This is a genomic window from Cytobacillus sp. ABV4_503, assembly GCF_056158445.1.
Map to the genome: position 1 here is coordinate 4832262 of NZ_JBSWTH010000001.1, position 115343 is coordinate 4947604.

A 115343-nucleotide genomic window follows, 5' to 3' on the forward strand; every position below is an offset into this window, starting at 1 on the left:
ATTTCCCCATCAATTACCCTGCCATCTGCTTCAAAGCCCAGTTTTTCATACAACCCCTTCGCCAGATTGTTTTCAGGCTCAAAGCTTAAATAGATCACCTTATGCTCCTGATCCTGCTTAATCCGCTCAATCAGCTTCTCCATGGCCGCTTTCCCGTATCCTTTTGACTGATGCTTTGCATCAATCATCAGGCGGTAAATCCAATATTCCTTATCATCGTAATCCATGCAGTACATCGTAAAGCCCACTAACACATCAAAATAATAAATCGCTAAGCAAATACATTCCGGAAAGGCTTTTGCCTGTGCAAGCGAAAACACATTTGGCGCGACAAACGACTTCTGTTCTTCTGCTACACGCAAATCTATGACATCGAGGAAATTATGCCTGTCTATTTCTCTGAATTCAATCATGTGATCCCCCTGAAAGCAATTTTCTGGTACCTTGGTGCCTCCCCATACTTTAAAGAGTTCGAGTCAGACACCATGTTATAGATTCGCTGCTTCCACATAGAAATCCTTCCAGCCATGACTATGTTGAGGTATGCCATTCAAAGTGCCAAACAGACAATGAGACTCTTAATGGGCACCTGGATGATATGTCTAATTTTCGTATTGTGCCTTGTAATTCTATAAGATCTGGTAAATTGGCAGGTTTTATCTTACTCTTCTTATGGACAGAATAAACTTAATCTTTCTTGCAAACCTTCTAAGATTTCTTCCGGCATCTCCCTGACCTTGATATCCCCTCCGAGGAAAAGCAGCCAATTGGTCATTTCGGTCAGCTCTTCTGAATTATTGACATTAATAAATGTCTTTAGAACGGCTGTTGTTTGGTAAGGATTTGTATAAGAAATGGATACTTTTAAAGGATGGTATTTTTTGAACTGGGCAATGGCCTGTGGGCCGAGTTCTAGGACAATATTGATTACTTCCTCCTGCTTGCTTATTTTTTCTAAAATGTTTTTTCTGCTTGCTCTTTTGCTCACAGGATATGGTTCGACATTGGTGAGATTGTCCACGGGGAAAATTTGTTTCTTTTCTTCCTTTAAGTCAAAGCCTTCAATCAGCCAGATGCTTTTTTCACGATAAAGGTGCAAGAGATAAATTGGATAAGACCTGATTCCCTTCTCTTCATTGATGGTGATCAATAAATAGCTATCCAAAAGAAGGGTTTGGATGAGTTTTTCCAGCATCGGATGAGGGAGATCCGACAGTTCAAGCAGGTCGGGATTATTGGGGTTAGTCCCTTCAAACAGCAGGATTTGATTTAATAGAACCAGGTCTTCCTGCTGGTTTTCTGAGATGAGGCCGAGCAGTTTTTCAGCCAAAGACTGACGGCTCTTTAGATAGGGGAGCTGCTGATTTCTTGTAGCCATAAAGGCAATGAACAGTGCTTTGATTTCATTATCGGTAAAGCGGACAGTGGGCAGGACAGAATTATTCATAACAAAATAACCACCATCTCTTCCAACTTCAGCGACAAGCGGCATCCCCATGGCTTCAATTTCCCGAATATCTCTAATAGCCGTTGAACGGGAGATGTTAAATTCCCGCATGATTTCAGAAATAGTAAAATGGGCGCGGTTATTGATATACCGCATCATCACATTGATCCGTTTAACTTTTTTCATCGGCTTCTCCTAAACAGTATCATTTTTTGACATGATTTAACGTTATTATAAACTTATCAAATGGGCAAATCATTTGAAATGATTAAAAAAGGATGGGTTTGAAAATGGCAAATTATACTCTGGAAGAAAAAGAAAGCTTTACCGTTCTAGGCATCGGAACTGAATTGAAGAGCGATTACACTGACTATGCCGGCATCAATAAGGAAAAGGCGGACTTTTGGCAGGCAGTTAAACAGGATGGCAGGCTCGATAAATTAAAAGCTGTAGCCACAAATGATTACATTTTTACCGTAAACGAAGCCGTAAATAACAAGATGATGCATTATGCAGGCGTCATGACAGATGAGTCGCTTCCAGAAGCATCCAGACTGATCCAATTCCCTAAAGGGGAATACATCGTTGTTAAAGGGGAAGCCGAGACATCTGAAATGTTGAGTAATATGCTTACGGGCATGGCCTTTGGTCAAGTCTTGCCGGAAGCAACGAATGTTGCCTATGTTGGCGGGCCAAATACAGCGGTTGAGATGGGCCAGCGAAACGGCTTAGTATTTGGTGAAATGTGGATTCCTGTTGTTAGGAAATAAGAAATAAAGGCGGGATGGCAATGTCCTATATGGTTGATTTTAAAAACGTGTCTGAGATTGGTTTAGAGTCTTCACCGGCAGTAGAAGCCCTTGCTGGTTTGCGCGCGAATGAAGCCCGTTACTTCATGACCAAATATAAGCATGAATTTACAGTTGTACCTGCCAGCGAAAGCCAGGAAACCCTTGAATATGTAAACAATATCTTGAAAAAAGAACGGGATATAGAGTTTGCAGCCAAACCTTTAGAAACGTCGCAATTTCAAGTCGAAAATATCAAATGGACCTATGTCTTTTATGAGGATGGCCTCAGTGTCAACGTTATGTATTCGGTTGATGATCCTAAGAAACGTGCCGTTGGCTTCAAGCTTTCTCAGGGGATGGAAGTACCAAAGGAGTTAGACGGGAAATTTAAGTTTGCCAGGCGGAAGTCTAAATTGGCGGGGGTTATTCGGGGATCGTTTTTTGTTATAAGAGGGGAGTATTAGGGTTAGAAATTATTCAACTCTAAGGACAATGAAACAATGATACAGACAATACATGTAGGCAATTACAAAACAGCACCTCTCCATTATATTAGGGGGTGCTGTTACTTTTTCGTAAAGTACAGAGTGTATAACATTATTGAATAGTTAGATTTTATAATATATGCTGTTCCAGAAAATATACCGGAAAGGAGGATAAGTAATACAACCATAATGGATATATTAATATGTTTGCTTTTATTCTTATAAAGTAAAAAATGATTATTATACTGATAAAAAAGCATTCATAATTAATATATTTTCCATAATTAGTTATCCTCCCTAGTATATATTTTAATCCGGGTTTAAGTATTTTTATTTATCATATTTCTTCTTTTATTTGTAATCATTTCTAGGACCTGCATCCATTACAACCTCTACCATATTGGAAGGCCCCATTCTGAGTTTAGGTCTATACTCAGAATCCGGTAAACTGTACAGCTCCAATGGACTTATGATTACTCCATCTGGCGTATTATGGAGGATTCCGGGCACGCAGGTATAAATGCGGTCATCATTGTTGGCATTTTTGGCTGATATCGTAACGGAGGTGCCGCTATGATTATCTATACTCATGGACACTTTGTATCTGTAGAAAGAACCCGTTCCATTAGACTGGGCAGAGTAAACGACAGGCACAACTGCCAGGATATCATTATTCAGCCTCAATTTAATTACTTCTGTCTTCGTTGAACTGTAATCTCTTCTAACATCCCCCATATGTTCAACTGCTCCGTTTGCAAAACTTTTAAGTGGAGGTGTGCCGCTTGCACCAAACATTGCGACATCGATCTGCCTGCCATTCTTTGTATAAACCAGAGCATAGATATCATAATCTGTTCCAGTTTTCCAAGATACCGTGGCTGTAATCGTTGGAGTTTTTTCAATGATCACCGGCTTTTGACCTTTGTCGAGACTGATTGTGCCCTTCACCTTTTCAAGAGTGATCGTGTTTTGGAAATTTTTGTTTTCGGCAGCAACAGGAAGAGACTGAACGGTCTTATTTTCAGCAGGCTTATTTTCCTCAGTGGAATCAACTTCCACACCGTAATTTTTACATAACCCTTCAAGCCCGGATTCAAATCCGCGCCAGAATGATTTTGCCTTTATCTGACCATTCCTTACATATAATTCGAAAACCACAATCCCATTTTCCTTTGTAAAACTCGATGGAGATAACTCGATGGTCGTATGACCCGTACATATATCTGCTTTTAAATTCTTTACATTCGAGAACCCCATGTGGCTATCTTCTGTCAGAGTAATCGCTATTTTATGAATGCCTGCAGGGACTTTACTCATATCAAATTGAATAGTATGTACTTTCCTATTCCCTTTATTTTCAGCCGGCAATAGAGCTGCTGCACCAGAAGGGCTCTCTGGCTGGTTATAAAAAATAATCCCGCTGTCTCCTTGTACCTTATCTGAATCTGTTAAAAGGAAAGCAGTTAAGGAAATATCGATCAAATGAGACATATCGTAGCTAACAGTGACATAACCATTTGGGGAACTTAAAACTGTATTTCCCCCCATTTGCAGCATTGAATTCAATTAAACCACTCCTGTTTCTCTATTTAAAAATTGTTGCAGATTCTTTATATTAAAATTATAATCTCACTGTAAATTATACCATTTTATTGAAACCATATAGGTGAAAACTACTGCAAATTAAAAAGCAGCCACAATATAGCAGCTGCTTCGAAAAACAGAAGATAAATCTTTATTACTTGAGGCTGAGGTTATAACCATATTTCTTTTAATACTTCATCTACAGAATTGCCAAATATGTTTGGATCTTCCTTTTTTATACATTCAATAAGTTTATTATTGTTTCTTTTGTCTTGATATCTACTTTAGATAGTATATTTCCGTATATACTTCTTACTTGGTCATTATTTAGAATCCTATAATGTAAAATTTCCATCCCATGATGATCCGTCCCAGCTCGTAGGTTGTCTTCAGTCCTTCCATGTATCTTCTACAGCTTTGGATGCACCCTCGATGACTCCAACAACCTTCTGCTCCTTACATCTCATTAGTCTTGCGGCAGAACCCTATAATGCTTCTGAATGAGTCCCGTGTCGAACACTTTGCTGCCTGCCAGCTCCAATTTACTTTCCTGGTTTCAGAGTCTTTGAATAGCCGACTCTGCTATATTTTCATTCAAAATTAAATAAATCTAAAAATAAATAAATGGCTATCCCGAAAGATAACCGTTTATTTATTTATTATTCTTACTCTATTTATCTGAGTTGTTTTCTAACTCTTTTAAAAAATCTGTGTCAATCCATACTTTTTTCACTTTATATCCTTCTTCTTTTGATTCCTTTATGTTATCTCTCTCAATAGAATTTAAAAATTCTTTAAATGTTTCTGCAATAATATACAAATCATTAATAGTCATTTTTTCGTCTTCGTATTTTTCTTCTTCATGATCCCAAAAGTAAACATTACCATATTTACCTTCTGATAAATTTAAACATACCAAATTCCCACCTGCATCTCTTCCAATTGGAATACAAGTATTTGGTATTCTATTTTTATATGTTTCAAATTGGCTTATTAAGTCCTCTTCTGACCCTAATCCAAACATAGATGTCAAAATAAACTTTTGCTCTCCATTTTTATAATAAGTACTAATGCTATTTTTTACATAACCACCATTATGGTGTCTCAAAAATTCAATGTAATCATTTGGTAACTCATACCCTATATTTTCAGAAAATGCAATTAATTTATTTTCATTAAATCCTTTATTTGAAACTATGTTGATCATAAAGCACCTCCGTTATTTTTCTATGGTCTAAGCCCTTTTCTAATCAATGAAGCGCCACCAGTATGCCTTACTTCTCCATGAATATCACTTGGAACCAACATCATTGTCTTTCCATCTTCTACGTGATGCCATGTATATCCTGCCGGAGTATTTTTGAGACCTAATAGAAAGTGCCTTCTTTCCTTTACCAGCCTGGCCAACCGTCGATACTTCCTCATGGAAATCCTTCCAAGTGAGAGCCTTTGGATGGTAATGAGATAGAGATAAGCTTCCGCTTTTGAACATGCTCGCCATTTTTTGAATGTACTGGTTCATGAGGTTTAGATCATGCAGGATAGGGTCCAGTGCAGCCGTTTCCCGATGGTCAAACTCCTCCAATTTTTGAACTGTTTCGCGACTTGAATCCTCGGCTCGCTTTAATGCCTGGATAAAACGGCCATCCTCCAGCTGTGGAAACGCAACAATATCGCTTACGGACTTCATGATTTCATTTGCTTCCTGTGTCAGCTCAGCAGTGATTTGAAGAGTGTTTCTTAGCCCCTGTTGGAGCTCATGCTCCAGAAATTCCTGACGGATAAAGCCTGAAGGGGAGGGTTCAAGATTACTCAATGAACCTATGAAACTTTTTAAGTAGGATCGATACTCGTCAATCCAGGATTCAAGGAATTGCAAAAATGGCTGGTGGCATTCCTGAAAAAAAGCGCGTATAGCCTGGCCGCCCTGGCCTTTGAACGCATCATCAAGAGAGATTAGTTCCTGGATGGAAAACTGGACTTGATTTACCTGCTCCTTAAGAATCGATAATTGATTGCTGGTTTCGTGGATTCCTGCAAGCAAGGAATCTACTTCAAGAACTTTCAACAGAATCAGCTCCGTATTAAAAATTCCATTTTCTTCTTAAAGGACTCGGGCAATTAGTTGAATAGGAATTTAGGCATGAAATAGTGTAAAAAGTTCCTTAGGAATTGTTTAAATATGCTGTGTCATCATTGATTCCGACTTAACAAATTGAGTGGCAAGGTAATCCGCATGCCAAGACAGATCAATCTTTAAGTGGCATTAAAACTCTAGCAAAAAGGACTCTGAGAAAGCACAAGCAGCAGCTGATCAAATTATACGCAATACTTACCGGACTCTTATGACCAGAGGACAAAAATTTGTACTGACCCTTAGTGGAATGCTTACTTTGAAGAACGGTTTCAGCGAACAAGAACTAATAATGATGTTTCTCCTGGAAGAGTATTGAAAGTGGCTGAGGATTGGGAGGTTTATTAGAAAGAGAAATAAAAAAGTAGGAAAAGTGCCTTTTCCCTTTATAACATCTGGGTTGGGCACTTTTTTTATTGTTATTACTTCTGTAAGGTTCACCGGATTCTTTTTAAATTCTTCTGCCTTTTATTATTTATTCCCACGTTACGGTGTCGCTGCGGAGGAAGCAGCTGCCTGGTCGGCCTTCACACAATCAATTGCAACAACGAGTGCTATCATGATGGCTTCCATCTCTTCATCTATAATTTGAACCTTGTAGCTGTCGCCCCAAGTAAACCACTCCTTGCTCACTTTCCCTGCAACTTCGCCATGCTGTAATACCTGAAAATCCATATCCCACCAATTACCTTGTACTTCAATGCCTGCCGAATCAATCGTATAGCGTGCTTTAAAGAAGGATAACTCCTTCTTAATCGTCAGCACCTCTCGACCATTTACCTCAACAAAAAATTTCGGTAAAAAGCTAAACACCTTTTTCGTAATGAGGGCTATTTCATCTCTTGCTGTATTCATAATGGAGAATGTCTTTGGAATTTGCATAAAACTTCCCTCTACATAATATACATCGTTCTCCTGCTGGTCCTTTACTGTAAATTTGCCACTAAGACTAAACACCTTCTGCTTTATATAAAGTTGCCTCACTTTATGACCCCCTTTTTATATAGCATATTACAAATTAGTATAATCTTGTTCTAACTGTTATGAAACATCAAGGAAGACCACCATGTAACTATTCGGATTTAAAAGCGGCTTATGATACGGTTCACTTTGCATTTATGGTAAAGCTTCCTAAAGTTCATGCTAACTTAATAATGAATACAGTTGATATCCCATATAAATAGCCATAGCCCATATAATAAGAGCGGAAACTTGATTCATATATTTTAAGAACTTACCATTTTTATCAAATTGACCAATCTTCCTTCCAGAAATCGCTAAGAAAAAGAACCAGATCCAAGAAATCATAATACAAGCCACGGTAAACACCCATTTCTCAAATCCTGTATAAGCCAATGAACTAGTTCCTATAACTCCAATAGTATCCATAATAGCATGCGGATTAAGTAATGAGACAGAAGCAGCAAAAGTAACCTGACGACGTGCAGAAAAACGGTTTTGTTCTTGATTAGCGTTTATTTCCGGTGTATTTTTCCACATAATCCAACCCATATAGGCTAAGAAAAAGAATCCTACTAAAAATAACAAAATCTTTAACCATTCAAAACTAAAAACAATAATGGATACCCCGGCCACAGCTAAATAAATCAGTATTGTATCACAAACCCCTGCTGTAATAATTGCAGGTAAAGCATTGGTGAATTTGTTGTGCGTCGCTCCTTGATTAAATACAAATACATTTTGAACTCCTAAAGGTAAAATTAGTCCAAATGCCAATATCATTCCATGAAATAATGGTTCCATTATGATTCCCCCTATTCTTATCTAGAATAGCTAAGGACGAGTCATATGTCTCCAACCAATTGGATGGGAGTCTATCCAACCATTTGGTATAATTTTAAAAAAGTGATTGGAGATAGCCTATGTCTGAATTAGATTGGAAGCCAGAAAAAAATTCATCCGTTCCTTTACATCAGCAAATATATGATTTTGTGAAAAACAAAATAATGAACGGTGAATGGACAATAGGCACTAAAATACCACCACAAAGAAATTTAGCAAAACGATTTCAAGTAAATCGCAGTACCATTGTAACTGCACTTGAAGAACTGGCTGCCAATGGATTAATTGAGTCTAAGGTTGGAAGCGGTACTAGGGTGATTAACAATACTTGGAGCCTGCTTGCTTCCACTCCTCCTCCAGATTGGATCAGTTATGTAAAATCCGGTATCCATAAACCAAATATAACGATCATACAAGAAATTAATAAATCCGAAGCAGACCCTAATATGATTAGGCTTGGAACAGGAGAACTTTCACCAGACTTGTTACCCAATAAAAAAATGGGGCAAATACTGCAAATGGATAATGAACAGTCTTTATCTCTTGGATACATGGAGCCTAAAGGAAGTCTATCTTTACGTAAAACGGTAAGTGCATATTTAAGAACAAAAGGAATTAAAGCGTCACCCGAATCAATTTTAATTGTTTCTGGAGGACTCCAAGCATTGCAATTGATATCAATTGGATTATTAAAAAGAGGATCAACAATACTTCATGAATCACCATCCTATTTGAACTCAGTACATGTATTCCAGTCGGCTGGAATGAATTTATTGGGTACTCCCCTTGGAAAAGAAGGAATTAAAAGTGACTCAATTGGACGTATGAAGCGACAACATCATGCGGCTTTACTCTATACGATACCCACTTTTCATAATCCAACAGGCACATTAATGTCTGAAAAAAGGAGGCTTGAATTAATAAAGGTTTGTCAAAGGGAGTCATTACCTATCATCGAGGATGATGTTTATGGTGATTTATGGTTTGAAACCCCTCCGCCAAAGCCTTTGAAAGCTAATGACACACAAGGAAATGTCCTGTATATAGGAAGCATGTCCAAAACATTGAGCCCAGGTTTACGAATCGGCTGGATTGTGGGACCCGAATCTGTTATTGAACGTTTGGCAGATATAAAGATGCAAACAGATTACGGGTCAAGTTCCTTATCACAATATGCTGTAGACAAATGGCTTCGTAGTGGTATGTATGAGGGTTTCTTAAAGGAAACGAAAGAGGAATTAAGATTCAGAAGGGATTTCACCATTCAAATTTTAGAGAAATGTTTTTCCGAGATAGCAGCATGGAGCATCCCAAAAGGTGGATTTTATATCTGGCTTAAATTACTAACAAGTGTTTCCACCCGAAAGCTATTTAACGCAGCCCTTCGAGAAGGAATTTTATTAAACCCGGGTAGTGTGTATGATAATAATGATGATCAGCACCTTCGTATTTCCTATTCATATGCTTCAATGGATCAACTAGAAGAAGGGCTGGTTTATTTAGCACAACTTATTAAAAATTCTTCTATGAATTGAATTTTATTGAGGATACCGTAATAACGGTATCCTTATTTTTATTAACGTCTATATATAAGTTTTTATCTAGGACAAGTTTAACTTTTTGTTTTACCACTATTTGTGATACGGTTCCCCCCGATTAATCCGAAAAGCCCTATAAACCTGCTCCAACAAGATCAGCTTCATCAACTGATGCGGAAACGTCATCTTCGAAAATGACAGCTTATCATCCGCCCGCTGCAAAACCTCCTGGCTCAATCCAAGAGACCCGCCAATGACAAATGCAATCTTGCTCTTCCCATATGTAGCCAATTTATCCAGATTATCAGCAAGCTCTTCCGAAGATTTCATCTTCCCGTCTATTGCCAAAGCAATAACATGGGCATCCGGATGGATCTTCGCCAGGATCCGCTCACCCTCTTTTTGCTTCACCTGAATCATTTCCGTTTCACTTAGTTCTTCAGGGGCTTTTTCGTCTGGAACCTCAATGATGTCCAGTTTAGCATAGGCCGACAGTCTTTTCAGGTATTCGTCTATTCCCTGCTTCAAGTATTTTTCTTTTAGCTTTCCGACCGTAATAATAGAGATATTCACAGCATGTCCTCACTTTACAAACAAGATATCCACAGAAGTTATCCACATGTCCACATTTTTCATCCACATCTTGTATGGGATCATTCGTTCGCTACAACATATATTGCGTTATTTTGACAATATTCACAGGTTGTTGATAACTTTTTATCCTCTTCAAGTTTTGTTAATTGCGGGAATGTTTCGTACTCATCAACTACTATATCTATTGCCAGATCAACGTGTTCGTCACAGCAGTAAATCATTTTCAGCATGCTCCTTTTTAGGCTGGCAGCCTGTTTTTTTATCCGATCTGTGGATAATTTTTAATTTCTTCTATGTATATAAGTTATCCACATCTCATCTTAACAAAACAACAAAAAACAGGAAAGCGATTCCCGCTTTCCCATTTAGTCTTTCCATTAAAATGTCTCGCCGCTCAGCTTCATCGTTACTTCCTGAGTTTTGCCGTCACGGTAAAACTTAATTTTCATCTGGTCACCCACTGATTTCTTCGTATACAGATGCTGACGCAATTCGATGATGTCTTTGATTTCTTGTCCATCCATCTCGACGATCACATCCATTTCCTTCAGTCCTGCCTGTGCAGCTGGAGAGTTCGGTTCAACGGAAGTGATGGCCACACCTGCTTTAACATCCTTAGGCAGTTTCAGCGCTTCCTGCTGGTAGTAGCCAGGAATTTCATTGACCGATGCCAGTTGTACACCCATATACGGACGTTTTACTTCTCCGAACTTTTCAAGGTCATCAATAACTGGACGTGCATAGTTAATCGGAATCGCTAATCCAATTCCTTCTACTGCACTCTCCGCAATTTTCATGGAGTTAATGCCGATGAGCTGGCCGCTGATATTAACCAGCGCTCCGCCGCTGTTACCCGGGTTGATGGCGGCGTCTGTCTGCAGCACCTCAGCCTGCCAGTCAACTGTTCCATTTTGATCGATATCAACCGGTATGGCACGCTCCAAGCCAGAAATAATTCCCTGTGTGACAGATCCGGAGAACTGGCCAAGAGGGTTCCCGATGGCAATGACAGGCTCGCCTGGCTTCAGTTTGTCTGAATCGCCGAATTCGGCAACTGTTTTAATTTCCTTTCCTTCTACTTCAAGCACTGCAAGATCCGTCCAAATGTCGCTGCCAACCAGTCTCGCGGGGAGCTTGGTGCCATCCTGCAGACTTACCTCCAGCTCTTGAGCGCCTTCTACCACATGGTGGTTTGTCACGATGAAGGCTGTATTTCCTTCCTTCTTATAAATAACTCCGGAACCTGTTCCGGCGGGCTGGCCGGCACTGCCGTTTCCTTCATTCGACCAAAAGCCGGCAGTCTGGATGTTCGTAATGCTTACGACCGCATCCCCAGCTTTGTCGACCGCTTTAGTTACATCTGTTGTCACATCAAGTGAGACATTCTGAACATTGGCGTTATTGTTATTTTCTGCTGATTCATCCTGCAGCTTTTCATCCGGTTCAACCGTATAAGGGAGCACGTTGTAGTCAGATAGCTTTGGCACCGCAACCACGACCAGGATGGCCCCTAATATGACTCCAACAAGGCTGGCCAGAAAATATCCGCCCTTGTTGCCTTTTTGCCCTTTATAACGGTTCTGATGATCTTGATCATAATAGCCCAAACTGCACCCATCCTTTCTTTCATTTGCAAAAAACCGCTGTTAAAAAAGCTCTTTTTAAAAAATAAATGCTAAAATTTAGTCTTCCTTTATACCCAATATTATACTCTCCTGTTTTTAAAAATCTAATAAAAACGCACTTGCTGCAGCAATCTTACGACTTTGTTCATACTTTTTTTATATTTTTTCAAAAAAAGAAAAGAGGAACACACGGAAACGGCTGTCTCTCTGTGTATTCCTCTTCTGGTTATATTTAAACGGCTGTTAAAATCGTTGGGACCTTCGGATCGGTATCATAAAGGTCGAATTGTTCACCGACAATGATCCCGCGGCTTTCAAGTGTCTGTGATACGGACATTCTCGCCAGATCCTTAATATTGTTATCCTGGCTTAAATGGGCCAGATAAAAGCTCTTCGTCCGGTCGCCGGCCACTTCGCTCATCGCAAGGGCTGCATCCTCATTGGATACATGTCCGACATCGCTTAAGATCCTTCTTTTTATATTCCACGGGTAGCGGCCCATGCGAAGCATCTGGACATCATGATTGCTTTCAAATACATAAGCCTCCGCATTCGAAATCAGGCCTTTCATGCGGTCGCTGACATATCCTGTATCGGTGATCAGCACAAGCTTTTTCCCATTATGATGGAATACATAAAACATGGGATCGGCCGCATCATGGGAAACCCCAAAGGATTCAATATCAAGGGCTCCGAATGTTTTCACCGTTTCCATATCAAAATGAAACTTCTGGTCAACCGGGACCTGTCCAATCAGTCCGTCCATGGCCAGCCATGTTTTTTCATTCGCATAGATCGGCAGGTTATACTTCCGGGCTAGAATCCCGACACCCTTAATATGATCGCTATGCTCATGGGTCACCAGTATCCCTGAAAGCTTGCCGATGTCCCGGCCAATATGCTGAAATAATCCTTCCATTTGCTTCCCGCTTAATCCGGCATCAACCAGAAAGGAATGTTCCTCCGTCTCGACAAAGATCGCATTCCCAGTACTGCCGCTCGCGAGAACGCTGAATTGTAAAGACATGTTCTCCTCACTCCACTATTTTTTTCTCCTCGTTGTTCAGCTTAATGATTTTGCCCTCAAAGGCATCAACAAATAAATTCTCCTCGTCATTAATGACAAATCGCCAGGCAGGCGTTAACAATTGCGAAGAGCTCAAATGCACAAAGGTAAAATAACCAAGCTCTACATTTGTAATTTTTGACTTCGGCTGCAGTGAGCCGTTCTTGTAAAGTGTTTCAACTGCCTTTATCGGCTGAATGACTTTTTCACTTTCTTCCTTCGACTCAATCTTTGTCAGGAGCGTCTGCTTATAAGAGACAATTTCATTTTCATCATTTAAATAAAATGTGAGCTCGCCATTTAAATTCATATAAAACATCTTGCCTTCAAATTCCTGATAATACGTAATTTTATTACTGTTTTCAGGTTTCTCCCAGAAGCGGTATTGTTCGCCGTATAACACCCTGTTTTTGATAAAAGCGGATAATTCGGAAGGACTGAATTTATCACTGATCTTGATCGACTCGTCCAGGACAGAATTCAGAGTTGTCCCTTCTGTAATCGTAATTTCCTGGCCCTCCAGCCTTGTATCTCCTTCAAGGTCTTCAATATCAAATTCCACCGGTTTAGCCCTCAAATACCGGTCTTTCGGGTTACTTTTAGGAAGGGGCTCCTCAAATGTGATATCCGCACTCTTAAGCTGTTTTTCAAGGGATGCTTGTGCAATCGGTTCAAATTCACTGGCTTCCTTCAATTTGAAAAACTCATACATCAAATAAATATCCAGCACCAGGAAGGTTAGAATAAAGATTGTTTTGATCTTACTCCAATCCATTATTCATGCCCCCTGTCTCATCAAGCGAAATGCTTTTCCAAGTTCCTTCATACCGGTAGTACCAGGAAGGCTCCAGACGGATGAAGGTAGTCTGAGCTTCCTTGACCAGCATCATCTTATATCCCAGCTTTACATTCTCCAGCAATTCCGGATCAAGCCCTTCCAGACCTAACAAGTATTCCAATACGCGGGTCCCCGAACTTAGAGATACTTCTGATGGCTGTTCAGCACTCAGTCCAAGCTGGAAATTGCTCCGAAAATATTCGTAAATTTCATTTTGCCCCCAAATCTGGCGGATTTCAGAAATTTTCGGATCATCGCTGAAAATTGGATAACCTGCCGAATCATACATCCTGAATACCACTCTATGATTCAGCTCATCTATTTCGGCAAATTGGTAATTGTCTGTCCACCCAGAATGTCCGTTAATGTAATCAATGCTCCTTTTCAGCAGGTCGCCTGACGGAAAGGTCGGGTTATCCCCGGCAGCCGGCTTTACATATCGAAGGGTATTTTTGTCGGAATTTACCCTCAACAGGCTTAAGGTATCATTATACTCATCCTCTGATTGCTGAAAGCTTTTCTGTACGACACTTGGATCACTGAATAGAGCATTTTTATATTGTTCAGAGTCCAATTTTTTCTCCAAATACTGATATCTCACCATTTTTGTATCCTGTGAAGGCAGGAAAATGGTCCTTTCATCAGATGGTTTATATGCAAAATAGGCTTTATATTCAGGGTTGTACTCCGATAGATTGAAGAATTGACTTTTGAAATTCTGAATAAAGGAAACAGGCACACGGCTTCTAAAGACCTGCCGGTTATCCATAGATACAAAATCGACAATTCCATCCTTTTTCTCCAATTGCCTAGTATCAATGACAATATGGTCAAACTGAAAATTAGTCAGATTTTTATCAGCAATTTTAATTACTGATTTGTACAATTCAATCGGAACAGAATCCGGAAACGCAAGAACAGCTTTTCCTTCATCATGGACAAACGAAGGAAGAATGCCCGCTTCCTCTGTGATATTTTCAAAGTCAGCAAAATTCCACTCGCTGATTTCTTTCATGATTTTATCAATTTCACCTGGACTGACTGTTCCAAAGGTCTTTTTCTCCCCGAGATGGAATAAGAGGGTGTCCGGTCTGACAATCTGATTCACTTCTTTTTTTTCCGCTATTGTTACTTCCTGAACGGTATTTGCTTCTTTTTCAATCCGTTCAAAGTTCGGCTGGTAGGTCCAAAGGTTCCAGGTCAGGAGGGCGCTTGTCACTACTAGAATGGTCAGTATGATGGTTTTTATATTTTCATAACTCATTCCCAATCATCCTCTTCCGAGCGAACATATGGAAGGCTAAATGAAATCGTTGTCCCTTTCCCTTCTGTACTCGCTGCCCAAATTTTTCCGCCATGCGCTTCCACCATTTCTTTCGCAATGGCCAATCCGAGGCCTGTTCCGCCAAGCTTTCTCGTCCTGGCTTTATCCACCCGGTAAAAACGCTCAAAAATCTGATCAATATTTTCTTTTGGTATCCCCACACCCTGGTCTGAAACGCTGACAATAATAAATTCATCCTTTTCCTCAATGCTGAAGGTCACTTTTCCGCCTTCCGGAGAGTATTTAAGTGCATTCGAGATGATATTGTCCAGCACCTGGGTGAGCTTGTCTTCATCTATTTCCACAAAAGCTGAATGGTCCGGAAGTTTCCTTTCAAATGTAACATTCTGCTGCTTCGTCATTTCAAAACGGTCTATAATTCTATTATAGAAGAAAATAAAATCAGTCCAATCCTTGGTCAAGCGATAATCCTTGCTGTCCATTTTAGACAGCTGCAGCAAATCATTGACCAGGCGGATCATCCGCTCTGTTTCATTTTGGGTGACATCCAGGAAGTTTGGGGCAATCTCCTCATCTCTCCAGGCACCTTCCGCAAGAGCCTCCAGATAGCTTCTCATCGTTGTCAGCGGCGTCCTGAGTTCATGAGATACATTCGCCACAAATTCGCGGCGTTCCATGTCAATTTTCTCCTGCTCAGTAATATCATGCAAAACGGTAATTAAGCCGTTTACAAAGCCGGTTTCTTTTTGGATAACCGAAAAATTAGCGCGAAGGATCAGTGTTTTCGATTTGCTGCTGTAATCCAGGATAACCGAATCGCGCTCGTTCAATAGCTCTTCAAAGGTATAATCTTCTTCAAGGCCGAGCAAAGAAACAATCGGAGAAGACAGGACCGTTTCACGTGAAACATTCAGCATTTTTGCTGCAGGCTCATTAATTAAAATCACACGCCCTTTGCGGTCGGTTGCGATGACTCCATCGGTCATATAAGAAAGCACGGAGGACAATTTGCGCCGTTCGCCTTCTGTTGTAGCATGAGCTTCCTGAAGTTTCTTTGTTAAACTGTTAAAGGTAATGGCCAGCTGACCAATTTCGTCATACCCATACACCTTAACCTTGCGGGAGAAGTTCCCTTTTGCCATGGCAAGCGCCTGTTTCCGCATATCTGAAATCGGACGTGTCACCGTCTGGGCAAGGAGTATGCCCAGAATCGCTGTGATTGCTAACGCAATGGCTATACCGGTAGTGAAAATATTATTAATCTGCCTCATCTGTTCATAGATGTTCTCGATTTTAGCAACCAGATAGATGGCTCCATTGACATCCCCGTTATTTTTAATAGGCGTGACGAGAACCCATATCCGTTGCCCTTGGTCAACCAGATCCTCCGTTACCGGCTGCCTGGTGGCTATGGCCATTTTGATCAGATTATCAGTAGACCTCCCCCCGACAACCCCCTGATTATCGGGATCGGAGGTGCCAAGTATTTTCAGTGATTCATCAACCACACGGACTTCGGATATATCCGCCGAGTTGTAATCACTTAATAGCCTTCTTATATCTTCCTCCTGGGATGTTGCTTCCTCATCAGGAATCCTCACCTTGGTCATTTGTTCCTCTACATAATAGGTGAGAAGGTTAACCCTCTCCTGAATGGCATCCTTGAAATTGTCCTTTAAGGTCGTCTCCAGCTGCCTGACAAAGTAGACCCCGATAATCTGCATGGCTACCAGGATGAGAAGTACATATATGATCACAAACTTCAAATGAATGGACCGAAAAAAACCAACCTTTTCCATGTACCCTTTTACTCCTGTTCAGGATTCCGCAAGTAATAACCGACTCCTCTTCTTGTCACGATCCATGTCGGGTGGCTTGGATTATCCTCAATTTTCTCCCGCAGTCTCCTTACGGTTACGTCAACTGTTCGGACATCACCATAATAATCATAGCCCCATACGGTCTGTAGGAGATGCTCCCTCGTCATGACTTGTCCAATATGTTTGGCTAAATAGTGAAGAAGCTCAAATTCACGGTGAGTTAATTCAATCGTCTCACCGCGCTTGGAAACCACATAGGCATCCGGGTGAATAGTCAGGGAACCAACTTCAATTTCGTTGGATTCATCCTCTTCTTCCGTCTTGGAAGCAATTTGCTGATGGCGCCTCATATTAGCCTTCACACGGGCAATCAATTCTCTCGTGCTGAACGGCTTTGTAACGTAGTCATCTGCACCCAGCTCAAGTCCCAAAACTTTATCAATTTCAGAATCCTTTGCTGTCAGCATAATGATTGGCATATCGTATTTCTTGCGCACTTCGCGGCATACCTCAATGCCGTCCCTCTGCGGAAGCATGATATCAAGCAGAATCAGGTCCGGCTTGATTTCTTCTACTTTATCGAGTGCGTCATTGCCATCATAGGCACACACCACTTCATAGCCTTCTTTTTTCAAATTAAACTGCAGTATATCTGCAATTGGTTTCTCATCGTCTACAACCAGAATTTTTTTATCCATACCTATCTCCTTTTTCTTGCTCATTTATTTATTTTTGGAGCAGTAGAAGTCAGTTTCATACATATGTTATCTACTTTACTTTACCATTTTAACAGTGGGAATTCACCTATTAAGAAAAGCGGAAGCGCCTTGCCCACCCCCGACAAGCACAAGACGAGCCTCCCGGAAAGGCGTTCTTTGCCTTTTGGGGAGGATGGGCTTGTGACCTCGAGGGGGTAGGCGCTGGAGCTAGACAGTTAGCAAAGGCCTGTAAAACTTTTGTGTGTATTTTATCTTATTCTTAACTACAAAAGCCTCTAGCATGAAAGCTAGAGACTTTTTAGCAGAAATTATTTATTTATTTATATATTTAAGCGGATCTTGCATTTTTCCGTTTTTGTATACTTCAAAATGCAGGTGGACACCGGTTGAATCTCCAGTAGATCCCATTACACCGATCTTTGAGCCTTTTGAGACGGTTTGGCCAACGCTGACACTGATGGAGTCGAGATGGGCATAAACTGTGCGATAGCCATTATTATGGTCGATGACGATTTTGTTGCCATAGCCGCCATCCCTGCCTGCAGAGACAACTGTTCCATTGTCAGCTGCTTTGATCGTCCGGTCGCTAGGCCTTGCAATGTCAATTCCCTTATGCATTTTCCCCCAGCGGTAGCCCATTTTACTTGAGATATAGCCGCCGACTGCAGGATAAGCAAAGGTGCCTTCACCGCGGGATGGAATGACCTTGGTTCCCTTGATCACAATTTGTTTCACAGGCTCTTCAAGAACCTTTTCTTCTTTTACTTCTTTTTTGACCGTTTGGCCGTTTTCTTCAGAAATCAGATAGGTTGCAGCTCGAACGCCTTCCTGGCCTTCTTGCTTTATTTTCGTTTCGCCTTTAGGCATGCTGCTGTCTTCGATGACTTCTTGTTCGTAGTCAATTTTTTCCTTCTTGAAAACTTCCTTATCTGCTATCACTTTTACATACGGTTTGTAGACAGTCACATTTAATTCCTGCCCAGCTTTGATAAGGGAATCTTCCTTGAGTCCGCTGTTCAGCTCAATCAGCTGCTTCATATCGAGGTTATGGGCACTGGCGATATTGCTTAGTGCGTCACCTTCTTTAACCTCATATTTCTTTTCCTCAAGGGTTCCCTTTTGCAAAAGCTTCACGGCCTCATCTGCACTGATAATCTGAGCCGGTTTCACGGATGTTTCAGAGATGGATACATCTTCCGTAAAACGGACATCTAAAAGACGTGTTTCATTTTCCTTCAGCTGAGGTAAAGGCGTATTAGCAGACGCCTTTCTTTCCTCGAGAGTCTTTATATCTTTATCTGATACATAAGAACTCTTGATTTTCTGAAGCGCCGCTTTGGCCTGCTCGTCATTTTCAACATATGCCACCTCTTTGCCGCCAATCACTAATGCAGCCGCTTCGGCATGAACTTCCATCTTTTCTTTTAAGCCATTGACCGCTTCTAATTCATTCACTTCTGAACTGGACTCAAAAACCTGTTCAGGAATGAATGATAGCTCAGTTGCCAGCGCCAGCTTCATTCCCTTGTGGGAACCTTCTGCCTCACTGATCTTTTTATCCGCAATATCCTCAATGACTTTCTTATCTGACACCGTTCCGATATATTCATCACCCATATAGACATAATAAACCGTTACAAGCTTATCATCATTAGCGGAAGCGGAAACGCCGCCTGCAAATGTTAAAGCAGCTGCTGCAAAACCAGCCGCAATCGTTCTATTTATGGTTTTATTAAAGCTCTTCACTGTTGATTCTGATGCTGAGGTTACTTTCTTCACCCATTTGAACATGGTTACATCCCCCTAGACTACGGTAACAAAAGACACTTTCATTTAGTGCTATGTAACTACGAATTTGTCAACCTGTTTTTTTCACAATATTTACTTTACCATACAGCAAAGCAAATAGATTACCAGACTCGGGAATGTAACAAAAATGTATAATAGCTGACATTTTATGACTATTAATGGTAAATTTTCTAAAGGAATAAAGAGGTTTTTTATCGAAGAAAAAGTAGGAAATTATCCCTATTTATAGGGGTTTATTAGAGGTACGAAAGAAGATGAATTAGGGGAGTGCTACATTACACCGGCCATGTAGCCGGAACCTGCCTTTATTACATGAATATAACAAAAAAGAGCATGATTGGTTACATACTCCTTTTTGGGATGGCTCAGGACGGAATCGAACCGCCGACACAAGGATTTTCAGTCCTTTGCTCTACCGACTGAGCTACTGAGCCTTATTAAGTTATTTTGCCTAAAAAATGTTTGGCTTCGTCCTTCGTCCCGATTTATCAATCGGTACGCTGAAGTGTTTCAAGGTAGCTTATTCGGTCGTGCTCTATCGACTGAGCTACTGAGCCTTAATTCATTTTGAGACTGAATATGTAAATGGCGGTCCGGACGGGACTCGAACCCGCGACCTCCTGCGTGACAGGCAGGCATTCTAACCAACTGAACTACCGGACCAAATAATAACCGCCAGCAAGTAAGCTGGGCTTGCCAGCCGTTTGCTGACGGTTATTCGCCATGACCCCTACGGGATTCGAACCCGTGTTACCGCCGTGAAAGGGCGGTGTCTTAACCGCTTGACCAAGGGGCCAAAAAATATAAATGGTGAGCCATGAAGGACTCGAACCTTCGACCCTCTGATTAAAAGTCAGATGCTCTACCGACTGAGCTAATGGCTCATACTTTGAATGTTTCCTAAAGCCTGATACTGCTAAGTCAGATGTTCCAAAGCCCTGCGTGCTTTGTCACAGATTGCTATTCGGGTGAAGAAATTCACTGATGCTGCAATCTGCTCTACCGACTGAGCTAATGGCTCATACTAGTACTGTGTGTGTTTCCAAGGTTGCCACCTTGGCGACGCTTTTTATAATATCATAGAGTTTTATAAAAGCGCAATAACTTTTTATAAAAATATTATTTTAGCGGAATTCTGCGGCAAGGTAGTGCCTGATCTTTAGACTGGAGTCCCCGTTTTAGGGATTGCTTGCCCCTTGATTTATGGATTCTATTCCCCATTTTTGATGCTTTATTCCTCAATTTTGCAGTTCTTTTCCCCAATTTGAACAAACTATAACTGATTCGGACTCATTCCCCTGATTTTCTCCTCTTCCTGTCCGAATGAACACCTGAATTCCGACTCATTCCACCGATTTTCTCCTCTTCCTCTCCGAATGAGTACCTGATTCGGACTCATTCCCCTGATTTTCTCCTCTTCCTGTCCGAATGAACGCCTGATTCGGACTCATTCCTCTGATTTTCTCCTCTTTCTGTCCGAATGAACGCCTGATTCGGACTCATTTCTCTGATTTTCTCCTCTTTCTGTCCGAATGAACGCCTGATTCGGACTCATTCCCCTGATTTTCTCCTCTTCCTGTCCGAATGGGCGCCTGTTTCGGACCCGGCACCTTCAATTTCAGCTTCTCCTGTTCGCATACACAAGCCCACACAAAAAAAAGCCCTAATTCGCATTAGGGCTTTCTACAATCAAGTATTAGTTCTGTCTCCATGGGCTGCGGACTACGTTTGTCTGTGTGCGGTCCGGACCGACTGAGAAGATTGATAATGGAATTCCTGTCAGCTGTGAAACACGCTCCAGATAGTGGCGGGCATTCGCAGGAAGCTCATCCAGTGATTTGCAGCCTGTGATGTCTTCTGTCCAGCCTGGAAGCTCTTCGTATACCGGCTCACAATCAGCCAGTACTTTTAAGCTTGCAGGGAATTCTTCGATTACTTCTCCATTATAACGGTATGCTACACAGATTTTTAATGTCTCAATTCCAGTCAGTACATCGATGGAGTTAAGAGAAAGGTCTGTAATACCGCTGACACGGCGGGCATGGCGGACAACCACGCTGTCGAACCAGCCGACACGGCGGGCACGGCCAGTGGTTGTTCCGTACTCACGGCCTACTTCACGGATCTGATTTCCGATTTCATTATCAAGCTCAGTTGGGAATGGACCGTCACCTACACGAGTCGTATAGGCCTTGGATACACCCACAACATGCTTGATTTTTGTAGGGCCGACACCAGAACCGATTGTTACGCCGCCAGCCACAGGGTTAGAGGATGTAACGAATGGGTAGGTACCCTGGTCGATATCAAGCATAACTCCTTGTGCACCTTCAAAAAGCACACGGCGGCCTTCATCCAATGCGTCGTTAAGCACAACAGAAGTATCGCAGACATAATGCTTGATCTGCTGGCCGTATTCGTAGTATTCATCTAGGATTTCTTCGATTGTAAATCCTTCTGTTTCATAGAAGCGCTCAAGCAGGCGGTTCTTTTCTTCAAGGTTGCGCGCAAGCTTTTCCTCAAACACTTCACGGTCAAGAAGGTCCGCGATGCGGATTCCGTTGCGGGCTGCTTTATCCATGTAAGCAGGGCCGATGCCTTTTTTCGTTGTACCGATCTTGTTTGCGCCTTTGCGCTCCTCTTCCACTTCATCAAGCTTCAGGTGATATGGAAGGATGACATGTGCGCGGTTTGAGATGCGCAGGTTGTCTGTTGTAACTCCCTTATCATGAAGATAAGCCAATTCCTTTACAAGCGCTTTTGGATCGACAACCATTCCGTTTCCGATCGTACAAATTTTATCGCTATAGAATATTCCAGATGGAATTAAATGAAGCTTATATGTTTCACCGTTGAATTTGATGGTATGACCTGCATTGTTTCCGCCTTGGTAGCGTGCAATAACCTCTGCATTTTCAGAAAGGAAGTCTGTAATTTTTCCTTTCCCTTCATCTCCCCACTGTGTTCCAACTACTACTACTGATGACATAAAAAAAGCACCTCCGGGAATCCCATGGTTTAGTATTTTCTATAAAATCATTTTTAATTAAGTAACTTATTTCAACCACTTTAGTTTATCAAGGTGATGTGTGATAGTCAATCAAACACGAACATTTTTAATAAAAATATAAAAATATGTTCGTAAAACCATGAAAATATGAAAATAAGAAAAGCAGAAGCGCCTGAAGCCAGACAATAAAAAAGAGGACATGCAAAATGCAGGCCCTCTTTATGCACCAGGCGGCGCAAATGAATCATCAAATCGTTTCTCTAAGTTTACGAATTTATTATACTCTTTTACAAAAGCCAGCTGAACGGTTCCAACCGGGCCGTTACGCTGCTTGGCGATAATGATTTCGATGATGTTTTTATCTTCGGATTCTTTGTCATAGTAGTCATCACGGTATAGGAATGCCACGATATCGGCATCCTGCTCGATACTTCCCGATTCACGGATATCAGACATCATCGGGCGCTTATCCTGCCGCTGTTCCACACCACGTGAAAGCTGGGACAGTGCGATAACAGGGACCTGAAGTTCACGGGCCAATTGCTTAAGGGAACGTGAGATTTCAGAAACCTCCTGCTGGCGGTTTTCGCCCGAACGGCCGCTTCCCAGGATTAATTGCAGGTAGTCGATCAGAATCATGCCAAGCCCATGCTCCTGCTTTAACCGGCGGCACTTAGAGCGAATATCTGTTATTCTGACACCAGGAGTATCATCAATAAAAATCCCTGCATTTGATAGGCTTCCCATTGCCATGGTCAGCTTTCCCCAGTCCTCATCTGTCAGGGAGCCGGTACGAAGCCTTTGAGCATCTATATTTCCTTCTGCACAAAGAATACGCATGACAAGCTGTTCGGCACCCATCTCAAGACTGAAGATCGCAACGTTTTCCCCGGTTTTTGTTGCCACATTTTGCGCGATATTCAGGGCGAAGGCTGTTTTACCTACGGAAGGGCGGGCACCGACAATGATGAGGTCATTTCGCTGGAAGCCGGCAGTCATGCGGTCCAGCTCGGCAAAACCAGTCGCAATCCCAGTAATATCTCCTTTACGGTTATGCATTTCCTCGATATTATCGTAGGTCCGGACCAGAACATCCTTAATATTATGAAAGGCACCGGCGTTTTTGCGCTGTGCGACCTCCATGATATTTTTCTCAGCCTCTCCCAGCAGAACTTCTACTTCATCCTCACGTGTATAGCCATCCTGGGCAATGCCCGTCGCCGTCCGGATCAGCCTGCGAAGCAATGACTTTTCTTCAACGATCTTTGCATAGTACTCGATATTCGCTGCTGTTGGAACAGAACCGGCCAGTTCACTTAAATAGCTAACCCCTCCGGTATCCTCCAGCAGTTTTGACGCACTGAGCTCTTCTGTAACGGTCACTAAGTCGACCGCTTTTCCCTGGTCGCTCAGCTTCAGCATCACATTGAAAATCTTCTGGTGTGCCGCACGGTAGAAGTCTTCTGGTATCAAGATCTCTGATGCTTGTGTAAGAGAGGAGGGTTCAAGAAAGATTGCCCCAAGCACTGCCTGTTCCGCTTCAATATTTTGAGGCGGGAGCCGATCCGCAAATAAATCACTCATCTGTTCAAACCTCCTAATAAGAAATGCGCAAGCGCCTGTCAGAACAAGCCAAATCGTTTGTTCATGCGCTTAAAAAGCATAAAGTAACACTATATCTATATAAAAATCTCTAAATTTCCCTTTAAAAAATGTGACCAGCCGAAACTGATCACATTTTTAATCAACCCTTTTATTTTAACATGTTTATCGGCAAAAGCCACTTCCAATATTAGTTTATCGCATTCATTGAAGTTTCATTTTATGCTTCTTTTACATGTACGTTTAATGTTGCCGTTACTTCAGTATGAAGCTTGACTGGAACCTTAGTGTACCCGAGCGTGCGGATCGCGTCTTCCATTTCGATTTTACGCTTGTCGATTTTAATGCTGTGCTTCTTTTGAAGCTCTTCTGCAATTTGCTTGCTGGTAATGGAGCCGAAAAGGCGGCCGCCTTCACCTGATTTCGCATTAAATTCAACTGTCAGCTTTTCAAGTGTTTCTTTCAGTTTTTTTGCATCAGCAAGCTCTTCAGCAGCAAGCTTTTCTTCTTTCTTCTTTTGAGCATTCAGGCTGCTGATACTCGATTGGTTTGCTTCGACAGCAAGCCCTTGCTTGATTAAAAAGTTATGTGCATAGCCATCTGCTACATTTTTCACTTCACCTTTTTTGCCTTTGCCTTTAACGTCTTTTAAAAAGATTACTTTCATTCTTTTTTTCTCCCTTCAAAGTATTCATCTATAGCCTCTTTTAAACGGACCTCAACATCATCAAGTGTTGCATCGTGAAGCTGTGTGGCAGCGTTAGTTAAGTGTCCGCCGCCTTCAAGGTTTTCCATGATCACCTGGACATTGATATCCCCGAGGGAACGTGCGCTGACCCCTATCATGTTTTCAGAGCGGTTTGAAATGACAAATGAAGCAACCACACCATCCATCGTCAGCAGGGTATCCGCTGTCTGGGCAATCAGCACCTGGTCAAATATTTGATCTGGCTGTCCCTTTGCAATCGCAATACCTTCTCTGTAGAATTGAACGGTTTCAATCAGCTTAGCCCGCTTGATGTAGGTATCTACATCCTCTTTTAAGAACTTTTGGACGAGCACGGTATCTGCACCCTGTCCGCGCAGATAGGAAGCCGCATCAAACGTCCTGGACCCTGTCCGCAGTGAAAAACTCTTCGTATCTACAATAATCCCGGCAAGCAGGGCTGTTGCTTCCAGCATTTCGATTCGGCCGTTTTTCGGCTGATACTCCAGAAGCTCTGTTACCAGTTCTGCTGTGGAAGAGGCGTATGGCTCCATATAAACCAGAAGAGGATTATGGATGAATTCTTCAGCGCGGCGGTGATGGTCGATGACGACAACATGTTCAATTTTATGAAGCAGCTTTTCCTCAATCACCATGGATGGCTTGTGGGTGTCAACGACCACAAGCAGGGTATCGTCTGTTGCAATTTCCATCGCCTGTTCAGGAGTGATGAATTTAGAAAAGAGCTCTTCGTTCCTTTCAATTTCCTTCATCATTCTTCTGACGCCTGTATCCAGTTCATTGAAATTTACAACTACATAGCCTTCACGCTGATTCAGGCGCGCCACTTTCTGAATGCCGATCGCAGCTCCAATCGCATCCATATCCGGGCTTTTATGGCCCATGATAATCACTTTATCGCTTTCGGATATCAATTCCTTCAGTGCATGGGAAATCACACGTGCACGGACCCGTGTTCTTTTTTCAACAGGATTGGTTTTTCCCCCGAAGAATTTAACCTTTCCGTTCGTCTGTTTGATGGCCACCTGGTCTCCGCCGCGGCCTAATGCCAGATCTAAGCTGGACTGAGCCAGTGAACCGAGCTCAGGAAGAGAAGAAACCCCTGTTCCGACGCCTACGCTTAATGTTAATGGAACGTTTTGCTTTGAGGTGGTTTCCCGGACATCATCGAGAATCGTGAACTTGCCTTTTTCCAGAAGCTGCAGTATATGTTCATTAAATACAGCGATAAACCGCTCAGAGGATACCCGCTTCAAGAATACCCCATTGTCCTGTGCCCATTTATTCAATATCTGGGTCACCAGGCTATTGAGGCTGCTTTTTGTCTGGTCATCCATCCCCTGAGTCAGTTCATCATAATTATCAAGGAAAATAATAGCGATAACCGTCCGTTCTTCCTGATACATTTTTTCAATTTCTGTCTGTTCCGTGACATCAAAAAAGTATAATAGGCGCTCTTCCGGTTTATGAATCACCCGGAATTTGCGGTCGTGAAGGGTAATGATTTCAGTTTCCACTTCCTGTTTGATCAGTGGAACAAGCGAATCCGCGACATCATAAAGCGATCTTCCGACTAGCGTATCTTCATCGAAGCAGGATGCTAAAAAGGGATTGGTCCATTCAATGTAATAATCATCATTAATGAGCATGATCCCGATCGGCATTTCCATCAGAGCTTCTTCGCCGACCTTTTTCACCCTGTAGGAAAGGGTCGAGATATATTCTTCCGTCTCCTTTCGATGCTTCTGAATCAGCTGAAAAAGATAGTAGAAAGGAAGGACGGCCAGAAGCAGCCCAATAAGAGCAAATAGCCAATTGTAGTACGCCAATATACCAAGAAGCACCACTGTTATGCCCATCAATCCAAAAATCGGATAGCGTATGGACCGCTTTTCTAAATACGAAGGCATGTTTTCAGCTCCTAAACAGTAGTGTTGTTTATCACTTTTTTCCTAATCTTTGCCTTAAATCGAATCCTAAGTCAATTATACCTAATATCCTCACAATATAAAGGAGAAATGGCATAAGAAATGTAAATACGGCTGCAAGGACCGGCACAGCTTTCGGCCACCCCTTTAAATGACTGAAAAAGAAAATCAGGGACAGTCCTTGAATGACCATGAAAATCTGCAGAATGAAAGCAATATTTACAAGCGCCATAAACCAGTAGCTGCCTTCTGACGGATTAAAAAGAAAAGAAGCTATAATGGTAATGAGATAGTACCATAATATGCTTTTCGGCAGGCTCATTTCCCTGAATGGCTTCCAGCCTTCAACTTTAATACCGAATCTTTTGACAATCGGAAAGGAGACAAGCTGGATGACAAAAACGGAAATGACCGATGTCATGACAAATAAACTTGGCGTCAGCGTCTCAATCATTTTCAGGCCTTCAGTAAATTGCTCGACTGCTTTATCCGCATTCTGGCCAAAGCCTTCAAGCACTCCTTCTGAAATTTGGATGGACTCCTCCATCATATTGATGCCTTCTTGAATAATATTCACATTAAAAAGAGCAACTGCCGCCGCATACAGGATCAGCAGCGCTGCAAGGAATACCAGGGTGCCCGCAATAAAGGAAGACAGCCGTCCTTTGTTTTCACTTATAAAAATGCCGATTACTGTCCCGGTCAGTCCAAATGTCAGCACAAGCGGCAGCGCCATAAACGAACCGATAATCAGAGAAAGCAGGATGCCTCCAGTCAGAAATACGATCGCATACATCCGGTTATTTTTTGCCGCAAACATAATAAACGGAAGAGCCAGGAAGAAAACCGAAACGGTACCGAGAAACGGCACGTAGAGCGAAATCAGAAGAAGCACGGCAAAAACAGCCAGAAGCACTGCACCCTCTGTTAATTTATGTACATTATTCATTGATACACCCCTCAAACTGTGTATCCAAAAAGGGGGAAAGCATTTTCCCTGCTTTTTGAACCAATCCAAATAAGACAACTCATAAGGTCTATTGTAGCTAGTATTAAATGCAGGTTCAACCTTCGCGATTTTGGAAGAGGGAATGCCGGCTTTTTCATCAAGCTTTTAACACAATCCCGTATTAAAGAAGAAGGCATAATAAAAAAGACGCCGGATACCAGCGTCTTTTCATATTAATTATTCACCTGAAACGTATGGCAGTAATGCCATTTGGCGCGCACGCTTAATAGCAATCGTTAATTTACGTTGGTATTTAGCGTTAGTGCCAGTTACACGACGTGGTAAAATCTTACCGCGCTCAGAGATGAATTTTTTAAGAAGATCCACATCTTTGTAGTCGATGTGAGTGATTCCGTTTGCAGTGAAAAAGCAAACCTTACGACGTTTAGCACGTCCTCCTCTGCGTCCTCCAGCCATGGTCAGTTACCTCCTTTAGCTTTATGATTATATATTTCCGTTCATAATCAGGCACTATTAGAATGGCAGGTCGTCATCGGAAATGTCGATTTGGCCGTCATTTGCGAATGGGTCCTGATCCACGCGAGTATAGCCGCCCTGATTACGATTATCCTGGCGTTGATTCTGATTGCTGTTATTTCCAAATGGGAAATCCTGATCTCTTGGACCGCCGTAGTTCGGGTTGCCGCCCTGGCCGCCAGAATTATTCTTCGGCTCAAGGAATTGCACACTCTCAGCCTGGACTTCTGTCACGTAAACACGCTTTCCATCCTGGCCTTCATAGCTGCGGGACTGAATCCGGCCATCTACACCTGCAAGACTTCCTTTTTTAAGGAAGTTCGCTACGTTTTCAGCTGGCTTTCTCCATACCACACAGTTGATAAAGTCTGCCTCCCGCTCACCTTGCTGATTCGTAAAAGTACGATTCACGGCAAGAGTGAATGAAGCGACAGGAACTCCGTTCGGGGTATACCGCAAATCAGGATCCTTTGTCAAACGTCCGACAAGAACAACACGGTTCATCATCAGAATCAACTCCTCTCGGTAAAAATGGCTTTATCTATTATTTTTCGTCTTTAACAACGATGTAACGGATGATGTCTTCGCTGATTTTAGCTAAACGAGTGAACTCGTCAACTGCTTTTGCTTCAGCATTAACGTTCATTAGCTGGTAGTAGCCGTCGCGGAAATCATTGATTTCGTATGCAAGGCGACGCTTACCCCAATCCTTTGATTCAGAAACCTCCGCACCATTGTCAGTTAAGATTGTGTTGAAACGCTCAACTAGGGCTTTTTTAGCCTCATCTTCAATGTTTGGGCGGATGATGTACATAACTTCGTACTTTCTCATCACTTTCACCTCCTTTTGGTCTAACGGCCCTTCAAAAGGGCAAGGAGCAATATATTCATTACTCACAAGTTGAAATTATAGCACATTAATTATGCAAAAGCAATAACACTGGAGTTAATTGCTAGATGGAAGTTTATTTGAGAGAGGATTTCTTTTCGAACTTTAATTTTGAAAATCGATTTCGCTGCAGCAGAGATGACCGACTGCTTTATCGGTCAGATTTCATGTTTATCGGACACTTTCCGCATGATATCGGTCAAATCCCCTGGGTTATCGGTCACTTCGCTTTAAATCAACATCATACTGTGGGCATAGAAAAATAAGAACCCCTAATATAGAGGTTCTCAGCAAATTAAACGTTAAAGCGGAAGTGCATGACATCTCCGTCTTTAACAATATATTCTTTTCCTTCGAGGCGGACTTTTCCTGCTTCTTTGGCAGCTGTCATGTTGCCTGCAGCAACAAGGTCGTCATAGGAAACCGTTTCTGCACGGATGAAGCCTTTTTCAAAGTCTGAGTGAATAACTCCCGCACACTGTGGAGCCTTCATGCCTTTGCGGAATGTCCAGGCGCGGACTTCCTGTACGCCGGCAGTGAAGTATGTTGCCAATCCAAGCAGGTTGTAGGCTGCTCTAATCAGCTGATCAAGGCCGGATTCTTCGATTCCAAGCTCCTGAAGAAACATTTCTTTCTCTTCCCCATCAAGCTCAGCAATTTCAGATTCAATTTTTGCACAGATTACAATGACTTCCGCATTATCCTTTGCAGCAAATTCTTTAACCTGCTGTACATATTCGTTTGATGAAGGATCTGCTACATCATCTTCGCTTACGTTCGCAACGTAAAGAACAGGTTTAATTGTCAGCAGATGTAGACCTTTTACAAGCTTCATCTGTTCCTCAGTAAACTCAACCGTACGCGCCGGTTTGTCTGCTTCAAACGCTTCTTTTAATTTTTCCAGAATTTCCAGCTCAAACACAGAATCTTTATCCTTCTGCTTTGCCAGCTTGCTCACGCGGCCAATTCGCTTTTCAACCGATTCAAGATCAGCCAGAATCAATTCCAAATTGATGACTTCTATATCATCGATTGGATCCACTTTCCCTGCAACGTGTGTAATATTGTCATCCGCAAAACAGCGGACAACCTGGCAGATAGCATCTACTTCACGAATATGGGACAGGAATTTATTCCCAAGACCTTCCCCCTTGCTCGCACCCTTTACGATGCCGGCAATATCCGTAAATTCGAAAGCCGTTGGCACAGTCTTTTTCGGCTGAACCAATTCAGTTAATTTATTCAGACGGTGGTCAGGCACTTCAACAATTCCCACATTCGGATCAATTGTACAGAACGGATAGTTCGCAGACTCCGCTCCTGCCTGGGTAATTGCATTAAACAACGTAGACTTTCCGACATTCGGCAAACCTACAATACCAGCTGTTAAAGCCATCCAAGTCACTCCTCAACATTATTTCATCTATTAAAAATACGATTGTTTCTCATTTAAACAAGCCTCTAACAATTATAGATAGTTGCCGGAGAAATGTAAAGAAAAGGTGACAGGCACCCATACCACTTTGCCTGACTGGTATAGGTGCCTGTCACCGCTATTAAACCTTCGCTATATTCACAAGGCAGTCATACAATGTGCTTCCAAGGCCATTGTCCGATTCGAGGCTGGAAGTAAGATTATTAACGGGACCGCCGAATTTTGCCCAGATGCCTTCATCAATATTGATGGTATCCGGATGGGCTTTTTTCATAATATGGACAAAGCCTTTCATTTCCCCGCGGTCATTCCACACTTTGACATAATCGTTTTCCTGCAGGCCAAGCTTCTCAGCAATATTGTCGGCAATTTCCACCTTTGCCTTTGGCTCTGGCTTCAAAAGGGGATAATGCTGCGAATGATTGGAGCGAAGCGGATGAATCGTCAGCAATGTAAAAGGAAACTGCTTGGCACGCTCTTTGTCCGTCCATTTTGTTTCCCGGGGAAGAGCGAGTGTCAGCCTGCTTTCGGAACCCTTTCGGAACGCCGCAGCAGAGGTGAATTCATACTTGCCGCTTGGCGTTTTAAACTGCCGGTCTGCCCAGGGCACCGTATTAACCGGGAGCTCCTTATGGTAAGAATTCCTTAAGCTATCCAACGTGATCCCATACTCTTTAAGCGAACCGAGGCCCATGCTGATAAACTCTTCTCTTGTAAAATCGAAATCGGCTCCGAATCCGAGACGCTTAGAAAGCTCAGTCCAAACCCATAAATCAGTCTTCGCTTCGCCAGGCGGTTCAACCAGCTTAGGACCATGATTGACAAAGTGATGGTACATGGAAGAATAATAGACATCTTCCTGTTCAAAGACTGTGGCAACCGGAAGCACATAATCTGCCATTTTGGCCGTATCTGTCATAAACTGCTCTAACACAATGACTGTCTCAACAGATGCAAAAGCCTCGCGTACCCTTGATGAGTCAGGGACCTGTGTTAAAGGGTTTCCGCACGTGACGAAGATCATGTTAATCTCAGGATCTTTTGCTGTTAAAATTCCCTCTGCCTGCCGCATCATAGTAAATTGCCTGAAAGCCGTTTTCCGTTCAGGGAGGGTGAGGGCTGCCCCATCAAAGCTTTGCCCAACCTGCCTGTTGGCATAGTTTGCGCCTCCGCCCGGAATGCCGATATTTCCGCTCACGGCAATTAAAGCATCCATCAGCCGGATCGTGTTCCCGCCGTTTTCATAGCGCTGCATGCCAAGTCCAAAGAAAGTGGAAACAGGGCGGTCCCCATACAAAATCGCAAGCTCAGTCATTACCTCTTGAGGCACTTCCGTTTTCTCTGCCGCTTCCTCAAGCGTTATACTGCTCAGCAGTTCATTCAGATCTTCAAAACCAATAGAATATTTATCTATGAAACTTCTATCTTCTAAGCCCAGACGGAGCATTTCCTTCATGATGCCGGCCGCAAGCCAGCCATCCATCCCCGGCTTAATGGAAAAATAGCGGTCCGCCATTTTGGCCGTCGCATTAAAAATCGGATCAATTACATACAGCTTGGCACCTTGTTTCTTTGCCTCCTGCAGCTTTTGATACAGGTGCATATTGGTGCGCGCGACATTTCTGCCCCAGACAACAATATGTCTGCTGTTTAAAATATCTTCAGGCCCGTGGCTATACGCATCTCCGAAATCCCAGCTCTGGGCCTCAATGCCGGCTCCCCAGCAGATGGATCCCGTCAGCTCAGTCACTCCGCCATAGCAGTTAAAAAAGCGCTGATCCAGGTTCGTCAGCAAACCTCCATTGGCATAGTCATGGCTGTGCAGGACCGAAGTGGTGCCAGCCGTTTCTTTTATCTCTTTCATTTTCAGGGAAATATCGTGCAAAGCCTGCTCCCATGAAATTTGCACAAATTCTCCATCCACTTTCTTCAGCGGATGAAGGAGGCGTTCCGGAGAATTGGTCCTGCTTTCAAGCATTCTGCCGCGGCCGCAAATTTTCCCCTTTGTTATTGGATGGTTCTGATCGCCATCTACCTTTGTCACCTTACCTTCTTCAACTGTTACATGAAAGCCGCAGCTGTCCCAGCAGTTTAGGGGACAGGCTGACTTGAACGTTTGTGCCACGAACCTCATCTCCCTGCAGTTTGTCTCTTATTCCTCATGCTTAACAAGAATTTTCTTCATTTTGCGGGCGAATTCCCTTCTTGGGATCATTACGCTGTGTCCGCAGCCTTCGCACTTAATGCGGATATCTGCTCCCATCCGGATGATTTTCCACTTGTTAACCCCGCATGGGTGTGGCTTTTTCATTTCCACCACATCATGTAAATCAAATTCTTTTTGCTCCATGTTTATCCCTCCGCATTCAGTTTTGGGTTATCCTGTTCATTCCGTGTGTACATCACAAGTCGCGGGAACGGAATTTCAATGCCATGCTCATCTAAACAAAGCTTAATTTCCTTCCGCAGCTGGCGCGCAATATAAAAGTGCCTCATTGGCAGTGTTTCTGAAACTACACGCAGCATCACATCAGCTGCCGCCATATTTTGGATGCCCAGAATTTCCGGCGGCTTAACCATATCCTCATATTTTTCCGGGAGCTTTTCGAATAATTCCTGAAGGACCTGTTCAACCTTTACAATATCGCCTTCATACGCAATGCTGACATCCACAAAAGCCACACTATTATTTAATGAAAAATTGGTCACCTGCATAATGCTTCCGTTCGGAAGGATATGAACTTCACCTGTCCAGTTTTTTATCTTTGTCGTCCTCAATCCGATTTCTTCTACCGTTCCTTCAAATTGATCAATCCGGATATAATCCCCAACCGAAAACTGATCTTCAAAAATGATAAAAAATCCGGTGATAATGTCCTTTACAAGACTTTGTGCCCCAAACCCAACAGCCAATCCTACGATTCCGGCACCGGCCAAAAGAGCTTTTACATCAATTGTCAGCACCGATAATATCATGATCGCCGCAACGAAAAACGCCACGTATGTGAGCATATTCTCCAGCAGCTTCAGAAGGGTGGCTTCCCTGCGCTCTGAGATTCGGAGCCTTGACGGCGTCCTAACTTTAAAAATATTACGGATGGCCAGCTTGCCGATCCTGATCAGAATGCTCGTCACGATCAGAATCGCTATAACTTTAAAGATGCCTTCCCCAATGGTTATCCACGTTTCTTCATTCGAAATCTTATCTATCATACCGTTTGTCATTTTTTCAATAGGACTCATGGTTTCACCTGCTTTAAATTAGTGAAAATATAGAAAAGCGGAAAGCGCCCGCTTAATAAAGGCACGCAGACTAAAAACGCCACGTCCTCCCAAAAGCTGTCACTTTCGGTCGTGCGATGTTTAGGCTGACGAAGCCTTACTTGTCCTGTGGGCCTCAAGCATTAGGCGAGCCGGCTGAAAGGTTGTTCTTTAACCTTTTGGACGGATTGAAAGAAATGTTGAGGTGACTGCCCAGGAACGGCTTATGACCTCGAGTCCCCAGGATCCGAAACTAGACAAGCTTAGACCCGAGAGCCGATGGCGCCTGGAACTAGACAGTAATCACGTTCAAAATTTCAAGCCTTTAACTTGTATGAAATTATACTGCATCTTGCCCCTCAGTGCGAATCCCTTTGTAAAACAAAATTATTTTATCAATTTTTCTCATGGCTTAACAGTTAAAAACCCGATTGTTTAACGATTAAATAATACAGGTATGTATAGATTACACAAAAATTCCGTATACTGTTAAAAACGTATAAATACTTGTTTTTCGGGCATGGCAAGGAATAAAGAGGGAGTGGACCTATATGAACTTCAAACCGAACTTGTTTGACAAAAAAGGCGGGGCTTCTGCCAGAATCTCGCATGAAGAAACAAACTCTGCTGAAAAATTGGCTGCTGAACTGAAGAATATTCTGCCTGCGGGCATCAGCTGCCGTCCCATCGTTTTTGTCTGCATTGGCACAGACCGCTCTACAGGCGATTCATTAGGTCCGCTGGTCGGCACACTCCTCGAGGAAAAATCCATTTCATCTTTCCATGTATACGGAACACTGGAGGACCCAATCCATGCCGTAAACCTGGAAGAAAAACTGAATGAAATTAAAAAGAAACATTTTAATCCCTTTATCATCGGGATCGACGCCTGCCTGGGCCGCTTAAAAAGCGTCGGAGTCATTCAAATCGGAGAAGGCCCTGTCAAGCCTGGCGCCGGAGTTAATAAAGACCTGCCGGAAGTAGGAGACATGCACATAACCGGCATCGTCAACGTCAGCGGATTTATGGAATTCTTCGTCCTCCAGAACACAAGGCTCAACCTCGTCCTGAAAATGGCCAAAACCATCGCAGGCGGCATCTATGAAGCAAGCCTGACCCACCAGACAGCGCCAGCATGGCCTGCATTCAAGTGGGAACTGAACCGTGAACAAACACCTTAATGAATAGGAAGCCGCAGGGGAAATCGGCCTGCGGCTTTTTTGGTTAGCTGGGGGAGGGGAGGGGATTGCTCTGTTGGCACATCTTTTTGCGCTGATTTGGTTAGTTTATGCGCTATCTGATGATACTTTTGCGCGCTCACCCGATTTATGCGCCGTTCTCACATCTTTTCGCGCTGTTATTCCTATTTTATGCGCTGCTGCAGCCGGCTTTTGCGTCAATTCCATTAGTTTATGCGCTGCACCCAGAGGTTTTGACAGGCGCCGCAAGCACAATAAATTCCGGTGCACATGCTTCACACCACCGCACTAACAATTAAATCCCCATCACCTAAAAATAAATCCCATAAAAATAAACAACCGACACAATAATCCCCGTAACCACAATTCCAGGAAGCAGGTTCGCAACTCTGATCTTTGTAATTCCTGTCAGATTCAGACCAATCGCAAAGATCATGATTCCGCCTGTCGCGGTCATTTCCTTAATAAAGCTGTCCATAAGAAGCTGGGGGACAAACCGGTCGATCTGGGTGGCAAAAAGGGCAATGAGTCCTTCATAGAGCATAACCGGAAAAGCTGAAAAAAGTACACCAATCCCTAATGTAGTCGTCAAGATGAGGGAGGTGAAGCCGTCAATAATCGATTTGGTATAAAGAACCGAGTGATTGCCGCGGATGCCGCTGTCGAGCGCGCCGATAATGGCCATAGCGCCAATGACAAAGATAAGCGTAGCCGTTACGAAGCCCTGGGAAATGCTTCCCTGGCCTTTTGAGCCGATTTTTCTTTCGAGCCAATCGCCAAGTTGGTTCAGCTTATCTTCGAGAGCTAAGGATTCCCCAATAACCGCCCCGAAAACAAGGCTTAAAATCACAACCAGGAAATTCTCGCTCTTCAAGCCCATTTGCAGGCCGAGCACCATGACAGCCAGGCCGATCGCATGCATCACCGTGCCCTTCATGCTTTCAGGAATGCGATGGAGCAATTTCCCAAGCAGTGTTCCAATAATAATCAATAATCCATTCACAAGCGTACCTAGCAAAAACATATTCTTCACCTTATTATTTCGCAATGCGAATTATTTTCTATTAAAATTACCACGAAAGGTACTGACCTACAATCTTTTTTTATGGAATCCTGTAAAAAAATAAACCATCATTAAGATGGCTTACGAATTGGTTTCTAAAAGTTCCATAATGCGTTCCAAATCTTCTTTTGAGAAAAATTCAATCTCTATTTTCCCCTTGTTTTTGGACTGTTTAATATGGACGGTGGTTCCGAATCTTTCTCTGAGAGAGGATTCGCGTTCCTTAATAAAAATATCTTTTGGTGCATTTTGCTTTTTCGTTTCACGTGAAACATCATTCAGCTGCTGAATCAGCTGTTCAAGCTGACGGACATTTAAGCCGTCTTTAACTGTTTTTTCAACGAGCGCCTGCAGCTTCTCTTTTTTTCGCAGACCCAATAGTGCTCTGCCATGGCCCATGGAGATTTTGCCTTCCGAGATCAGCCCTTGGATTTTTGGAGGAAGGGACAGGAGCCTGATATGGTTCGCAATATGCGGCCTGCTTTTTCCAAGGCGCTTGGCCAGCTCCTCTTGTGTCACCTTAAGCTTCTCCATTAACAGCTGGTATGCAGCCGCTTCTTCAATGGGAGTTAAGTCTTCACGCTGCAGATTTTCAAGAACAGCGAGCTCCATCATCTGCTGTTCGGTTAATTCCCGAACGACTACAGGAACTCTCTCAAGATTCGCTTCTTTTGCTGCCCGGTAGCGGCGCTCCCCGACTACAATCTCATAGCCCTTGATGCTTTTGCGGACGATTATCGGCTGCAGAATTCCGTGTTCAAGGATGGACTGCTTCAATTCCTCGATGGCTTCCTTTTCAAACACTTTGCGCGGCTGATAAGGGTTGGGACGGATGTCCTTTATTTTGACTTCCTGCACAGTTTCTTCTTTTTCGGTTTCAATATTATTGAAAAAAGCATTCAGACCTTTTCCTAAACCTTTAGCCATTTGAAACCACTTCCTTTGCCAGTTCTAAATATACTTCAGCTCCGCGTGACTTCGGATCATAAGTAATGATAGGTTCTCCATGGCTCGGAGCTTCTCCCAGCCGTACATTGCGGGGAATGATTGTTTTATATACTTTATCCTGAAAATATTTTTTCACTTCTTCAATGACCTGAATGCCAAGATTTGTACGGGCATCAAGCATCGTCAGCAGAACGCCTTCAATTTTCAAATCATGATTCAGATGCTTCTGCACAAGGCGGACCGTATTCAGAAGCTGACTCAGACCCTCAAGCGCATAGTACTCACATTGCACTGGTATGATGACGGCATCTGAAGCAGTCAGCGAGTTAATGGTCAGTAATCCAAGGGAAGGAGGACAGTCAATAATAACATAATCAAAATTTGCCTTCACTTCTTCCAGAGCCCTCTTTAATCTTACTTCCCGTGAGATGGTCGGCACCAGTTCAATTTCTGCGCCTGCCAGCTGAATGGTTGCCGGGATAGCGTATAAATTCTCTACAGAAGTTGGCTTTATAACCTTTGATGCTTCCACATCATCAACGAGAACGTCATAGATGCAATGATCGACATCTGCTTTTTCAATGCCGATTCCGCTTGTTGCGTTACCCTGCGGATCAATGTCGACCAGCAGCACTTTCTTCCCTATGTATGCCAGGCATGCGCCAAGATTGACAGAAGTGGTCGTTTTGCCGACTCCGCCTTTCTGGTTCGCAACGGCTAAAATCTTGCCCACGGTGTCACCTGCTTTCATCTATCAGTATTACAATCTATTTATCTGCAAATTTATTAGAATCGTTAAATCACGTAGTCTATTTTATCATGAAAAACAGGGCAGAATATTTTTTTTGTAAAAAATAAGAAGATTCTAATAGTCTTTTTATCGTTCCTTCAAAAAAACGCGAAAAACAAAACAGGGAATGCCCCCGCTTTATCTTTCGCGTAAAAAATTATTTCTTTTTAGGAATCTTAATCGTGATTTGATAAAATTCATCAAATTCTTCTTCTTCCGAATCAAGATTAATTCCGCTGTCAGAAACCATGGATAAAGATTGGCGGATCGTATTAACCGCAATTCTCATATCCTTGCTGAATGCTTTGCGCTTCGGCTTCGGCTTTGGATTTTTCTGTTCGAGAATTTTGACAACCCTGTCTTCTGTCTGCTTCACATTCAGATTCTTTTCCACAATCTCCTGCAGCAGGGCGACCTGCTTTTCAGGGTCTTTCAGCGGGATTAGCGAACGGGCATGCCGCTCTGTAATCGATTTGTTTAATAATGCATCCTGGACAGGCTGCGGCAATTTCAGCAGCCGAAGCTTATTTGCAACGGTTGACTGGCCTTTTCCAAGGCGCTGTGCCAATGCTTCCTGTGTCAGATTATGCAGTTCTAAAAGCTTTCCGTAGGCAACAGCTTCTTCAATCGGAGACAGTTCTTCCCTTTGAAGGTTTTCAATTAAAGCCACTGAAGCCGTTTCCGTATCACTTAGATTTTTTACGATAGCCGGAGCTTCTTCCCAGCCCAGTTTTTTCATGGCCCGGTATCTGCGTTCACCTGCTATGATTTCAAACTGGCCACCCTCAAATTCCCTTACGACAATCGGCTGGATGATTCCATGCGTATGGATGGTCCGAGAAAGCTCTTCTATCTTCTCATCATCAAACACCGTTCTTGGCTGAAAACGGTTGGGGACGATTCGATCAATAGGTATCTTCTTAACTTCTTCTCTGTCGCTTAAGTCTTCAATATCCAATTGTTCTTCTGCTGGTTTTTCCGCTGTAACTTGTTCTCCCTTTTCGCCTAGGCCAAAAAAGCGTGAGAAAGAATGCTTCATCACCCTGCACCACCTTTACGAAACTCCCTATAACATATTCTCTATCATCATGACAAATCCTGCCGGACAGGAGCAATATAAATATCTGGAAAAATCGATTAGTTTACACCATTATGTCATACAATGGCAAATTGCGCACCCTATTCAATTGGTGTTTTATTGGGTGTCCCCGGCTTACGCGGGTACTTTTTAGGAGTGCTCTTTTCTTTTTTTATGATTAAAATATTGCGCTCACTTTCTTCCTCAGGCAAGGTAAACGTGTGGGAATCCACAAGTTTTCCTCCCAGTACAGAGATGGACTTTTTGCCGGCATCCAGTTCCTCTTTTGCACTGGCACCCTTCATAGCAACAAATGTGCCGCCTGTTTTTGCCAGAGGCAGACAAAGTTCACTTAAAACGGACAATCTGGCAACAGCCCGTGCTGTCACAACATCAAAAGACTCACGGTACTCTTTGTTCTGGCCAAAGGTTTCCGCCCGGTCATGGATAAAGCGGACATTCTCAAGCTCAAGCTTCTTCGCTAAATGCTCCAGAAACCCTATACGTTTATTCAGCGAGTCAACGATTGTAATATGTAAACCCGGAAAAGCAATTTTAATCGGTATGCTTGGAAAACCTGCACCAGCACCGACATCACAAACCTTTAACGGCTGGTTGAAATCAAAGTAAAAAGCAGCGCTTATCGAGTCATAAAAATGCTTGAGATAAACATCTTCCTTTTCCGTGATGGCGGTTAAATTCATTTTTTCATTCCATTCCACAAGTGTGGAATAGTATGTGTCATATTGCTGCAATTGCTGTGGCGAAAGGGCAATTCCCTTCGCCGCCAGCATTTCTGTAAATTGTTCGGTATTCATCTATAAATCCTTTCGGTTCTCAGACATGATCGGATTTCCCCTTTTACTCCGCTGAAACTCTTGCAATTCTGCCCTGTTCTAAATAAACAAGCAAAATAGAGATATCGGCAGGGTTTACACCGGAAATTCGAGAAGCCTGCGCGAGAGATAGCGGCCTTACTTCCTTCAGCTTTTGTCTTGCTTCGGAAGCCAACCCGTTAATATCATCATAATCGATGTTTTCAGGGATCTTCTTGTTCTCCATCTTCTTCAGTCGCTCTACCTGCTGAAGTGACTTTTCAATATAGCCTTCATACTTGATCTGGATTTCCACCTGTTCGGAAACATCCGGATCAAGTGGATTCTCAGCCGGAATAAGCTGATGGATATGATCATAAGCCATTTCCGGACGCTTCAGCAGATCAGAGGCGCGGATGCCGTCTTTCAGCTCGCTTCCGCCCTGACTTTTAATCAGCTCCTGCACATCAGAAGTCGGCTTGATGATGATGCCTTGCAAACGTGATTTTTCTTCTTCAATCGCCTGTTTTTTCAGCTGGAATTTCCCATAGCGTTCTTCACTGATCAGCCCTACTTTGCGGCCGAGCTCTGTTAAGCGCAGGTCGGCATTATCATGGCGAAGCAGCAGACGGTATTCCGCTCTTGAAGTCAATAGACGGTAAGGCTCGTTCGTGCCTTTAGTCACAAGATCGTCAATCAGGACGCCAATATAAGCATCTGATCGGCTTAAAATGACTTCTTCTTTATCCAGCGATTTTAATCCGGCATTCATGCCTGCCATTAGCCCCTGGCCGGCAGCCTCTTCATAGCCGGATGTCCCGTTAATCTGGCCTGCAGTAAAGAGATTTTTCACCTTCTTGGTTTCAAGTGTCGGCCATAATTGTGTAGGTACGATGGAATCATATTCAATCGCATAGCCGGCACGCATCATCTGTACATTTTCAAGTCCCGGGATAGTTCTGAGAATCTGCTGCTGCACATCCTCAGGCAAGCTTGTTGAAAGCCCCTGCACGTATACTTCCTGAGTATTCCGGCCTTCAGGCTCCAGGAAGATCTGATGGCGCGGCTTATCGTTAAAGCGGACAACCTTATCTTCAATTGACGGGCAATAGCGCGGACCAGTTCCTTTGATCATGCCGGAGTACATTGGCGAGCGATGAAGATTATTGTCGATCAATGTATGCGTTTCTTCATTGGTATACGTCAGCCAGCAAGGGAGCTGGTCTGTAATATACTTGGTCGTTTCATAGGAAAAAGCTCTGGGCACATCATCGCCAGGCTGGATTTCCGTTTTGCTGTAATCAATGGAGTGGCTGTTGACGCGCGGCGGTGTTCCTGTTTTAAAACGGACCAGATCAAAGCCAAGCTCCTGCAGGTGTTCTGAGAGCTTAATGGACGGCTGCTGGTTGTTAGGACCGCTTGAGTACTTGAGCTCACCGAGGATGATTTCCCCTCTTAAGAAGGTTCCGGTCGTAATAACTACGGCTTTTGAATGATAGACGGCACCTGTCTGGGTGACGACGCCCCTGCATTCTCCATCTTCGACAATCAGCCGTTCAACCATTCCCTGAATAAGTGTCAGGTTTGGTTCATTTTCCAGCGTTTTTTTCATTTCATGCTGATACGTGAATTTATCGGCCTGAGCTCTTAACGCACGGACTGCAGGGCCTTTTCCTGTATTGAGCATGCGCATCTGAATATGGGTTTTATCAATATTTTTGCCCATTTCTCCGCCAAGAGCATCGATTTCCCTTACCACAATCCCTTTTGCAGGACCTCCGACTGAAGGGTTGCAGGGCATAAAGGCTACCATATCCAGGTTGATTGTAATCATTAATGTCTTTGCGCCGAGACGGGCCGAAGCAAGGCCTGCTTCTACACCCGCGTGTCCGGCTCCGACTACTATGACATCATAACTTCCAGCTTCATATGTCATGATGCGGCCTCCTTTGCTGCAATCAGAAAAGCACAGGCACAAGCTTTTAAAAGCCACGGGCTGAGCCAGCCGATTGCAAAAGTTAAAAATCTATTTCCGCTGCGTCAGCTGACACAGCCTGCCTAAATCATCTATTTTCCTAAACAGAACTGCGAGAATAACTGGTCGATCAAGCTTTCATGGACGCTGTCACCAATAATTTCACCAAGCAGCTCCCATGTTCTCGTCAAATCAATCTGAACAATGTCAATCGGCGTTCCCATCTCAACACCCTGCATCGCTTCATCGATGGCATTTTGAGCCTGGTTCAATAGGGCAATATGGCGGGTATTGGATACATATGTCATATCTCCGGCTTCGATGGAACCTGCAAAGAATAAAGAAGCAATGGCTTCCTCAAGATCGTCGACTCCCTGATCCTCCAATAAAGAGGTTGTAACCAGTTTATGATGCTTGGAAAGCTCACGCACGCGTTTCATGTCGATTTTTTGGTCAAGGTCGGTTTTATTGACAATTACAATAACATCCATGCCTTCGACCGCTTTGAAAATATTTTCATCCTCAGACGTCAATTCATCCGAGTAATTGAGCACGAGCAAAATCAAATCTGCTTCCTTTAATACCTGCCTTGATTTTTCAACACCAATCCGTTCCACGATATCTTCCGTTTCGCGAATGCCGGCTGTATCAACAAGGCGGAGAGGCACTCCTCTTACATTCACGTATTCTTCGATGACATCACGGGTTGTGCCCGGGATATCTGTTACAATCGCCTTATTCTCGTGAACAAGGCTATTCAATAAGGAAGATTTTCCAACGTTTGGCCGTCCGACGATTACAGTTGAAAGTCCTTCACGCAGAATTTTCCCCTGCTGTGAGGTCTGAAGAAGCTTTTCGATTTCCTTCTTTACATAAGAAGCCTTCTCCATCAGCATATGATGGGTCATTTCCTCGACATCATCGTACTCCGGATAGTCGATATTGACTTCTACATGCGCAAGAATCTCCAGAATTTCCTGCCTAAGCTTCTGAATAAGCTTTGACAGCCTTCCTTCCATCTGGCCAAGTGCCATGTTCATAGCCCGGTCAGTCTTCGCACGGATTAAATCCATAACCGCTTCTGCCTGAGATAAATCAATCCGCCCGTTCAAAAAGGCGCGCTTTGTAAATTCACCAGGCTCTGCCAGGCGTGCACCATTATTCAGCAAAAGCTGCAGCACGCGGTTTACGGAAACCAGTCCGCCATGGCAGTTGATTTCAATGACATCTTCTTTAGTAAAGGTTTTCGGCCCCTTCATGGCCGAAACCATTACTTCCTCAGCAATCTGTCCGGTTTTGGGATCCATAATATGTCCATAATGAATGGTATGGGACGCAACATCCTTTAGACGCTTGCCTCCCACTCCTCTGAACAGCCGGTCCGCAATTTCAAAAGCCTGGTCACCGCTCAGGCGGACAATAGCAATGGCTCCTTCCCCCATCGGAGTAGATATCGCGGCTATTGTATCAAATTCCAATTCATTCACCTCTCTTTTTTCTGTTTTATCGATCTATATAACGAAAAGCGGAAGGCGCCCGCTTGTCGGCGACAAGCATAAGACAAGCCGGCTGAAAGGTTGTTCTTTAACCTTTTGGACGGATTGGCTTATGACCTCGAGCCGATGGCGCCTGGAGCTAGACAGTTATCCAAGTCAAAGGAAAGTTTTCTTATCTTTAGAAATAATAATATCGATTCCCCAAATTAATAGAATATCACATGGTTTTTTTTTAGAAAAGCATATCAGCCCGCGATTCCGGCTTGTCCATCAGTCACATGTTACTTATCAACAGCCAGCTTAAATACACCCGCTGAAAAATTATCCACACGTCTCATAATTAATATGCTCTATTTTAACTTATCCACATGTGAATAACAATAAAACCAATTGAGATTTAATAATTTGCGGGAAATGACAAAGTGCGACAAAAAAAATCCCAATCCGTAAATGGACTGGGATTTGCAATATAAGAAATTTTTATATTTTGAACGTCGATAACTGTCTAGCTACAGCGCTGCGCTTCCGCTTTTCCTGCTATCTTGTTCTGGCTGGTGCGATGACAATATGACGATGCGGGTCATTGCCATCAGAATACGTATTGATTCGCTTATTATTTACGAGGGCGGTATGGATCACTTTGCGTTCATATGAAGGCATAGGTTCCAGTGCTATTTCTTTTCCCGTCTTCAAAGCTTTTTGAGCAAGCCTTTCAGCCAGTTGAATCAGGGTATCCTGGCGTCTTTTCCGGTAATCCTCTGCATCAAGCACTACATTTAAGTACTGCTCCGCATAGCGGTTAATGACCAGCTGTGTCAAATACTGGAGGGAATTGAGCGTTTGTCCCCTTTTTCCGATTAAAAGAGCAATCTTTTCACCGGATAGGATAAATTGAACATTTTTTCCGTCCCTTAATGTTTCAATTTCAATGGTCACGCCCATTTTCCCGCTGACGTCATTGAGGAACTTTTCGGCTTCCTCAATCGGATCAGGTTTCTTCACAGCTTTCACCACGGCCGGCCGGGATCCGAAAATCCCGAAAATGCCTTTTTTACCCTCATCAACGATAGTAATCTCTAAGCGGTCTTCTGTTGTGTTTAATTGAGCTAAAGCTGACTCTACTGCTTCCTTGACGGTCTGTCCTGTAGCAGTTACTTGTTTCACTTTTTGGCTCCTCCTGCATTTCCGGCCGCTGCAGCTTTCAGGTCCGGACCTTTAATGAAATACGTTTGAACGATCATGAAGATATTCCCCACTACCCAGTATAAAGAAAGAGCTGCCGGGAAGTTAATGGCAAAAATAACGATCATAATCGGCATTAGGTAAAGCATCATTTTCATTTGTGCAGCCATTTGCCCCGTATGCTGAGTGCCGGCCATCATCATTTTCTGCTGAATGAACGTTGTCACACCTGCAATTAAAGGCAATAAGTAAATTGGATCCGGAGAACCAAGGTCAAACCAAAGGAAATTATGGTTTGCGATTTCGCGCGTACGTGTAATCGCATGATAGAAACCGATCAGGATCGGCATTTGAATCACCAGCGGAAAACATCCTGCAAGCGGATTAACGCCGTGCTTTTGGAATAAAGCCATTGTTTCCTGCTGCAGCTTTTGCTGGGTTTTCTGGTCTTTTGAGCTGTATTTTTCACGAAGCTTCTGCATTTCTGGCTGTATCGCCTGCATCGCTTTTGAACTTCTCGTTTGTTTAATCATTAATGGCAGGATGACCAGCCGGATAATGATCGTCACAATAATAATCGATAGTCCATAGCTGCCGCCTGCAAATTCCGCTACCTTAATAATAAACAGCGAAAGCGGGTAGACAATATACTCGTTCCAAAAGCCTTCACTTTCAGATGTAATCGGCTGGTTGATTTCTGTACAGCCCGATAAAAGGGCCATCACAAACACTAAACCGATTAATAGGAATATTCGTTTCTTCAACCGTTTTTTCCTCCTTAATTGCTCCTGATAATAGTATGGATATCATTTGCTTGTCCCCCTCAGAGGGCACACGCTCATATGTATCTTATTTTACCATCTTTTAAAATGAAGTGCTTCAAAATAAAGATAGATAAAGATTATTGATTTTTAGTATTTCCAAGTCCCGGTTTATTCAAAACCCGCGAAACCTTCAATACATGGATCAGACTCTTTTTAACTTCATGAAAATCCATTTCTGCCACCGGTTTCCTCGCAATGACGATCAGATCATACTGCGGCTTAATTTCCTCCTCCAGTTCTAAGAATGCCTGGCGGATATACCTTTTGATCTGGTTCCTCATAACGGCATTGCCGATTTTTTTACTGACAGAAAGGCCAATGCGGAAATGATTCTGCTCCTCTTTTCTCAAGATGTAAACGACAAATTGACGGTTGGCGAATGACTTTCCCTTTTTAAAGGCCTCTTGAAATTCTTTATTCTTTTTTACACGGAACTCTTTTTTCATGTCATCACCTTTTCAAAAAAGCGCAGAGCGCCTTGGACATTTATCTTTACATGGAAAAAAAGACCACTGACGTTTCAGTGGCCTAAGCAGATAATACTTTTCTTCCTTTGCGGCGGCGGCGAGCTAGAACGTTACGTCCGTTCGGAGAGCTCATGCGGCTGCGGAAACCATGAACCTTGCTTCTTTTACGCTTGTTTGGTTGATAAGTTCTTTTCATATATGACACCTCCCTGAGGAATTGCTGTTAAAGACAGTCTTTCTAATTATATAGATGTAACTAGAAAATTGTCAACTATGCATATAAGTCAATCTGCCTTCAATGGCAAAAAAATTAGTTTCGGCTCTTTCTTTCATAATTTGTTTTTTCTTATAAAGTTAGTTCGTTGATCTCCGATGCGGGCACTTGCTTTCCGCGGGGAGGAACAGGAGCCTCCCGCAGGACATTGAATAAGCTTCCTTGAATCAACACCGCACGAAGAAAATGCGAATGCATTTTCGAGGATCAAGTGCCCTGCGCTCCAATCAACTCAGCAGTTAAAATTTATTATGAATAAACAACTTACGAAATAACATTTAAAAACGCTTTGCTGCTCTTTCTCTTTTTGCATATCTGAAAGAACCCACTCAGAAAGTTTACCTTCTTTTTGCCTGAATGTCATCCTAAAATTTCATTTTTCCACGTTTTTCTCATTAGTTCATTGTAAAAGCTGCTATTTTAGACTGCAAATTCTGACGGTCTCCAGATGACCTGGCCACGAAAAAATGGCATCTCTCTATCTGATATTCAGAATTGGATTTTCTAAAAAAACAGGGCTGTGGATAAAATTTCGACAGCATTTTCATTATCCACATCACATATTGACAAGTTTTTCACACAACCAGAGGCTGTGGACAATTTTTATGAACAGGGATGGCATGTTGTGGATAAAGGTTTAAAAAGCATTGCAGACAAAAGCATTATCTGTTATCATAATTGTGTTTTAACACTTAATAAATCATTGTGTATATCTTCATTATCCACAGATTGTGGATAACATGTGGACAGGTTATCCAAGGGGTTTGTAAAAGTTTGTCCACAGACAGTGGATACTGTCGAAATTCCACTTTACTTCCTTATTATATATTTTTCCACATAAACAGTTTCGTATATTTATAAACTTCAGGGTTATACAGCGTGTATAACCTATCGTTTTTGTGGCTCGAAACAAAGAAAAGCGGAAGGTGTCCTTCGAAAGACACCGGAGCTGGACAGTAATCTAAATTCCCAATTATAGATGGAAAAGGAGGGATATCATTGGAAAACATTGCGGATCTTTGGAATAATGCTCTGGCCAATATCGAGAAAAAAATCAGCAAGCCCAGTTTTGATACATGGCTGAAATCGACAAAAGCGCATTCTCTGCAGGGAGACACTTTAGTCGTTAAGGCCCCGAATGAGTTTGCCCGTGACTGGCTTGAAGAGCGCTATTCCCAGCTGATCTCCGGAATTCTTTATGACATAACCGGTGAAGAATTAGGAGTAAAATTCATCATTCCGCAAAATCAAAGTGAAGAAGAAGTCGATCTTCCTCTTCCTCCAAAAAAGAAAAAGCCGGAGGAAGAACAGCAGGAACTGCCATTAACGATGCTAAACCCGAAATATACATTCGACACGTTTGTCATCGGGTCCGGAAACCGCTTCGCCCATGCAGCTTCACTTGCTGTAGCCGAGGCTCCGGCTAAGGCATACAATCCTTTATTTATTTACGGGGGAGTTGGACTCGGAAAAACTCACCTTATGCATGCAATCGGCCATTATGTATTAGATCATAATCCATCAGCTAAAGTCGTATACTTATCTTCCGAGAAATTTACGAATGAATTCATTAACTCGATCCGAGATAACAAAGCGGGAGATTTCCGCGATAAATATCGAAATGTGGATGTTCTTCTTATCGATGATATTCAGTTTCTTGCTGGAAAAGAACAGACACAGGAAGAGTTTTTCCATACTTTTAATACCTTGCATGAAGAAAGCAAGCAGATCATCATCTCAAGCGACCGTCCTCCAAAGGAAATTCCTACGCTGGAAGACCGTCTTCGCTCCAGGTTTGAATGGGGGCTAATTACTGATATTACTCCTCCCGACCTTGAAACGCGTATTGCGATCCTGCGCAAAAAAGCGAAAGCAGAGGGACTTGATATTCCTAATGAGGTTATGCTGTATATTGCCAATCAGATTGACTCCAACATCCGTGAACTTGAGGGCGCTCTGATTCGTGTAGTAGCTTACTCCTCTTTAATAAATAAAGATATTAATGCAGATCTTGCAGCAGAAGCATTAAAGGATATTATTCCAAGCTCCAAACCGAAAGTTATTACCATCCATGAAATTCAAAGGGTGGTTGGGGAACACTTTAATGTAAAGCTTGAGGATTTCAAAGCGAAGAAACGAACAAAGTCTGTCGCATTCCCCCGCCAGATTGCCATGTATCTATCAAGGGAATTAACCGACTTTTCTCTTCCTAAAATAGGGGAGGAATTTGGCGGAAGGGACCATACGACCGTCATTCATGCCCATGAAAAAATTTCAAAGATGCTTCAGTCAGATTCACAATTTGAAAAGCAGCTGAAAGAAATCAATGAAATGCTAAAGGTATAATGTGTATAACTTGACCAAACTTACACACAGTCTGTCCACATGTGGATAGGCTGTGTTTCCTTTCAAAAAATGCAGTTATCCACATACTAACAGGACCTACTAGTACTTCTACTATTTTTTTATAAAAAATATATATATTCAATACGCCATTAAAATATGCTTGGAGGATTTAAAAAATGAGATTTATAATCCAGCGCGACCGTTTGGTCCAAAGCGTCCAGGATGTTATGAAAGCAGTAACAAGCAGAACGACTATTCCCATCCTAACGGGGATTAAAATTGTCGCTTCTGAAGAAGGAGTCACATTAACGGGAAGCGACTCTGATATTTCAATCGAATCTTTTATTCCTAAAGAAGAAGCAGGGGATGAAATTGTCGAGATCAAACAGGCTGGTGCCATTGTGCTCCAAGCGAAGTTCTTCAGCGAAATCGTTAAGAAGCTTCCGACTGACAGTGTAGAGATCAGCGTTGAAAACCATTTACAGACAGTCATCCGTTCAGGTAAGTCTGAATTCAATCTTAATGGTCTGGATGCTGAGGAATATCCTCACTTGCCTCAAATCGAGGAAGAGAATGTGTTTAAGATTCCTACAGACTTATTAAAAGCAATGGTTCGCCAAACGGTATTCGCAGTGTCCACCTCAGAAACACGCCCTATCTTGACAGGTGTAAACTGGAAGGTGGAAAACGGGACATTAACCTGTATTGCAACAGATAGTCATAGGCTGGCATTAAGAAAAGCGCAAATCGAAACAAATGCCAGCGAAAGCTACAATGTGGTCATTCCGGGAAAAAGCTTAAGTGAACTAAGCAAAATTCTTGATGACAACAATGATTTAATCGATATCGTTATTACTGAAAACCAGGTTCTCTTTAAGGCTGAACATCTGCTGTTCTTCTCAAGGCTGCTGGAAGGAAATTACCCGGATACATCCAGATTGATCCCTTCAGACAGCAAAACAGATGTTGTCGTCAATACAAAGGAATTCCTGCAGGCTATTGACCGTGCCTCTTTATTGGCAAAAGAAGGCCGCAATAATGTGGTCAAGTTCTCAACAATTGATGGCGGTGTAATCGAAATTTCATCCAACACACCTGAAATCGGAAAAGTTGTCGAAGAAGTGCAGAGCAAATCCGTAGAAGGCGAAGAATTAAAAATCTCCTTTAGCGCGAAATTCATGATGGATGCCCTAAAAGCACTTGAAGGCTCTGAAATTACAATCAGCTTCACCGGAGCCATGAGACCATTCATCATCAAACCTTTAAACGATGAATCCATCCTGCAATTGATTTTGCCAGTAAGGACTTATTAAGAAAAAGCTGCCGGTTTTGCCGGCGGCTTAATTTTTTTTATAAACTGACCTCTTATCTGCCAGAATATCGGCCAATTGCAGGGGAATAATGAAAATAAACAGCTGCAGGCGAGTTTTCTTTGTGTATCTGCGATTTATTTAGTAAAATAGAATATTAGATACCATTCTGAAATTGTTTTGCCAAAGTGCAGAAATCACTGCAGCACTTGAAGTCGGACAATGGGAAAGAGTGAAAATATGACGGAAATTCAAATTGATACAGAATATATTACGCTGGGCCAATTTTTAAAAGCTGCTGATGTGATTCAAACAGGCGGAATGGCCAAATGGTTCCTGAGTGAATACGAAGTCTTCGTCAATGGGGAACAGGATCAAAGACGGGGAAGAAAGCTAAGAACCGGGGATAGAATCGAAATTCCGGATGTGGGTGAATTTACGATCATCTAGCCCGCTGTTCTCAGCGTTAAAATTTAAAAGGATGTAGCGTCTATGCATATAGAGCAGTTGCTATTAAAAAATTACCGGAATTACGAAGAGCTTGAAGTAAATTTCGAAAATAAAGTAAATGTAATTTTGGGTGAGAATGCCCAGGGAAAGACAAATGTCATGGAATCGATCTATGTGCTGGCAATGGCAAAGTCCCATCGGACATCAAATGACAAAGATCTTATTCGCTGGGATCAGGAATATGCTAAAATAGAAGGAAGGGTCCAAAAAAGGCAAGGATCCCTGCCAATGCAATTAGTCATCAGCAAAAAAGGCAAAAAAGCCAAATGCAATCATATAGAGCAGCAGAAATTAAGCCAGTATGTCGGCAATATGAATGTTGTGATGTTCGCGCCTGAAGATCTCCATCTTGTGAAAGGGAGCCCTCAAGTAAGGCGTCGTTTTATTGATATGGAAATTGGGCAGGTTTCACCTGTCTATTTGCATGATATCAGCCAGTATCAGAAAATCCTCCAGCAGCGCAACCACTACTTGAAAATGCTCCAGATCAAAAAGCAGACCGACCATACCATGCTTGAGATTTTAACAGAGCAATTCATTGAGATGGCTGCAAAGATTGTTTCAAAGCGTTACGAGTTTCTCAGACTCCTTGAGAATTGGGCACAGCCGATTCATGAAGGGATATCAAGAGGGCTCGAGACCTTAAAAATTGAGTACAAGCCTTCTGCCGAGGTATCAGAAGAACAAGATTTGTCGAAAATGGTTAAAGTATACCAGGATAAATTTGCAAAAGTGAAAAACAGGGAAATAGACCGGGGCGTTACCATGTTTGGGCCGCATCGCGATGACCTGATTTTTCATGTGAATGGGCGCGATGTACAAACATTCGGTTCACAGGGACAGCAAAGAACGACAGCTCTGTCAGTTAAGCTTGCCGAAATCGAACTGATCCATTCTGAAATTGGAGAATATCCCATTCTGCTGCTGGATGACGTCCTCTCGGAATTGGATGATTATCGTCAATCCCATTTATTGAATACCATTCAAGGGAAAGTACAGACGTTTGTCACTACTACAAGCGTTGATGGAATAGACCACCAGACACTTAAAGAAGCAGCAGCGTTCAGTGTTGAGGCAGGGAGAATCAAGAAGATTCAGTGAGGTGATCGCATGTACATCCATATAGGTGAAGATGTATTGGTCCGGGCAAGGGATATTGTCGCCATAATTGATAAAGAAACAGCCCTTGCTTCCGAGTATGCGGAAGAGCGTAAAGAGAACCTGGAGGAGTCAGTTGTGAACCTCGCAAAAGGTTCCTATAAATCTGTAGTCGTCACAACAGAAAAGATCTATTTTTCTCCGCTATCCTCAGGTACGTTAAAGAAACGATCCCATAAATTAAGTGTTCACGAATTTTAAAGAAATGCAGGACTGCCGGAAGAACTTCCCTGATGGAATGAAAGGCAAGTCAGTGAAAACTACAGTTTGGCTCAACTCAGGAAGCCAGGCTTTTGTATAGATTAGTGAAATGGAAAGTGTAGGTGACCGATGTGGCAATGGAGCAAAAGGCAGTGCAGGAACAATCCTATGATGAGAATCAGATACAGGTACTGGAAGGTCTGGAAGCAGTTCGGAAGCGTCCGGGAATGTATATCGGTTCAACAAGTGCCAAAGGGCTTCACCATCTAGTTTGGGAAATAGTCGATAATAGTATTGATGAAGCACTGGCAGGCTACTGTTCTGAAATCAATGTGATTATCGAAAAGGATAATAGTATTACGGTAGTGGATAACGGACGAGGTATACCAGTCGGAATCCACGAAAAAATGGGACGCCCGGCAGTCGAAGTCATTATGACAGTTCTGCATGCAGGCGGTAAATTCGGAGGCGGAGGATACAAGGTTTCCGGAGGCTTGCATGGAGTCGGTGCTTCTGTGGTTAATGCTCTCTCAACTGTGCTGGAAGTATTTGTCCATCGCGATGGAAAAAAATATTATCAGAAGTTTGAGCGTGGAGTCCCAAGTGCAGATCTTGAGGTGATCGGCGAATCCGACCATACCGGAACAACCATCCACTTTAAGCCGGACAGTGAAATCTTCACTGAAACCCTTGAATATGATTATGAAACACTTGCAAACCGCATCCGTGAACTGGCATTCCTGAATAGGGGATTAAAGATCACGATTGAGGATAAGCGTGAAGAAAACAAGAAAAATGAATATATGTACGAGGGTGGAATTAAATCGTACGTTGAACATTTGAACAGAACGAAGGAAGTTCTTCATGAAGAGCCTATCTATATTGATGGCGAACGGGAAGGCATTACTGTTGAAGTATCCATTCAGTATAATGATGGATTTACAAGCAATATCTATTCTTTTGCCAATAATATTCATACCTATGAAGGCGGTACGCATGAATCCGGATTTAAGACAGCCTTAACAAGGGTTATCAACGACTATGCACGTAAAAATGGCGTCTTTAAAGAGAGTGACGCAAACCTTTCCGGTGAAGATGTCCGTGAAGGCTTAACGGCTATTGTATCCGTTAAACATCCTGATCCTCAGTTTGAAGGGCAGACCAAAACGAAGCTTGGAAACTCTGAGGTGCGTGCAGCAACCGATACGATTTTCTCTGAAGCTCTTGAAAAATTCATGCTCGAAAATCCGGCTGTAGCCAGAAAAATTGTTGAAAAAGGACTTATGGCAGCAAGAGCAAGACTGGCCGCCAAAAAAGCAAGGGAGCTTACAAGAAGGAAGAGTGCTCTTGAAGTATCCAGCCTGCCTGGTAAACTCGCTGACTGTTCTTCTAAAGATCCTTCTATAAGCGAAATTTATGTGGTTGAGGGTGACTCTGCGGGCGGATCTGCCAAGCAGGGGCGTGACCGTCATTTCCAGGCGATCCTTCCTCTTAGAGGGAAGATTCTGAACGTAGAAAAAGCCCGCCTGGATAAAATCCTGTCCAATAATGAGGTCCGTGCGATTATTACCGCAATCGGAACCGGTATAGGCGAAGATTTTGATATCTCCAGGGCCCGCTATCATAAAATTGTCATCATGACGGATGCGGATGTCGATGGTGCACATATCCGCACGTTACTATTAACGTTCTTTTACCGTTATATGAGGCAGATTATTGAGGCTGGCTATATCTATATTGCCCAGCCGCCTCTATACAAGATCCAGCAGGGCAAAAAGATTGAATATGCCTATAATGACCGCGAGCTGGATAAAATTCTTGGCGAACTTCCGAGCCAGCCTAAGCCGGGAATTCAGCGCTATAAAGGACTTGGGGAAATGAACCCGGGCCAGCTTTGGGAAACGACAATGAATCCGGAATCAAGAACCCTTCTCCAGGTGAATCTTGAGGATGCCATTGAAGCTGACGAAACGTTTGAAATCCTAATGGGTGACAAGGTAGAGCCTCGCCGGAACTTTATTGAAGAAAATGCGGTTTATGTAAAGAATCTGGATATTTAATTGTAAAAGCAAGCCTACAGCACAGGCCAAGGGCCTTCGCTTTCTTTCAGGATAGAGGTTCTCTATCCTGCTTTTACATAATTGGTTTATTCTTTTTATTTAATGCCCCAAGTGCGTCTAATTTATGAAAAAAAGCAGGATCTGTATGGAAAGACCATGCAGGTTTCAGCTAAACGAAGTGACAAACGGATGACAGTTCATCCTGCGTCTCTTTAAAGGAGGTTCCTTTAAATGGCCGATACACCGAATTCTCAAGTAAAAGAAATTAATATTAGCCAGGAAATGCGTTCATCATTCCTGGACTACGCCATGAGTGTAATTGTTTCACGTGCCCTTCCGGATGTACGGGATGGTTTAAAGCCGGTTCACCGAAGAATCTTATATGCAATGCATGATTTAGGGATGCATTCTGATAAACCATTTAAAAAATCGGCCCGTATTGTTGGGGAAGTAATCGGTAAATACCACCCGCACGGTGACTCCGCAGTATATGACACGATGGTTCGTATGGCTCAGGATTTCAACTATCGCTATATGCTTGTTGAAGGACACGGAAACTTTGGTTCTGTCGATGGTGACGCTGCAGCTGCGATGCGTTATACAGAGGCCCGCATGTCCAAAATCTCTATGGAGCTTTTGCGCGATATTAATAAAGACACGATTGATTACCAGGATAACTATGATGGTGCTGAGAAAGAACCAGTCGTTATGCCTGCGCGTTTTCCAAATCTTCTCGTAAACGGAACTTCTGGAATTGCCGTTGGTATGGCGACCAATATTCCTCCCCATCAGCTTGGTGAAGTAATTGATGGAGTGCTTGCCATCAGCCAGGAGCCGGATCTCACTGTTCAGGAGCTCATGGAAATCATTCCAGGTCCAGACTTCCCGACTGCCGGTCTTATTCTTGGACGAAGCGGCATCCGCAAAGCTTACGAAACAGGCCGCGGTTCCATTACACTAAGGGCCAAAGTGGAAATCGAGCAGAAGTCCAATGGAAAAGAAGTTATCATTGTAAATGAAATTCCTTACCAGGTGAATAAAGCAAAGCTGATTGAAAAAATTGCCGAACTGGTTCGGGATAAACGAATTGATGGCATTACTGACCTGCGTGATGAATCAGATCGAAACGGTATGCGCATTGTGATCGAGGTCCGTAAAGATGCGAATGCCAATGTTCTGCTGAACAACCTTTATAAGCAGACGGCTCTTCAGACAAGTTTTGGCATAAACCTGCTTGCGCTTGTAGATGGCCAGCCTAAAGTTCTAAATCTCAAACAATGTCTGCAGCATTATCTGGATCACCAAAAGGTCGTAATCCGCCGCAGAACAGAATTCGAATTGAAAAAGGCAGAAGCCCGTGCACACATTTTGGAAGGTTTAAGGATTGCCCTTGATCACCTGGATGAAGTAATCAACCTTATCCGCAGTTCTCAAACAACCGATATCGCACGTGAAGGCTTAATGACCAAGTTCAATCTTTCTGAAAAACAGGCCCAGGCGATCCTTGACATGCGTCTGCAGCGTTTGACTGGCTTAGAGCGCGAAAAGATTGAAGACGAATATTCAAGCCTTGTAGCATTAATTGCTGAATTAAAAGCTATTTTGGCTGATGAAGAAAAAGTATTGGAAATTATCCGTGAAGAATTAACCGAAGTAAAAGAGAGATTCAACGATAAACGCCGTACAGAAATAGTTGCCGGCGGAATCGAACAAATTGAAGACGAAGATCTAATCCCGCGCGAAAATATTGTTCTTACGCTAACTCATAAGGGATACATCAAGCGTCTTCCTGTCTCGACTTACCGTGCCCAAAAACGCGGTGGCCGGGGTATTCAGGGAATGGGAACCAATGAGGATGACTTTGTTGAACACCTCATTACCACTTCCACACACGATACCATCCTTTTCTTCACGAACAAAGGAAAGGTGTATCGCGCTAAAGGTTATGAAATTCCTGAATTCAGCCGTACTGCGAAAGGGATTCCAATCATTAACCTTCTTGGAGTGGACAAAGATGAATGGGTAAATGCAATTATTCCTGTTGAAGAATTTGCCGATGATTGGTTCCTGTTCTTCACAACTAAGCAAGGGATTTCCAAGCGTTCACCATTATCATCATTTGCCAATATCCGCAATAATGGCTTAATTGCCCTGAATCTTCGCGAAGATGATGAATTAATTTCGGTGCGTCTGACAGATGGCAGCAAGGAGATCATAATTGGAACCAGCCATGGCATGCTGATCCGATTCCCGGAAGAAGATGTTCGTTCTATGGGTAGAACAGCTACTGGTGTTAAAGGAATAAACTTAAGTGCCGGTGATGAAGTTGTTGGCATGGAAGTCCTTGAGGATGACAGCCAGATTCTGATCGTAACTAAAAACGGTTATGGAAAACGCACTCCTGCCGAAGAATACCGTGTTCAAGGCAGAGGCGGTAAAGGAATCAAGACCTGCAACATCACAGACAAGAACGGAAGCCTAGTTTCCATGAAAGCTGTCACGGGAGAAGAAGACGTTATGCTTATTACAACAGGCGGAGTACTAATCCGAATGGCAGTGAACGATATTTCCACTATGGGAAGAAACACGCAAGGTGTCAGACTCATCCGTATAAATGAAGATGCTGACGAAGCGGTATCCACTGTAGCGAAAGTTGAAAAAGAAGAGGAAAAAGATGAAGAAGAATTAACAAAGCCTCTTGAAGATGCCGATTCACTTCCTGAAGAAGAAGTAAATGGAGATAATAGCGAAGAATAAATTTTAAGGAACACAGATTTGTGTTCCTTTTTTTTGTCCAAATAATGTAAAATGGTATAAAAGACTCATTACATTTGGAGTGTGGAAACGGTGCGTGTACCTATACAGGAATTAAGAGAGGGCTGTATTTTATCAGAGGATGTTTTCAGTTTGACGAATCGCCCTATTATCAGCCAAAAAACAGTGCTGACGAAGGAACTGCTGGATATGATGAAAGTATTCCTGATTGATGATGCGGAAGTTGAAATCACCATGGTTAACGGAAAGCCTTTTGCTTCTGAAGGAAGCCTGGAAGACGCTGAGGAACTGATAGAATCAAATGAATCAAGTTTTTTAAATGCATTCTTAACAGGCGTTCAAAATTTCAAAAAAGAATTTATGTCCTGGCAATCAGGCCTTCACGTGGATATTGCAAAAATAAGAAATATTATGATTCCGCTGATTGAAAAAATGGAGAAAAACCCTTCAGGAATCTTTTCCCTGCATCATCTTTCTACGAATGAAGATTATTTATACCAGCATTCTATAGCTGTGGGAATGATCAGTGCCTTTATAGGGAAAAAACTAAGTTTGAATAAGGGGGAAATTGTGCAGCTTGCCCTTGGAGGCTGCCTGGCAGATGCGGGCATGGCGAAAATAAACCCATCCATCCTGCATAAAAGCAGTTCATTAAACTCCGAAGAATTTGAAGAAATTAAAAGACATTCAACCCTTAGCTTTAAAATGGTACAGAATATATCTTTATTAAGAGAAAGCACGAAGGTCGGAATTATCCAGCACCATGAGCGGCTGGACGGCAGCGGCTATCCGTTTGGAGAACAAAGCAGCAAAATCAATCAGGCTGGAAGAATCATTGCGGCAGCGGATGCATTTCATGCCATGACATCCCAAAGACTCTACAGACGGAAACAATCTCCATTTAAAGTGCTTGAAATGCTGCTTCAGGATAGCTTCGGCAAATATGATATCCCATCCATTCAAGCTCTGGGTTCCGGCATCATGAACTTTTCCATTGGCAGCTTGGTAAAGCTCTCTGATGGCCAGACTGCAGAAATACTTTTTATAGAAGATAAATCACCTACGAGACCGCTTGTGAAACTTGTAGAAACCGGAGAAATAATTCCTTTAGAGAAAAACCGCCAGTTATATATTGATGAAGTGTTAAAATGACTGCATACTGCGGTCTTTTTTATTTAGGCTGTTAAAGGTTTATTGCTGATTACAGCAGGCAAATTTAACAGATCTTCCTTTTATAAAAAAAAGATTTAGTTTCTATTAAAAAGTGCTTGCAATTAATAGAGAAGGGTTGGTATACTTATTCAAGTCAGCAAGAGGTTCACATCATCATCTAACGAGATAAAAAAACTTGTTGACATTGAATATCAAAAATGATATATTAATTAAGTCGCCTCAAGCGGCGGATTGATCTTTGAAAACTGAACGAACAAAAACGTCAACGTTAATTCTTTAGTCTTTTTTGAAAAGACAACTTATGAGCTTAATCAACTCTTATATGGAGAGTTTGATCCTGGCTCAGGACGAACGCTGGCGGCGTGCCTAATACATGCAAGTCGAGCGGACAGATGGGAGCTTGCTCCCTGAAGTCAGCGGCGGACGGGTGAGTAACACGTGGGCAACCTGCCTGTAAGACTGGGATAACTCCGGGAAACCGGGGCTAATACCGGATGATTCTTCCCCTCACATGAGGGGAAGCTGAAAGATGGTTTCGGCTATCACTTACAGATGGGCCCGCGGCGCATTAGCTAGTTGGTGAGGTAACGGCTCACCAAGGCGACGATGCGTAGCCGACCTGAGAGGGTGATCGGCCACACTGGGACTGAGACACGGCCCAGACTCCTACGGGAGGCAGCAGTAGGGAATCTTCCGCAATGGACGAAAGTCTGACGGAGCAACGCCGCGTGAGTGATGAAGGTTTTCGGATCGTAAAACTCTGTTGTTAGGGAAGAACAAGTACCGGAGTAACTGCCGGTACCTTGACGGTACCTAACCAGAAAGCCACGGCTAACTACGTGCCAGCAGCCGCGGTAATACGTAGGTGGCAAGCGTTGTCCGGAATTATTGGGCGTAAAGCGCGCGCAGGCGGTTCCTTAAGTCTGATGTGAAAGCCCCCGGCTCAACCGGGGAGGGTCATTGGAAACTGGGGAACTTGAGTGCAGAAGAGAAGAGTGGAATTCCACGTGTAGCGGTGAAATGCGTAGAGATGTGGAGGAACACCAGTGGCGAAGGCGACTCTTTGGTCTGTAACTGACGCTGAGGCGCGAAAGCGTGGGGAGCAAACAGGATTAGATACCCTGGTAGTCCACGCCGTAAACGATGAGTGCTAAGTGTTAGAGGGTTTCCGCCCTTTAGTGCTGCAGCAAACGCATTAAGCACTCCGCCTGGGGAGTACGGCCGCAAGGCTGAAACTCAAAGGAATTGACGGGGGCCCGCACAAGCGGTGGAGCATGTGGTTTAATTCGAAGCAACGCGAAGAACCTTACCAGGTCTTGACATCTCCTGACAACCCTAGAGATAGGGCGTTCCCCTTCGGGGGACAGGATGACAGGTGGTGCATGGTTGTCGTCAGCTCGTGTCGTGAGATGTTGGGTTAAGTCCCGCAACGAGCGCAACCCTTGATCTTAGTTGCCAGCATTCAGTTGGGCACTCTAAGGTGACTGCCGGTGACAAACCGGAGGAAGGTGGGGATGACGTCAAATCATCATGCCCCTTATGACCTGGGCTACACACGTGCTACAATGGATGGTACAAAGGGCTGCGAGACCGCGAGGTTAAGCGAATCCCATAAAACCATTCTCAGTTCGGATTGCAGGCTGCAACTCGCCTGCATGAAGCCGGAATCGCTAGTAATCGCGGATCAGCATGCCGCGGTGAATACGTTCCCGGGCCTTGTACACACCGCCCGTCACACCACGAGAGTTTGTAACACCCGAAGTCGGTGGGGTAACCTTTTGGAGCCAGCCGCCTAAGGTGGGACAGATGATTGGGGTGAAGTCGTAACAAGGTAGCCGTATCGGAAGGTGCGGCTGGATCACCTCCTTTCTAAGGATATTTACATGAAACGTGACGTGTTTTGTTCGTTCAGTTTTGAGAGTTCAATCTCTCACATTTTCATACTTTACCTATTATGTGGGCCTATAGCTCAGCTGGTTAGAGCGCACGCCTGATAAGCGTGAGGTCGATGGTTCGAGTCCATTTAGGCCCACCATCTCATATAATGGGGCCTTAGCTCAGCTGGGAGAGCGCCTGCTTTGCACGCAGGAGGTCAGCGGTTCGATCCCGCTAGGCTCCACCAACCATAACGATTCCATTCGTTATTTTTTGTTCCTTGAAAACTAGATAATGTTAATGAAGAAGCAATAACCGAGTAATCGCCATCTTAGTTTTTTTCTTATTTTTGTTTTAAAACGAAGTAAGAGCACAAACCATGAGGACGATGAGCGGCAAGGAGATCAAGGAAGCGACCGAGTGAGCACCGGAGCGTACTTTAGTACGTGAGGAGCGGAGCGAGAGAGCTGACGCAGAGATCCGCAGTCGATCAGCGGCCGAAGTAGGTTAAGTTAGAAAGGGCGCACGGTGAATGCCTTGGCACTAGGAGCCGATGAAGGACGGTACTAACACCGATATGCTTCGGGGAGCTGTAAGTAAGCTTTGATCCGGAGATTTCCGAATGGGGAAACCCCCTATCCGTAATGGGATAGGATCTTTACCTGAATACATAGGGTATTGAAGGCAGACCCGGGGAACTGAAACATCTAAGTACCCGGAGGAAGAGAAAGCAAACGCGATTCCCTGAGTAGCGGCGAGCGAAACGGGATTAGCCCAAACCAGGAGGCTTGCCTCCTGGGGTTGTAGGACACTCTACACGGAGTTACAAAGGAACGAGGTAAATGAACAGGTCTGGAAAGGCCGGCCAGAGAAGGTAAAAGCCCTGTAGTTGAAACTTCGTTCCCTCCAGAGTGAATCCTGAGTACGGCGGGACACGAGAAATCCCGTCGGAAGCAGGGAGGACCATCTCCCAAGGCTAAATACTCCCTAGTGACCGATAGTGAACCAGTACCGTGAGGGAAAGGTGAAAAGCACCCCGGAAGGGGAGTGAAAGAGATCCTGAAACCGTGTGCCTACAAGTAGTTAGAGCCCGTTAATGGGTGATAGCGTGCCTTTTGTAGAATGAACCGGCGAGTTACGATTACATGCGAGGTTAAGTTGAAGAGACGGAGCCGCAGCGAAAGCGAGTCTGAATAGGGCGAATGAGTATGTGGTCGTAGACCCGAAACCAGGTGATCTACCCATGTCCAGGGTGAAGTCCAGGTAACACTGGATGGAGGCCCGAACCCACGCACGTTGAAAAGTGCGGGGATGAGGTGTGGGTAGCGGAGAAATTCCAATCGAACTTGGAGATAGCTGGTTCTCTCCGAAATAGCTTTAGGGCTAGCCTCATGTAGTAAGAGTCTTGGAGGTAGAGCACTGTTTGGACTAGGGGCCCCCATCGGGTTACCGAATTCAGACAAACTCCGAATGCCAAAGACTTATCCATGGGAGTCAGACTGCGAGTGATAAGATCCGTAGTCAAGAGGGAAACAGCCCAGACCACCAGCTAAGGTCCCAAAGTATACGTTAAGTGGAAAAGGATGTGGAGTTGCTTAGACAACCAGGATGTTGGCTTAGAAGCAGCCACCATTTAAAGAGTGCGTAATAGCTCACTGGTCGAGTGACTCCGCGCCGAAAATGTACCGGGGCTAAACGTATCACCGAAGCTGTGGATTGACATCTTCCGATGTCAGTGGTAGGAGAGCGTTCTAAGGGCGTTGAAGCCAGACCGCAAGGACTGGTGGAGCGCTTAGAAGTGAGAATGCCGGTATGAGTAGCGAAAGATGGGTGAGAATCCCATCCACCGAATGCCTAAGGTTTCCTGAGGAAGGCTCGTCCGCTCAGGGTTAGTCGGGACCTAAGCCGAGGCTGAAAAGCGTAGGCGATGGACAACAGGTTGATATTCCTGTACCACCTCTTTACCGTTTGAGCAATGGGGGGACGCAGGAGGATAGGGTAAGCGCGCTGCTGGATTAGCGCGTCCAAGCAGTTAGGCCGGTAACGAGGCAAATCCCGTTACCACACAGGCTGAGCTGTGACGGCGAGGGAAATTTAGTACCGAAGTTCCTGATTCCACACTGCCAAGAAAAGCCTCTAGCGAGGGAAAAGGTGCCCGTACCGCAAACCGACACAGGTAGGCGAGGAGAGAATCCTAAGGTGAGCGAGAGAACTCTCGTTAAGGAACTCGGCAAAATGACCCCGTAACTTCGGGAGAAGGGGTGCTCATTAGGGTGCATAGCCCTGATGAGCCGCAGTGAATAGGCCCAGGCGACTGTTTAGCAAAAACACAGGTCTCTGCGAAGCCGCAAGGCGAAGTATAGGGGCTGACGCCTGCCCGGTGCTGGAAGGTTAAGAGGAGAGGTTAGCGCAAGCGAAGCTTTGAATCGAAGCCCCAGTAAACGGCGGCCGTAACTATAACGGTCCTAAGGTAGCGAAATTCCTTGTCGGGTAAGTTCCGACCCGCACGAAAGGCGTAACGATCTGGGCACTGTCTCAACGAGAGACTCGGTGAAATTATAGTACCTGTGAAGATGCAGGTTACCCGCGACAGGACGGAAAGACCCCGTGGAGCTTTACTGTAGCCTGATATTGAATTTTGGTACAGCTTGTACAGGATAGGTAGGAGCCTGAGAAGCCGGAGCGCCAGCTTCGGTGGAGGCGTCGGTGGGATACTACCCTGGCTGTATTGAAATTCTAACCCGCGCCCCTGATCGGGGCGGGAGACAGTGTCAGGTGGGCAGTTTGACTGGGGCGGTCGCCTCCTAAAAAGTAACGGAGGCGCCCAAAGGTTCCCTCAGAATGGTTGGAAATCATTCGCAGAGTGTAAAGGCACAAGGGAGCTTGACTGCGAGACCTACAAGTCGAGCAGGGACGAAAGTCGGGCTTAGTGATCCGGTGGTTCCGCATGGAAGGGCCATCGCTCAACGGATAAAAGCTACCCCGGGGATAACAGGCTTATCTCCCCCAAGAGTCCACATCGACGGGGAGGTTTGGCACCTCGATGTCGGCTCATCGCATCCTGGGGCTGTAGTCGGTCCCAAGGGTTGGGCTGTTCGCCCATTAAAGCGGTACGCGAGCTGGGTTCAGAACGTCGTGAGACAGTTCGGTCCCTATCCGTCGTGGGCGCAGGAAATTTGAGAGGAGCTGTCCTTAGTACGAGAGGACCGGGATGGACGCACCGCTGGTGTACCAGTTGTCTTGCCAAAGGCATCGCTGGGTAGCTATGTGCGGAAGGGATAAGTGCTGAAAGCATCTAAGCATGAAGCCCCCCTCGAGATGAGATTTCCCATAGCGTCAAGCTAGTAAGATCCCTGAAAGATGATCAGGTTGATAGGTCAGAGGTGGAAGCGTGGCGACATGTGGAGCTGACTGATACTAATCGATCGAGGACTTAACCAAGTCATTGGTGAATACTCGGCAAATACTTCTTCATGCATTATCTAGTTTTGAAGGAACGAAGTTTCTTCAATCAAATAGTCCGGTGGCGATAGCGAGAAGGTCACACCCGTTCCCATACCGAACACGGAAGTTAAGCTTCTCAGCGCCGATGGTAGTTGGGGGCTGTCCCCCTGTGAGAGTAGGACGCTGCCGGGCATATGAAAGAGCACCTGATGGGTGCTCTTTTTTGTGTGCTTGGATGAGTTACGGTACCTAATATCTTATTGCGTCCCATTCACTCTTATATGTGCCAGAATTGAATGATATGCGCCACTTCGTATTGCATCATCTTTTTATAAGTCAAATCCGTTCTCACCAAAGATGGATTGTGCCAAAGGTGTGATAAACTTCAATATATGCGAGATAAAATTGAATTCCTGCTAGATAAAATCAAAAACCTGTTACATAAAATCACATTCTAGCTAGATAAATTCAATACATGCTAGATTAGCACCACGGAATGCTTCAGATAAATCCCCGGTCTGTTAGCAAACACCATTACACTCTGATCCCTCTGTAATGCCCAGCAAAGACTAAGGTAAACACACAACGTAAATGCTTAAACTTTCTTATCAGCCAAATACTGATAAATCAGATATGGCCCCTTTGCAGATGTTATCTGAAGAAATGTTTGAATAAAAGGATAGTCTTTATTCGGCATCATTTTGATGAGTTCGCTCCACCATTCTGTTTCATATCGGGCAATCATGCTTAAGTTATACAGCAGCAGGAAATGAATAAGAAGTTCAGGAAAATCAATCAGGCCGTCTTTAGCAAGCGGAAAGAAAAACTTTCCGGCATCAGGACTATATCTTAAGGGCTTATAATTATATGTATTCAATTTTTTTACAGAAAATTTTAGTTCTGAATCAGCTGACTCCTGAAAGCATATATTAAAGTCTGATTTTGCCTGCAGATATTCAACAAAGCGGGACTCAGTCATATGAAAGCGATCAAGGATCATACTTGGCAAAATGAATTTATCCTTTTCCAGCTCTGCTTCGAGAAAAGTAGTTCGGCCCTCTGTCTGGCTGTACAAATAATTAAGCTCGGGAATTTGACCAAATAACTCTCCCATCGTTGTTTTTTCGCCTTCCAAATGTTTCATGTGGAACAATTTTTCTCCCATGTAAGGGAAAAGCCCGCTTTTTTGAAATTTTACTTCATCCTGAAAAAAATTATATTGCTGCTTTTTTCTTTTCCGGGTAGATACCCCGTGTGCCAAAACAGAAGTAGTCTCCGGATAATTAGGATCAACAGTCAGTATGCAGGCCTTCACAAGGTGAACAAGTCCATAAAAAAAGAGAATCGGCTTGATAACCAATGGTGCCTTCTCTGCCTGCTCGTAGTATACTTGCCCGTGTTCTAGATAGTATATAAAAGGGTAACTGTTTTCATAGCTCTTTTGTTCAGCCTGATCCAGGTTTTGCTTTTGGTAGCATTTCTTTAAAAATTCCTGTGACGTGTTCGCAGAAAAGAAGTATAAAAAGGAGTTTTTAATGTCAAATGAATGTATCAAAGTGAAACCTCCGAATCTTTTGAAAAATCCAACATATCAATCCGTTCTTGACAGTATTTTGTCCAATTGATAACCTACTAATAATATTTTCGAGTCCAGGAGGTCAAAAAAGATGTGGGAAACTAAGTTTGCAAAAGAAGGTTTAACTTTTGATGATGTTTTACTGGTTCCATCGAAATCAGAGGTGCTTCCTCGTGATGTCAGCCTCAAAGTAAATTTGACTGAAAAGATTGCACTCAACATTCCAGTAATCAGTGCCGGTATGGATACGGTCACTGAAGCTGAAATGGCGATCGCTATGGCGCGCCAGGGCGGTTTGGGAATTATCCATAAAAATATGTCTATTGAACAGCAGGCTGATCAGGTGGATAAAGTAAAGCGTTCTGAAAGCGGCGTTATTACTGACCCATTCTTCCTAACTCCAGAACAGCAGGTATTCGACGCGGAGCATTTAATGGGCAAGTACCGGATTTCCGGTGTGCCAATCGTCAATAATACTGAGGAACAGAAGCTTGTTGGCATTTTGACTAACCGTGACCTCCGATTCATTCAGGACTATTCGATAAAAATCTCCGATGTGATGACAAAAGAAAACCTTGTAACAGCTCCAGTTGGAACTACATTGGATGAAGCAGAAAAAATTCTTCAGCAGCATAAAATTGAAAAATTGCCGCTAGTGGATGATGAAGGTGTTTTAAAAGGTTTAATCACTATTAAAGATATTGAAAAAGTTATTGAGTTTCCTAACTCGGCAAAAGATGAGCGCGGACGCCTGCTGGCAGGTGCAGCGGTCGGCGTAACCGGCGACACGATGAAGCGTGTTGAAATGCTTGTTAAATCGCATGTGGATGTCATCGTAGTGGATACAGCACATGGACATTCAAAAGGCGTGCTTGATACTGTACGCGAGATCAGAAACACTTATCCGGATCTGGCCATTATTGCCGGTAACGTTGCAACAGCCGAAGCGACAAAGGATTTGATTGAAGCGGGTGCTGATATCGTAAAAGTGGGAATCGGGCCTGGCTCGATTTGTACAACACGTGTTGTCGCAGGCGTAGGGGTACCTCAGATCACAGCGGTATATGATTGTGCTACTGAAGCACGCAAGCATGGCAAATCAATCATTGCTGATGGCGGAATTAAATATTCAGGCGATATCGTGAAAGCATTGGCAGCAGGCGGACATGCCGTTATGCTTGGAAGCCTTCTGGCCGGTGTTTCTGAAAGCCCTGGCGAAACGGAAATTTTCCAGGGACGCCGCTTCAAGGTATACAGAGGAATGGGTTCTGTTGCAGCCATGGAAAAGGGCTCTAAAGACCGTTACTTCCAGGAAGATAATAAAAAGTTTGTTCCAGAGGGAATCGAAGGGCGCATTGCTTATAAAGGGCCTTTAGCTGATACCATTTATCAGCTTATCGGCGGTATCCGTTCTGGAATGGGCTATTGCGGAACAAAAGATCTTCACGAGCTTCGCGAAAATGCCCAATTCATTAAAATGACTGGTGCGGGCCTAAGAGAAAGCCATCCGCATGATGTGCAGATTACAAAAGAGGCGCCAAACTACTCACTATAATCTATACAAAGCAGGAGAGGGAAACCTTTTCTGCTTTTTTTTCGTCTCTGATAAGGATGATGGCTGTTTTAAGCATCCTGCAGAAGAAATCACTAAATACACGGGAATCAGCCTAGGAAAATACTAATGTATACCAGTGGGCCAATCAAGCCATTAGAGAGGCAGGAATAGGTAATTACTCTATCTATTCTTTGCATCAGAGTTATGATAAAATAACAAAAGTGTATTAAAACGTTGGAGGGCAGTAAAATTGAAGAAAACATTGTACCGTAAGTCTATCGCTGGATTCCTTGCCTTGGTCATGATATTAGGTCTTTTACCTGGTATAAATAAAGCTCATGCAGAAGATATCTTAAATATCAATGCAGATGCTGCTATTTTAGTAGATGCAGAGACCGGAAAAATTTTATATCAAAAAAATGCGGATAAAGTACTGGGCATTGCCAGTATGACAAAAATGATGACAGAATACCTGCTTCTTGAAGCCATTGAAGAGGGCAAAGTAAAGTGGGACCAGGAATATGCAGTAAGTGAGTACGTATGGAAAGTTTCGCAGGATCGCAATCTATCAAATGTCCCATTAAGAAGAGACGGCAAATACAATATCCGTGAATTGTATGAAGCAATGGCTATCTACTCTGCGAATGGAGCAACGATCGCGATTGCAGAAACGATTGCCGGTTCAGAAACTAACTTTGTTAAAATGATGAACGAGAAAGCTGCAGAGCTTGGATTAAAAGAATATAAGTTTGTGAATTCCAGCGGTTTGAACAACCGGGATTTAAAGGGATCTCCTCCTGCAGGCGGTCCTGAAGATGAAAACGTGATGTCAGCAAGAGATACAGCCATGCTGGCCAAAGAATTGATAAACCGATTCCCTGAAGTGTTGGAAACAGCAAGTACCCCTAGAAAGACGTTCAGAGAGGGTACAGATGATGAAATTAAAATGGAAAACTGGAACTGGATGCTTCCGGAACTAGTATATGGCTATGAAGGTGCTGATGGCCTTAAAACGGGAACTACTGACTTTGCCGGGTACTGCTTCACAGGTACTGCCATGAGAGACGGCAACCGCTATATCAGTGTTGTCATGAACGCGAAAGGCGCGAATGGCCAGGCTACCTATAAATCCAGATTCGATGAAACAAAGAAAATGTTCGACTTTGGTTTCAGCAACTTCACGAAAGAAGAAATCGTTCCTGCCAATTATCAGGTGAAAGGCCAGAAAACAGTGCCTGTTACAAAAGGGAAAGAAGATCAAGTCAAGATTTCTTCTAAAGAGGCAATCGAAATGGTAGTGAGAAACGGGGAAAAGGAAAACTTTAAGCCCGTTCTTGTTCTGGATAAAAAGAAATTAAATGAAAATGGCGAATTGACCGCTCCTATTAAAAAAGGAGAAAAAATCGGCTACTTGACCATCGAGTCCAAAGAAGACGGAAAGCTTGAGTTCCTGTCTGATAAAGGAAAAGGCAATATCCAAGTGGATGTTGTAGCCGCTGAAAGTGTTGAAAAAGCAAACTGGTTCGTGCTGACTATGCGCAGTATCGGCGGTTTCTTTGGAGATGTCTGGGGAAGTGTTTCCTCAACTGTAAAAGGTTGGTTTTAAGAAAAAGGGCTTTCCTGTCTTGACAGGAGCCCTTTTTCATTGCATATTTTCAATAGGGAAAATTCCGAGTAAAATAATCTATTTTCCTTTTTTTGAAAAATTATTTTTATCATAATATTTAACCCATCCAAAGCAGATGGTATTTACGAAGGGGGATAAACATGAAGACAGGTACAGATCGTGTTAAACGGGGAATGGCAGAAATGCAAAAAGGCGGCGTTATTATGGACGTTGTTAACGCAGAGCAGGCAAAAATCGCAGAAGAAGCTGGTGCAGTAGCAGTTATGGCACTTGAGCGCGTTCCTTCTGATATCCGTGCAGCAGGCGGTGTGGCACGCATGGCAGATCCTCGTATTATGGAAGAAGTAATGGGTGCAGTTTCAATCCCGGTAATGGCAAAAGCGCGTATCGGCCATATTGTAGAAGCTCGTTTGCTTGAAGCGATGGGTGTCGATTACATAGATGAGAGCGAAGTTTTAACTCCTGCTGATGAAGAATACCACCTTAACAAAAGAGATTACACAGTTCCGTTCGTTTGCGGATGCCGTGATTTAGGCGAAGCAGCACGCCGTATTGGTGAAGGTGCTTCCATGCTTCGTACAAAAGGTGAGCCTGGAACTGGAAACATCGTTGAAGCTGTCCGCCATATCCGCAAGGTGAATGCACAGGTGCGCAAGGTTGTCGGCATGAACGAAGATGAATTAATGACGGAAGCTAAGCTTCTGGGAGCGCCATATGAGCTTCTTTTGGAAATCAAGAGCCTTGGACGCCTTCCAGTCGTAAACTTCGCAGCAGGAGGCGTTGCAACACCTGCAGATGCAGCTCTAATGATGGAGCTTGGTGCTGATGGGGTGTTCGTAGGATCAGGCATCTTCAAATCTGAAAACCCTGCGAAATTTGCGCGTGCCATTGTGGAAGCAACTACACATTACCAGGACTACAAATTGATTGCTGAACTTTCAAAAGAACTAGGCACACCAATGAAGGGAATTGAAATTTCTTCATTGGCTCCTGAAGCACGTATGCAGGAGCGCGGCTGGTAAGGAGAATTGAACATGATAAAGGTTGGAGTATTAGGGCTTCAGGGTGCGGTAAGGGAGCATGTTATCTCTGTAGAAGCATGCGGCGCCGAAGCTGTAGTCATCAAACGCAAAGAGCAGCTTGATGAGGTGGACGGGCTTATTTTGCCTGGCGGCGAAAGCACGACCATGAGACGCTTGATTGATAAATATGATTTTATGGACAGCCTTAAGGAGTTTGCCCAATCAGGAAAGCCGATGTTCGGTACATGTGCAGGCTTAATTCTTCTTGCAACTAATATCATTGGCTATGATGAGCCGCATATCGGTGTGATGGACGTCCAGGTGGAAAGAAATTCATTTGGTCGCCAGCGCGAAAGCTTCGAGGCGGATCTTGATATCGCTGGAGTGGCAGAAGATTTTGCAGCTGTCTTCATTCGTGCGCCGCATATTGTGGAGGCCGGCGAGAATGTTGAAATTCTGGCCAAGCACAATGGACGGATTGTGGCGGCACGTGAAGGCAGATTCCTTGGATGCTCCTTCCATCCGGAACTGACGGATGACCATCGCCTGACAGGGTATTTCGTTGAAATGATCAAAGAGTCCAAGCAATTAGCAATTTGAATATTTTGGTTGCAAAAGGAACATAATTGTAGTACATTATGAATTACAAAATTCTTATAGCTGAAAAGCAATGAGAGGAACTAGTAACAGGAACTTTGTTCTAAAAGAGAGCCGGTGGCTGGTGGAAACCGGTGAATAAACCCTGTGAATCCATCCTCGAGCAAAGCATGGAACACCCGGTACTAATCGGGAAAAGTAAATGCTTTCGGTTAAAACCGTTATGGATTTAAGGTGGAAAGCTTATGCTTTCAACTAGGGTGGCAACGCGGGTAACTCTCGTCCCTTTTTTGGGGACGGGAGTTTTTTGTGTTTTAAACTATTTTGTAGGAGGTACTAAAAATGCTGGACATTAAGTTTTTAAGAGCCAATTTTGAAGAAGTGAAAAACAAGCTTCAGCATCGAGGCGAAGATTTAACCGATCTTGGAAAATTCGAAGATCTGGATGTAAAAAGACGTGAGCTGATTGTAGAAGCAGAGCAGCTGAAGAGCAAAAGAAATGAAGTATCCCAGCAGGTTGCAGCCTTAAAGCGGGAAAAGCAGGATGCAGACCATTTAATCACGGAAATGAGAGAAGTCGGCGATAAAATTAAAGCATTGGATGAGGAGCTCCGCACGGTCGAGGAAGAATTGGATCAATTGCTGCTGAGCATCCCGAACATTCCGCATGAAAGCGTGCCTGTCGGTGAAACAGAAGACGATAATGTGGAAATCCGCAAATGGGGGGAAGTCCGTGAATTTGATTTCGAACCAAAGCCGCACTGGGATGTAGCAACAGATCTTGACCTGCTTGATTTCGAACGTGCCAGCAAAGTAACAGGCAGCCGCTTTGTATTCTACAAAGGTCTTGGAGCTCGCCTTGAGCGTGCGCTATTCAACTTCATGCTGGATTTGCACACAGATGAGCATGGCTATAAGGAGGTTCTTCCTCCGTACATGGTTAACCGTGCAAGCATGACAGGAACAGGACAGCTTCCGAAATTTGAAGAAGATGCTTTCCTGATTGAAAGCGAGGATTACTTCCTGATCCCAACTGCCGAGGTGCCTGTCACCAATATGCACAGGGAAGAAATTCTGAATGCAGATGAGCTTCCGATTAACTATGCGGCATTCAGTGCCTGCTTCCGTTCTGAAGCAGGTTCTGCCGGCCGTGACACACGCGGGCTGATCCGCCAGCATCAATTTAACAAGGTAGAACTTGTGAAGTTTGTTAAGCCTGAGGAGTCTTATGACGAGCTTGAAAAGCTGACCGGCCATGCGGAAAAAGTCCTTCAGATGCTCGGCCTTCCATACCGTGTGATGAGCATGTGTACGGGCGATCTTGGATTCACAGCTGCGAAGAAATACGATATTGAAGTTTGGATTCCAAGCTATAACACGTATAGAGAAATTTCTTCTTGCAGTAATTTTGAAGGATTCCAGGCAAGACGTGCAAATATCCGCTTCCGCCGCGAGGCAAAAGGCAAGCCGGAGCATGTGCACACACTGAATGGATCTGGCCTTGCGATTGGCCGCACGGTGGCAGCTATTCTAGAAAATTACCAGCAGGCTGACGGAAGTGTCATCATTCCCGAAGTATTGCGTCCTTATATGGGTAATCGCGAAGTTATTAAGCCTTAATTGAAGAGCGGATTTTGATCCGCTCTTTTTTTATGAAAATAATGTTGACATACTTATTTAGAAATGATATAGTATTTCTTGTCGATGCGGAGGAATACCCAAGTCCGGCTGAAGGGATCGGTCTTGAAAACCGACAGGCGGGTCAAACCGCGCAGGGGTTCGAATCCCCTTTCCTCCTCCATTTTAATTGACATCTAACACGCGCATAAATATTGGAGATACATAAAACCGCTGATAACCGCAGCGGTTTTTTTGTATATATATTTTTTTCTCTATGTGGGGAGTGTTAAGTTAATCCTCCGCGAAGTAGCCGATATTTTGAAAAATTGACCGATAAATTAGTGCTTTGACCGATACCCTGTGAAAGTGACCGATATAAAGGGAATCTGACCGATATATGTGTGAAAGTGGACGATAATACTACTTTTTGAAGGACCGCGGGAAGAATTTCGTCAGCGATCCTCATTTCTGCTGAGTATTCCGAGCCGTTAACTAAAAGAACAGCAAAAAACTGCCGATAATGAATTGAACCAAAAAAGTTAGACAAATATTTTAGGCTATTTGTTGGACCTGAATCCGGTATTCTACTGGATTCAGGTCTTTTAATTTTTTCTTCATGCGTACATTGTTGTAGTAAAAAATATATTCGTGCAATTCCTGAATAAAATGTTCAATACTTTCGAATTCCTGCAGATAGAGAAGTTCTGTCTTAAGTATGCCAAAAAAGTTATTCTCAAGCGTTCGACTTCTTCTATTAGGGATTCATGGCTTTGATTGACTGGCTTATTCTTTTTTCTATCTTTTGTCATGGGAGGTCGCCACTTTTTCTTTGGTAATAGGGCTTCCATTCCTTCTGTTTCGACAGCTCTCCTCCAGGCAAGGATGGTGGAGGGATCGGGAATTTTAAACTTCGCCGCTGTTTCATTCACAGATAACCAATGATCGTCCATATATTTGAGTACCTCCATTTTAAACGCAGCCGTGTAGTTTATATAACTTTTTCTTAAGGAATCTTCTCCATGTGACTGATATAAATGGAACCATTTCTGTATTGTTTTATGACCAGTACCCAGCTGTTTCCCAATATCTCGGAAAGATAATGTTCCCTTTTCATATTCCTTCACTGCCCATAACTTATCCTTAAATGTAAATTTAGCCAAATTAAAAACTGCACCTCCATTGTTAGTTTTGTGTCTAACAATTTCGGTGCAGTTCGATAATGGCGGTTATTTTTTTAATAATTGAGTTTGTCTTAAGAAGTATGAAATGCGTTCGACAATCGGCTCAATGGATTGCTCGTTCTGAATGATGTCATAGTCATTGATATTCAGGCGCAGGACCGGGCATGCGTTAAAGCTGTTGATCCAGTTTTCGTAGCGCTGGTGCATCTCTTCCCAGTAGGAAATAGGCGTCTGCTGCTCCATCGGACGGCCGCGCTCCTGGATGCGGGAAAGAATGTCATCAAGCGATCCTTCAAGATAAATAAGCAGATCAGGGTGCGGGAAGTATGGTGTCATCACCATCGCATCAAATAAGCTGGTGTAAGTTTCGTAATCTACCTTTGACATGGTGCCTTTTTCATAATGCATTTTCGCAAATATGCCGGTGTCTTCATAAATGGATCGGTCCTGAACAAAGCCCCCGCCATATTCGAAGATGCGCTTCTGGTCCTTGAATCGTTCTGCCAGGAAGTAAACCTGCAGGTGGAAGCTCCAGCGGTTGAAATCTGCGTAGAATTTATCCAGGTAAGGGTTCGTATCAACCTTTTCGAAAGAGGTTCGGAACCCCAGTGCGTCTGCAAGCGCATTGGTCATCGTTGATTTTCCGACTCCGACGGTTCCGGCAATCGTAATCACGGCGTTTGAAGGGATTTCGTATTTCTGCCTTAGATTCATAAGTGTATGCTCCTCTTTTTCAATGATGTCGACAATGTATCGAATATATGCATTAGGTCTGCTTCGTTTTTCACAAAATCCAGCTGATCTCCATTGAAGCGGATCACTGGAATATCCGGATGCTGCCTTTCGAACTCATTCATAGCCGTTTCATAATCAAGGGATAATTGCTCGAGATATAGTGGACTGATATTCTTTTCAATTTCACGGCCCCTCAGCTCGATTCGGTCGAGCAATGTTTCAAGGCTTGCATTGAGATAGATAATGACATTTGGCTTTGGCATATCACCTGTCAGTATGTCATAGATCTTCAAATATTTCTGATATTCATTCTGATTTAAAGTGCGCTGGGCAAAAATCAGATTCTTGAAAATATGATAATCAGCCACAACAGGCTTATTTTGAGCTAAGTAGTGATTGTTGATATCAACCAGCTGTTTGTAGCGGTTGCAGAGGAAAAACATTTCAGTCTGGAAGCTCCATTCTTCAATGTTTTCATAGAATTTACCCAAAAAGGGATTTTCATCAACAATTTCTTTTAGCAGTGCGTACTGAAATTTCTCAGAAATCGCTTTAGCGAGAGATGTTTTCCCAACGCCAATCGGCCCCTCTACTGTAATAAAAGGTATTCCCCCCATATTGATCGTCCTCCTGCATTGCTTATTTATCTATAGAATCCATTTATAGGTACGTTCCAAAACGACACAAAGCTTATTTTAACACAGTATAGAGTGGAAGGGATATGGAATTTAAGCTGGAAATATGAAAATAAGCATATAAAATCTGAATAATAAAAAAAAGCCGCCTGACGAGGCAGCAGCTGAGAAATTACGCTCTTTTTGTAACATTGAAGTTTTCCGTAATCAGGAGCCAATTTTGCGGGAAAGAAAGGCCGAGTTTCCAGTAGCTCATTCCCCGCAGCTTCAATTCTTTGATTAAATCGAATTTGGCCTGGATGGAGCGCGCATCCTCAAACCAAACCTCATGTCTTTTCCCGTCAGGTGCAGTGTAGTTAAAAAATGGAGCCTGTGCCTGGTAATCATATTGGATGGCCACATTATTTTCCGCTGCGATTTGTATGGCCTGCTGTGGACTGACTGCTTTTGCGGTGGTGCCCTGGACAAAAGGAAGCGTCCAGTCATAGCCATACAAGTTCTGGCCCATCATGATTTTAGAAGAAGGCATTTCGCTGATCGCATATTCCAAAACCTGCCGCACTGGTCCGATCGGTGAAACAGCCATTGCAGGGCCTCCGCTGTAGCCCCATTCATAGGTCATAATCACGACAAAATCAACAATCTCCCCATGGGCTTTATAATCATGGGCTTCATACCAGAGGCCTTGCTGTTCTGCACTTGTTTTTGGCGCCAAGGCTGTAGAAATCAGCCAGCCTTCCTGCCCGAATCTTGCCTTTGCTTTTCTGAGAAAATTATTATAGGCTTCCCGGTCAGCCGGGCGCAAAAACTCAAAGTCAAAATGTATATCTCTGAAGCCATATTTTTTTGCTGTGGCAGTAATGTTATCCAGGAACTTATTCTGAATCGGCATATCATTTAACAATATTCTGCCGAGTTCATCACTGAACTGATCGTTTTCCTGATTGGTAATAACCATCATCAATACATTATTATTGGCTCTCGCAATGGCCGGGAAATCATTCAGGAGCGGCTCCTTCAAAGAACCATCCCGAAGGGCCTGAAAACTGAATGGGGCCAGATAGGTCAAATAAGGCGCAGCCTCTCTTGCGCTTTCTACCAGTTCAGGGGCGACTGTATCGCCTCTTGGCTCCACATAGGCATTGAACTCTGCACTCGTTTTCGGGCGTGGCGGGATATAAAGGCGGAACCCCACCTGCAGCGGCTGGTTCACCGAAATGCCATTGACAGATGCGAGCTGCTGATAAGAAATGCCGAACCTTCTTGAAATTGAGTAAAGGCTGTCACCAGGCTGAACCCAATAAAAGCTTCCTATTATCGGAATAACAAGCGTCTGGCCGATCACCAGACTATTTGGATTGGGAATTTCATTTGCCTCAATCAGATCTTCAACCGTCGTTCCGTATGCCTGGGCTATGCCGAACAAGGACTGGTTTTGCTGGATCACATGAATCTGCAATCTATCTCCCTCCCTGAAAAACGCGTCTTAGAACACTACTGCCATTTTATGAAGGAAACATAGAAGAAATGTTATAATTGTTTTCAGAGAAGGAAGATATATTGGCCTTTAATACGTTTTCCATCATCTTTAAGGAATTTTCATTATCGTGGTCATCATTAGAAACGGTGCAGTCATGTGGTATATGTAAATGATATTCTCTCATATAGGCATCATTGGCCGAAAAAAGGACACAGATATTGCCGGCGATTCCCGTCATGACAAGCATGTTGACGCCGAGCTGGTGCAAAAGGGTATTTAAGGCAGTGCCATAAAAGACTGAATGCTTTGGCTTTATTAAAAAATAATCATCCGGTGACGGGTGCATCTCACGAAGGATAGGCGCGCTCACAGGATTGCGGCAATGATCCATAATTGTATCCAGATCAGCCTGCCAGAGATTATAATGATCATTCACATAAATGACCGGGAGATCCTGCTCATAAAAAGCAGTCTTGAACTCATTGATGGGTTTTGCGATATACAATGCTTTTTCAGCAAGTATCTTTCCATGGTCAAAATTAAAGTCGTTAATCATGTCAATAATGATAAGAGCCGGTTTATAGGCTTGCGGATTTTTCATAGTATCGCTCCTTTAAGCTTATTTTTCGTAAGAGGGGCGGCTTTTACACAGATGTTAAGAGAAGGAATGAAGATAATTGATACAAGCATCATTCACTGAAGATGAACTGTATATGCGGGAGGCCATTAAAGAAGCAAAGCTGGCGGAGGGGCTGGAAGAAGTTCCGATTGGCGCAGTCATTGTCCTGGACGGGGAAATTATTGCCCGGGCACATAATTTGAGAGAAGTGAATCAGACTGCGATTGCGCATGCGGAATTGCTTGCCATTGATCAGGCATGTAAAAAACTCGGAACCTGGAGGCTGGAGAATGCCATTCTTTATGTTACCTTGGAGCCTTGTCCGATGTGTTCGGGGTCCATCATCTTATCGCGTATTAAAAAGGTAGTGTATGGGGCTAAGGATCCAAAGGGCGGATGTGCCGGGACGCTTATGAATCTATTGCAGGATGAGCGGTTCAATCACCAGAGTGAAGTTGTGCCAGGGGTGCTGGAAGAAGAATGCGGCGAGATGCTTTCGAGCTTTTTCAGAGGGTTGCGAAAGCGCAAGAAAGAAGAGAAAAAAAGAAGGCAATTGCTGCAGATGGAACTTGATACAGGAATTGACAATGGTTAGGCATTGCTTTTTCACCTAAATGTTAGTATACTTATAAATGCGTCGGACAAAGACGCAACTAAATATGGTATCAACTTTGCCGTGCTAGGCGGGGAGGTAGCGGTGCCCTGTACTCGCAATCCGCTCTAGCGAGGCTGAATCCCTTCCCGAGGCTGATGTCCTGTAGGGCCTGCCTTAAGTAAGTGGTGTTGACGCCCGGGTCCTGCGCAATGGGAATCCATGAATCATGTCAGGTCCGGAAGGAAGCAGCATTAAGTGGAAGCTCCCATGTGCCGCAGGGTTGCCTGGGCCGAGCTAACTGCTTAAGTAACGCCTATGGGCGTCAGTCGACGGAAGGTGCACGGCAGTTTATATTGTAATTAAAACTCATCCTTTAGCGGGGTGGGTTTTTTGTTTTAATTATTTGCTCTAGGTTTTGTAAAAAGGAATTTAGATACGTTATAATAGATGAAGGACTATACATAGGAAGGGGGCGTGTCAGTGAGTTATCAAGCTTTATATCGTGTTTGGCGTCCGCAGCAGTTTATCGATGTTGTCGGGCAGGAACATGTGACAAAGACTTTGCAAAACGCCCTGCTTCAGGAGAAGATATCACACGCCTATTTGTTTTCCGGCCCCCGCGGAACCGGTAAAACAAGTGCAGCAAAAATTCTTGCAAAGGCTGTTAACTGTGAGAAGGCACCTGTCACTGAACCGTGCAATGAGTGTGCAGCCTGCAGAGGCATTACAGACGGTTCGATCCCTGATGTCATTGAAATTGATGCTGCCTCTAATAATGGTGTAGAAGAAATCAGGGATATCAGGGACAAAGTGAAATATGCCCCAAACGCTGTAAAGTATAAAGTTTACATCGTCGATGAGGTGCATATGCTTTCTATTGGAGCTTTCAATGCCCTGTTAAAGACGCTTGAAGAGCCGCCTAAGCATGTCATTTTTATTTTAGCCACAACGGAGCCTCATAAAATTCCGCTAACGATTATTTCCCGGTGCCAGCGATTTGATTTTAAAAGGATTACTGCTCAGGCGATAACAGGAAGAATGAAGCTGATTGCGGATGAAACAGATGCATCATATGAGGACCAGGCAATGCAGATCATCGCGAGAGCTGCAGAAGGCGGTATGCGTGATGCTCTTAGCCTGCTTGATCAGGCAATTTCCTTCAGCCAGGATCGCGTTACAGTAGAAGATGCCCTGTCTGTGACAGGTGCAGTATCGCAAGGATTTCTAAATAAACTGGCAAGAGCGGTTAAAGACAGGGATGCCGCAGCCGGGCTGGAATTTCTGGAAGAGCTTCTTTTTCAGGGAAAAGATCCATCCCGTTTTATAGAAGACTTTATTCTGTATTACCGGGATATGCTTTTATATAAAGCAGCTCCAAGGCTGGAGGAATCATTGGAAAGAGTCATGCTTGATGAAGACTTCCAGCAGCTTGCCCAGGAAGTGGAGCCGGAAGAGCTATATGAGCTTATTGAGGTACTGAACAAAGCCCAGCAGGAAATGCGATGGACCAACCATCCGAGGATTTTCCTGGAGGTGGCGATTGTGAAGCTGTGCCAGCTTGAACAGCGAGAGAGAGCAGGACAGTCTGCAGACATCAAGCCGCTGATGCAAAAAATCGAACAGCTTCAGCATGAGCTGGCGGAATTAAAGAAAAACGGCATAGCGGTGAAAGATGATGGAGCTCCTGCTGTACAGAAAAAAACGCAGAGAAGTTCACGAAAAGGATTCCAGGCACCAGTTGGAAAAGTGAATGAAGTACTGAAACAGGCAACGAAAAACGACCTGGTAGCTGTAAAGAGCCGCTGGGGCGAAATGCTGAACCTTCTTGTTCAAAACCAGATGCGCTCTCAGGCGGCGCTTCTCAATGAAGCAGAACCTGTTGCCGCATCCGAAACAGCACTTATCGTAAAATTCAAATATGAAATTCACTGTCAAATGGCCATGGATAATGCGAAATTCCTCGACACACTGGCGAATGTCCTGTTTGAGCTATTAGGCAAGAGACTGCAGCTGGTCGGCATTCCGGATGAACAATGGCAAAGTGTCAGGGAGGATTTCCTGCGCAGCCAGCGTGACGGAGATGAGTCTGGCGAGGGCTTCGGCAGAACTGAGGAAGAGCCCCATGTGGCTGAAGCAGTCAAGTTATTTGGCGCTGAACTAATTGAAATTAAAGAATAGAAAATAGTTGGAGGTATGTGAAATGCGCGGTGGAATGGGAAATATGCAAAATATGATGAAGCAAATGCAGAAAATGCAAAAGAAGATGGCACAGGCACAGGAAGAGCTTGGCGAAAAAAGAATTGAAGGAACAGCTGGCGGCGGAATGGTGACTGTCATTGTATCCGGACATAAACAAGTATTAGAAGTAAATATTAAAGAAGAAGTTGTTGATCCGGAAGATATTGAAATGCTTCAGGACCTTGTTCTGGCGGCAACTAACGATGCACTGAAAAAAGCGGATGACTTAACAAACGACACAATGGGCCAATTTACTAAAGGAATGAACCTGCCGGGAATGTTTTAATTAAACGTCCTGAAAGAATTCTTTCTTGCATGTTTTATCTATAATAGAGATATGCACGAAAGAACGGACAGGCTGAGCGCCAGCGAACATAGTCTGATGGGAATCTTCATCAGGCCGTCATGCTCGCGGCGCTTTTCCTTTTCATATAGGAGGAAATCATACATGCATTATCCTGAACCGATATCAAAGCTGATTGACAGCTTTATGAAATTGCCCGGAATCGGCCCAAAAACGGCTGCGCGTCTGGCGTTTTTTGTTTTGAGTATGAAAGAAGATACTGTGCTGGATTTTGCCAAGGCACTTGTCAATGCGAAAAGAAATTTATCTTACTGCTCTGTCTGCGGACATATCACTGATCAGGACCCTTGTTATATTTGTGAGGACCAGAGACGCGACCGGTCAGTAATCTGTGTGGTCCAGGATCCGAAGGACGTTATTGCTATGGAAAAGATGAAGGAATATAACGGACTGTATCATGTCCTTCACGGAGCCATTTCTCCAATGGATGGAATAGGGCCTGAAGATATCAATATTCCTGATTTACTAAAGAGGCTTCAGGATGAAACAGTCCAGGAAATTATTCTTGCCACCAATCCAAATATTGAAGGGGAAGCAACAGCCATGTATATCTCCCGCCTGATCAAGCCATCCGGCATAAAGGCTACCCGGATTGCTCATGGCCTGCCAGTAGGCGGAGACTTGGAATATGCGGATGAAGTAACGCTTTCGAAAGCGTTAGAGGGCAGAAGAGAAGTTTAAGCACGGAGGCGGAATTTATGTTTTTTCGCAGGAAAGGATGGCTTCGGAGCGAGTTTGATGAGAAGCTTTTGGAGCAGCTGAACAGATTGAAAACAGATTGGAACAACCAGAAATCACTAGTGGAAAAGAGCTTTGATCCTTCCCCGGAAGCAATCAGCCAGGCAAAGCTGGCCGAAGCTAAATACTTTTTTCTATTCAGGGAAGCTAAAAAGAGAAATGTAAAAGTCAGAATCTAGTTTGTTCCCGTTGCGGAAAGAAAATCGTTCAATACAAAATACTTGTCCTCCTCTCAGGTCTTTTTTGTACGCGCTAATCATAAATTAGTAGTACAAGTTTCCTGAGAGGAGGATTTTTCTTTTGGACCCTATTGCAGTAATCTCCATTTTAGGAGGGTTAATCTTATTGCTTCTATTTATAGGTGCCCCATTAAAACCTGTAAGGTTCATAGGGCAGGGAGCCATTAAACTGATTATAGGAGCCCTCTTTTTATTTTTTTTAAATGCATTTGGCAATCAGGTTGGCATACATGTACCCATAAACCTTGCCACTTCGGCCATTTCCGGATTTCTAGGCATACCTGGATTGTTTGCGCTTGTTGCCATACAGACATGGATTATGTAATTGGACAGCCGTTCGAAGCGGCTGTTTTTATTTATAAATTTTTTTAGTGATTCTGTTGACAGATCTTAGCGCTGGTGATAATATATTAAAGGTCGTCACCATGACGTAATGAAAAAACATCTTAAAAAAGATGTTGACATTTATTCGTGAGAATGATATATTAATAAAGTCGCTTCTGAGCGGCGGATTGATCTTTGAAAACTGAACGAACAAAAACGTCAACGTTAATTCTTTAGTCTTTTTTGAAAAGACAATTTATGAGCTTAATCAACTCTTATATGGAGAGTTTGATCCTGGCTCAGGACGAACGCTGGCGGCGTGCCTAATACATGCAAGTCGAGCGGACAGATGGGAGCTTGCTCCCTGAAGTCAGCGGCGGACGGGTGAGTAACACGTGGGCAACCTGCCTGTAAGACTGGGATAACTCCGGGAAACCGGGGCTAATACCGGATGATTCTTTCCCTCACATGAGGGAAAGCTGAAAGATGGTTTCGGCTATCACTTACAGATGGGCCCGCGGCGCATTAGCTAGTTGGTGAGGTAACGGCTCACCAAGGCGACGATGCGTAGCCGACCTGAGAGGGTGATCGGCCACACTGGGACTGAGACACGGCCCAGACTCCTACGGGAGGCAGCAGTAGGGAATCTTCCGCAATGGACGAAAGTCTGACGGAGCAACGCCGCGTGAGTGATGAAGGTTTTCGGATCGTAAAACTCTGTTGTTAGGGAAGAACAAGTACCGGAGTAACTGCCGGTACCTTGACGGTACCTAACCAGAAAGCCACGGCTAACTACGTGCCAGCAGCCGCGGTAATACGTAGGTGGCAAGCGTTGTCCGGAATTATTGGGCGTAAAGCGCGCGCAGGCGGTTCCTTAAGTCTGATGTGAAAGCCCCCGGCTCAACCGGGGAGGGTCATTGGAAACTGGGGAACTTGAGTGCAGAAGAGAAGAGTGGAATTCCACGTGTAGCGGTGAAATGCGTAGAGATGTGGAGGAACACCAGTGGCGAAGGCGACTCTTTGGTCTGTAACTGACGCTGAGGCGCGAAAGCGTGGGGAGCAAACAGGATTAGATACCCTGGTAGTCCACGCCGTAAACGATGAGTGCTAAGTGTTAGAGGGTTTCCGCCCTTTAGTGCTGCAGCAAACGCATTAAGCACTCCGCCTGGGGAGTACGGCCGCAAGGCTGAAACTCAAAGGAATTGACGGGGGCCCGCACAAGCGGTGGAGCATGTGGTTTAATTCGAAGCAACGCGAAGAACCTTACCAGGTCTTGACATCTCCTGACAACCCTAGAGATAGGGCGTTCCCCTTCGGGGGACAGGATGACAGGTGGTGCATGGTTGTCGTCAGCTCGTGTCGTGAGATGTTGGGTTAAGTCCCGCAACGAGCGCAACCCTTGATCTTAGTTGCCAGCATTCAGTTGGGCACTCTAAGGTGACTGCCGGTGACAAACCGGAGGAAGGTGGGGATGACGTCAAATCATCATGCCCCTTATGACCTGGGCTACACACGTGCTACAATGGATGGTACAAAGGGCTGCGAGACCGCGAGGTTAAGCGAATCCCATAAAACCATTCTCAGTTCGGATTGCAGGCTGCAACTCGCCTGCATGAAGCCGGAATCGCTAGTAATCGCGGATCAGCATGCCGCGGTGAATACGTTCCCGGGCCTTGTACACACCGCCCGTCACACCACGAGAGTTTGTAACACCCGAAGTCGGTGGGGTAACCTTTTGGAGCCAGCCGCCTAAGGTGGGACAGATGATTGGGGTGAAGTCGTAACAAGGTAGCCGTATCGGAAGGTGCGGCTGGATCACCTCCTTTCTAAGGATATTTACATGAAACGTGACGTGTTTTGTTCGTTCAGTTTTGAGAGTTCAATCTCTCACATTTTCATACTTTACCTATTATGTGGGCCTATAGCTCAGCTGGTTAGAGCGCACGCCTGATAAGCGTGAGGTCGATGGTTCGAGTCCATTTAGGCCCACCATCTCATATAATGGGGCCTTAGCTCAGCTGGGAGAGCGCCTGCTTTGCACGCAGGAGGTCAGCGGTTCGATCCCGCTAGGCTCCACCAACCATAACGATTCCATTCGTTATTTTTTGTTCCTTGAAAACTAGATAATGTTAATGAAGAAGCAATAACCGAGTAATCGCCATCTTAGTTTTTTTCTTATTTTTGTTTTAAAACGAAGTAAGAGCACAAACCATGAGGACGATGAGCGGCAAGGAGATCAAGGAAGCGACCGAGTGAGCACCGGAGCGTACTTTAGTACGTGAGGAGCGGAGCGAGAGAGCTGACGCAGAGATCCGCAGTCGATCAGCGGCCGAAGTAGGTTAAGTTAGAAAGGGCGCACGGTGAATGCCTTGGCACTAGGAGCCGATGAAGGACGGTACTAACACCGATATGCTTCGGGGAGCTGTAAGTAAGCTTTGATCCGGAGATTTCCGAATGGGGAAACCCCCTATCCGTAATGGGATAGGATCTTTACCTGAATACATAGGGTATTGAAGGCAGACCCGGGGAACTGAAACATCTAAGTACCCGGAGGAAGAGAAAGCAAACGCGATTCCCTGAGTAGCGGCGAGCGAAACGGGATTAGCCCAAACCAGGAGGCTTGCCTCCTGGGGTTGTAGGACACTCTACACGGAGTTACAAAGGAACGAGGTAAATGAACAGGTCTGGAAAGGCCGGCCAGAGAAGGTAAAAGCCCTGTAGTTGAAACTTCGTTCCCTCCAGAGTGGATCCTGAGTACGGCGGGACACGAGAAATCCCGTCGGAAGCAGGGAGGACCATCTCCCAAGGCTAAATACTCCCTAGTGACCGATAGTGAACCAGTACCGTGAGGGAAAGGTGAAAAGCACCCCGGAAGGGGAGTGAAAGAGATCCTGAAACCGTGTGCCTACAAGTAGTTAGAGCCCGTTAATGGGTGATAGCGTGCCTTTTGTAGAATGAACCGGCGAGTTACGATTACATGCGAGGTTAAGTTGAAGAGACGGAGCCGCAGCGAAAGCGAGTCTGAATAGGGCGAATGAGTATGTGGTCGTAGACCCGAAACCAGGTGATCTACCCATGTCCAGGGTGAAGTCCAGGTAACACTGGATGGAGGCCCGAACCCACGCACGTTGAAAAGTGCGGGGATGAGGTGTGGGTAGCGGAGAAATTCCAATCGAACTTGGAGATAGCTGGTTCTCTCCGAAATAGCTTTAGGGCTAGCCTCATGTAGTAAGAGTCTTGGAGGTAGAGCACTGTTTGGACTAGGGGCCCCCATCGGGTTACCGAATTCAGACAAACTCCGAATGCCAAAGACTTATCCATGGGAGTCAGACTGCGAGTGATAAGATCCGTAGTCAAGAGGGAAACAGCCCAGACCACCAGCTAAGGTCCCAAAGTATACGTTAAGTGGAAAAGGATGTGGAGTTGCTTAGACAACCAGGATGTTGGCTTAGAAGCAGCCACCATTTAAAGAGTGCGTAATAGCTCACTGGTCGAGTGACTCCGCGCCGAAAATGTACCGGGGCTAAACGTATCACCGAAGCTGTGGATTGACATCTTTCGATGTCAGTGGTAGGAGAGCGTTCTAAGGGCGTTGAAGCCAGACCGCAAGGACTGGTGGAGCGCTTAGAAGTGAGAATGCCGGTATGAGTAGCGAAAGATGGGTGAGAATCCCATCCACCGAATGCCTAAGGTTTCCTGAGGAAGGCTCGTCCGCTCAGGGTTAGTCGGGACCTAAGCCGAGGCTGAAAAGCGTAGGCGATGGACAACAGGTTGATATTCCTGTACCACCTCTTTACCGTTTGAGCAATGGGGGGACGCAGGAGGATAGGGTAAGCGCGCTGCTGGATTAGCGCGTCCAAGCAGTTAGGCCGGTAACGAGGCAAATCCCGTTACCACACAGGCTGACCTGTGACGGCGAGGGAAATTTAGTACCGAAGTTCCTGATTCCACACTGCCAAGAAAAGCCTCTAGCGAGGGAAAAGGTGCCCGTACCGCAAACCGACACAGGTAGGCGAGGAGAGAATCCTAAGGTGAGCGAGAGAACTCTCGTTAAGGAACTCGGCAAAATGACCCCGTAACTTCGGGAGAAGGGGTGCTCATTAGGGTGCATAGCCCTGATGAGCCGCAGTGAATAGGCCCAGGCGACTGTTTAGCAAAAACACAGGTCTCTGCGAAGCCGCAAGGCGAAGTATAGGGGCTGACGCCTGCCCGGTGCTGGAAGGTTAAGAGGAGAGGTTAGCGCAAGCGAAGCTTTGAATCGAAGCCCCAGTAAACGGCGGCCGTAACTATAACGGTCCTAAGGTAGCGAAATTCCTTGTCGGGTAAGTTCCGACCCGCACGAAAGGCGTAACGATCTGGGCACTGTCTCAACGAGAGACTCGGTGAAATTATAGTACCTGTGAAGATGCAGGTTACCCGCGACAGGACGGAAAGACCCCGTGGAGCTTTACTGTAGCCTGATATTGAATTTTGGTACAGCTTGTACAGGATAGGTAGGAGCCTGAGAAGCCGGAGCGCCAGCTTCGGTGGAGGCGTCGGTGGGATACTACCCTGGCTGTATTGAAATTCTAACCCGCGCCCCTGATCGGGGCGGGAGACAGTGTCAGGTGGGCAGTTTGACTGGGGCGGTCGCCTCCTAAAAAGTAACGGAGGCGCCCAAAGGTTCCCTCAGAATGGTTGGAAATCATTCGCAGAGTGTAAAGGCACAAGGGAGCTTGACTGCGAGACCTACAAGTCGAGCAGGGACGAAAGTCGGGCTTAGTGATCCGGTGGTTCCGCATGGAAGGGCCATCGCTCAACGGATAAAAGCTACCCCGGGGATAACAGGCTTATCTCCCCCAAGAGTCCACATCGACGGGGAGGTTTGGCACCTCGATGTCGGCTCATCGCATCCTGGGGCTGTAGTCGGTCCCAAGGGTTGGGCTGTTCGCCCATTAAAGCGGTACGCGAGCTGGGTTCAGAACGTCGTGAGACAGTTCGGTCCCTATCCGTCGTGGGCGCAGGAAATTTGAGAGGAGCTGTCCTTAGTACGAGAGGACCGGGATGGACGCACCGCTGGTGTACCAGTTGTCTTGCCAAAGGCATCGCTGGGTAGCTATGTGCGGAAGGGATAAGTGCTGAAAGCATCTAAGCATGAAGCCCCCCTCGAGATGAGATTTCCCATAGCGTCAAGCTAGTAAGATCCCTGAAAGATGATCAGGTTGATAGGTCAGAGGTGGAAGCGTGGCGACATGTGGAGCTGACTGATACTAATCGATCGAGGACTTAACCAAGTCATTGGTGAATACTCGGCAAATACTTCTTCATGCATTATCTAGTTTTGAGGGAACGAAGTTTCTTCAATCAAATAGTCCGGTGGCGATAGCGAGAAGGTCACACCCGTTCCCATACCGAACACGGAAGTTAAGCTTCTCAGCGCCGATGGTAGTTGGGGGCTGTCCCCCTGTGAGAGTAGGACGCTGCCGGGCATATGAAAGAGCACCTGATGGGTGCTCTTTTATGTGTGCTTGGATGAGTTACGGTACCCAATATTTTATTGGGACTCTTCTTTTTAATGGAAAATAGATATATGCGTCACATCGGTCAACAAATGCGCCACTTTTTCATGATATGCGCCACTCCTTATTGCATCATCTTTTTAAAAGTCAAATCCGTTCTCACCAAAGATGGATTGTGCCAAATGTGTGATAAACTTCAATATATGCGAGATAAAATCGAATTCCTGCTAGATAAAAACAAAAACATATTAGATAAACTGCCCGCCATGCTGGCTGGGTAGGCCCAAGAAACCCGCATAAAATAAAAAGCCCCTATCAAAGGGCTTACATTTTAAGAAAATATCTCCGGCATGGTTATTTTCCGCAGTTTCTTTAAGTAATAATTATATTTTGGATTGCTTGTATCCGTGGTGATTAAACCTTTTTCACAATCTGTGCAGATAAAAGAAGTGTATAGATGTATTCCCCTGGTTTTTTCCTGCTCGCATATGACACATTCTTCCCCTGCATGTTTTTTTGCTAATAGCGAACCCAATCACTCCACCTCCATACACTTATTCTGCCCAGATCAATGGTATTGTATACAATTTTTCGAATATTCATTGGCGGGTTTTTTGAGGTTACTTGATTAATATTGTATGATGGAAATCTAATTTGGGTGTATGTCTATAAAGGATTTCTTTCATAAATTTGCCTGATGATTCAGGGACTGGCGCAGATATCGCCCTCATGTTTCTTTTATAGCAAGCGTATACTTGATTTGTTAAAATAAGAGAAGAATCTTAGGAAAGTGATGAAGATATGAATCACGAACAGACTCCATTATGGGATCAATTAAAAAAACATGCTTCACATCAGCCGGTATCTTTTCATGTGCCGGGACATAAGAACGGTCAACTTTCAGGCGGTGAGGGAGCAGAATATTTTAAAGATATTTTAAAGCTCGATGCTACTGAGCTCAGCGGACTGGATGATTTGCATTCTCCTGAAGGAGTCATTTTGGAGGCGCAAAAGCTGCTTGCCGATTTGTATGGTGTTCCAAAAAGCTTTTTCCTTGTTAACGGATCGACCTCAGGAAATCTCGCCATGGTCATGTCAGCCGCAAAGGAAAATGAGACTGTACTTGTCCAGCGGAATTGTCATAAGTCCATTCTTAATGGCATTACATTGGCTAAGGCTAAGCCTGTCTTTTTAGCGCCTGAATTTAATGAAGAGTGGGGCGTTGCCGGGGGAGTAGCTTTAGAGACCGTTAAAGAGGCAATCAGACAAAATCCGGAAGCAAAAGCCCTTGTCTTAACCTATCCTAATTATTACGGAATGGTGTTTGACCTTGAAAGCATTATTGAGTACGCTCATAATCATGGAATCCCCATACTGGTGGATGAAGCACATGGAGCACATTTGATCGGGGGAAAAGATTTTCCTGCTTCGGCCGTTCAGCTTCAGGCAGATCTGGTTGTACAATCCGCACATAAGACTCTGCCTGCTATGACGATGGGGGCTTATCTGCATTTTAATAGCCATTTAATAAAGGAAGAAAGAGTGTCCAAATTTCTGGGGGTTCTCCAATCAAGCAGCCCTTCCTATCTCATTATGGCATCTCTTGATTTGGCAAGAGCCTATTTAGGTTCCTTTTCGGCAAAGGATGAGGAAGTACTGCTTGAAAAAATCAGGCAGTTCAGGAAGAAACTAAGTAAGGTAACAGGAATTAAAGTTTTGAATTTTGAACATCAAAACGGTGACCCTTTAAAAGTGACCATCCAGTCGGAAACCGTTCTTAGCGGGTTTGAACTGCAGATTCTTCTGGAGAAGCACGGGATTTTTACAGAAATGGCAGATCCAGATAATGTCCTATTTGTTTTGCCTCTTTTAAAAAAAGATATGGATTATCCATTAGAACGGGTTATTCACTGCTTGGAAGAAGAGTTGAAATCATATGGACCTGCAGACCGCCATGATAAAATCCCTTTCAGTAAAAGGCCTGTCTCTGGCCTTGCCCTGGAGCAAAAGGAACAAGAACGTCGCGCCATTAAAACGGTGGCTCTGGAAGAGGCCGCCGGCAAAATATGTGCACAGCAGGTAACTCCTTATCCGCCAGGCATTCCGCTATTATTCCCTGGTGAAATCATAGAAGGGGAAGACATAGCAAACATAAGATTTCAAATTATGGCCGGAGCACGGTTCCAAAGTGGGGAAAATATAAAAAGAGGCAGCATTCACGTTTATCAGGATGTATAACAGCAGCTGGAGGAAGTAAAATGAAAAAAGGTAAGTTTATTACGGTCGAAGGACCTGAGGGTGCCGGAAAAACAACGATTATTGATATGCTGGCAAGCAATCTGGCAAAGGAAGGCTATCAGGTTCTTCAGACAAGAGAGCCTGGCGGAATTGAGATTGCAGAGCAGATCAGAAGTGTCATACTTGATAAAAATAATACAAAGATGGATCCAAGAACAGAGGCACTGCTATATGCTGCAGCCAGAAGGCAGCACCTGGCTGAAAAAGTAAAGCCAGCGATGGATAAGGGATTCATCATATTATGTGATCGGTTTATTGATAGTTCACTTGCTTATCAGGGCTATGCAAGGGGCCTCGGCATTGATGAAGTATACTCTATAAACAGCTTTGCCATTGAAGGCATGATGCCTGAACTGACGCTGTATTTTGATATTGAACCGGAGGATGGGCTGGACCGAATCAATCAGCATAAAGGCCGGGAAGTGAACCGCCTGGACCTGGAAAAGCTCGACTTTCACCACAAAGTGCGGGAAGGCTATTTGAAGCTAATGGAGCTTTACCCGGAGCGCATCACTAAAATCGATGCATCGAGGCCAGTGGAGGAAGTGTATCAGCAGGCGGAGCGCAAGCTGAAAGAACTAATATAAAAATTCGCCTTAAAGATTATATCTCTTTAAGGCTTTTTTAATAAACTTGCTGGCCAGTTTTCAAAATAATTTTTCCGGTATTCCCTTAATTTCTGCTTGAAGATAAAATAATTGATATAATAAAAGTAAGATAAAACGGATCAAAAACTTGTAAAGGGGATGGGCTTATGAAATTAATTCTGGCAGTCATTCAGGATCAGGACAGCAATAAGCTAATGAATGCGTTGGTTGACAATAATTTTCGTGCGACAAAATTGGCCAGCACGGGCGGATTCTTGAAATCAGGCAATACAACGTTCATGATTGGGACAGAGGATATCCGTGTGGAGAGAGCCCTGCAGATAATTAAAGAAAATTGCAGAGCTAGAGATCAGCTGGTAGCACCTGTATCGCCAATGGGCGGAAATGCGGATTCTTATGTGCCTTACCCTGTAGAAGTCGAAGTTGGCGGTGCGACGGTATTTGTCCTGCCGGTTGAACAATTCCACCATTTTTAATACATTCAAAGGGAGCTTAAGACCCTTTGCGGAGGATTAGGTATGAAAATTAATCAGGAACTTCGGCTCAAGATGGAAAATGTCCGCAATGAGCAGAAGCAGGCGGCCGGAAGCGGCGTTAAATTTTCTGAAATGGTACAGAAGCAGGACCAGAAAATGCAGGCTTCTCAGCTTCAGGGTCTGTTGAAGGATATAGATGCCGCTGGAGAACGGCTGGCGCGCTCCAGAACCTTTAAGGATTTAGCCAAATTTAAAACGCTTGTGAAGCGGTTTGTGAAGGAAGCCGTTGACTTTGGGATGGAGCTGAAGCAATCGCACAGCTGGAACCAGCATGGACAGGGCCGGTCTCTGAAAGTAGTAGAAACGGTTGATGAAAAGCTGTCAGAGCTGACGGATGAACTAATGAAAAAAGAAGAATCATCTATCGATATACTGGGGAAAGTCGGCGAGATTAAGGGACTTTTAATAAATATATATATGTAAGTGAGTGATCATTGTGGGAAAAACGTGGGAACAGCTGGAGGTCATACAGCCAGTTGTATTGAAAATGTTTAAAAATAGCATAGAGAAGGATCGGCTGGCCCACGCCTACTTATTTGAAGGGATGAAAGGAACGGGAAAGCGGGAAGCAAGCATGCTTTTGGCGAAAAGCCGATTCTGTCTTGAGCCGCTTGATGGGTATGTTCCATGTGAAACATGTTCAAACTGTAAGAGGATCAACAGCGGCAATCACCCTGATGTTCATATCCTTGAGCCGGACGGGCTTTCTATCAAAAAAAGTCAGATTCAAAGCCTGCAGGAAGAGTTTTCAAAGACCGGGGTGGAATCTAAACGCAAGCTTTATGTGATTGTACATGCTGATAGAATGACAGTTAACGCTGCCAACAGTTTGCTTAAATTCCTGGAGGAACCCCATGCAGAGACGACCGCTGTGCTTATTACCGAGCAGTCGCAGCAGATGCTTCCTACTATTCTATCCCGCTGCCAGACCATTTCTTTTAAACCATTATCTCCTGCAGAAATGATTCAGCAATTAAAAAATAATGGAGTGGATCCTGCCCAGGCACCATTATTTGCACAAATTACCAATAATTTGGATGAGGCTTTGCAATATAGTTCTGATGATTGGTTTGTACAAGCACAAAAAATAGTGTTAAAATTATATGAAGTGGTGAAGAAGAATCCGCTTGAGGCGATGGTTGCCCTGCAGGAGGATTGGTTCTTGCACTTTAAAGAAAAAGAGCAGATTGATCGCGGCTTGGATCTATTACTTCTTATTTTTAAAGATTTACTATATATTCAGCTTGGGAAACAAGACCAGGTTGTCCATCTGAACGAACGAAATCGTTTAGAGCAGTTTGCACTGCAATCTTCTACAAAGCGTCTGACGGAACAGATGACGGCTGTTTTGGAAGCCAAAAGAAAATTACAGGCAAATATGAATCCGCAGCTGTTGATGGAACAGCTTGTGTTAAAATTGCAGGAGGGATCTTCCTTTGTATGATGTAGTAGGAGTGCGCTTTAAAAAAGCGGGCAAGATTTATTATTTTGATCCCGGAGATCTCTCAATACAAAAGGATGACTTTGTCATTGTCGAAACTGTCCGAGGCGTAGAATACGGAAAAGTGGTAATTGCCCCGAAGCAGGTCGATGAACATGATGTTGTCCTCCCATTAAAAAAGGTTCTTCGTATTGCAGATCAAAAGGATCGCATGATTGTCGAGGAGAACAAGCAGGCGGCCAAGGAAGCATATGAGGTCTGCTGTGAAAAGGTCCATACACATCAGCTTGATATGAAGCTGGTCGATGTTGAATATACATTTGACCGAAATAAGGTCATTTTCTACTTTACGGCTGATGGCCGGGTTGATTTCCGCGAGCTTGTCAAAGACCTCGCAGCCATCTTCCGGACAAGGATAGAACTTCGCCAGATTGGTGTGAGGGATGAAGCAAAAATGCTGGGCGGAATTGGCCCATGCGGAAGAATGCTCTGCTGCTCCACTTTCCTTGGTGATTTTGATCCTGTATCCATCAAAATGGCAAAGGACCAGAATCTATCGTTGAACCCAACGAAAATATCAGGATTGTGCGGACGCTTAATGTGCTGCCTGAAGTATGAAAATGATGAGTACGAAGCAGCAAAGGAACAGCTTCCGGACCTTGGGGAATGGATTCAGACCCCTGATGGAGCTGGAAAAGTGGTAGGCTTGAATATATTGGAGCGTGTTCTGCAGGTTGATGTGAAAGAAGCGGAGCGAGTCCTCGAATATACACTGGATGAAATTTTAAAACAAGGTGCTGTATCAGTTCAGTCCACAGATTAAGAGGTGGAAGTCGTGGATAAAAAAGAAATCTTTGACTCAGTGAGTAATATGGAAACCCAAATTGGAGAGTTATATCAGCAGCTTGGTGAGTTAAAGCAGCATTTGGCAGAAATACTTGAAGAGAATAACTCTTTGAAGCTGGAAAATGAACATTTAAGACGCCATTTAGACATATCTGCGGAAAAGGAAAGCACATCGGCGAAAAAAGGCAAATCAGAGCAGTCTGCCGATGATGATAAGGTAATTGATATTGGAGAGGGCTATGATAACCTTGCCCGCCTTTATCAGGAAGGGTTTCATATTTGCAATCTCCATTTCGGCAGCCCTCGAAAAGAGGGAGACTGTCTGTTTTGCTTGTCTTTCCTGAATAAGAAGTAAATTTTAGCCTTCCTGATGATGGGAAGGCTATTTTTCCATAGAAGCAAAGAATCAGAGAAGCATGGAGGATCAAGAATGGATTTTTTAAAAGAAGGGGAACGTCTGGACTATTTGCTGGCTGAAGATATGAGAATTATTCAAAGCCCGGCCGTTTTTTCTTTTTCACTGGATGCTGTCCTGCTGGCCCGGTTTGTATATGTGCCGATTCAAAAAGGCAATCTCATTGATTTGTGCAGCGGAAATGGCGTGATACCGCTTTTTTTAAGCACAAGAACAAAGGGGGCCATTACAGGCGTAGAAATTCAGGAACGTTTGCATGATATGGCGGTCAGAAGCATTGAATACAATAAGCTTCAAGAGCGGATTAAGATGATTCACGGAGATATTAAAGAAATACATCAGGTTTTAGGTTATGGAAAATTTGATGTTGTGACCTGCAACCCGCCCTATTTTCCTACACCTTCCCGGGAGGAAATCAATGAGAATGAACATTTGGCGATTGCCCGCCATGAAATTCTCTGTACACTGGAGGACGCGATTAAAGCGTCAAGCGGGCTGGCGAGACAGGGAGGCAAGGTGGCATTTGTGCACAGGCCGGGCAGGTTCCTGGATATTGTCACGCTGATGCGCAAGTATAAGCTTGAGCCGAAAAGGGTGCAATTCGTCTATCCGAAGGCCGGAAAAGAAGCGAATACCCTGCTGATTGAGGCGGTCAAAAACGGAAATCCGGACCTGAAAATCCTGCCTCCTTTATTTGTATATAATGAAGAAAATGAATACACATCTGAAATGAGAGAGATTTTATATGGAGAATAGCCATTATTTTTACGTTCTCCATTGCCGTGATGGCAGCTTGTACGCGGGCTATACCAATGATCTTGAAAAACGGGTGAAGGCCCATAATGAAGGAAAAGGGGCGAAGTATACAAGAGGCAGAGGGCCGGTGGACCTGGTCTTCTTTCGATCCTTTTCTGAAAAGGGCGAAGCGATGAGAGCCGAATATGAATTTAAGCAATGGCCCCGGAAAAAGAAAGAAGAGTTTTTAATGAAAGAGGCTGGTGGTACATATGTGGCAGCAAAAAAGCTTTGAACACGAAGAAACAAAAGGAATCCTTTATTTAGTCCCGACTCCGATCGGCAATCTGGAAGATATGAGTTTCAGAGCAGTTAGGATTCTGAAGGAAGCTGACTTTATTGCGGCGGAGGATACGCGCAATACGAAGAAGCTCTGTAATCATTTTGATATTGCAACACCCATTATCAGCTATCACGAACATAATAAGGAGGCAAGCGGGCAGAAGCTGCTTGACAAAGTGGCCAATGGCGCAAAGATTGCCCTTGTCAGTGATGCAGGAATGCCTGCGATTTCAGACCCGGGCTTTGATCTTGTAGTGGCGGCTGCTGAAGAAAAGCTGACAGTGGTGCCCCTTCCTGGTGCGAATGCTGCCCTGACCGGCCTGATTGCTTCCGGCATTGATACACAGCCCTTTTATTTCTACGGTTTCCTGAACAGGCAGAAGAAACTGAAGAAACAGGAGCTGGAAAATCTCTCGAAGCTGAACGCAACCATCATCTTATATGAAGCTCCCCACCGCCTGAAGGAAACCCTCTCGCTGATGTCGGATATTATGGGGAACAGGAATATCGTGTTATGCCGCGAACTGACGAAGAAATATGAAGAATTTATCCGGGGAACTGTAGCAGAAGCAATGGAATGGGCCTCAAATGGAGAGGTAAGAGGAGAATTTGTGATTATTATTGAAGGAACTTCCGAGGCTGTGCAGGATGAAGAAACAGCTTGGTGGGAGAATCTTTCGGTTGAAGATCATGTTAGACATTATATAGAAGAAACTGGACTATCGAGCAAAGAAGCCATTAAGCAAACGGCAAAAGACCGGGGAATAAATAAGCGGGATGTTTATCATGCTTATCATATTGAGGAATAAGGCAGCTAGTAAAAAAGCTTCTCACACGCGTGAGAAGCTTTTCTTCATTATTATTTTGCTAATTCAAAAGTGTTTTGAATTTCTTTTAACAGCTGTTCTGCACCGTCACGGCTTAGAATTAATTTGCCGTTTGCTAATGAGATATTTTCATCAGATACTTCCCCAGTAACTTGGCAAGTCATGTTTGGCTTGTACTTTTTAAGGATGATTCTTTCGTCATCAACGTAGATTTCCAAAGCGTCCTTTTCAGCAATTCCAAGTGTACGTCTTAATTCAATAGGGATAACTACGCGGCCAAGCTCATCAACTTTACGAACAATACCTGTGGATTTCATAATAAAAGTCTCCTCTCAAATCTCCAATAATATTTTTCTCTATCTATGTTGTTTCGTCATTATTCGACAAAATCTTTATTACATTTATAATACCAGCCATTCCCATATACGTCAATTACTTTATTTTGAATTAAAATAGAAAATTTTAGGATATAAGTTGAAGGGTTGATATAACAACGTTTTTTAAGAAATTAAGAAGGTTTAATATAGAAAGGAGGAAGAACCAAACAAAAATTAGTAATATGACTCTTTTCGACATTTCGACAAAATTCTACAATATTTATACTTTTACTATAATAATATTCGAAAGTTAATTTCCTTTTTTAGGGTTAGTAAATAAAAAAATTTAATTTAAGAAAAATCCTGCCATCCCTTTCTGCCTATTGGTTGCACAATTTCAAGTTTTTAGGTATATTTTGATGGTATAAGAGGTTATGCTGACGAATATAACTTCTTGTAAAATATTGATTTAGCAGGCCCAAAACGGCACGATTTTCTGATTAATACTCTCGTCCAAATTGGGCGGGATTTTTTTACAGAGATAAGAAAGTATAACTTTGAACTTCGATAACTGTCTAGCTCCAGCGCCTACCCCCTCGAGGTCACAAGCCAAGCCTCCCAAAAAGGTAAAGAACACCTTTCCGTGAGGCTCGTCTTGTGCTTGAGGCCCCCAGGATGGGGGTCATGCAGACGTTGCCACAGGACGTGGAGTTTTTAGTCTGCGTTCCATCGTGACCAAGGCGCTTGCGCTTTTCTTAGTATCCATTATGAGTCAGACAAAAGCATAGCTGCATATATATATGCACCCCATGCTTTCTTAAAAAATGAGGGAGGGAATCTTGTGGAGGACAAATTAAAGACGTTTTATTTAACCACTCCAATTTATTATCCTAGCGGAAATTTACATATAGGGCATGCCTATACAACTGTTGCCGGAGATGCAATGGCACGCTACAAGCGCATGCGCGGCTTTGACGTTATGTACCTGACAGGTACGGATGAACATGGACAGAAGATTCAGGAGAAGGCAGAAGAAAAAGGGGTAACACCGCAGCAGTACGTAGATGAAATTGTCGCCGGCATCCAGGATCTCTGGAAGAAGCTCGATATTTCCTATGATGACTTTATCCGTACTACTCAGGACAGACATAAGCAGATCGTAGAAAAAATCTTCGCTCAGCTTGTAGAACAGGGTGACATTTATCTTGGCGAATATGAAGGCTGGTACTGTACACCATGTGAGTCTTATTACACAGAACGGCAACTTGTAGATGGAAACTGCCCTGACTGCGGACGTCCCGTTCATAAAGTTAAAGAAGAATCCTATTTCTTTAAGGTAAGCAAGTACGCTGACAGGCTTCTGCAGTATTATGAAGAAAACCCATCTTTCATACAGCCTGAATCCCGTAAGAATGAGATGATCAATAACTTCATTAAACCGGGTCTCGAGGATTTGGCGGTATCCAGGACCACTTTTGACTGGGGAGTGAAAGTGCCGAATAATCCAAAGCATGTTGTTTATGTATGGATCGACGCACTATCAAATTACATCACAGCGCTTGGCTATGGAACAGATGATGATTCCAAGTATCTGAACTATTGGCCTGCCGATGTACACCTGGTAGGGAAGGAAATTGTGCGCTTCCATACAATTTACTGGCCAATCATGCTGATGGCATTGGATCTGCCTCTTCCTAAAAAAGTGTTTGCTCATGGCTGGCTTTTGATGAAGGACGGAAAAATGTCCAAATCAAAAGGAAATGTAGTGGATCCTGTTACCCTTATCGACCGATATGGTCTTGATGCTCTTCGCTATTACCTGCTTCGCGAAGTGCCATTCGGCGCAGACGGAGTGTTTACGCCAGAAGGTTTTGTGGAAAGAATCAACTTTGATCTTGCCAATGATTTAGGAAACCTTTTAAACCGGACGATTGCGATGGTTAATAAATATTTTGACGGTGTCATTCCGGCATATAAAGATTCAGACGGAGAGTTTGACCAGCAGCTGCTGCAAATGAACCGTGAGACGGTTTCCAAATATGAGGAAGCTATGGAAAAAATGGAGTTCTCTGTTGCCCTATCTGCAGTTTGGCAGCTTGTCAGCAGAACGAATAAATATATAGATGAAACGCAGCCTTGGGCTCTTGCCAAAGAGGAAGAGAAAAGAGAAGAACTTGCGAGTGTAATGGCTCATCTGGCGGAATCCCTGCGCAGAATCGCAGTGCTTCTGCAGCCATTCCTGACACGTACGCCAAAAGAAGTATTCTCACAGCTGAATATAAACGAAGAAGCATTAACATCCTGGGAAAGCCTTGAAACATTCGGCCTGATTCCTGAAGGCACAAAGGTATTAAAGGGAGAACCGATTTTCCCTCGCCTGGATATTAATGAAGAAGTCGAGTTCATTAAAACCAAAATGCAGGGATCTGCTCCTAAAGTGGAAGCAAAAGCAGAGGAAAAGCCGGATAGTGAGGAAATCACAATCGATGACTTTATGAAGGTCGATTTAAGAGTGGCTCAGGTCATTCAGGCTGAACCGGTGAAAAAAGCTGATAAGCTCTTAAAGTTACAGCTTGATCTTGGCTATGAAAAGCGCCAGGTCGTTTCCGGGATTGCCAAATACTATAAACCGGAAGACCTGGTCGGCAGAAAAGTCATCTGCGTCACAAATTTAAAGCCTGTTAAACTTCGCGGTGAGCTTTCAGAAGGAATGATTTTAGCAGGAGGAAAAGACGGAGAACTTTCACTTGCCACAATCGCTGAATCCCTTCCATTGGGTGCAAGGGTAAAATAATATTATTTATTTCTCCTGTTTAAAATAAAAACATAGAAGTGTTAAGCGTATACCGTGGGCATTTCTATGTTTTTTATTTTTGGAAAAAAATATTCTTAAAAAGTAATTTTAGGTGATTTTATTTAATTCGAACCATTTTGTTATCACATTATTTTTGTTACATGACTGACATAATAGTAATAGAAAAATAATATGGAGAAAAAGGAGTTTTTTGATGTTTTTCGACACACACGCACACCTTAATGCCGAACAATATAACGAGGATTTACAAGAGGTGATTGACAGGGCCCTTGATGAAGGAATTTCCAACATTGTGGTCGTTGGGTTTGACCGTCCAACTATTGAGAAAGCGATGGAGCTGACTGAGAAATACGATTTCATCTACGCAAGTGTAGGATGGCATCCGGTTGATGCCATCGATATGACAGAGGATGATCTTCAGTGGATTGAAGAGCTTTCCAGCCATCCAAAAGTGGTTGCACTGGGAGAAATGGGCCTGGATTATTATTGGGACAAGTCTCCAAAGGATATTCAGCAAGAAGTCTTCCGAAAGCAGATTCGTCTTGCGAAAAAAGTTAAGCTTCCCATCGTTATCCATAACCGTGATGCGACAGCCGATATAGTCGAAATCCTTAAGGAAGAAGGAGCGGGAGAAGTAGGAGGCATCATGCATTGCTTTAGCGGCAGCCCTGAAATTGCCAAAGAGTGTGTGGATATGAACTTTTTTATTTCACTTGGAGGTCCGGTGACATTCAAAAATGCAAAAAAGCCAAAAGAAGTAGCCGATGTTATTCCGCTTGAAAAGCTATTGATTGAAACAGACTGTCCCTATCTTACTCCTCATCCATTCAGAGGAAAACGGAATGAACCTAGTTATGTCAAGCTAGTTGCAGAACAGATTGCAGAAATAAAAGGACTTTCGGTAGAAGAAGTTGCACAAGCAACCACAGAAAATGCAAAAAAATTATTCGGCATAAACTGATATCTCTTTTTGTCGAAACCTGTGGGAGCTTGTCCAAATTTTTTCTGATTCTAAAAAGTTCTACATGTCTCTTTCTTCTCATAGGATAACCATGTCGATAAGTCTCTCTTTCCTTTATCCTGTTTTTTTTGCATAATAGGAAATACGTTTACGAGAGGGCTTGCCATTTACTAGAAAAGCGGAAGCTAGAAAGTTCGAAAAAGTGCTGTTCCAGCACCCCTGCCGATCGAGCGGAAGGCGTTTGCTGCAAGTTGAGGAGCGTGACAGATAGAGAACCGGCAGTCTGAAAACTTGAGGTACTTCCGGAAGTGCTCCCGCTTGCTGAACGCCTGATCGGCAGAAAATAAGGGATTACCAAAAAGACGTAAAAATCCCTAAATCAAAAAAAGAAGGATTTTTCAGATGAGTGTGGAAAAGTATAAATCCAAGGCAAGCATCATCGAAAACGGGGCATTTGCAAGAAGGCATGCATAGAGAGGAGCTGTCTTTCATACATAGAGATAGAGTGCAGTTCTATGGATTCAGGCAATCATAGCCCAATGCCTGCATTCACCAGCCTTTCGGAAGCTGGAAAATTGAAAGAGTTGACAGTCGGCAAGATACTCTATATAATCACTCCGAGAGAAAAGGAGGCGTTTTTCATCGTGATTCAAAACATGAAAAACCTGTTATCCAAGTCTTTGAGTAAAAAGAAATTGGCCATTTTTTCTGCTAGTTTAGTAGTCTTTGCTGCTGCCTGCGGTTTCATTGCATATGAAACGACAAAGAAAACAGTAGCACTGACGATAGATGGCCAAGAGAAAGTCATCAAAACGCATGCATCAACGATTCAAGATATATTCGATGATCTAGATATTTCACTTCGCTCAGAAGATTATGTGTTTCCCTCGGTAAACACAGAGGTTAAGGACAATACAGAAATTGTCTATGAACCGGCTAAACAGGTGAACGTTGTAACAGATAACGAGAAGAAAACGATTTGGACGGCTGCAAAGACGGTCGGAGACGTTTTAAAAGAACAGAATATTACTCTGACTGAACATGATAAGGTTCAGCCAAAGCCAGAGGATAAAATTAAAAGCAACCTTGAAATTCAAGTAGAGAAAGCATTCGCTTTAACGCTTAATCATGGCGGCAAAGAGAAGCAGGTTTGGTCAACTTCGACTACGGTCGCTGACTTTTTATCACAGCAGGGAATCAAGATTAATGATTTAGACCGTGTTGAACCAAAGTTGGAAGAGACAGTCAAAGCCGATGACATCATAAAAGTCATTCGAGTTGAAAAAGTCACCGATGTAGTGGAAGAACCAATTAATTTCGCAGTTGTGACAAAGAAGGATAATAGCTTGGCTAAAGGCACTGAAAAGGTGATGAATGCTGGAAAAGAAGGCCTAAAGACGAAAGAATTTGAAGTCGTCCTGGAGAATGGCAAAGAAGTTTCCAGAAAGCTGATCAGTGAAAAGCAAGTGAAAGAAAAGCAGGATAAGGTAGTAGCTGTCGGAACAAAGGTGGCTGCAGCAACACAGGTGGTTTCCCGCGGAACAAGCAGCAAGGCTAGCGGAAAAGAAATATATGTATCATCAACAGCCTATACGGCCAATTGCAGCGGATGCTCAGGCAGAACTGCTACTGGCTTGGATCTGCGTGCCAATCCGGGTGCTAAGGTAATAGCTGTTGATCCAAGTGTCATTCCACTTGGAACGAAGGTCTATGTTGAAGGTTATGGCTATGCCGTTGCAGCAGATACAGGCGGTGCTATTAAAGGCAACAAAATCGATGTATTCTTCTCCTCCAAATCAGAAGCTTACAAATGGGGAAGAAAGACCGTAAAGATTAAAATATTGAATTAATTTTTATTGATGCAGGGGCTTTCCCTGCATTTTTTATTTCCTTGCAGAGAAGGTTAATAATTAACATTTTTCATTTCTCAGCTGCATCATATATAATAAGAACTATTCTTTATTACTATATTCTTCTTACATCTATTTAGACGAATTACATTACAGAAATGTTTCAATTTTTTTTCATTTTTTTTATATTTTATTTTTCATGGAGGAAGTATGAAAATCAAAGAAATTATCGTTGTTGAAGGCAAGGATGATACAGCGGCGATCAAAAGAGCCCTGGATGCCGATACAATTGAAACCAATGGATCTGCCATAAATCAGGAAACCATTGAAAAAATAAAGCTTGCCCAGAAAACTAGAGGGGTAATCGTATTCACAGACCCGGATTTTCCTGGCCAAAAAATCCGGAATACGATCACCAATGATGTACCCGGATGCAAGCATGCCTTTATAGAAAAAGCGGATGCCCTCCAAAAGCATGGCAGAGGAGTGGGCGTTGAGCACGCATCGCCTGAAATGATCCGCCAGGCATTAAAGGACGCCCAGGTTATGCAGGAAACATATGAAGAAACCATTACCCAGGAAGACCTGGTAACCGCAGGCCTGATTGGCGGAGAAGGCGCCAAGGAAAGAAGAGAAAAGCTTGGCAGACTTCTCAAAATCGGCTACACAAACGGCAAGCAGCTTCATAAGCGCTTAATGATGTTTCAGATCAGCCAGAAAGATTTTGCTGAGGCAATCGAAGCTATTCGCAAGGAGGAACAAAATGCATAAAGATATTGCAACGCCAGCCAGAACACGGGCGATTTTGGATAAATACGGATTTTCTTTTAAGAAAAGCCTGGGACAGAACTTCTTGATCGATACGAATATTCTCCGAAGAATTGTCGATCATGCAGATTTAAAGGAAGAGTCGGGCGCCATTGAAATAGGACCTGGAATTGGGGCATTGACTGAACAGCTGGCCCGGAGAAGCAAAAAGGTGCTTGCTTTTGAAATTGACCAGCGGCTGCTCCCTATTTTAGAGGAAACTTTATCGCCATATTCCCATGTATCCATCATCAATGAAGATGTATTGAAGGCAGATGTTAAGACAGCGATTGAACGGGAGTTTGAGGGCTTTGATGATATTATGGTTGTCGCCAACCTTCCGTATTATGTTACAACACCGATTATCATGAAACTGCTCGAGGACAAGCTTCCGATCAGGGGAATCGTCTGTATGCTCCAGAAAGAGGTAGCAGACAGAATTTCAGCCCGTCCTGGGACGAAAGAGTACGGCTCACTCTCCATTGCTGTCCAGTACTATACAGAGGCTGAAACGGCCATGATCGTGCCGAAGACGGTCTTTGTTCCGCAGCCGAATGTGGATTCAGCCGTCATTAAACTGACGAAGCGCAAAGAGCCTGCAGTGACGGTGAAAAGCGAATCCTTCTTTTTCCAGGTGACAAAAGCAAGCTTTGCACAAAGACGCAAGACTCTGCTGAATAATTTAACAAGCCAGCTTCCTGGAGGAAAACAAAAGAAGGAACAGATTCTCTCCGCTCTTGAACAAGCCAATGTCGAGCCTGGCAGAAGAGGGGAAACTCTATCCATCGAAGAATTTGCCCGATTGAGCGATGCCCTGCTGCCGCATTTTTCGTAAAAAATGAAGCCCTGCTGAAAACAGCGGGCCTTTTTTTTTGCCTCAAATTATGAACGGCAATAACTGGCCAGCACCACAAGGAACTCCTCGTCAGCCTTATCATTGCACGGCTATAGCATAGCTTTTAAGATGAATGCTGCCCCCTCGTGAAGTCGGGAGCCGGCAAGGCGCTTCCGCTTTTCTAATTCTACGCACATGTTTATAGACGAATGCATAATTTATGACATAAATAATAAATCACAAACAATAGATCAGAAGCAGCCCGTGTTTACCCTCGGGCAATTGGAGTGACGACATTGACTGTAAATACGATGGATATCGTCGGAAGAATTTCTTATCACTGTGATATTTTATTCCGCGTGATTGATATTAAAGAACAGGGCGGCAAAAAAATGGCCGTATTATTCGGAGAGGATATTCGTCTAGTTGCGGATGCTCCCTGTGAGGATTTAATCGTCATTAACCAGGCGCAGAGGATGAAGCTTGAGCAGGAGTATAGGTCGCTTGAGGAACAGTCCTTCCAGCTTTTCAGGCAGGACCTCGCTCTATTGAGGGAGAAGCAGGAGTATGAGGTGACTGACGGCTACAGCAAGACGCTTAACTATTTTCAGATACCAGGCAGGGTGCTTCACCTGGATGGTGATCCTTCTTATTTAAAGAAATGTTTAAGTGTCTATGAAAAAATAGGCATACCCGTAACAGGAATCCATTGCAATGAAAAGGAAATGCCGATGAAAATCGGACAGCTCATCGATCATTACAGGCCTGATATTCTGGTTGTAACAGGTCATGATGCATATTCGAAGGCAAAGGGGAAAAAATCGGATATCAATGCTTACAGGCACTCCAGGGAGTTTGTACAGACAGTGAGGGAAGCACGCAAAAAAATACCGCACCTTGATCAGCTTGTCATTTTTGCCGGAGCATGCCAGTCCCATTTCGAGTCGCTGATCCATGCGGGTGCCAACTTTGCCAGTTCTCCTTCCAGGGTGAATATCCATGCCCTTGACCCTGTATACATTGTTGCGAAAGTCAGCCTTACTCCATTTATGGAAAGAATCAATTTATGGGATATTTTAAGAAATACATTAACAGGTGAAAAGGGGCTCGGAGGAATAGAAACCCGGGGAGTACTGAGAACAGGAATGCCTTACAATGACGATGATTTAAACGAATCCTAATCAGCAGGCCGTTTGCGTTATATAGCGGCTTGTTTTTTTATGCTTTTCCCCTGGAAACAAGAATTTATTAAGTTTTTTCGAGGAATTTCGCGCAATGTTATTCGACTATTTCCCAGGTAATGAAGTGCAGTCTTATAAGGCTTTCAAAAACCATACATAATCTTTGCCATTTAAGGTAATCCTAAAATTGTTGAAAATTAGAAGAAAAAGTAGAACAAAACATATTGACATTTATTTTTAAACACTGTTATAATTTATATTTTTGTTTGACAGTATTGTGTCAGTGTGATATACTTAACATAGTGAGGTGGACCGAATGGCAAAAACATTATCAGATATTAAAAAAGCTCTTGATTCAAATCTTGGGAAAAGGCTCCTGCTAAAAGCAAATGGCGGGCGCAGAAAGACCATTGAACGCTCAGGGGTTCTGGCAGAAACGTATCCTTCAGTATTTGTGATTGAGTTAGATCAGGATGAAAATGCATTTGAACGGGTATCTTACAGCTATGCAGATGTTTTAACAGAAACGGTTCAAATTACATTCTATGAAGACACATCAGGACAGGTTGCTTTAAGCTAATATATATGACAGCGGGCGGTGAACAAATTGTTTACTGCTTTTTGTTTGCCTTTTTTCATGAATGAAAGGCCCCTTTCACATACTATACATACCGCAGTGCGAAAGGGGATGTTAATGTTGGGCAGAAGACGGGGCGTTATGTCAGACGGTTTAAAAGAAGAAATTGCGAAAGAGCTTGGCTTTTATGATGTGGTCCAAAAGGAAGGATGGGGCGGCATCCGTGCCAAAGATGCCGGCAATATGGTTAAGCGGGCTATTGAAATCGCACAGCAGAACCTTCTTAACAAATAGCATTCGCACAGATTATGTTTAAGCATTAATATGCACTGCGTCAGCCGAAGCTTATGCTTCGGCTTTTCCTTTTATTAAATAGTGTTAACCCTTATATTCCAAGCCATTGCGCTTTTCTGTTTAATTTGTGGTAAAATAGGACAAAAAATGGAGACGCTCTAGAAGAAAAGCACAATACTGCCGCTTATTGCCGGTTAAAATAAAGTCAATACTGAATGAATGTATGGCATTCCCTTTAGAATGAGCCGGCAGGCCAAAGAGCTTCGCTTAATGGAGCTGGACAGGAGTCCGATTTAGAGGAAAGAAGTAGGTGGAAATGTTGAAGGTCATGGTGAAGGCGCCTGCTAAGATCAACTTGTCATTAGATGTTTTACATAAACGGGAAGATGGCTATCATGAAGTGGAAATGATAATGACAACGATTGATTTGGCAGACCGCCTGGAATTAACACTTTTAGATAAGGACGAGATAAGGATAATCTCTCATAACCGATTTGTTCCGGATGATCAGCGAAATTTGGCATATCAGGCTGCACACCTTCTTAAGGAACGGTTTCAAGTGAAAAAAGGTGTATCCATTACAATAGAAAAAGCAATCCCGGTTGCTGCGGGACTTGCTGGAGGCAGCAGTGATGCAGCCGCAGCTCTAAGAGGCCTTAACAAGCTGTGGGATTTGGGGCTTTCATTGGATGAGCTTGCCGAAATCGGGACGGAAATCGGTTCTGATGTGTCCTTTTGTGTATACGGAGGAACTGCTTTAGCTACAGGAAGAGGAGAAAAGATTCAGGAGCTTCCTGCTCCTCCAACCTGCTGGGTCATACTGGCTAAGCCGTTCATTGGCGTATCGACTGCTGACGTTTATAGAAGACTGGATGTAGAGCAGGTACAGCATCCGAATACTGCAGGAATGATCGAAGCGATTAATGCCGGCAGCTACAATGATGTCTGCCGGAACATGGGGAATGTTCTGGAGGATGTAACACTAAATATGCATCCCGAGGTGCTGCAGATAAAAGAACAGATGAAACGATTTGGTGCGGATGCTGTTCTGATGAGCGGCAGCGGACCGACCGTCTTTGGGCTTGTGCATCATGATTCAAGAATGCATCGGATTTATAATGGCCTTAGAGGTTTTTGCGACCAGGTTTTTGCGGTCAGAATGCTCGGAGAAAGACATAAGCTTGATTAAATCCGTATATTAATGGTATATTATCGTTAAAATATTCGGATTTAAATGGGGGTTCCACAATGAAATTTCGCAGAAGCGAACGGTTAATAGATATGACCAATTATTTATTGAACCATCCGCGTCAGCTGGTATCCTTAACTTTCTTTTCAGAAAGGTATGGTTCTGCCAAGTCTTCGATCAGTGAAGATCTCACAATCATCAAAGAAACATTTGAGCAAAGAGGAATCGGCACGCTGCAAACCGTTTCCGGAGCAGCAGGCGGCGTAAAGTTTCATGTTAAAGTAACCGATGATGAAGCCCGGCCATTTGTAGATGAGCTCTGCAGCTTAATTGCCAGTCCGGAAAGGCTTCTTCCCGGCGGCTATCTTTATATGACAGACATTCTTGGAGACCCTTTAATTGTACAGCGTGCAGGAAGGCTCTTTGCCTCAGCCTTTGCAGATAAACCTGTTGATGTGGTCATGACGGTAGCTACAAAAGGGATTCCCCTTGCTTATGCTGCAGCTAATTATCTCAATGTGCCCGTTGTTATCGTCAGACGGGACAGCAAGGTGACAGAAGGATCCACGGTAAGCATTAACTATGTGTCAGGTTCCGCCAAAAGGATTCAGACCATGGTTCTTTCAAAAAGAAGCCTGGCAGAGGGATCCAATGTCTTAATCATTGACGATTTTATGAAAGCAGGCGGAACGGTTAATGGCATGGTCAGCATGCTGGAAGAATTCAAAGCAAACCTCGCTGGCATTGCTGTCCTGGTCGAGGCAGAAAAAGCAGAAGAACGGCTGGTTGACGAGTACCTTTCTCTTGTGCGTCTATCCGATGTTGACGTGAGGGAAAAGAAAATCAATGTAAGTGAAGGCAACTATTTTAAAAAATAATCATATTTTTTAGGGGGAGAATTCATGAAAGTCATTCAAACGAATCACGCGCCGGCAGCAATTGGGCCATATTCTCAGGGAATTACAGTAAATAACCTATTCTATAGCTCAGGGCAAATTCCGCTTACGGCAGAAGGTGTTATGGTTGATGGTGATGTAAAAGAACAGACGCATCAGGTATTTAAAAACCTGCAGGCAGTGCTTGAAGAAGCGGGCGCGTCATTAGATACCGTTGTAAAGGCAACGGTATTTATCAAGGACATGAACGAGTTTGCAGCCATCAATGAAGTGTATGGGGAATATTTCAGCACACACAAGCCTGCGCGCTCCTGTGTGGAAGTGGCACGCCTGCCAAAGGATGCATTGGTTGAAATTGAAGTGGTAGCCCTCGTAAAATAAATAACCGCGTTTATTTTCGCTCGTTCATGTGAACGGGCGTTTTTTAATACAGAAAAGTGCTTTAGCAGTGAATATTTTATTTTGAACAAAATATTCAAAAAATATTTTTTATCTAAGAAGGAGATTCAGGAAATATGTTGAATTTATACAATTAGGATTATATCTTCTCGAAAAGGTGGTGAACAGAATGGAAGTGACAGACGTAAGATTACGCCGCGTTAACACGGATGGACGAATGAGGGCAATCGCATCTATTACGCTGGATCATGAATTTGTTGTTCATGATATTCGTGTGATCGATGGGAATAATGGCTTATTTGTAGCTATGCCGAGCAAACGTACTCCGGATGGGGAGTTTAGAGATATCGCGCACCCGATCAATTCAGGAACGCGCGGTAAAATCCAGGAGGCTGTATTAGCCGAGTACCACCGTTTAGGTGAATTAGAAGTGGAATTTGAAGAAGCCGGTGCTTCCTAAGAAAATATATCAACAAGGGCCTGCTACATAAGTAAGGCTCTTTTTTATTTTAGCTGTGAAAATTCAAGCTCTGAGACCCCCTGTTATTGGCGGTGCTTAGGGCTTTTTTCTATCTTGTTTATTACCCCTCCTGTAAAAATATTAAACCATTTCTTCAGAAAATACCGTTAATGGTAATGACAAATATATGTACTTTGTCATCATTTCTTGAAATAAGAGCCCATTTAAGATATATTCGTTATGGATAAAAAGGTTAAATTGGAGGCCTGTAAATGTCTAATCGATACGCGGTCATTTTAGCCGCAGGCCAGGGGACAAGAATGAAGTCAAAGCTTTACAAAGTCCTTCACCCTGTTTGCGGCAAACCGATGGTTCAACATGTTGTTGATCAAGTTACAAAGCTTAACATAAAAGAAATTGTCACCATTACTGGACATGGAGCGGAAATGGTAGAGCAGCAGCTTGGCTCAAGCAGCAAATATGCTCTTCAGGAGGAGCAGCTGGGCACCGCTCATGCCGTTATGCAGGCCCGCGATATGCTTGAAGGCAAAGAGGGCGTGACGCTCGTAGTATGCGGAGATACACCGCTCATCAAACATGAAACAATGGAAGCGCTTTTCAAGCATCATGAAGAGCTTTCTGCAAAAGCGACTATTTTAACAGCCCATGCGGAAAATCCATTCGGATATGGACGCGTGATCCGAAATGACATGGGAATGGTTGAAAAAATCGTTGAACAGAAAGATGCTTCCGAGGAAGAACGAAAGATAAAAGAAATCAATACTGGAACCTATTGTTTTGATAATAAGGCTTTGTTTGAAGCCTTAAACAAAGTTACAAATGATAATGTGCAGGGTGAATACTACCTGCCGGATGTGATTGAGATCTTGAAAAATGAAGGGGAAGTCGTTACAGCTTACCAGACGGCTGATTTTGGCGAAACCCTGGGTGTCAATGACCGGGTAGCCTTATCGCAGGCAGAATCCTTCATGAAACAGCGGATTAATGAAGAACATATGCGTAATGGCGTGACCATTATCGATCCGTCAAACACATATATTGGAGCGGATGTGAAAATTGGCTCTGATACAGTTCTTTATCCTGGAACCATCATTTCCGGCAATACCATCATTGGTTCTGAGTGTGTGATCGGACCAAATACGGAAATTTCTGATTGCCATATTGGAGAAGGCACAGTGATCCGCCAGTCTGCAGCTCATGACAGCCATATCGGTTCACAAGTGAATATTGGGCCGTTTGCTCACATTCGTCCGCAATCAGATATTCATGATGAAGTGAAAATCGGCAACTTTGTTGAAGTGAAGAAGTCTGTTTTCGGAAAAGGAAGCAAAGCCTCTCACCTGAGCTATATTGGCGACGCAGAAGTAGGCAAGGATGTTAACCTGGGCTGCGGCTCAATCACTGTCAATTATGACGGCAAAAATAAGTACCTGACCAAAATCGAAGACGGTGTATTCATTGGATGCAACTCCAATCTCGTGGCACCGGTAACGATCGGGGAAGGTGCATATGTGGCAGCAGGCTCGACAATTACTGAAGATGTGCCGGGAGAAGCCCTTTCCATTGCCCGTGCACGCCAGGTGAACAAGGAAAACTACACGCAAAAATTAAACATTAAGAAATAAACCGAAATAATTCGATGGAGGCCCAAAATGTCAAACCAGTATTTAGATCCAAACTTAAAGGTGTTCAGTTTAAATTCAAATCGCAAGCTAGCTGCAGAAATCGCCAATGTGATTGGTGTGGAGCTTGGTAAATGTTCCGTAACGCGCTTCAGCGACGGCGAAATCCAAATTAACATTGAAGAAAGCATCCGCGGATGCGATGTATATGTGATCCAGTCAACTAGCTCTCCTGTCAATGAGCATTTAATGGAGCTTTTGATCATGATCGATGCTCTTAAGCGTGCATCTGCCAAGACCATTAACATCGTAATGCCTTATTATGGCTATGCCCGCCAGGACCGCAAAGCAAGAGCACGTGAGCCGATTACAGCTAAGCTTGCAGCAAACCTTTTGGAAACTGCTGGTGCAACCCGTGTGATTACACTTGACCTGCATGCGCCGCAAATTCAAGGATTCTTCGATATTCCTATCGATCATTTAATGGGTGTGCCAATCCTTTCTGATTACTTTAAGAACAAAATGATGGATAGCGACATCGTAATTGTATCTCCAGACCACGGCGGTGTAACACGTGCGCGTAAAATGGCTGATCGCTTAAAAGCGCCGATTGCCATCATTGACAAGCGCCGTCCAAGGCCAAATGTGGCTGAAGTCATGAACATTGTAGGTAACATTGATGGAAAAACTGCCATCTTAATCGACGATATCATTGATACTGCCGGAACGATTACATTAGCAGCAAATGCCCTGATCGAGAACGGTGCATCAGAAGTCTATGCATGCTGTACACACCCGGTTCTATCTGGACCTGCCATCGAAAGAATTGAAAACTCAACAATTAAAGAATTGGTTGTAACAAACTCAATCACACTTTCAGAAGAGAAGAAAACAGACAAGATTGTCGAACTTTCCGTAGCACCGCTAATCGGTGAAGCAATCATCCGAGTTCATGAAGAGCAATCTGTCAGCACTCTTTTTGATTGATCGGCAATTTAATAATCCATCCAGGCTTGCTGTAAAGCAAGCCTGGTCTGCGTTCTTTCTAAAAACAATAAACCTGAAAAAACAAAAACGTTTAGACTTCCTCATTTTAGGGCATTTTTTTATATAGACATGAATTTTTCTAAATGAGGAAGGGGACGTATTTATGACAGCTGTATTGCAAGCAAAAGAAAGAAAAGGTTCACGCAACTCCAACTTAACTTCACTGCGAAAAGAAGGTAATATTCCGGCAGTTGTGTATGGTTCAAAGCTGCAAAGCCAATCCATCTACTTAAGCGAAGCCGATTTTCTAAAGACGATCAAGGAAGTAGGTAGAAACGGCGTATTTTCATTAGATGTAGATGGCAGCAAACATGAAGTGGTGCTTGGTGATTACCAGTCCAATCCGATTAAAAATGCAATTGTACATGCAGATTTTCTTGCGGTGGATATGAATAAGGAAATGACTGCAGATGTACGCGTCGTCTTGACTGGAGATGCAGCAGGAGTAAAAGATGGAGGCGTTATGCAGCAATCCATGCATGAAGTCTCTGTGACAGCGACACCAAATAATATTCCATCTTCCGTTGAAGTGGATGTAACGAATCTGCAGGTGAATGAGACCTTAACAGTTGCTGATATCAAGGCCAATCGAGGCTATGAAATCAATAATGAAGAAGACGAGGTTATCGCATCCATACTTCCTCCAAGACAGGAAGAAGAAATTAACAGCGGTGAAGAACAGGAAGCAGGCACTCCTGAAAATGAAGAAGGCAGAGAAACAACAGCAGATGAAGATAAGACAGGTGAAGAATAAGCTCGAGGGAAGCTATTCTTGCAGGGGCTTGGCAATTATGTCCAGCCCCTGTTTGCTTGGTATTAGAAAAAAAAGCAGTGTAAAAGGGATTCGATGAGTCCGAATAAGGGGCACATTCGGACAGAAAGAGAAGAAAAAGGAGCAACCGAGTCCGAATAAGGGACACATTCGGACAGAAAGAGAAGAAAAAAGAGCAACTGAGTCCGAATAAGGGACACATTCGGACAGAAAGAGAAGAAAAAGGAGCAACCGAGTCCGAAATAAGGGACACATTCGGACAGAAAGAGAAGAAAAAGGAGCAACCGAGTCCGAAATAAGGGGCACATTCGGACAGAAAGAGAAGAAAAAAGAGCAACCGAGTCCGAATAAAGGGCATATTCGGACAGAAAGAGAAGAAAAAGGAGCAACCGAGTCCGAATAGGGGACACATTTGGACAGAAAGAGAAGAAAAAAGAGCAACCGAGTCCGAATAAGGCTCACATTCGGACAGGATCAGATGCCGCAGAGGCAGCCGAGTCTGAACCCGGCACACCTTCCGGCAGATTCTTCTTACCGAATAACACACTTTCTACTATAATGAAAAAGAGAATGGAATAAGTTCAGCGCAAGCGCCAGGTTATTACTGGACGTCTGCGCTTTTCGAATATGGGGTGAGAAAATGAAATTAATTGTAGGGCTGGGGAATCCCGGCAAGCAATATGATAAGACGAGGCACAATATTGGCTTTGATGTGATTGATGTTTTATCGGACCGGCTGAATATTCCTTTGAATCAGGCAAAGCTGAAAGGCGTATTTGGCACAGGTTATGTGAACGGAGAGAAAGTATTTCTGCTTAAACCTCTTACATATATGAATTTATCCGGAGAGTCCATTCGGGCCGTTATGGATTATTTCGAAATAAATGATGACGAACTTGTGGTCATTTATGATGATCTGGATCTTCCTGTAGGCAAGATACGGCTCCGTCAGAAAGGGAGCGCAGGTGGCCATAATGGGATCAAATCTACAATCGCTCATCTGGGATCACAGGAATTTAACAGAATACGAGTTGGCATCGACCGTCCGCCAAGCGGCATGAAGGTGCCTGACTATGTGCTGGGCCGCTTTTCTAAAGAAGAACAGGACATTATGGACGAAACGGCTAAAAAGTGCGCAGATGCCTGTGAGGAATGGTTCAGAAGACCATTTTTACAGGTAATGAACGATTTTAATCAATAATCTTCATATTTTATCAATCTTATCATAGAATAATGTATCTCTACTTTGCCGGCAGCTGCCGGATGCATGAATAATTTCCCTGCCCGAAGTCCATACTAGAATTATGGACAGTTTAACGGGAGGGACAGGCATGGCTATCCACTATCATTGCCGTCATTGCGGAACAAAGATTGGTTCTTTAGAGAACAGCTCTGTTCATTCAGAGCAGCTTGGCTTCCATAAGCTCAACGATCAGGAACGCCAGGAAATGATCTCCTATGATAAAACAGGAGATATGCATGTGAAAGCAATCTGTGAGGATTGCCAGGAATCACTGGAACGCAATCCGGATTATCATCAGCAGGACTTCATTATTCATTAACAAGCTTTGGAGACGATCCAAAGCATTTTTCTATTTCTCCTTTGAGGCAATCATTGTTTTTGATAGAAACCGTTCTATAGATTCTTGTTGCATCCATAATTTATTTAGTAAGATTAATAATAGTTAAAATGATTTTGCAGACTGTCAGTTATCTGGCTCGATGGGCCTGGAATGGCATCTGCTTTTTGGCGGTTGAACTGCCAGAGCGCCCTGTGCGCTTTTTAAGATAAAAATCCTTGTAACTTTGATCCTATTTAGCTCCAGCGCCAGTACCATTGAGGAGTCGAGGCGCTTGCGCTATTAAAAGATAAAGGGAAACTTTGAACGTTGAGAACTGTCTAGCTCCAGCGCCTACCCCCTCGAGGTCATAAGCCAATCCTCCAAAAAGGCAAAGAACGCCTTTCTGAGAGGCTCGTCTTATGCTCGTCGGGGGTGATCGAGGCGCTTGCGCTTTTCGTTATAGGAGGGGCTTTCATGTTAGGTCTTAAAGAGATTATTAGCCGGCAGGATGATGTAAGTTCCATCTTGTCTGGAATAGAGGAAGGACTAAGGGAGCAGATGCTTGCCGGATTATCAGGATCGGCACGCACCCTGTTTTTGTCTTCGATATATGAGCATTCGGGAAGGCCGATGCTGGTTGTAACACACAACCTTCTGCAGGCACAGAAGCTATATGATGATATCGTCAATCTTGCAGGAGAATCGGAAGTTTTTTTGTATCCTGCAAATGAGTTAATTGCAGCGGAAATGGGGATTGCCAGCCCGGAGTTAAAAGCCCAGCGGATTGAGGCTTTAAATTATTGGAGCAAACATAAGACAGGAATCATGATCGTCCCGATGGCCGGGTTAAGAAAGATTCTCCCGTCTCCAGGCCACTGGCAGAAATACCAGCTTTCTTTAAAAATTGGCGATGAACTGACAGAGGAACAATTAAAAAACTTTGTCCGGATGGGCTATGTCCGTTCGGAAATGGTTTCTTCCCCGGGAGAATTCAGTGTCAGGGGCGGAATTATTGATATCTATCCACTGACTGAGGCTGATCCAGTCAGGATTGAGTTATTTGATACAGAAGTTGATTCAATCCGGACTTTTTCTTTGGAGGACCAAAGGTCAAAAGAAAAATTAAACGAGTTTTCGATTGGGCCTGCAACCGAAATCCCTCTTGATTCAGAGCACTTCCAGACAATAATTGAAAAACTGGAAAAGGGTTTGGGATCAAGCCTGAAAAAACTGAAAGACGATAAAGCGAAAACACAGCTGGCCCAAAATGTTGGCTATGAATTAGAACAGCTGCAAATGGGGAACAAGCCTGAACAGCTTTTCAAATACCTATCGTTTGCCTTTGAGGAAGGAAGTAGTTTAGTAGACTATCTCCCCGTCAATGGCTTAATTTTCATTGACGAAATCAGCCGTGTGCAGGAAATGAACGACTCCCTTGATAAGGAAGAGGCCGAATGGTATACAAGTCTTTTAGGTGAAGGCCAGATTATTCATGATGTGAAGGTTTCCCACACCCTAAAAGAGTTTCTGCACCGTTCAAAGCATCCGATTACGTATATGTCACTGTTCCTGAGACATGTACCGAATACAAATCCGCAAAACATCATTAACGTCACCTGCAAACAGATGCAGAATTTCCATGGACAGATGCATGTGCTGAAAAGCGAGCTGGACAGATGGAAAAAGGGCAGATATTCGGTCGTATTCCTGGGTCCAGACCAAGAGAGGATCAAAAAGCTGCAAAGAGTGCTTGAGGATTATGAGATAGAAGCGGCATTTGTGAGTGAGGATGACCCGATTTTAACAGGGAAAATCCAAATTACAGAGGGCAGTCTGCAGACTGGCTTTGAGCTTCCAAGCCAAAAGCTGGCTGTTATTACCGAAGAAGAGCTTTTTAACAAACGCACAAAAAAGAAAGCACGCAGGCAAAAGCTTTCGAATGCAGAAAGAATTAAAAGCTATTCCGAACTGAAGGTTGGAGATTATGTCGTTCATGTTAATCACGGGATCGGAAAATATTTGGGGATTGAAACTCTGGAGATTAACGGGGTCCACAAAGATTATCTGCATATCCGCTACCAGGGCAGCGACAAACTGTATGTGCCAGTGGAACAGATTGATCTTGTCCAGAAGTATGTCGGCTCCGAAGCAAAAGAGCCAAAAATATATAAGCTGGGCGGAAACGATTGGAAGCGGGTTAAGAAGAAGGTTCAATCCTCTGTTCAGGATATTGCGGATGATCTGATCAAGCTATATGCAGAGCGTGAGGCATCAAAAGGCTATGCCTTCAGTCCGGATGGGGATATGCAAAGGGAGTTTGAAGCGGCCTTCCCTTACCAGGAAACAGAGGACCAGATCCGCTCCATCCATGAAATTAAAATAGATATGGAGAGGGAGCGCCCGATGGACCGCTTATTATGCGGAGATGTGGGCTATGGGAAAACAGAAGTGGCTATCCGTGCTGCCTTTAAGGCGATTGAGGATGGAAAACAGGTTGCCATCCTCGTTCCGACGACCATTTTGGCTCAGCAGCACTATGAAACAATGAGAGAACGATTCCAGGATTACCCGATTGAAATTGGGCTTTTAAGCCGATTTAGAACAAAAAAGCAGCAGACCGAAACCCTTAAAGGCTTAAAGGCAGGGACTATTGACGTAGTTGTCGGCACACACCGGATTTTATCAAAGGATATTCAGTATAGAGATTTAGGCCTGCTCATTATTGATGAGGAGCAGCGCTTTGGTGTGACACATAAAGAAAAGATCAAGCAGCTTAAGACCAATGTGGATGTCCTTACACTGACAGCAACGCCAATCCCTAGAACCCTTCATATGTCAATGCTTGGCGTCAGGGACCTATCGGTCATAGAAACACCGCCTGAGAACCGATTCCCGGTCCAGACGTATGTGATGGAGTATAATGGTGCATTGGTTCGTGAAGCAATTGAAAGGGAACTGGCGAGGGATGGACAGGTCTATTTTCTATATAACAGGGTGGAGGATATAGAACGAAAAGCCGAGGAAATATCCATGCTGGTTCCAGATGCAAGGGTAACATATGCCCATGGGAAAATGACGGAAAATGAGTTAGAATCTGTTATGTTAAGCTTCCTGGAAGGCGAGTCCGATGTTCTCGTCAGCACAACGATCATTGAAACAGGCGTAGATATTCCAAATGTCAACACGCTGATTGTCCATGATGCAGACAAAATGGGTCTGTCCCAGCTTTATCAGCTTAGGGGCCGGGTTGGCCGTTCCAACCGGGTTGCCTACGCGTATTTCACATATCGAAAAGATAAAGTATTAACAGAAGTAGCTGAAAAGCGGCTTCAGGCCATAAAGGAATTTACAGAGCTCGGTTCAGGTTTCAAAATTGCCATGCGGGATTTATCAATCAGAGGCGCCGGCAATCTGCTTGGAGCCGAACAGCATGGATTCATCGACTCTGTCGGTTTTGATCTGTATTCGCAAATGCTTAAAGAAGCGATTGAAGAACGGAAAGATAAGCTCGATGGCGTCGAGGCAAAACAGGCTAAAATTGAGATTGACCTGGATGTTGATGCTTATATTCCTGATTTCTACCTGTCTGATGGCCATCAGAAAATAGAAATGTATAAGCGCTTCCGCGGCATTTCTTCGCTTGAAGATGTGGAAGAGCTCCAGGATGAGATGATCGACCGTTTTGGCGAGTATCCGGATGAGGTGGGTTATTTATTCCAGATTGCCGAAATGAAGGCCTACGGTGAATTTGCCGGAGTCGAGACAGTTAAACAATCCAAACAGGAAGTACTGATTCTTTTATCAGAAAAGGCCAGCGAGCATATAGATGGCCAGAAGATTTTCCAGATCACAAGCAAATACGGCAGAATGATCGGCCTGGGCATGGAAGGAAAGAAACTGAAAGCTGTCCTCCATATTAAAGGCGTCAAAACAAATGAATGGCTCAACATTGCATACGAAGTGATCAAAGGAATGCAGGAAGCGAAAAAGGAGCAGGAACATCCAACTGCGTAAATTTATGGAAACACCACTGTCAATAAAATGAAACAATAGAAATGTTTATCTCTTTCTGACGAGGGTAATTTTAAGTTGAAGGATCATTTGGAATGTTTATCCGTTTTTGGAATGAATAACATCTATGAGAAAAAGTTTTTGTGCACGTATATAACTTTCCATATGAAAGATACTAAGTTCAAACATGGCGATGC

The 115343-nt window shown here is 43.8% G+C and carries 97 protein-coding genes, 9 tRNA genes, 6 rRNA genes, 1 other RNA gene, 4 pseudogenes and 1 other annotated feature (1 of these 118 only partly in view); of the genes and pseudogenes, 64 read left to right on the plus strand and 53 right to left on the minus strand.

The window, feature by feature from the left end; all coding sequences use genetic code 11:
* Together ACXAD1_RS24080 and ACXAD1_RS24085 are read right to left on the minus strand one after the other, a co-directional pair.
* A protein-coding gene (locus tag ACXAD1_RS24080) for a GNAT family N-acetyltransferase (RefSeq protein ID WP_206840965.1) crosses the window boundary here: on the minus strand, positions 1-413 show its 5' portion. 22 nt of this gene lie to the left of the window's left edge; the window shows 413 of its 435 coding nt (coding positions 1-413); the start codon lies at positions 411-413; its stop codon lies off the left edge, out of view.
* 257 nt (positions 414-670) lie between these two features.
* Positions 671-1633: a helix-turn-helix transcriptional regulator gene (locus ACXAD1_RS24085; protein ID WP_370221748.1), complete on the minus strand. Its 963-nt coding sequence runs from the start codon at positions 1631-1633 to the stop codon at positions 671-673.
* 104 nt (positions 1634-1737) lie between these two features.
* On the opposite strand from ACXAD1_RS24085, the gene ACXAD1_RS24090 reads away from it, so the two are divergent.
* Together ACXAD1_RS24090 and ACXAD1_RS24095 are read left to right on the plus strand one after the other, a co-directional pair.
* Positions 1738-2217, plus strand: a complete 480-nt coding sequence (locus ACXAD1_RS24090; RefSeq protein WP_206840969.1) for a GyrI-like domain-containing protein — start codon at positions 1738-1740, stop codon at positions 2215-2217.
* Between the two features lie 20 nt (positions 2218-2237).
* Positions 2238-2702 (plus strand): phage tail protein, encoded by a 465-nt coding sequence (locus tag ACXAD1_RS24095; RefSeq protein WP_474911233.1) that lies wholly within the window; start codon positions 2238-2240, stop codon positions 2700-2702.
* A 372-nt stretch (positions 2703-3074) separates the two neighbouring features.
* On the opposite strand, the gene ACXAD1_RS24100 is transcribed toward ACXAD1_RS24095, so the two are convergent.
* From ACXAD1_RS24100 to ACXAD1_RS24115, 4 genes and pseudogenes are all read right to left on the minus strand, one after another.
* Positions 3075-4289, minus strand: coding sequence for a TerD family protein (locus tag ACXAD1_RS24100; RefSeq protein ID WP_474911234.1), 1215 nt, complete (start codon positions 4287-4289; stop codon positions 3075-3077).
* A 688-nt stretch (positions 4290-4977) separates the two neighbouring features.
* The gene (locus tag ACXAD1_RS24105; RefSeq protein WP_474911235.1) at positions 4978-5514 is read right to left on the minus strand and encodes an SMI1/KNR4 family protein; all 537 of its coding nucleotides are present in this window, start codon (positions 5512-5514) and stop codon (positions 4978-4980) included.
* A 20-nt stretch (positions 5515-5534) separates the two neighbouring features.
* Positions 5535-5732, minus strand: coding sequence for an HNH endonuclease signature motif containing protein (locus ACXAD1_RS24110; RefSeq protein ID WP_474911236.1), 198 nt, complete (start codon positions 5730-5732; stop codon positions 5535-5537).
* Between the two features lie 58 nt (positions 5733-5790).
* Positions 5791-6375: pseudogene (locus tag ACXAD1_RS24115) on the minus strand (T7SS effector LXG polymorphic toxin); the annotation flags it as partial.
* 170 nt (positions 6376-6545) lie between these two features.
* On the opposite strand from ACXAD1_RS24115, the pseudogene ACXAD1_RS24120 reads away from it, so the two are divergent.
* Positions 6546-6670 (plus strand): annotated as a pseudogene (locus ACXAD1_RS24120) (DNA/RNA helicase domain-containing protein); the annotation flags it as partial.
* Positions 6671-6927: 257 nt separating this feature from the next.
* Here ACXAD1_RS24120 and ACXAD1_RS24125 read toward each other — a convergent pair.
* Both ACXAD1_RS24125 and ACXAD1_RS24130 read right to left on the minus strand, forming a co-directional pair.
* Positions 6928-7425, minus strand: a complete 498-nt coding sequence (locus ACXAD1_RS24125) for an LURP-one-related/scramblase family protein (RefSeq protein WP_206840974.1) — start codon at positions 7423-7425, stop codon at positions 6928-6930.
* 159 nt (positions 7426-7584) lie between these two features.
* Entirely contained in the window at positions 7585-8205 is a 621-nt protein-coding gene (locus tag ACXAD1_RS24130) for a LysE/ArgO family amino acid transporter (RefSeq protein WP_370221741.1), read from the minus strand.
* 119 nt (positions 8206-8324) lie between these two features.
* Between ACXAD1_RS24130 and ACXAD1_RS24135 the strand changes: the two genes are divergently transcribed.
* Complete coding sequence (locus ACXAD1_RS24135) at positions 8325-9779, plus strand: aminotransferase-like domain-containing protein (protein WP_474911237.1); 1455 nt, start codon at positions 8325-8327, stop codon at positions 9777-9779.
* Between the two features lie 96 nt (positions 9780-9875).
* Here ACXAD1_RS24135 and rlmH read toward each other — a convergent pair whose 3' ends face one another.
* The 25 genes from rlmH to ACXAD1_RS24260 form a co-directional block, all read right to left on the minus strand.
* Positions 9876-10355, minus strand: a complete 480-nt coding sequence (rlmH, locus tag ACXAD1_RS24140; protein ID WP_206840980.1) for a 23S rRNA (pseudouridine(1915)-N(3))-methyltransferase RlmH — start codon at positions 10353-10355, stop codon at positions 9876-9878.
* Positions 10356-10435: 80 nt separating this feature from the next.
* Positions 10436-10606 carry a CxxH/CxxC protein gene (locus ACXAD1_RS24145; protein WP_374940688.1) on the minus strand — a complete coding sequence of 57 codons (171 nt, stop codon included), beginning with the start codon at positions 10604-10606 and terminating at the stop codon, positions 10436-10438.
* A 147-nt stretch (positions 10607-10753) separates the two neighbouring features.
* On the minus strand, positions 10754-11983 hold the full coding sequence (locus ACXAD1_RS24150; RefSeq protein WP_474911238.1) for a S1C family serine protease: 1230 nt from the start codon (positions 11981-11983) through the stop codon (positions 10754-10756).
* Between the two features lie 250 nt (positions 11984-12233).
* Positions 12234-13028, minus strand: coding sequence for an MBL fold metallo-hydrolase (locus tag ACXAD1_RS24155; RefSeq protein WP_206840984.1), 795 nt, complete (start codon positions 13026-13028; stop codon positions 12234-12236).
* Between the two features lie 7 nt (positions 13029-13035).
* Positions 13036-13842 carry a two-component system regulatory protein YycI gene (locus ACXAD1_RS24160; RefSeq protein WP_206840986.1) on the minus strand — a complete coding sequence of 269 codons (807 nt, stop codon included), beginning with the start codon at positions 13840-13842 and terminating at the stop codon, positions 13036-13038.
* On the minus strand, positions 13829-15169 hold the full coding sequence (locus tag ACXAD1_RS24165) for a YycH family regulatory protein (protein WP_370221736.1): 1341 nt from the start codon (positions 15167-15169) through the stop codon (positions 13829-13831). Before ACXAD1_RS24165 ends, ACXAD1_RS24160 begins: the two co-directional genes overlap by 14 nt.
* Entirely contained in the window at positions 15166-16989 is a 1824-nt protein-coding gene (gene walK, locus ACXAD1_RS24170) for a cell wall metabolism sensor histidine kinase WalK (protein ID WP_206840991.1), read from the minus strand. Before walK ends, ACXAD1_RS24165 begins: the two co-directional genes overlap by 4 nt.
* Positions 16990-16997: 8 nt before the next feature.
* Positions 16998-17708: a response regulator YycF gene (yycF, locus tag ACXAD1_RS24175; RefSeq protein WP_206840993.1), complete on the minus strand. Its 711-nt coding sequence runs from the start codon at positions 17706-17708 to the stop codon at positions 16998-17000.
* Between the two features lie 333 nt (positions 17709-18041).
* Positions 18042-19520 (minus strand): peptidoglycan DD-metalloendopeptidase family protein, encoded by a 1479-nt coding sequence (locus ACXAD1_RS24180; RefSeq protein WP_474911239.1) that lies wholly within the window; start codon positions 19518-19520, stop codon positions 18042-18044.
* Between the two features lie 379 nt (positions 19521-19899).
* Positions 19900-19972: transfer RNA gene (locus ACXAD1_RS24185), tRNA-Phe, on the minus strand.
* Positions 19973-20124: 152 nt separating this feature from the next.
* A tRNA-Asp gene (locus tag ACXAD1_RS24190) sits at positions 20125-20201 on the minus strand.
* Between the two features lie 61 nt (positions 20202-20262).
* Positions 20263-20334: transfer RNA gene (locus tag ACXAD1_RS24195), tRNA-Glu, on the minus strand.
* Positions 20335-20346: 12 nt separating this feature from the next.
* Positions 20347-20422, minus strand: a tRNA-Lys gene (locus ACXAD1_RS24200).
* A gap of 812 nt (positions 20423-21234) precedes the next feature.
* Positions 21235-22527 carry an adenylosuccinate synthase gene (locus ACXAD1_RS24205; RefSeq protein WP_206840996.1) on the minus strand — a complete coding sequence of 431 codons (1293 nt, stop codon included), beginning with the start codon at positions 22525-22527 and terminating at the stop codon, positions 21235-21237.
* Between the two features lie 240 nt (positions 22528-22767).
* The gene (gene dnaB / locus ACXAD1_RS24210) at positions 22768-24132 is read right to left on the minus strand and encodes a replicative DNA helicase (protein WP_206840999.1); all 1365 of its coding nucleotides are present in this window, start codon (positions 24130-24132) and stop codon (positions 22768-22770) included.
* A gap of 238 nt (positions 24133-24370) precedes the next feature.
* Positions 24371-24817 carry a 50S ribosomal protein L9 gene (gene rplI / locus ACXAD1_RS24215; RefSeq protein WP_206841001.1) on the minus strand — a complete coding sequence of 149 codons (447 nt, stop codon included), beginning with the start codon at positions 24815-24817 and terminating at the stop codon, positions 24371-24373.
* Entirely contained in the window at positions 24814-26787 is a 1974-nt protein-coding gene (locus ACXAD1_RS24220) for a DHH family phosphoesterase (protein ID WP_206841003.1), read from the minus strand. Before ACXAD1_RS24220 ends, rplI begins: the two co-directional genes overlap by 4 nt.
* Positions 26788-26818: 31 nt before the next feature.
* Positions 26819-27754 (minus strand): YybS family protein, encoded by a 936-nt coding sequence (locus ACXAD1_RS24225; protein ID WP_206841005.1) that lies wholly within the window; start codon positions 27752-27754, stop codon positions 26819-26821.
* A 237-nt stretch (positions 27755-27991) separates the two neighbouring features.
* Complete coding sequence (gene rpsR, locus ACXAD1_RS24230; protein WP_009332461.1) at positions 27992-28231, minus strand: 30S ribosomal protein S18; 240 nt, start codon at positions 28229-28231, stop codon at positions 27992-27994.
* Between the two features lie 57 nt (positions 28232-28288).
* Entirely contained in the window at positions 28289-28798 is a 510-nt protein-coding gene (gene ssb / locus ACXAD1_RS24235) for a single-stranded DNA-binding protein (RefSeq protein WP_206841007.1), read from the minus strand.
* Between the two features lie 37 nt (positions 28799-28835).
* The gene (rpsF, locus tag ACXAD1_RS24240) at positions 28836-29123 is read right to left on the minus strand and encodes a 30S ribosomal protein S6 (RefSeq protein WP_009332474.1); all 288 of its coding nucleotides are present in this window, start codon (positions 29121-29123) and stop codon (positions 28836-28838) included.
* Between the two features lie 352 nt (positions 29124-29475).
* The gene (ychF, locus tag ACXAD1_RS24245) at positions 29476-30576 is read right to left on the minus strand and encodes a redox-regulated ATPase YchF (RefSeq protein ID WP_221877179.1); all 1101 of its coding nucleotides are present in this window, start codon (positions 30574-30576) and stop codon (positions 29476-29478) included.
* Between the two features lie 160 nt (positions 30577-30736).
* A complete protein-coding gene (locus ACXAD1_RS24250) occupies positions 30737-32740 on the minus strand; it encodes a molybdopterin-dependent oxidoreductase (protein WP_474911240.1) in 2004 nt (667 codons plus the stop codon).
* Between the two features lie 27 nt (positions 32741-32767).
* On the minus strand, positions 32768-32965 hold the full coding sequence (locus ACXAD1_RS24255; RefSeq protein ID WP_061793278.1) for a DUF951 domain-containing protein: 198 nt from the start codon (positions 32963-32965) through the stop codon (positions 32768-32770).
* Positions 32966-32967: 2 nt separating this feature from the next.
* A complete protein-coding gene (locus ACXAD1_RS24260; RefSeq protein WP_474911241.1) occupies positions 32968-33858 on the minus strand; it encodes a mechanosensitive ion channel family protein in 891 nt (296 codons plus the stop codon).
* A 569-nt stretch (positions 33859-34427) separates the two neighbouring features.
* Between ACXAD1_RS24260 and yyaC the strand changes: the two genes are divergently transcribed.
* Complete coding sequence (gene yyaC, locus ACXAD1_RS24265) at positions 34428-35057, plus strand: spore protease YyaC (protein ID WP_206841016.1); 630 nt, start codon at positions 34428-34430, stop codon at positions 35055-35057.
* A gap of 328 nt (positions 35058-35385) precedes the next feature.
* On the opposite strand, the gene ACXAD1_RS24270 is transcribed toward yyaC, so the two are convergent.
* The 11 genes from ACXAD1_RS24270 to rpmH form a co-directional block, all read right to left on the minus strand.
* The gene (locus tag ACXAD1_RS24270; RefSeq protein WP_474911242.1) at positions 35386-36099 is read right to left on the minus strand and encodes a DUF554 domain-containing protein; all 714 of its coding nucleotides are present in this window, start codon (positions 36097-36099) and stop codon (positions 35386-35388) included.
* Between the two features lie 120 nt (positions 36100-36219).
* A complete protein-coding gene (locus ACXAD1_RS24275) occupies positions 36220-37065 on the minus strand; it encodes a ParB/RepB/Spo0J family partition protein (protein ID WP_206841020.1) in 846 nt (281 codons plus the stop codon).
* Positions 37058-37819, minus strand: a complete 762-nt coding sequence (locus tag ACXAD1_RS24280; protein WP_206841021.1) for a ParA family protein — start codon at positions 37817-37819, stop codon at positions 37058-37060. Before ACXAD1_RS24280 ends, ACXAD1_RS24275 begins: the two co-directional genes overlap by 8 nt.
* Positions 37820-38033: 214 nt before the next feature.
* Positions 38034-38915, minus strand: coding sequence for a nucleoid occlusion protein (noc, locus tag ACXAD1_RS24285; RefSeq protein ID WP_370221581.1), 882 nt, complete (start codon positions 38913-38915; stop codon positions 38034-38036).
* A gap of 140 nt (positions 38916-39055) precedes the next feature.
* Positions 39056-39772 carry a 16S rRNA (guanine(527)-N(7))-methyltransferase RsmG gene (gene rsmG / locus ACXAD1_RS24290; protein WP_474911243.1) on the minus strand — a complete coding sequence of 239 codons (717 nt, stop codon included), beginning with the start codon at positions 39770-39772 and terminating at the stop codon, positions 39056-39058.
* Between the two features lie 43 nt (positions 39773-39815).
* Positions 39816-41705 (minus strand): tRNA uridine-5-carboxymethylaminomethyl(34) synthesis enzyme MnmG, encoded by a 1890-nt coding sequence (mnmG, locus tag ACXAD1_RS24295; protein WP_206841027.1) that lies wholly within the window; start codon positions 41703-41705, stop codon positions 39816-39818.
* Between the two features lie 131 nt (positions 41706-41836).
* The gene (gene mnmE / locus ACXAD1_RS24300; protein WP_206841030.1) at positions 41837-43222 is read right to left on the minus strand and encodes a tRNA uridine-5-carboxymethylaminomethyl(34) synthesis GTPase MnmE; all 1386 of its coding nucleotides are present in this window, start codon (positions 43220-43222) and stop codon (positions 41837-41839) included.
* Positions 43223-43777: 555 nt separating this feature from the next.
* Entirely contained in the window at positions 43778-44404 is a 627-nt protein-coding gene (gene jag / locus ACXAD1_RS24305; RefSeq protein ID WP_474911244.1) for an RNA-binding cell elongation regulator Jag/EloR, read from the minus strand.
* Entirely contained in the window at positions 44401-45186 is a 786-nt protein-coding gene (gene spoIIIJ / locus ACXAD1_RS24310) for a YidC family membrane integrase SpoIIIJ (protein ID WP_206841033.1), read from the minus strand. Before spoIIIJ ends, jag begins: the two co-directional genes overlap by 4 nt.
* Before the next feature lie 137 nt (positions 45187-45323).
* The gene (gene rnpA, locus ACXAD1_RS24315; protein ID WP_206841035.1) at positions 45324-45692 is read right to left on the minus strand and encodes a ribonuclease P protein component; all 369 of its coding nucleotides are present in this window, start codon (positions 45690-45692) and stop codon (positions 45324-45326) included.
* Positions 45693-45774: 82 nt separating this feature from the next.
* Positions 45775-45909, minus strand: coding sequence for a 50S ribosomal protein L34 (gene rpmH / locus ACXAD1_RS24320; RefSeq protein ID WP_019382473.1), 135 nt, complete (start codon positions 45907-45909; stop codon positions 45775-45777).
* A gap of 1077 nt (positions 45910-46986) precedes the next feature.
* Between rpmH and dnaA the strand changes: the two genes are divergently transcribed.
* The 13 genes from dnaA (at position 46987) to rrf (ACXAD1_RS24385) (ending at position 63031) form a co-directional block, all read left to right on the plus strand.
* Complete coding sequence (gene dnaA / locus ACXAD1_RS24325) at positions 46987-48333, plus strand: chromosomal replication initiator protein DnaA (RefSeq protein WP_206841037.1); 1347 nt, start codon at positions 46987-46989, stop codon at positions 48331-48333.
* A 176-nt stretch (positions 48334-48509) separates the two neighbouring features.
* Entirely contained in the window at positions 48510-49646 is a 1137-nt protein-coding gene (gene dnaN / locus ACXAD1_RS24330) for a DNA polymerase III subunit beta (RefSeq protein ID WP_275721015.1), read from the plus strand.
* 237 nt (positions 49647-49883) lie between these two features.
* Complete coding sequence (yaaA, locus tag ACXAD1_RS24335; RefSeq protein WP_474911245.1) at positions 49884-50093, plus strand: S4 domain-containing protein YaaA; 210 nt, start codon at positions 49884-49886, stop codon at positions 50091-50093.
* Between the two features lie 42 nt (positions 50094-50135).
* Positions 50136-51254 (plus strand): DNA replication/repair protein RecF, encoded by a 1119-nt coding sequence (gene recF, locus ACXAD1_RS24340; RefSeq protein WP_206841041.1) that lies wholly within the window; start codon positions 50136-50138, stop codon positions 51252-51254.
* Positions 51255-51263: 9 nt separating this feature from the next.
* A complete protein-coding gene (gene remB / locus ACXAD1_RS24345; RefSeq protein WP_206841044.1) occupies positions 51264-51512 on the plus strand; it encodes an extracellular matrix regulator RemB in 249 nt (82 codons plus the stop codon).
* A 137-nt stretch (positions 51513-51649) separates the two neighbouring features.
* A complete protein-coding gene (gyrB, locus tag ACXAD1_RS24350; protein WP_370221587.1) occupies positions 51650-53572 on the plus strand; it encodes a DNA topoisomerase (ATP-hydrolyzing) subunit B in 1923 nt (640 codons plus the stop codon).
* 231 nt (positions 53573-53803) lie between these two features.
* Positions 53804-56329: a DNA gyrase subunit A gene (gyrA, locus tag ACXAD1_RS24355; RefSeq protein WP_370221588.1), complete on the plus strand. Its 2526-nt coding sequence runs from the start codon at positions 53804-53806 to the stop codon at positions 56327-56329.
* Between the two features lie 90 nt (positions 56330-56419).
* Positions 56420-57499 carry an HD-GYP domain-containing protein gene (locus ACXAD1_RS24360; protein WP_474911246.1) on the plus strand — a complete coding sequence of 360 codons (1080 nt, stop codon included), beginning with the start codon at positions 56420-56422 and terminating at the stop codon, positions 57497-57499.
* A gap of 340 nt (positions 57500-57839) precedes the next feature.
* Positions 57840-59389 (plus strand): 16S ribosomal RNA (locus ACXAD1_RS24365).
* 89 nt (positions 59390-59478) lie between these two features.
* Positions 59479-59555, plus strand: a tRNA-Ile gene (locus tag ACXAD1_RS24370).
* 11 nt (positions 59556-59566) lie between these two features.
* A tRNA-Ala gene (locus tag ACXAD1_RS24375) sits at positions 59567-59642 on the plus strand.
* A 258-nt stretch (positions 59643-59900) separates the two neighbouring features.
* Positions 59901-62836, plus strand: a 23S ribosomal RNA gene (locus tag ACXAD1_RS24380).
* 78 nt (positions 62837-62914) lie between these two features.
* Positions 62915-63031 (plus strand): 5S ribosomal RNA (rrf, locus tag ACXAD1_RS24385).
* The 16S, 23S and 5S rRNA genes sit together here with 2 tRNA genes alongside, the layout of an rRNA operon.
* Before the next feature lie 403 nt (positions 63032-63434).
* Here the strand turns inward: rrf (ACXAD1_RS24385) and ACXAD1_RS24390 are convergent.
* Positions 63435-64394 (minus strand): YaaC family protein, encoded by a 960-nt coding sequence (locus ACXAD1_RS24390; protein WP_474911247.1) that lies wholly within the window; start codon positions 64392-64394, stop codon positions 63435-63437.
* A gap of 112 nt (positions 64395-64506) precedes the next feature.
* On the opposite strand from ACXAD1_RS24390, the gene guaB reads away from it, so the two are divergent.
* The 6 genes from guaB (at position 64507) to ACXAD1_RS24420 (ending at position 71017) form a co-directional block, all read left to right on the plus strand.
* Positions 64507-65970: an IMP dehydrogenase gene (gene guaB / locus ACXAD1_RS24395; protein WP_206846194.1), complete on the plus strand. Its 1464-nt coding sequence runs from the start codon at positions 64507-64509 to the stop codon at positions 65968-65970.
* A 301-nt stretch (positions 65971-66271) separates the two neighbouring features.
* A complete protein-coding gene (locus tag ACXAD1_RS24400) occupies positions 66272-67576 on the plus strand; it encodes a D-alanyl-D-alanine carboxypeptidase family protein (RefSeq protein ID WP_244671348.1) in 1305 nt (434 codons plus the stop codon).
* A gap of 161 nt (positions 67577-67737) precedes the next feature.
* A complete protein-coding gene (pdxS, locus tag ACXAD1_RS24405) occupies positions 67738-68619 on the plus strand; it encodes a pyridoxal 5'-phosphate synthase lyase subunit PdxS (protein ID WP_009336764.1) in 882 nt (293 codons plus the stop codon).
* Positions 68620-68631: 12 nt separating this feature from the next.
* A complete protein-coding gene (gene pdxT, locus ACXAD1_RS24410) occupies positions 68632-69219 on the plus strand; it encodes a pyridoxal 5'-phosphate synthase glutaminase subunit PdxT (RefSeq protein WP_206846188.1) in 588 nt (195 codons plus the stop codon).
* Positions 69220-69280: 61 nt separating this feature from the next.
* Positions 69281-69506 (plus strand) — a binding site (T-box leader).
* A 52-nt stretch (positions 69507-69558) separates the two neighbouring features.
* On the plus strand, positions 69559-70836 hold the full coding sequence (serS, locus tag ACXAD1_RS24415) for a serine--tRNA ligase (protein ID WP_061794434.1): 1278 nt from the start codon (positions 69559-69561) through the stop codon (positions 70834-70836).
* Between the two features lie 88 nt (positions 70837-70924).
* Positions 70925-71017, plus strand: a tRNA-Ser gene (locus ACXAD1_RS24420).
* 371 nt (positions 71018-71388) lie between these two features.
* Here the strand turns inward: ACXAD1_RS24420 and ACXAD1_RS24425 are convergent.
* The 6 genes and pseudogenes from ACXAD1_RS24425 to ACXAD1_RS24450 all read right to left on the minus strand — a co-directional run.
* Positions 71389-71565: pseudogene (locus ACXAD1_RS24425) on the minus strand (IS3 family transposase); the annotation flags it as partial.
* Between the two features lie 98 nt (positions 71566-71663).
* Positions 71664-71804, minus strand: a pseudogene (locus ACXAD1_RS24430) (helix-turn-helix domain-containing protein); the annotation flags it as partial.
* Between the two features lie 258 nt (positions 71805-72062).
* Entirely contained in the window at positions 72063-72731 is a 669-nt protein-coding gene (locus ACXAD1_RS24435; protein ID WP_035333477.1) for a deoxynucleoside kinase, read from the minus strand.
* Positions 72728-73369 carry a deoxynucleoside kinase gene (locus ACXAD1_RS24440; RefSeq protein ID WP_221881256.1) on the minus strand — a complete coding sequence of 214 codons (642 nt, stop codon included), beginning with the start codon at positions 73367-73369 and terminating at the stop codon, positions 72728-72730. The genes ACXAD1_RS24435 and ACXAD1_RS24440 overlap by 4 nt, the downstream gene beginning before the upstream one ends.
* Before the next feature lie 190 nt (positions 73370-73559).
* Complete coding sequence (locus ACXAD1_RS24445) at positions 73560-74846, minus strand: LysM peptidoglycan-binding domain-containing protein (protein WP_206846183.1); 1287 nt, start codon at positions 74844-74846, stop codon at positions 73560-73562.
* Between the two features lie 46 nt (positions 74847-74892).
* Positions 74893-75468, minus strand: coding sequence for a cysteine hydrolase family protein (locus ACXAD1_RS24450; RefSeq protein ID WP_370221575.1), 576 nt, complete (start codon positions 75466-75468; stop codon positions 74893-74895).
* Positions 75469-75544: 76 nt separating this feature from the next.
* Here ACXAD1_RS24450 and tadA point away from each other — a divergent pair, with 76 nt between their 5' ends.
* The 12 genes from tadA (at position 75545) to rrf (ACXAD1_RS24510) (ending at position 85452) form a co-directional block, all read left to right on the plus strand.
* Entirely contained in the window at positions 75545-76081 is a 537-nt protein-coding gene (gene tadA / locus ACXAD1_RS24455; RefSeq protein ID WP_206846181.1) for a tRNA adenosine(34) deaminase TadA, read from the plus strand.
* A gap of 79 nt (positions 76082-76160) precedes the next feature.
* Positions 76161-76425: signal recognition particle sRNA large type (gene ffs, locus ACXAD1_RS24460), an RNA gene on the plus strand.
* Between the two features lie 136 nt (positions 76426-76561).
* A complete protein-coding gene (gene dnaX, locus ACXAD1_RS24465) occupies positions 76562-78259 on the plus strand; it encodes a DNA polymerase III subunit gamma/tau (protein ID WP_206846180.1) in 1698 nt (565 codons plus the stop codon).
* A 22-nt stretch (positions 78260-78281) separates the two neighbouring features.
* On the plus strand, positions 78282-78605 hold the full coding sequence (locus ACXAD1_RS24470) for a YbaB/EbfC family nucleoid-associated protein (RefSeq protein WP_053433273.1): 324 nt from the start codon (positions 78282-78284) through the stop codon (positions 78603-78605).
* Positions 78606-78767: 162 nt separating this feature from the next.
* Positions 78768-79364 carry a recombination mediator RecR gene (gene recR / locus ACXAD1_RS24475; protein WP_009336775.1) on the plus strand — a complete coding sequence of 199 codons (597 nt, stop codon included), beginning with the start codon at positions 78768-78770 and terminating at the stop codon, positions 79362-79364.
* Between the two features lie 17 nt (positions 79365-79381).
* Complete coding sequence (locus ACXAD1_RS24480; protein WP_206846178.1) at positions 79382-79600, plus strand: YaaL family protein; 219 nt, start codon at positions 79382-79384, stop codon at positions 79598-79600.
* Positions 79601-79721: 121 nt separating this feature from the next.
* Positions 79722-79985, plus strand: a complete 264-nt coding sequence (locus ACXAD1_RS24485; protein ID WP_206846176.1) for a pro-sigmaK processing inhibitor BofA family protein — start codon at positions 79722-79724, stop codon at positions 79983-79985.
* A 275-nt stretch (positions 79986-80260) separates the two neighbouring features.
* A 16S ribosomal RNA gene (locus tag ACXAD1_RS24490) occupies positions 80261-81810 on the plus strand.
* An 89-nt stretch (positions 81811-81899) separates the two neighbouring features.
* Positions 81900-81976 (plus strand) — tRNA-Ile (locus tag ACXAD1_RS24495).
* A gap of 11 nt (positions 81977-81987) precedes the next feature.
* Positions 81988-82063: transfer RNA gene (locus tag ACXAD1_RS24500), tRNA-Ala, on the plus strand.
* Positions 82064-82321: 258 nt separating this feature from the next.
* Positions 82322-85257: ribosomal RNA gene (locus ACXAD1_RS24505) — 23S ribosomal RNA — on the plus strand.
* A 78-nt stretch (positions 85258-85335) separates the two neighbouring features.
* Positions 85336-85452 (plus strand): 5S ribosomal RNA (gene rrf / locus ACXAD1_RS24510).
* Between the two features lie 361 nt (positions 85453-85813).
* On the opposite strand, the gene ACXAD1_RS24515 is transcribed toward rrf (ACXAD1_RS24510), so the two are convergent.
* Positions 85814-86017, minus strand: a complete 204-nt coding sequence (locus ACXAD1_RS24515) for a sigma factor G inhibitor Gin (RefSeq protein WP_474911248.1) — start codon at positions 86015-86017, stop codon at positions 85814-85816.
* Between the two features lie 266 nt (positions 86018-86283).
* Here ACXAD1_RS24515 and ACXAD1_RS24520 point away from each other — a divergent pair, with 266 nt between their 5' ends.
* The 10 genes from ACXAD1_RS24520 to rsmI all read left to right on the plus strand — a co-directional run bounded on the left by ACXAD1_RS24520 (position 86284) and on the right by rsmI (position 93512).
* Entirely contained in the window at positions 86284-87720 is a 1437-nt protein-coding gene (locus ACXAD1_RS24520) for an aminotransferase class I/II-fold pyridoxal phosphate-dependent enzyme (RefSeq protein WP_206845888.1), read from the plus strand.
* A 20-nt stretch (positions 87721-87740) separates the two neighbouring features.
* The gene (tmk, locus tag ACXAD1_RS24525) at positions 87741-88367 is read left to right on the plus strand and encodes a dTMP kinase (RefSeq protein WP_474911249.1); all 627 of its coding nucleotides are present in this window, start codon (positions 87741-87743) and stop codon (positions 88365-88367) included.
* Between the two features lie 167 nt (positions 88368-88534).
* A complete protein-coding gene (locus tag ACXAD1_RS24530) occupies positions 88535-88864 on the plus strand; it encodes a cyclic-di-AMP receptor (protein WP_009336682.1) in 330 nt (109 codons plus the stop codon).
* A gap of 42 nt (positions 88865-88906) precedes the next feature.
* On the plus strand, positions 88907-89347 hold the full coding sequence (locus ACXAD1_RS24535) for a YaaR family protein (protein WP_206845886.1): 441 nt from the start codon (positions 88907-88909) through the stop codon (positions 89345-89347).
* Positions 89348-89360: 13 nt separating this feature from the next.
* A complete protein-coding gene (holB, locus tag ACXAD1_RS24540) occupies positions 89361-90368 on the plus strand; it encodes a DNA polymerase III subunit delta' (RefSeq protein WP_474911250.1) in 1008 nt (335 codons plus the stop codon).
* On the plus strand, positions 90361-91188 hold the full coding sequence (locus ACXAD1_RS24545) for a PSP1 domain-containing protein (RefSeq protein ID WP_009336679.1): 828 nt from the start codon (positions 90361-90363) through the stop codon (positions 91186-91188). The genes holB and ACXAD1_RS24545 overlap by 8 nt, the downstream gene beginning before the upstream one ends.
* Before the next feature lie 12 nt (positions 91189-91200).
* Positions 91201-91566 (plus strand): DNA replication initiation control protein YabA, encoded by a 366-nt coding sequence (gene yabA / locus ACXAD1_RS24550; RefSeq protein ID WP_474911251.1) that lies wholly within the window; start codon positions 91201-91203, stop codon positions 91564-91566.
* 75 nt (positions 91567-91641) lie between these two features.
* Entirely contained in the window at positions 91642-92382 is a 741-nt protein-coding gene (locus tag ACXAD1_RS24555) for a tRNA1(Val) (adenine(37)-N6)-methyltransferase (protein ID WP_370223857.1), read from the plus strand.
* Positions 92372-92656 (plus strand): GIY-YIG nuclease family protein, encoded by a 285-nt coding sequence (locus ACXAD1_RS24560; protein WP_206845883.1) that lies wholly within the window; start codon positions 92372-92374, stop codon positions 92654-92656. The genes ACXAD1_RS24555 and ACXAD1_RS24560 overlap by 11 nt, the downstream gene beginning before the upstream one ends.
* On the plus strand, positions 92634-93512 hold the full coding sequence (gene rsmI / locus ACXAD1_RS24565) for a 16S rRNA (cytidine(1402)-2'-O)-methyltransferase (RefSeq protein ID WP_206845882.1): 879 nt from the start codon (positions 92634-92636) through the stop codon (positions 93510-93512). Before ACXAD1_RS24560 ends, rsmI begins: the two co-directional genes overlap by 23 nt.
* Positions 93513-93562: 50 nt before the next feature.
* On the opposite strand, the gene ACXAD1_RS24570 is transcribed toward rsmI, so the two are convergent.
* Positions 93563-93847, minus strand: coding sequence for an AbrB/MazE/SpoVT family DNA-binding domain-containing protein (locus ACXAD1_RS24570; protein ID WP_009336674.1), 285 nt, complete (start codon positions 93845-93847; stop codon positions 93563-93565).
* Between the two features lie 841 nt (positions 93848-94688).
* On the opposite strand from ACXAD1_RS24570, the gene metG reads away from it, so the two are divergent.
* The 18 genes from metG (at position 94689) to mfd (ending at position 115149) form a co-directional block, all read left to right on the plus strand.
* Complete coding sequence (gene metG, locus ACXAD1_RS24575; RefSeq protein ID WP_206845880.1) at positions 94689-96641, plus strand: methionine--tRNA ligase; 1953 nt, start codon at positions 94689-94691, stop codon at positions 96639-96641.
* Positions 96642-96855: 214 nt separating this feature from the next.
* Positions 96856-97623 (plus strand): TatD family hydrolase, encoded by a 768-nt coding sequence (locus ACXAD1_RS24580; protein WP_206845878.1) that lies wholly within the window; start codon positions 96856-96858, stop codon positions 97621-97623.
* Between the two features lie 656 nt (positions 97624-98279).
* A complete protein-coding gene (locus tag ACXAD1_RS24585; RefSeq protein WP_206845906.1) occupies positions 98280-99473 on the plus strand; it encodes a G5 and 3D domain-containing protein in 1194 nt (397 codons plus the stop codon).
* A 210-nt stretch (positions 99474-99683) separates the two neighbouring features.
* Positions 99684-100244 carry a ribonuclease M5 gene (gene rnmV / locus ACXAD1_RS24590; RefSeq protein ID WP_206845877.1) on the plus strand — a complete coding sequence of 187 codons (561 nt, stop codon included), beginning with the start codon at positions 99684-99686 and terminating at the stop codon, positions 100242-100244.
* Entirely contained in the window at positions 100237-101115 is an 879-nt protein-coding gene (gene rsmA / locus ACXAD1_RS24595) for a 16S rRNA (adenine(1518)-N(6)/adenine(1519)-N(6))-dimethyltransferase RsmA (RefSeq protein ID WP_370223852.1), read from the plus strand. The genes rnmV and rsmA overlap by 8 nt, the downstream gene beginning before the upstream one ends.
* A 296-nt stretch (positions 101116-101411) precedes the next feature.
* Positions 101412-102296, plus strand: coding sequence for a sporulation peptidase YabG (yabG, locus tag ACXAD1_RS24600; protein ID WP_280516137.1), 885 nt, complete (start codon positions 101412-101414; stop codon positions 102294-102296).
* A gap of 316 nt (positions 102297-102612) precedes the next feature.
* A complete protein-coding gene (gene veg / locus ACXAD1_RS24605) occupies positions 102613-102876 on the plus strand; it encodes a biofilm formation stimulator Veg (protein WP_009336667.1) in 264 nt (87 codons plus the stop codon).
* Positions 102877-102993: 117 nt separating this feature from the next.
* Positions 102994-103167: a small, acid-soluble spore protein, alpha/beta type gene (locus ACXAD1_RS24610; RefSeq protein WP_026041722.1), complete on the plus strand. Its 174-nt coding sequence runs from the start codon at positions 102994-102996 to the stop codon at positions 103165-103167.
* Positions 103168-103486: 319 nt separating this feature from the next.
* Positions 103487-104356, plus strand: a complete 870-nt coding sequence (ispE, locus tag ACXAD1_RS24615) for a 4-(cytidine 5'-diphospho)-2-C-methyl-D-erythritol kinase (RefSeq protein WP_206845903.1) — start codon at positions 103487-103489, stop codon at positions 104354-104356.
* 59 nt (positions 104357-104415) lie between these two features.
* Positions 104416-105234 (plus strand): pur operon repressor, encoded by an 819-nt coding sequence (purR, locus tag ACXAD1_RS24620; RefSeq protein WP_009336664.1) that lies wholly within the window; start codon positions 104416-104418, stop codon positions 105232-105234.
* Between the two features lie 24 nt (positions 105235-105258).
* Positions 105259-105633, plus strand: coding sequence for a 2-iminobutanoate/2-iminopropanoate deaminase (gene ridA / locus ACXAD1_RS24625; protein WP_206845875.1), 375 nt, complete (start codon positions 105259-105261; stop codon positions 105631-105633).
* 187 nt (positions 105634-105820) lie between these two features.
* On the plus strand, positions 105821-106111 hold the full coding sequence (gene spoVG / locus ACXAD1_RS24630; protein WP_009336662.1) for a septation regulator SpoVG: 291 nt from the start codon (positions 105821-105823) through the stop codon (positions 106109-106111).
* 272 nt (positions 106112-106383) lie between these two features.
* Positions 106384-107757: a bifunctional UDP-N-acetylglucosamine diphosphorylase/glucosamine-1-phosphate N-acetyltransferase GlmU gene (glmU, locus tag ACXAD1_RS24635; protein ID WP_206845874.1), complete on the plus strand. Its 1374-nt coding sequence runs from the start codon at positions 106384-106386 to the stop codon at positions 107755-107757.
* Between the two features lie 27 nt (positions 107758-107784).
* Positions 107785-108741, plus strand: a complete 957-nt coding sequence (locus ACXAD1_RS24640) for a ribose-phosphate diphosphokinase (RefSeq protein ID WP_206845873.1) — start codon at positions 107785-107787, stop codon at positions 108739-108741.
* Positions 108742-108904: 163 nt separating this feature from the next.
* Positions 108905-109555 (plus strand): 50S ribosomal protein L25/general stress protein Ctc, encoded by a 651-nt coding sequence (locus ACXAD1_RS24645; protein WP_206845872.1) that lies wholly within the window; start codon positions 108905-108907, stop codon positions 109553-109555.
* A gap of 658 nt (positions 109556-110213) precedes the next feature.
* Complete coding sequence (pth, locus tag ACXAD1_RS24650) at positions 110214-110774, plus strand: aminoacyl-tRNA hydrolase (RefSeq protein WP_206845870.1); 561 nt, start codon at positions 110214-110216, stop codon at positions 110772-110774.
* Positions 110775-110904: 130 nt separating this feature from the next.
* The gene (locus tag ACXAD1_RS24655; protein WP_474911252.1) at positions 110905-111135 is read left to right on the plus strand and encodes an anti-sigma-F factor Fin family protein; all 231 of its coding nucleotides are present in this window, start codon (positions 110905-110907) and stop codon (positions 111133-111135) included.
* Between the two features lie 474 nt (positions 111136-111609).
* Entirely contained in the window at positions 111610-115149 is a 3540-nt protein-coding gene (gene mfd, locus ACXAD1_RS24660) for a transcription-repair coupling factor (protein WP_474911253.1), read from the plus strand.
* Positions 115150-115343: the final 194 nt, after the last annotated feature.

What these genes read in the sequence shown, in the direction of transcription:
- mfd (WP_474911253.1), top strand. Translation starts at nt 111,610, where the DNA reads ATGTTAGGTCTTAAAGAGATTATTAGCCGGCAGGATGATGTAAGTTCC.
- ACXAD1_RS24180 (WP_474911239.1), bottom strand. Translation starts at nt 19,520, where the DNA reads ATGTTCAAATGGGTGAAGAAAGTAACCTCAGCATCAGAATCAACAGTG.
- remB (WP_206841044.1), top strand. Translation starts at nt 51,264, where the DNA reads ATGTACATCCATATAGGTGAAGATGTATTGGTCCGGGCAAGGGATATT.
- ACXAD1_RS24580 (WP_206845878.1), top strand. Translation starts at nt 96,856, where the DNA reads ATGTTTTTCGACACACACGCACACCTTAATGCCGAACAATATAACGAG.
- pdxT (WP_206846188.1), top strand. Translation starts at nt 68,632, where the DNA reads ATGATAAAGGTTGGAGTATTAGGGCTTCAGGGTGCGGTAAGGGAGCAT.
- dnaN (WP_275721015.1), top strand. Translation starts at nt 48,510, where the DNA reads ATGAGATTTATAATCCAGCGCGACCGTTTGGTCCAAAGCGTCCAGGAT.
- rpsR (WP_009332461.1), bottom strand. Translation starts at nt 28,231, where the DNA reads ATGGCTGGAGGACGCAGAGGAGGACGTGCTAAACGTCGTAAGGTTTGC.
- ACXAD1_RS24480 (WP_206846178.1), top strand. Translation starts at nt 79,382, where the DNA reads ATGTTTTTTCGCAGGAAAGGATGGCTTCGGAGCGAGTTTGATGAGAAG.
- ACXAD1_RS24400 (WP_244671348.1), top strand. Translation starts at nt 66,272, where the DNA reads ATGATATTAGGTCTTTTACCTGGTATAAATAAAGCTCATGCAGAAGAT.
- ACXAD1_RS24205 (WP_206840996.1), bottom strand. Translation starts at nt 22,527, where the DNA reads ATGTCATCAGTAGTAGTAGTTGGAACACAGTGGGGAGATGAAGGGAAA.
- ACXAD1_RS24135 (WP_474911237.1), top strand. Translation starts at nt 8,325, where the DNA reads ATGTCTGAATTAGATTGGAAGCCAGAAAAAAATTCATCCGTTCCTTTA.
- purR (WP_009336664.1), top strand. Translation starts at nt 104,416, where the DNA reads ATGAAATTTCGCAGAAGCGAACGGTTAATAGATATGACCAATTATTTA.
- ACXAD1_RS24535 (WP_206845886.1), top strand. Translation starts at nt 88,907, where the DNA reads ATGAAAATTAATCAGGAACTTCGGCTCAAGATGGAAAATGTCCGCAAT.
- ACXAD1_RS24090 (WP_206840969.1), top strand. Translation starts at nt 1,738, where the DNA reads ATGGCAAATTATACTCTGGAAGAAAAAGAAAGCTTTACCGTTCTAGGC.
- ACXAD1_RS24555 (WP_370223857.1), top strand. Translation starts at nt 91,642, where the DNA reads ATGGATTTTTTAAAAGAAGGGGAACGTCTGGACTATTTGCTGGCTGAA.
- rsmI (WP_206845882.1), top strand. Translation starts at nt 92,634, where the DNA reads ATGTGGCAGCAAAAAAGCTTTGAACACGAAGAAACAAAAGGAATCCTT.
- mnmG (WP_206841027.1), bottom strand. Translation starts at nt 41,705, where the DNA reads ATGACATATGAAGCTGGAAGTTATGATGTCATAGTAGTCGGAGCCGGA.
- ychF (WP_221877179.1), bottom strand. Translation starts at nt 30,576, where the DNA reads ATGGCTTTAACAGCTGGTATTGTAGGTTTGCCGAATGTCGGAAAGTCT.
- ssb (WP_206841007.1), bottom strand. Translation starts at nt 28,798, where the DNA reads ATGATGAACCGTGTTGTTCTTGTCGGACGTTTGACAAAGGATCCTGAT.
- ACXAD1_RS24435 (WP_035333477.1), bottom strand. Translation starts at nt 72,731, where the DNA reads ATGAATCTAAGGCAGAAATACGAAATCCCTTCAAACGCCGTGATTACG.
- pth (WP_206845870.1), top strand. Translation starts at nt 110,214, where the DNA reads ATGAAATTAATTGTAGGGCTGGGGAATCCCGGCAAGCAATATGATAAG.
- ACXAD1_RS24530 (WP_009336682.1), top strand. Translation starts at nt 88,535, where the DNA reads ATGAAATTAATTCTGGCAGTCATTCAGGATCAGGACAGCAATAAGCTA.
- rplI (WP_206841001.1), bottom strand. Translation starts at nt 24,817, where the DNA reads ATGAAAGTAATCTTTTTAAAAGACGTTAAAGGCAAAGGCAAAAAAGGT.
- yycF (WP_206840993.1), bottom strand. Translation starts at nt 17,708, where the DNA reads ATGGATAAAAAAATTCTGGTTGTAGACGATGAGAAACCAATTGCAGAT.
- rsmA (WP_370223852.1), top strand. Translation starts at nt 100,237, where the DNA reads ATGCATAAAGATATTGCAACGCCAGCCAGAACACGGGCGATTTTGGAT.
- rnpA (WP_206841035.1), bottom strand. Translation starts at nt 45,692, where the DNA reads ATGAAAAAAGAGTTCCGTGTAAAAAAGAATAAAGAATTTCAAGAGGCC.
- ACXAD1_RS24155 (WP_206840984.1), bottom strand. Translation starts at nt 13,028, where the DNA reads ATGTCTTTACAATTCAGCGTTCTCGCGAGCGGCAGTACTGGGAATGCG.
- ACXAD1_RS24470 (WP_053433273.1), top strand. Translation starts at nt 78,282, where the DNA reads ATGCGCGGTGGAATGGGAAATATGCAAAATATGATGAAGCAAATGCAG.
- tmk (WP_474911249.1), top strand. Translation starts at nt 87,741, where the DNA reads ATGAAAAAAGGTAAGTTTATTACGGTCGAAGGACCTGAGGGTGCCGGA.
- ACXAD1_RS24645 (WP_206845872.1), top strand. Translation starts at nt 108,905, where the DNA reads ATGACAGCTGTATTGCAAGCAAAAGAAAGAAAAGGTTCACGCAACTCC.
- ACXAD1_RS24640 (WP_206845873.1), top strand. Translation starts at nt 107,785, where the DNA reads ATGTCAAACCAGTATTTAGATCCAAACTTAAAGGTGTTCAGTTTAAAT.
- yaaA (WP_474911245.1), top strand. Translation starts at nt 49,884, where the DNA reads ATGACGGAAATTCAAATTGATACAGAATATATTACGCTGGGCCAATTT.
- rpsF (WP_009332474.1), bottom strand. Translation starts at nt 29,123, where the DNA reads ATGAGAAAGTACGAAGTTATGTACATCATCCGCCCAAACATTGAAGAT.
- ACXAD1_RS24110 (WP_474911236.1), bottom strand. Translation starts at nt 5,732, where the DNA reads ATGAGGAAGTATCGACGGTTGGCCAGGCTGGTAAAGGAAAGAAGGCAC.
- noc (WP_370221581.1), bottom strand. Translation starts at nt 38,915, where the DNA reads ATGAAGCATTCTTTCTCACGCTTTTTTGGCCTAGGCGAAAAGGGAGAA.
- glmU (WP_206845874.1), top strand. Translation starts at nt 106,384, where the DNA reads ATGTCTAATCGATACGCGGTCATTTTAGCCGCAGGCCAGGGGACAAGA.
- recR (WP_009336775.1), top strand. Translation starts at nt 78,768, where the DNA reads ATGCATTATCCTGAACCGATATCAAAGCTGATTGACAGCTTTATGAAA.
- ACXAD1_RS24520 (WP_206845888.1), top strand. Translation starts at nt 86,284, where the DNA reads ATGAATCACGAACAGACTCCATTATGGGATCAATTAAAAAAACATGCT.
- ACXAD1_RS24570 (WP_009336674.1), bottom strand. Translation starts at nt 93,847, where the DNA reads ATGAAATCCACAGGTATTGTTCGTAAAGTTGATGAGCTTGGCCGCGTA.
- ACXAD1_RS24130 (WP_370221741.1), bottom strand. Translation starts at nt 8,205, where the DNA reads ATGGAACCATTATTTCATGGAATGATATTGGCATTTGGACTAATTTTA.
- ACXAD1_RS24225 (WP_206841005.1), bottom strand. Translation starts at nt 27,754, where the DNA reads ATGAATAATGTACATAAATTAACAGAGGGTGCAGTGCTTCTGGCTGTT.
- ACXAD1_RS24260 (WP_474911241.1), bottom strand. Translation starts at nt 33,858, where the DNA reads ATGAGTCCTATTGAAAAAATGACAAACGGTATGATAGATAAGATTTCG.
- rsmG (WP_474911243.1), bottom strand. Translation starts at nt 39,772, where the DNA reads ATGAATACCGAACAATTTACAGAAATGCTGGCGGCGAAGGGAATTGCC.
- ridA (WP_206845875.1), top strand. Translation starts at nt 105,259, where the DNA reads ATGAAAGTCATTCAAACGAATCACGCGCCGGCAGCAATTGGGCCATAT.
- ACXAD1_RS24440 (WP_221881256.1), bottom strand. Translation starts at nt 73,369, where the DNA reads ATGGGGGGAATACCTTTTATTACAGTAGAGGGGCCGATTGGCGTTGGG.
- ACXAD1_RS24145 (WP_374940688.1), bottom strand. Translation starts at nt 10,606, where the DNA reads ATGCTGAAAATGATTTACTGCTGTGACGAACACGTTGATCTGGCAATA.
- ACXAD1_RS24220 (WP_206841003.1), bottom strand. Translation starts at nt 26,787, where the DNA reads ATGCCTTCGTATTTAGAAAAGCGGTCCATACGCTATCCGATTTTTGGA.
- ACXAD1_RS24085 (WP_370221748.1), bottom strand. Translation starts at nt 1,633, where the DNA reads ATGAAAAAAGTTAAACGGATCAATGTGATGATGCGGTATATCAATAAC.
- veg (WP_009336667.1), top strand. Translation starts at nt 102,613, where the DNA reads ATGGCAAAAACATTATCAGATATTAAAAAAGCTCTTGATTCAAATCTT.
- dnaB (WP_206840999.1), bottom strand. Translation starts at nt 24,132, where the DNA reads ATGAGTGATTTATTTGCGGATCGGCTCCCGCCTCAAAATATTGAAGCG.
- serS (WP_061794434.1), top strand. Translation starts at nt 69,559, where the DNA reads ATGCTGGACATTAAGTTTTTAAGAGCCAATTTTGAAGAAGTGAAAAAC.
- rnmV (WP_206845877.1), top strand. Translation starts at nt 99,684, where the DNA reads ATGAAAATCAAAGAAATTATCGTTGTTGAAGGCAAGGATGATACAGCG.
- walK (WP_206840991.1), bottom strand. Translation starts at nt 16,989, where the DNA reads ATGGAAAAGGTTGGTTTTTTTCGGTCCATTCATTTGAAGTTTGTGATC.
- rpmH (WP_019382473.1), bottom strand. Translation starts at nt 45,909, where the DNA reads ATGAAAAGAACTTATCAACCAAACAAGCGTAAAAGAAGCAAGGTTCAT.
- gyrA (WP_370221588.1), top strand. Translation starts at nt 53,804, where the DNA reads ATGGCCGATACACCGAATTCTCAAGTAAAAGAAATTAATATTAGCCAG.
- ACXAD1_RS24095 (WP_474911233.1), top strand. Translation starts at nt 2,238, where the DNA reads ATGTCCTATATGGTTGATTTTAAAAACGTGTCTGAGATTGGTTTAGAG.
- ACXAD1_RS24585 (WP_206845906.1), top strand. Translation starts at nt 98,280, where the DNA reads ATGAAAAACCTGTTATCCAAGTCTTTGAGTAAAAAGAAATTGGCCATT.
- ACXAD1_RS24450 (WP_370221575.1), bottom strand. Translation starts at nt 75,468, where the DNA reads ATGAAAAATCCGCAAGCCTATAAACCGGCTCTTATCATTATTGACATG.
- guaB (WP_206846194.1), top strand. Translation starts at nt 64,507, where the DNA reads ATGTGGGAAACTAAGTTTGCAAAAGAAGGTTTAACTTTTGATGATGTT.
- ACXAD1_RS24655 (WP_474911252.1), top strand. Translation starts at nt 110,905, where the DNA reads ATGGCTATCCACTATCATTGCCGTCATTGCGGAACAAAGATTGGTTCT.
- gyrB (WP_370221587.1), top strand. Translation starts at nt 51,650, where the DNA reads ATGGAGCAAAAGGCAGTGCAGGAACAATCCTATGATGAGAATCAGATA.
- spoVG (WP_009336662.1), top strand. Translation starts at nt 105,821, where the DNA reads ATGGAAGTGACAGACGTAAGATTACGCCGCGTTAACACGGATGGACGA.
- pdxS (WP_009336764.1), top strand. Translation starts at nt 67,738, where the DNA reads ATGAAGACAGGTACAGATCGTGTTAAACGGGGAATGGCAGAAATGCAA.
- ACXAD1_RS24560 (WP_206845883.1), top strand. Translation starts at nt 92,372, where the DNA reads ATGGAGAATAGCCATTATTTTTACGTTCTCCATTGCCGTGATGGCAGC.
- ACXAD1_RS24270 (WP_474911242.1), bottom strand. Translation starts at nt 36,099, where the DNA reads ATGTTTTTGCTAGGTACGCTTGTGAATGGATTATTGATTATTATTGGA.
- recF (WP_206841041.1), top strand. Translation starts at nt 50,136, where the DNA reads ATGCATATAGAGCAGTTGCTATTAAAAAATTACCGGAATTACGAAGAG.
- ACXAD1_RS24105 (WP_474911235.1), bottom strand. Translation starts at nt 5,514, where the DNA reads ATGATCAACATAGTTTCAAATAAAGGATTTAATGAAAATAAATTAATT.
- ACXAD1_RS24275 (WP_206841020.1), bottom strand. Translation starts at nt 37,065, where the DNA reads ATGGCTAAAGGTTTAGGAAAAGGTCTGAATGCTTTTTTCAATAATATT.
- ACXAD1_RS24160 (WP_206840986.1), bottom strand. Translation starts at nt 13,842, where the DNA reads ATGGATTGGAGTAAGATCAAAACAATCTTTATTCTAACCTTCCTGGTG.
- ACXAD1_RS24255 (WP_061793278.1), bottom strand. Translation starts at nt 32,965, where the DNA reads ATGGAGCAAAAAGAATTTGATTTACATGATGTGGTGGAAATGAAAAAG.
- ACXAD1_RS24165 (WP_370221736.1), bottom strand. Translation starts at nt 15,169, where the DNA reads ATGAGTTATGAAAATATAAAAACCATCATACTGACCATTCTAGTAGTG.
- yyaC (WP_206841016.1), top strand. Translation starts at nt 34,428, where the DNA reads ATGAACTTCAAACCGAACTTGTTTGACAAAAAAGGCGGGGCTTCTGCC.